This window comes from Arthrobacter sp. NA-172, assembly GCF_043952055.1.
Taxonomy (GTDB): Bacteria; Actinomycetota; Actinomycetes; order Actinomycetales; family Micrococcaceae; genus Arthrobacter.
This window is the reverse complement of record NZ_JBINOT010000002.1, coordinates 113,907-228,206: the sequence shown is the minus strand read 5'-3', so window position 1 is coordinate 228,206 and position 114,300 is coordinate 113,907. Positions and strand designations below refer to the sequence as shown.

Sequence of the window (114,300 nt, the reverse complement as noted above, 5' to 3'; positions counted from 1 at the left end):
ACTGCCCTCAACGAAGTGGGGCTTCCCGTCGAGTTCCTCGACCACGGAACCAGAAACCAGGTGCTTGAGCGCGTCGGGCTTACCGCCCAACAGATAGCGCACGACGTCGTCGCGCAGGTTTTGGGGACAAAGGTGCCTTTCGCCCGGCCCCTGCCGGGTCAGGAACACCCCACCACAGGCAGTCTCCCGAAGCTGTGAGCACAGAAGCATCGTGGCTCTTCCAGGCAGTTTCTCATCAACAGGCACCCTTCGACGGCACGGGCCCCAGCGGCACCTGCGCGGAGTGGTTTAGTAAAGGACGGGCATGAGCGGCATCATCCGCACTTACAAACGCGACGACGAAGCAGTGCTGCATTTCCGGGAGGCCTGGTATGACGAGGAATTCAAGCAGTTCGTCATCAATCACGGCGTCGTAGGACACCAAAGCAGCACTGACGAAACCGACGTCGAGGACGAGGCCGCCGTCGAAGGGCTCATGACGGCTTTCGCCGCGCAGTGCGAAGAAGACGGCTACTCCGAGATTCCCGAGACCGAGCAGTTCTGGGTCGTCGCGCAGATTGCGCTGAAGACGAAGGACGGCACCGAGCGCGACCGGTACCTCGAACGGAAGGCCAAAGCCGCGCTGACCAGTGAACTGGCCTGGCGGGGCCTCGGCACCGTGGAACGTTCAGAAATCGGCAACTCGAGGCTCAACATCTTCTGCCTGTGTCCGGACGTGAACAAGGCCGTCAACGCCATCAAGGTGTGTATCCGGGGCGAAGACCTGGACTTCACGAAGCTGAGCATCGCGGCGGCACCCCATGCTGAGCCCACGGCGTTCAAAGTGAAGCACTCGCCGAAAACCGGTGGGGGCTTTACTCTCTAAGGACCACATCACCGCTTGGAAGGGACAAGTATGGCGCCCAAGAGCAACTGGCCAGGTCACACCCCGTTGCCGAAGGGCTTGTCCGCCCCGGCACGCAGGGCGCTTGCCCACGAAGGGCTGGAAACCTTGGAGCAACTCGCCGAATTCGGTGAACGGCGGGTCGCGGCACTTCATGGCATGGGTCCGAAAGTCATGGCGCAGTTGAGCGACGCGATGGAAGAAGCAGGAATCGCGTTCGGATCCTGAGCGGTCCCTCGGCGCTCCCAGGCATTGTAGGGTGAATTTATGACTGAATATCGCCGTCTTGGAAATTCCGGTTTGACCGTCTCGGTAGTCGGTTTGGGGTGTAACAATCTCGGCCGCCCCAATACAGCGACGGAATCGCAGGAGGGCACCAATGCGGTGGTACATGCCGCTTTGGATGCCGGCGTAACCCTTTTCGATGTGGCGGACGTCTACGGCCGGGAGCCCGGCCTCAGCGAGACCATGCTGGGCATCGCGCTGAAGGGCCGCCGGGACGACGCCGTCGTCGCAACGAAATTTGGCATGGACATGCGCGGCGCCAACGGCAACGACTTCGGCGCCCGGGGGTCACGGCGCTACATCATCCAGTCCGTCGAGGCATCCCTGCGCCGCCTCGGGACAGAGTGGATCGATCTGTACCAGTACCACACCCCGGACCCGCTCACACCCGTGGAGGAGACCCTCTCCGCCCTGGATGACCTCGTGACCAGCGGCAAAGTCCGGTACATCGGCCACTCCAACCGTGCAGGTTGGCAGATCGCCGAGGCTGAGTACGTCGCCCGGATGCAGGGCGGTGCCAGGTTCATTTCGACGCAAAACCATTACAACCTGCTGGACCGCCGCGCGGAGCTCGAAGTGCTGCCGGCGGCCGAGGCTTTCGGTCTCGGTGTCCTGCCGTATTTCCCGCTGGCGAACGGGCTCCTGACGGGCAAGTACGCACCCGGTAACGCCCCGGAGGGATCCCGCCTCAGCCACACACGCACCAACATGGTGGACGACGCCGACTGGGTCCAGCTGGGCCGGTTCAGCCAGTTCGCGAAGGAGCGCGGCTTGAGCGAACTGCAACTGGCCTTCTCCTGCTCGCTGCCCAGCCCGCAGTCAGCAGCGTCATTGCCGGAGCCACCCGCCCCGCACAAATCATCGAGAACGCAGAAGCCGTGCGCTGGGTGCCCACCGCGGAGGAACGGGCCGAAATGGATGACATCTTTCCGCGCACGCCCAAGGTTGCCCTCTTCTAGGAGAGCACCGTGAGCGAAGGGCAAGTGTCGGTCAGCGGCAACCGGGAAGCTGTGAGCTTGCTGGTTGATTGCGATACGGGAATCGACGACGCGCTCGCGCTGGCCTACTTGTGCAGCCAACCGCAGGTCGAACTGGTGGCCGTGAGCAGCACCCCTGGCAATGTTGCGGCGGAACAGGTGGCACGCAACAACCTGTCCCTGCTTGAGCTGTGTGGCCGCCCGGACGTGCCTGTTGCCATCGGTGCCCGGGCGCCGCTGCGGATCCCGCTGGTCACGACGCCGGAAACCCACGGACCGCAAGGCATCGGCTACGCTGAGCTGCCGGAACCGCGGGGGAAAGTGGACGAGGTCGATGCCGTCGAACTCTGGGTTGAAACCGTCCGGTCACGGCCGGGGGAGTTGACCGCCATGCTGACCGCCCCCCTGACCAATTTCTCGCTCGCCCTGCGCGCCGAGCCGCGGCTACCGGAACTGCTGCGCGGCGTCGTGATCATGGGTGGCAGCTACTACTATCAGGGCAACACAACGCCCACGGCCGAGTGGAACACGCACGTTGATCCGGACGCGGCGGCGGAGGTGTTTACGGCCTTCTCCGGCCTTCCGGAAGACCGGTTGCCGGTGGCGTGTGCCTTGGAGACCACGGAACGGATCGAGCTCACGCCAGAGCACGTGGCCGCCTTCGCTGCAGAGGCGGGATGCACCGAGCCCGAACTTGTTTTGCCGGACCAGCCGGAAGGACGGCGCAGCACGGCGTCGAATGAACTCGTGCGGCACGTGAGCGACATGCTGCGCTTCTACTTCGAGTTCCACCGTCACTACGGGCAGGGCTACGTGGCCCACATCCACGATTACTTTGCCGCCTCCGTCGCCACGGGAACGGCCAGGTACAGGACCCGCACCGCAACTGTGCACGTGGAGACCGCAGCGCCCAAACTCATCGGAACCACCGTGGCGGACTTCCGGGGCCTCTGGGGTGAGCCGCCCAACGCCCGCATTGTCTCGGAGAACCACCCACAGGAGGCTTTCGTCGAATTAGTGCGCTCGTTGGGCGGCCTGGCCCGGAGATTGGAGAACCCGGCCGTCTAGACGGCAACCGGCCGCGAAGCGATCCCAGGTGCCAGGAAACGTTTGCCGTTGACCCGCTCGGAAGCTCCCACGCGGTCCAGATAGGGCGTGATCCCACCCAGGAACATCGGCCAGCCCGCTCCGAGGATGACGCAGAGATCGATGTCTTCCGGTCCAGCCACCACACCTTCGGCCAGCATGAGCCCGATTTCCTCAGCCAACGCGTCCTGGGTTCGGCGCAGGACTTCTTCGGCCGTGGACGGGTTGGTGCCGAAGGACATGAGTGAGAGGGTCTCGGCCGGGATGACCGGCGTTCCGTCCGGCCCGGGAACCCACAGGGACTTCACGCCGTTGTCAATCAACTTCCGCAGGTTCTCGGATACGGCAAAACGCTCGCCGAATGCAGCATGCAGGGATTCCTGGACGTGCTGGGCCACGGGCAGGCCCACCATCGCGCTGAGGGTGAACGGACTCATCGGCAGGCCCATCGGGCGCAGCGCGGAATCAGCGACTTCGGCCGGTGTTCCTTCGTCGAACGCGGCGATGACTTCGCCCATGAGCCGAAGCAAGATCCGGTTGACGACGAAAGCAGCAGCGTCCTTGACCAAGACCGACGTCTTTTTCAGGCCCTTGGCAAGCTCGAATGCGGTGGCCAGCACGGCGTCGTCGGTCCTCGGGGCACGCACGATTTCCAGGAGGGGCATGACGGCAACCGGGTTGAAGAAGTGGAAACCGACCAACCGCTCAGGGTGCTGCAGATCTTCAGCCATCGCGGTCACGGACAAAGAGGAGGTGTTCGTGGCGAGGATGCACTCGGGGGAGACGATGGCCTCCACCTCGGCGAACACCTGCTTCTTGACGTTGAGTTCCTCGAAGACGGCTTCAATGACGAAGTCGGCGTCGGCAAAGGCCTCCTTGGAAACGGAGCCGGTGACGAGGGCCTTCGTCCGGTTGGCGGCATCGGGGCTGATCCGGCTCTTGCCAAGCAGTTTGTCCACCTCCGCGTGGACGTACCCGACGCCCTTGTCCACGCGCTCCTGGTCGATGTCGGTCATGACAACGGGCACCTTCAGTTGGCGTGCGAAGAGGAGGGCGAGCTGGCTTGCCATCAGGCCGGCCCCCACGACGCCGATTTTGGTCACCGGACGGGCGAGTTTGCGGTCCGGGGCTCCTGCTGGCCGCTTGGACCGTTTCTGCACCAGGTCCAGGAAGGCGTAGACGGTGGAGCGGAACTCGTCAGTCTGCATCAGCTCGGCGAGGGTTTCGCATTCCAGCGCGGCTGACTCCGCCTTGCCAAGGGTCCGGTTGGCCTCGAGGATATCCAATACCTTCGCCGGTGCCGGCGAAGCGTTGGAGGTCTTGGCTTCCACGAACGCCCGGCCCCCTGCCACGGCGCCCGCCCAGCGTTCTGCCACCGCGGGATCGGCGGGATCCACGGCGTTGCTCCGTTCCGGAACGGTCTCGCCCGCGATCACCTTCGCCGCCCAGGCGACGGATTGCTCCACGAAGTCCGCTGGCTCAAAGATGGCATCCGCAATACCGAGCTGGAACGCCTGAGGGCCGCTGAGGGTGCGGTTGTTGCTCAGCGGGTTCTCGATCATGACCTTGACGGCGTTTTCCGGGCCGATGAGGCGCGGCAGGATGTACACGCCGCCCCAGCCCGGGACAAGCCCGATGAACGCTTCTGGCAAAGCGAGGGCGCCCGCGCCCGTTGAGACCGTACGGTAGGTGGACTGGAGGGCAATTTCGAGTCCGCCACCGAGTGCAACGCCATTGATGAAGGCGAAACTGGGTACGCCGAGATCGGCCAGCGTCGCGTAGACATCGTGGCCCAGCTGCGCCATCCACAGGCCATGCTCGCGTTCTTCAAGCCGCTTGACGGCGGAGAGATCTGCTCCGGCCACGAGGAAGTAGGGCTTGCCAGTGACGCCGACACCGGCGATCTGCCCGCGGGCAGCCCGCTCCTTGAGGCCTTCTAGCACTGAGCCGAGTTCCACGAGGGTGTTGGGTCCGAGTGTGGTGGGCTTGGTGTGGTCCAGGCCGTTGTCCAAGGTGATCAGGGCGAACGTTCCGGCATTGCCGGGGAGCTCAATATTCTGGACGTAGGAGTGCGTCACAGTCTCGTCTGGAAACAGTCCGGCCAGTTTCTGGAATTCGGCGGCGCTCATGCTGCGGCTCCCTTGGTTTCGGTGTCAGTGGTGGTCTCTGCTGCCGTGGTGTGGTGCTCGTGGTGCGGATTCTCCCAGATGACGGTGGCACCCATGCCCAGTCCCATGCACATCGTGGTGATGCCGTAACGGACTGACGGGTCTTCTTCGAACTGGCGCGCCAGCTGGTTCATGAGGCGCACCCCGGAGGAGGCCAGCGGGTGTCCGACGGCGATTGCCCCACCGTAGCGGTTGACTCGGGGATCATCGTCGGCGATGCCGAAGTGGTCCAGGAAGCTCAGGACCTGAACCGCGAAGGCCTCGTTGATCTCGAACAGGCCGATGTCCTCGATGCCCAAGCCTGCGTTCTTGAGCGCCTTCTCGGTGGCCGGGACAGGTCCGATGCCCATGACTTCGGGTTCGACGCCGGCGAAGGCATAGGAGACCAAACGCATCTTGACCGTGAGGCCGAGCTCCTCCGCGGCTTCTGCCGAGGCGAGGAGTGCCGCCGTCGCGCCGTCGTTCAAGCCCGCGGCGTTGCCCGCGGTGACCCGGCCGTGGGCGCGGAACGGCGTCCGTAGCTCAGCGAGGTCATCCACGGTAGTTCCTGGCCGCGGCGGCTCGTCCACGGTGTTGACTGTCCAGCCTTGGCCGGGCTTCATCGTGGCGACGGGTACGAGGTCGGGCTGGATTTGGTCCTTACCGTAGGCGGCCGCGAGTTTTGCCTGGGATGCGGCGGCATAGTTGTCCGTGCGCTGTTTGGTGATGGCCGGGAAGCGATCATGCAGGTTCTCGGCGGTGTTGCCCATGTTCAGTGCGGCCGGATCCACGATCCGCTCGGACATGAACCTCGGGTTGGGATCCGCGCCGGCCCCCATGGGATGGTTGCCCATGTGCTCCACGCCGCCGGCAATCACGACGTCGTAGGCCCCGAAGCCGATGCCGCTCGCCGTCGTCGTGACTGCAGTCATTGCCCCCGCACACATGCGGTCGATCGCGAAGCCGGGCACGCTTCGGGGGAGGCCCGCCAGCAGCGCGGCCGTGCGCCCAATGGTCAAGCCTTGGTCTCCGGTTTGCGTCGTGGCGGCGATGGCGACTTCGTCGACCCGATGGGCAGGCAAGGACGGATTGCGACGCATGAGTTCGCGGATGCACTTGACCACGAGGTCGTCTGCACGAGTGCCCGCATAGATGCCTTTTTCACCCGCTTTGCCGAATGGCGTCCGGACACCGTCGACGAAGACGACGTCGCGGACAGTCCGCAGCTTGGTGCTGTTCCCGGTATGGCTCATGTGTGGCTCCTCGTTGAGACGTGGATGCCGGACAACCCTCAGGGGGTGAGACCGGCGTCATTCACGGCTATGTTACTAGCCGGTAACTTAGCGCGCAAGAAGCCATAGCGGTCGTCAGGAAGGGGCCGGGGCCGGGTTACGTGGTTCCTTGGGTTCCTTAGGTTCCTTAGGCGGCAGCGGTTGCGGGTTCAGCGATGCCTCGGCGATGATCGGCGCAGTGATGGCGATTTGCCATTCGCGGGCGCCGAGGCCGCGCAGTTCGTCGGCGATGGACTCGATGGTGATGTCCGACGGCGGCCGCCACAGCACCCGTCGCATGTAGTCCGGGGTGAGCAGGTTCTCCACGGGGAGCTTGAGCTCGTCTGCGGCCGCCTGAAGCCGGGGCCGGGCAGTTCCCAGGCGCGCGGCGGCGTCGGGATCGCGGTCCGACCAAACTCTCGGCGGCGGGGGAGCGTTGGTGGGCAAATGTAGCGGGGGAAGGTCTTCCACGTTCTTTGCAGCGGCGATGCAGCGCAGCCAGCGTGGTGCTTCGCGCTGTGCTGCCCGGCCGTGGAAGCCCTTGGTGGCCAGGAGCTGCGGAACAGTGGCCGGCATGGCCTTTGCCGCCGCGACCAAGGCCGAATCGGGAATCAGGCGGCTGGGGGCAACATCCCGTTTGCGGGCCAGCTGGTCCCGCTCGTGCCACAGTTCGCGCACGGCGGCCAATTGGCGGCGGTCACGGATCTGGTGCAGACCGGAGGTCTTCCGCCAGGGATCGACCCGGGGAGTCGGGAGCCCGGCTGCGAGGATCCCGGCGAATTCCTGTTCGGCAAAGTCGAGTTTGCCGTCCCCGTCCAGCAATTCGATCAGCTCTTCGCGCAATTCCGCGAGGACCTCGACGTCGAGGGCGGCGTATCGTAGCCACGGTTCGGGAAGAGGGCGGGTGGACCAGTCGGCGGCCGAATGTTCCTTGGCAAGGCCAAAGCCCAGGAGCTGCTCAATGACGGCTGCAAGGCCGACGCGCGGCAGCCCGGCAAGCCGTGCGGCGAGCTCGGTATCGAAGAGTTTGTCCGGCCACATGCCAAGCTCGGCCAGGCACGGCAGATCCTGCGATGCTGCGTGCAGGATCCATTCCACGCCGCTCAGTGCCTCATTGATGATTTTCAAGTCATCAAAGGGCTCCGGGTCGATCAGCCAGGTACCCGCGCCATCTCGCCGGATCTGAACCAGGAAGGCGCGCTGCCCGTAGCGGAAGCCGGAGGCGCGCTCTGCATCGACGCCGGCGGGGCCGGATCCTGCGGCGATGGCGGCTGCGCACCGCTCGAGGCCGGAGATGGTGTCGATGACAAGCGGTACGCCTTCGCGCGGTGCGTCCAGGTCGATAACTTCGGGTATCTGGCCCTCAAAGCCGTCTACGGTGATGTGTGGTGTGGGATCAGCAGCCGGGCCGCCGGCTGTGGTGGGTTCCAGATTTTCAGTGGTCATGGTGCCTTCAGTTTACCGACTCTGTTCGGGGCGGGTCCGGCCGTGGATTCCAACGGGTGCCCGGAGCGTTATGTAAGCCGCCGATTCCGCAAGGGTGTGACGCCGGGAGGCAGGGGAGGGAGTCCGGCGAACGTGCAGACCATATCGGACCACGCCTCGAGGTGTGCCTGTGCGTCCGAAGACGCCGGTGTCCATGAGGCTCGGAGCTCAATGTCGATGGTTTCCGGTCTTTCGGCCAACGTCCCGAAGCTCTCGGACAGGATCCGGGTGGCGGTTCCGCCCGCGGCGCGGTACTGGGCGGAATGGCTCTCAAGGGCATCGACAAGCCATGTCCAGGCCACGGAACCAAGCATGGCGTCGTTGCCCATGTCGGCTTCGAGCTGTGCCCTGATGTAGGTCACGATCCGGAACTCTCCGTCCCATACGGCCGAGCCGTCGGGATCGTGGAGGAGGATGAACCTGCCGGTCGCAAGCTCATCGTCTTCGTCGTCGGCCGCATCTGCGGGGCCGGGCACGTTCTCGTTGGAGAATGCCATGGCCGCCGGGCCATGAACCGGGGTCCGGCCGGGATGTGTGGACTGCCTGAAGACTTCGGCCCCCAGCGCCACGGCATAGGGCGCCAAACGGGAGGGCGCCGGAATCTCCGCGAGGCGGAGCTCATTCCGGCACTGTGCTTTTCGTAGCGTTCCCAACGCATGCAAAAAATCCGCGGGAACCTGTGCGAGTGCGTTCACCTTCGCAGATTATGTGTCCGGGGCGGCGAAACCTTGAAGCCACGCCGCCCCGTCCACATGCCTATGCTGATGCCACCTGCCTATGCCGGGGCCAGCTCGCGCTTGATGGCGGCAACGAAGGAATCGATGTCGTCCTCAGTGGTGTCGAAGGAGCACATCCAGCGCACTTCGCGATTCGCTTCGTTCCAGTCGTAGAACTTGAACGAGGCGCGGAGGCGGTCAGCAACGCCGGCGGGCAATACTGCGAAGACTCCGTTGGACTCGGTGGTCTGGGTCGGTTCCACACCGTCGATCGAGTCCACGGCAGCACGCAGCCTCGCGGCCATGGCGTTTGCGTGTTCCGCCGAGCGAAGCCACAACCCGGATTCCAGAAGGGCGATGAACTGGACTGAAATAAAGCGCATCTTCGAAGCCAGCTGCATGTTCATTTTTCGCAGGAACTTCAGTCCGTTGGCAGCTTCCGGGTTCAGCGCAACCACTACCTCGCCGAACAGCAGCCCGTTCTTGGTGCCGCCGAAGGACAAAATGTCCACGCCGGCGTCGCGGGTGAATGCCCGCAACGGCACGCCGAGGTGTGCTGCAGCATTGGCGAGGCGGGCGCCATCCATGTGCAGTTTCATGCCCTTGGAGTGGACGTGGTCCGCGATCGCCCGGACTTCTTCGGGCGTGTAGCAGGTGCCGAGCTCGGTGGTCTGGGTGATGGAGACCGCCAGCGGCTGCGCACGGTGCTCGTCGCCCCAGCCCCAGGCCTCACGGTCGATCAATTCGGGAGTCAGTTTGCCGTCCGGGGTGGGCACATGCAGGAGCTTGATTCCGCCGATGCGCTCCGGGGCGCCGTTTTCGTCCATGTTGATGTGGGCTGTCGAGGCGCAGACGACTGCACCCCAGCGCGGCAGCAACGACTGCAGCGACAGCACATTCGCCCCGGTGCCGTTGAAGACGGGGAAACACTCGATGCCTTCCCCGAAGTGTTGCTCCATGACTTCCTGGAGCCGTTCCGTGTACTGGTCCTCGCCGTAGGAGACTTGGTGGCCGCCATTGGCTGCGGCGAGGGCGGCCAGGATCTCAGGATGGACGCCCGAGTAGTTGTCCGAGGCGAACCCGCGGATGGAGGGGTCATGGAGGCGCCCTGCGGCTTCTGGGATCAGGGCGGCCGGGGTCTCTTCAGTCATGCTGGTCACTTGTTCGTTCACGCTTTCAGTCTATTTGGCCAGGAGGAGGCGCTGTCCGTTCAGTTCCGCTGCCGGTTGGTCGAAGAGCCCGACGGCGGCTGCCGCGAGGTCGTCGACGTCGGTGTACCCGGGGAATTTCCGCTCGGGATGTTCCTTCCGCATCGCCGCGTCCAGGAGCGCCTTGACCACAAACACGACGGCGGCACTGCGTTGTTCAGTGAGACGGTGTTGTTCAGTGAGACTGTGCTGTTCCGTGGGTTCGTCCTTGTTGTCGGAGTTTCCTGAGTTGCCTGTGTTTGCGGGGTTTCCTGATTGATCACGGCGGAACCCGTCGGCCATAGCCAAGGTCCAGGTCTCGGCAGCAGCCTTGGCCGCCGCGTAGGTGGCCGCCCCGGCGGTAGGTGCGGCAACCGCCGTCGAACTCACCATGGCGAAGCGGCCCCTCGGGGAGGCTGCGAGATCCTTGTAGAAGATCCGGGTGACGTTCCTGAGCGTGGTAATGGCGCTTTGTTCCAAGGCGTCCCAGTCTTCGTCCGGCTGGTCCTCGATGCCCTTGGCACCGCGCCACCCTCCCACCAGGTGGATGACGCCGTCGATCCCTTCGGTGTTTCCGCGGATGTGTCCTGCGAGTTCCCGAACCGCATCGAGTCGGGAAAGATCGCACACAAGGGGGACCACGCCGTCGCCGGCTTCAGCCGCGGCGGCAGTGATACGGGGTTCGTCAGAGCCGACCGTGAAGACCCGGTGTCCGGCCAGCGCGAACGCGCGGGCTACGGCAATACCGGACGAGTTGCTGCCACCTGTGACGACAATCGTCAGTGGATCGCTCGTCATTTGGATGCGGTCAGTCCGGTGATGCCCGTGATGCCGGTGGTTGATTCGATGATGGGACGCATTTTCTTCTCCAGTGCTTCGTAGAACATGGACAGGGGGAATTCGTCGTCGAGGACCTGGTCTGTTAGGCCGCGGGGCGGCCCGTCAAGCGGCAGCGCCTCCGGGCCTTTCGCCCAGACCGAAGCCGGGTGGGGAGTGACGGTACCGGAAATGAGCTTATACGCTGCGAGCCAGTGGGCGGCCTTGGGGCGGTCGATGGAGCGCCAGTACAGTTCCTCGATCTGCGCACCGAGCTCCACGACGACGTCGGCCGCCTCGTCCCAGTCGATGCTGAGCTTGCTGTCGGTCCAGTGCAGGACGTGGTGCTGGTGCATCCAGGCGAAGAGGAGCTGGCCGCCCAGGCCGTCGTAGTTGCGGACCCGGCTGCCCGTGATGGCAAAACGGAAGATCCGATCGAAAATGACGGCGTACTGAACGAGCTTGGCGTGGCGGCGGGCGTCAGGGGAGGCGTCCTCATCCTTCTCGATCCGCACGGATTCGCGGAATGCCGTCAGGTCACAGCGCAGTTCTTCGAGCGAATAGAGGAAGAACGGCATGCGCTGCTTGATCATGAACGGGTCGAACGGCAGGTCGCCGCGCATGTGCGTGCGGTCATGGATCAGGTCCCACATGACGAAAGTGCGCTGCGTGAGCTCTTGGTCATCCAACAGCTCGGCGGCATCCGCGGGCAGTTCCAGCGAAGTGGTGGAGGCGGCCGCCTTGAGGACGCGGCGGAAGCGTGCCGCTTCACGGTCGGCAAAGATGGCGCCCCACGTGAAGGCGGGCGTCTGGCGCACGGCAACAGTCTCAGGAAAGAGTACGGCCGAGTTGGTGTCGTAGCCGGGCGTGAAATCCAGGAAACGGATGGGCACGAACAGCTTGTTGGAGTAGTCGCCGGCCTCCAACTCGCCGATGAACTCGGGCCAGACCACCTCGATCAGGACAGCTTCCACAAGGCGGCTGGTACTGCCGTTCTGGGTGTACATGGGGAAGACCACGAGGTGCTGGAGTCCGTCTTCACGGCGTTCCTGCGGCTGGAAGGCCAGCAGCGAATCGAGGAAATCGGGGATTCCGAAGCCGGCATCGGCCCAACGGCCGAAGTCTTCCACGAGGAGTTCAAGGTATGCCCGGTCGTGGGGAAACGACGGTGCGAGGCTCTTGATGGCCGAGACGATGGTGGCGGTGTGCTCCCTCGCGGGCTCGTGGTGAGCCGGATCCTGGATGGAACCGTCTTGGCTCTGGAACGCCTGCAGCGCGGTCGCGGCGGACTTCAGGGAGATCCAGTCCCGGTTGTCCGATGTGATGCTCGGGCGGGCGGTGATAGCGGTGGTAGTCATCGTCGACAGGGCCTTTCCTCAAGATGTTGTTGGTCTGAGGTGAGCGTAGCAAGCGGCCAGACTCGCTAATTCAAAAGCGGCCCGAGCATAAGAAACTCTTGTGCAAGTGGTCACGGCAGCCCCCGGAAGATCCAGCCGGGGGAGGGCTGGAACTTCCGGGGGAGCTTCGGAGACAGCTTTTACGTGCCTGGCGTCAGCGCGTGGGCCTGTTGCCCGGACTTACTGTCCGGCCGGGGACTCGACGAGCTTGAGCGAAACGGAATTGATGCAGTACCGCTGGTCAGTGGGTGTGCCGTATCCTTCGCCCTTAAAGACGTGGCCCAGGTGGGAATCGCAATTGGCGCAGCGGACCTCCACCCGTTCCATGCCCAGCGTACGGTCGTGAATGTATCGAACCGTTCCCTCCGCGAGCGGCGCCCAGAAGGAAGGCCATCCGCAATGGGAATCGAACTTCTCGTTGCTGGTGAAAAGCTCCGCTCCGCAAGCCCGGCAGTTGTAGACGCCGGCAGTATGGGTGTCCCAGTATTCGCCTGTGTATGGGCGTTCCGTTCCAGCCTTGCGAAGGACCCTGAATTCTTCGGGGGTCAGCTCCTCGCGCCACTCAGCGTCGGTTTTCTCCACGCGTTGCCCGTCTTTCGGGACTTCCTGAAGGGGAACTCCGGCCAAGGGGTCTGCGTCTTGGAAGTACTTCCTGTTATCTGCAGTGCTCATGTTCTCTCAACGCTCACGAGTCGCCGATAAATCCCGAGCCCGCATAAAGATGCAGCACGGGCAGCCCCAACTGGTCCTGGGCTTTGTTGGCCCAATCAGTATGGAAGGTGTCTGCCACCGCATGCGGACGGGTCACCACTACTGCTTGTGCCGCGTTGAGTGCCTTGACCTTGGAGACCAAGCCGGCCACGGCACCGCCGTCGACGATTTCTCCAGTGACCCCGCTACCCAGCCCTTCGAGCACCGCGAGCGACGCCGACAAGGCCTCGGTGGCCTGCGCCCGTTCCGATTGGGGATCCGGCGCCTCAGCGATAAGTTCCCGGAAAGCCTTTGCGACGTCAAGCAGCGAAAGGTTTTCGAGGAAGTCGATCAGCAAGTGCCGTTCGGTGTTCGCCGGCACCAGCACCACCAGGGGCGAGTCGCCGCCGTCGATCAGTTTGGCAATATTGACGCGGTCGTCCGGGCCGAGAGGCTCTTCGGTAAGGATGACGATTGGATCACTCATGGTTCCAGCGTAGACCTGAGCTGCGACACGCAGTGTCGTTTGGTGCGGCAATTCTCTTCAGAGCGCGAGTTGACTTGGCTGTTCCCGCGAGGACGCCAAACGGAACGCGGCGTAGGCGGGGTGCTGTTCAAAGCATGGCCCCGCAACGGGGACAATGGTCACATGGCATCCATGACCCGAGCTGCGTCGGCCCCTGAAACCGGTGCGAAAATGTCCACCCGAGCCAAATGGGCCGTCGCCGGAATAGTTGCTGGAAGCGGCATTGCCGGATTGCTGGGTGCGGGGTCTTCGGCGCTCGCAGCCTATTTTGCCCGGCGCGTCATCACCCCATCTGTACGCCAGGCCGATGAGGAAGTTCTCGCAGTGGTGCGCGGCGACAAAGGACTCCAAATCATCCTTGCAGCCACTCCGGACACTACGGTGGATGGAGTGTTCAGCCTCTTTTTCGCCGGAGGCACCGGATTCGCGCGGATCGGCCGCATCGTCTCCTATTCGCCCGCGGAGCGCACGGTGCAGCGCGAAGTGGAGGAGGTCTACAGCGGAGACCTGACATCGGCCCGGCGTGGATGGTGGAGCGGTGCCGTCTACAACTCGCCGGCGGCGCTCGGCGTCGAGTCGGAAGATGTAAAGATCGACGTCGAAGGCGGCCAGGCGCCAGCGTGGCTGGTCCCCGCCATCCCGGGGGAGCGCGCGAAGGTGTGGGCCATCATGGTTCATGGCCGCGGTGCGACGCGCCTCGAGGGTTTGCGCGCCGTGAGGACCGCGCGCGAGCTCGGATTGGACAGCCTCCTGGTCTCCTACCGGAACGACGGACTGGCGCCCTCCGCCCCCGACGGACGCTACGGGCTGGGGTCCACGGAATGGCGCGACGTCGAAGCCGCCATCGAGTACGCCCTCGACCACGGTGCGCACGAAGTGGTCCTGTTCGGCTGGTCCATGGGCGGTGCGATCTGCCTGCAGACGGCCGACCTTTCCCCTCATCGGCATGTCATCAGGGCCATGGTGCTGGACGCGCCGGTGATCAATTGGGTGGACGTCCTGGCACACCATGCACAGCTCAACAGGATTCCCTATGCTGTGGGTCGCTATGGACAGCTGATGTTGGGTCACCCCCTTGGCCGACGCCTGACCGGCCTGGCCGCGCCGGTGGACCTCAAAGCGATGGACTGGGATTCGCGTGCCGTCGAGTTGCGGACGCCGACGCTGGTGATCCACAGCGTGGATGACGAGTATGTTCCCTACGCGCCTTCGGCCAGCCTCGCCGAAAAGAATCCTGACATGGTCACGTTTGAGCCCTTCGAAGGAGCACGGCACACGAAGGAGTGGAACGTGGATCCGCAGAAGTGGGAGCGCTTGGTGCGCTCGTGGCTCGCGCCGCGGCTCAAGCCCCGCAGCGGCCCGACGTCGGCCTGACGCAGCTCACGCCTTGCGTTCCGGAGCCGGGAGACTCCAGGAGTCGCTAGGGGCTGCCGATCGGGGCAGTCCGGGCGCCGGTCAGCCGGATGAGATCCGCGGGATCGAGTTCAATGTCCAGCCCCCGACGACCACCCGACACAAGGATTGCGCCGAAGGCCAACGCCGATTCGTCGAGGACGGTGGGCGAGGGTTGGCGCTGGCCCAGCGGGGAAATCCCGCCCAGGACATAGCCGGTGCGTCGCTCTGCCGCTTTGGGATCGGCCATGGCGGCCTTTTTTGATCCGAGCGCCGAGGCAATGGCCTTGAGATCCAGTGTTCCGCTGACAGGAACGATGCCCACCGCGAGTCTGCCCTCAACATCAACCATCAAGGTTTTGAACACTCGAGCCGGATCGATTCCGAGGACCTCGGCTGCCTCCAGGCCATAGCTGGCCGCGGAGGGATCGTGCGTGTACGGGTGCAATGTGAAGGGAACGCCGGCCGCAGCCAGTACGGCTGTGGCCGGCGTTCCCTGCGAAGCCTGTTTCTTTGCCATGCTCGGTGTGCCCGGTTAGGACAACAAACGGTCAGCCGCAGCGACCTTGCGCTTGATCCGCCCCAACATGGCGGTCATGCCGCGCATGCGCAGCGGCGTGATGGCCCGGGTCAGGCCCAGCAATTCCGGCATGTCATCTGGAATCGCCAGGATCTCCGCCGCAGTCAATCCGTCCAGGCCCTCATGCAGAACGCCCGCAAAGCCACGCGTGGTGGGTGCTTCCGGCGGTGCCTTGAAAAACAAACGGTAGGCGACGCCGTCGGCCTTCTTTTCCTGTTCGATCGTCAGGAAAAGCGGCGATTGGCACTCCACCACTTGCTCCAGGAGCTCGGGGTGGTCCAAAAGCCGCTCCGGCAGGGCCGGGAGTCCGCGTGAGAACTCAAGCAGCAGCTGAAGGCGGTCGGGCTCGGTCAGCGCCTGGAAGTCATCGACAATTTCCGCCAATGCGGCGGGCAAAGTATTGGTACTCATCACTTCCAGCTTACGCAGGTCCGGGCTACTTGCCGGCAAGTGCAGGGACTGTACCGCGTTCGGTGCCCTTGGCGATCGGGACGCGCACGGCATTGCCCCACTCGGTCCAGGAACCGTCGTAGTTGCGGACGGTTTCAAAGCCGAGCAGGTACTTGAGGGCAAACCAGGTGTGGCTGGAACGCTCGCCGATGCGGCAGTAGGCCACGACGTCGTCGCCCTCCGAGAGGCCGGCTTCTCCCAGATAGAGGCCCTCAAGTTCGGTGCGGTTGCGGTAGGTGCCGTCTTCGGCAGCGGCTCGGGCCCACGGGATGGAGGCAGCTGTGGGAATGTGGCCGCCGCGCAGCGCACCTTCTTCAGGGTAGGCCGGCATGTGCGTGCGCTGGCCCGTGTATTCCTCGGGGGAACGGACATCGATCAGCGGATTCCCAAAGTGTGCCAGGACGTCATCCTTGAACGCCCGGATCGGGGCGTCGTTCCGCTCGACCACGGGGTACTCGCCCGGGGCAGGCTGCGGGACCTCCGTGGTGATGTCGCGACCTTCGGCGATCCACTTGTCGCGGCCACCGTCCAGGAGCCGCACGTCTTCGTGGCCGAAGAGGGTGAAGACCCAGAGGGCGTAAGCGGCCCACCAGTTGGACTTGTCACCGTAGATCACCACGGTGGTGTCCCGCGAGATGCCCTTGGCGGCCGCCAGGGCCGCGAAGGCTTCACCGTCGACGTAATCCCGGGTGACTTCATCGTTCAGGTCCGTGTGCCAGTCGATCTTGACTGCGCCCGGAATGTGGCCGGTTTCGTACAGGAGGACGTCTTCGTCGGATTCGACAACCACCAGCGTTCCGTCGCCGAGGGCGCCACCTTCAAGGGCAGCGGCAAGCCACTCGGTGGATACCAGGCGCTCGGGGTGGGCGTACGCGGCGAACTTCTCGTTCTGTTCAACGGGGTAGGACATTGCTATGGCCTTTCACTGACACTTTCACTGACACCGGGCGGCGCCGGGCGATAAGACGTGCCCGGGCATTAATCCCACAGTATCGAGGGCCGCGGACTAAAGCTCCTCCCCGTTCATATGGTGAAATATGGCCTTCATCACGTGTCCGCCCGGGGCGTGGCATTGCCGGTATTCTTGCTGGGGACTTACGACACGAAGAACGGACCGCATTGGTACAGATCGAACAGCTCGCCGCGCGCACGCCGGCGGTCTCAGCGGATGAGATTCTCAAGGGTTTCTACCCTTCGCCACGGTTCGGAGAGGTGTCCTTCAACAGTTACCGGCCGGATCCGAACCAGCCCAGCCAAGCGGCAGCGGTCAAGGCCCTGGAAGCGTTTGGGGCGACGATCGGAGCCGGCGATGGAGACGGCCTGTTCAAACGCCTTTTCGGCAAGAAGGTCAACGGAAGGGCCGGCATCTATCTCGACGGCGGATTCGGCGTCGGAAAGACCCACCTTTTGGCATCCCTGTGGCACTCGGCTCCCGGGCCGAAAGCATTCGGAACATTCGTCGAATACACGAACCTGGTGGGCGCCCTGTCCTTCAGGAAGACGGTGGAGGCGCTGAGCGGCTACAAGCTTGTCTGCATTGACGAGTTCGAGCTTGACGATCCGGGCGACACAGTGCTGATGTCCCGGCTCATGCGTGAACTCGCCGACGCCGGCGTGAAGCTCGCGGCCACGTCCAACACCTTGCCGGGCTCGCTGGGCGAAGGGCGGTTCGCCGCCGTCGACTTCCAGCGTGAAGATCCAGGTCCTGGCAGACCAGTTCGATGTTGTCAGGATCGACGGCGAAGATTTCCGGCACCGCGGTCTGCCCGCCGCCCCCGCGCCCCTGAAGACCGAAGACCTCAAGCGGCAAATGCACGCCGAGTTCGACGGCCAGACTGTGGCCGTGGACGACTTCCGCGGCTTGATCGACCACCTTGCCGGAGTCCACCCCAGCCGCTACCGCAAGCTGATTGCAGGGATTGACGGGGTTGTCTGGCGGAATGTGGAAACCATCACGGAGCAGGCCGTGGCCCTGCGGTTCGTGGTGCTGGCAGACCGTTTGTACGACAAGGACGTCCCGATCCTTGCCAGCGGCGTGCCGTTCGATCAGCTTTTCACCGAGGAAATGATGACCGGCGGGTACATGAAGAAGTACTTCCGGGCGGTGTCCCGTTTGACCGCACTGGCCCGTGAAGGCCAAAATCACGAAGCTTCCTAACTACGAAGCTTCTTAACGAAGCTCAGTTTTCGCGCTGAAGGGGTTCCCGGTCTTTCAGTACCCAGCGCGCAGGATTCCCGCCGCCAATGCCCAGAACGCGGCGCCGATGCCCGCGAAGCTGAGGCCCGACGCCGCGATCAGGAATGTGACAGAGGCGCCGATGCGCTCTTCGGCGACGGCCAGCGCGGAAGCGACGGCGGAGGCCATGGTGCCCAGGAGGGCCAGTCCGGCGACGGCTTCGAGGAGTCCTGGCGGTGCCGCTGCCACGACTGTCACTAACGCTGCGGAGAAAGCTGCCAGAACGAGGTAGGCCAGCCCGGAGGTGAAGGCCGCGATCCAGCGCCGGCCCCGGTCCTCGCCCGCTTCTTCCCCTGCGGCCAAGGCAGCGCTCAAAGCGGCCAGGTTGATCGCGTGGCCGCCAAAGGGAGCCCCCAGCATAGTCCCTGCCCCGGTTACCAGCATCGACTGGCGCCACGGGACGGTGTAGCCGAAGGATTTCAGCACGGCCACCCCCGGAATGTTCTGGGAAGCCATGGTGACAATGAACAATGGCAACCCGATGCCGGCCGCAGTGCTGAGGGTGAAGGCAGGGGTTGTCCAGTGGAGCTCGGGCAAGAGGCGGTTCGTGGGAATGCTCACGCCGTTGACCGCAATGTAGATAGCGATCACGACGAGGGCCACCACCAGCGCGGCCGGGACCGACCAGCGGGGCGCCAGTTTCATCATGATCAGCCAGCAAAGGATCACGGGAGCAACCAACAGGGGAGTGGTTCCCAAGGCTTTGAACGGCGCAAGGCAGAGGGACAGGAGTACCCCGGCGAGCATTGCCTGGGCAAGGGCTGTGGGAATCTTCGCCATCAGGTTGCCAAGGGGCGGAACCAAGCCGGTCAGCGCGATCAGCACCCCGGCGATAAGGAAAGCGCCGACGGCGGCCGGCCAGCCGCCGTCGGGCACTCCGGCCCCGGCCAGCAACGCCGCACCCGGGGTGGACCAGGCAAGCGTGACAGGCAAGCGCGACCGCCAGGACAGCCAGAGCACGCCGAGCCCGAAGGTGAGCGTGAGCGCAAGGAGCCCGCTGGCAGCCTGTTCCTGTGTGGCGCCCACGGCTTTGAGGCCCGCGAGCACCACCGCGAAGGACGAGGTGAATCCGACCAACGCGGTGACGATTCCGGCCACAACCGGAAGGGAAAGGGCGCGGGAAAGCTGCCGTGAGGCGGACCCGGGGCGTTGTTGTCCGGTGCGGAGAGGTGACGCTGGCATAGTCCTTCACGTTACCGGAGTGAGGTCTCCTCTGCCGTGCAGGCGAAGGGAAGTTGGGGTTATAGGACAAAACGTGTGTATGGGAGGGTGTAACCCCCGCATGAACTGAGCGACACGGCAAATGCATTTCGACGCGGGAATTCGGTGTCGACAGAGAGGGATTGAGCGCACCCGCAAGTATTTTGCGCGTCGCGAGGTTCCGGGGGTTATCGGGACTAAGGCCTGTGGCACCGCAAAGGCTGGGCGGGACGCAGATGACACACCCGGGATTTACACACGGTTGTCCTATAACCCGGAAGTTGCACGGGATGATTAAACGCCAAGGGCACCGGTGGCGCCTCTCGGCGGGACCGATGCCCCGTTGACGTAGCTGTTATCGGGAGCTCTGGCCGGACTAGCCGGCCGCGGAGTCTCATCCGTGAAGGAAGCCTATTCGATGCATTCCTTGATGGCTGCTTCTTCTTTGCCACCAACGAGATCCTGAGCCTTGCCCTTCAGATCGTCAAGTTGTCCCACGGGCACCTCCCTTCAATCACGGAGCCAGGTCGCTCCTCCGCTTTCGATCCTAACCCGAGACTTTGGAGGTGCCAAGGGTTCGGTTGGCTGGGATGCCGAACGATTCTTCGAAGGGGTCACAGGTTGCCGGGGGCAGGTAGCTCCTGATGGCGAGGGCTGTCCGGGTTCATGAGCGAATGTTTGCGGCCGTAGCTGAAATAGATCACGAGTCCGATAGCCAACCACACGACAAAGCGCAGCCAGGTTTCCCAATGCAACTGGGTCATGAGGAAGGCGGATGCAAGCATGCCGAACGCGGGAACCACTGGCATGAAAGGCAGCCGGAAGGTACGCGGCGCGTCGGGCTTCTTGTACCGAAAGATGATGACCGAAAGACAGACGACGACGAAGGCGGCCAGGATGCCGATGTTGGTCAGGTCCGCCACGGCTTTGATGGGGAACACGCCCGCCAGGAAAGCTGACGCAAGGCCTGCAATCCAGGTGACGCGCTGCGGGGTGCCATGGCGGTCCGTCTTGGCAAACCAGCCCGGGAGCAGGCCGTCACGGCTCATCGAGAACCAAACACGGGTGACGCCGAGCAGGAAGGTCAACATCACTGTGAGGATCGACAGCACGGCGAACACCGAGATGATGGTGGCGATTACGGGCAGGCCAACACCGCTGAAGGCGGAGGCAAAACCGGCTGTCGGGTTGATGTCCTTGTAGTTCTGCATGCCGGTGAGCACCAGGGTCGCCGCAACGTAGAGGAGCATCGCGATGACAAGCGACAGCACAATTGCTTTCGGCATGTGCTTCTTGCCGTCCTTGGCTTCCTCGGCCGCGGTGCTCATGGCGTCGTAGCCGAACACGGCGAAGAACACCGTAGCCGAACCGGCCACCACCGGGCCGAAGCCGCTGGGCATGAACGGGTTGTAGTTGTTCGTGTTGATGTAGAAGATGCCGAGGCCGATGATGAACAGGATCAGGACCACCTTGATGGCCACCGCCACCAGTTCGAATCGGCCGAACGCCTTGGTTCCGCGGGACAGGATCCAGGTGACCAGCAGGCAGACCAGGATGGCCGGCAGGTTGATGATCCCGCCGTGTCCTTCGTCCGCGGTCGAGGTCATCCACGCTGGCATGTGGACGCCGATCCCGGAAAGGAATGCGTCGAAGTAGCCGGAAATGCCGATCGCGACGACGGCGACGATTGCGATGTACTCCAGCAGGAGGTCCCAGCCGATGAACCATCCGATGACCTCGCCAAGAGCAACGTAGCCATAGGTATAGGCGGATCCGGCGCGGGGGATCATGCCGGCGAATTCGGCGTAGGAAAGTGCCGCGGCCGCTGAGGCAAGGCCCGCGACCAGGAAAGAGATCAGCACGGCGGGGCCGACGCCTGGGGTGTCCGCGCTTCCGTGTGCCACGAGGCCGGCCAGAGAGAAAATCCCGACCCCGATGATGCCGCCGACGCCAATGGCTGTCAGCTGCCAGAGGCCCAGGCTTTTGAAGAGCCCGCTGTGCTTGTTTTCCTCCTCGATGTCGTCAATGGGCTTCTTCCTCATGATCGAACGGGCGAGTGTTTCTTGATTCACCGTGGACTCCTGCCTGGGGGTGGACGAATTAGGCCTGTAGAAAAGTATGCGAGCTGAATCACATTGGATAAAGTGATTTTTGCTGAGTCGTATTGATCAGTTCTGCTGATCTTTCCGGTAGGCGGGCGTGCCGTGGGCATCTGCCGCGGGTCTGCGGGCACAAAAAAGCAGCTCCGGCGGAGCTGCTTGGATGGTTTCACTGCCTATGGCGAGGGTCACTGGCCAGATATGAGGGAATGGAGCGGACGACGAGATTCGAACTCGCGACATCCACCTTGGCAAGGTGGTGCTCTACCAGCTGAGCTACGTCCGCATACGATGACTGTTCCGGCCTGGCCGGGCTTTCATCAACAGGCAAGTTGCCTTGCCTTGGTGGGCGATACTGGGATCGAACCAGTGACCTCTTCCGTGTCAGGGAAGCGCGCTACCGCTGCGCCAATCGCCCGGATCGGCATGAGCCGCCCGGCCCGTTTCCGGGACATTAAAATACGAGAGCGGACGACGAGATTCGAACTCGCGACATCCACCTTGGCAAGGTGGTGCTCTACCAGCTGAGCTACGTCCGCACATGATGACTGTTCCGACGCAGGCCGGGCTTTCATCAACAAGCAAGTTGCCTTGCCTTGGTGGGCGATACTGGGATCGAACCAGTGACCTCTTCCGTGTCAGGGAAGCGCGCTACCGCTGCGCCAATCGCCCAAATGCTATCCGGCCGGGACCGGAAACCAAGGTTTTCACCGAGGTGGGTACGGGATTCGAACCCGTGTATACGGCTTTGCAGGCCGCTGCCTCGCCTCTCGGCCAACCCACCGTGTAAGCAGGATTCCTGACGTTCCAAGAGCTCCATGCCGTGACAGTGTCCTGCGAGCGGACGACGAGATTCGAACTCGCGACATCCACCTTGGCAAGGTGGTGCTCTACCAGCTGAGCTACGTCCGCATTGTCCTGTTCGACGGCCCGCCCGCAGGGGGCATTCCGTCGCTTTCCGACGAGTAAAAACTCTATAGGAGGTTCCGGGAAACTCCAAATCGGCCGGTCTGAATCGTAAGCGATAGGTCCAAGATCCTTGAATTGGTGCGGATTTTGAGAGTTACATGGATGTGATTCGCGTGGTGCGTTGGTTCTCCGTTTTCCCGATTTTTGAATTCCGGCCGGGGCAGGTTAGTCTTCTTGTGCATGGGCGATTGGCGCAGTGGTAGCGCGCTTCGTTCACACCGAAGAGGTCACTGGTTCGAACCCAGTATCGCCCACCAGGAAGGAGCCCCTTCGATCAGCCGAAACGCTGATCGAAGGGGCTCCTTTGTGTTTCCGGATGCTGGCGACTAATGCGCTCCTCCCGCGCCGCCCGGCATGCCGGCCTTGACTACCCGGTTCCGTCCAAGGGATTTGGCTTGGTAGAGGGCGGCATCGGCGGCACCAATCATCGCAGTGAGGTCGGCGGCATTGAATTGAGTTGAAGTGACTCCGTAACTCACCGTAGGAATGCGGACGTCGTCGAGGCTTTTGGTTGCCGCCAAAGAGCGGTTGATGTCGGCTGCGATGCTTTCGGCGCGCTCCTGGTTGGCTCCTGGCAAGAGAAGGATGAACTCTTCACCGCCGTACCTTCCCACCAGGTCGGTGGACCGTACCGACTCGGTGCAGGCGGCCGCGAAGGCCTGGAAGCGCGGCGTCGCCGGCGGCGTGGCCATACTCATCATTGATCGCTTTGAAGTGGTCCAGGTCAGCCAGGATCAAGGAGGCGACGGAACTTGTGGTGTGGAGGCGCTCGAGTTCCTTGGCGGCCATTTCCAGGAAAGTGCCGCGGTTCAGGAGCCCGGTGAGGTTGTCGCGGGCAGCGCGTTCACTCAGGCCCTTGATCAACTGATCGTTGCTGAGGGCAGTCATGCTGAAAGAGACGGCGACGAGCAGTATCAGGGTGACTACGCTGGCCATGGAGGGACCAAAATACAGGCGGAAGGTCGGGCCAGTTGGACCCTCCGCGAGGTACGCGGACCAGCGGCAGAAATAGTATCCAGCCAGGTAATCCCGCCGCCACGGCCATCGACTTGTGAACATGCGAGTAACCGGAATCCAGCAGCCAAAGGTCGCGGGCCGCCAAAGCGATCCCCAACGTCATGAAACCCAGGTGACACCAAGCCCCCGGACCAAGTGTTGGAACCGGGGTTCTCCAGAAGTGAGGCGAGGGCAGTGACTCCACAGGCAGCCGCAAGTTGCCACCTTGGCGGGGGCAACATCCTCAATGAGCGGGCGCCGCTCCACACGCTGAACGCTCCACCAACCAACAGGACGTTCCCGGCGGGATTTGCCCAGACCTGATGCGGCGTGCCGTTGAAAAGAAACGCTAAGTTCCCTGAAAGAAAGAACAAAAGGGCGATGCACCACCACCCGTTGTAGGGCGATCGCGTTCGCCTAAACGATGCGTAGAAAAGAAGCAATAGCGTGAAGGCGACCACTCCCAGTGCCACCCGCAGCGTTGTTATATCGAGGACCATTGTCCACTCCCAGATCCGAAGACGTGCCCAATTATCGCATCGCTGGTCAAAGAACCTTGCGCGCCATGCGTGAGCGCCTCATTCGTTACGGGGTGGAGCGCAGCACCAATCGGGCCGGCGCGGACTCAGCACTTTCCTGTCAGTGGTGTGTGAAAGAGTTTTCCTATGACAGATCCACTGCTTGCCCACGCCACCGACTACGGCCGGATGTATGCCCGGTCAACGTCCGAGACCTTCTCGGTCCCTTCCATCACCACGGTGATCGGCCAGCAGGCCCACTCCTTGGACGGCTGGTTCGGTTACATGGGTGCCAGCAGCCTGGCGAAGGATCCGGAACTTCCGCAGCATCTGTCCAGCCCTGCCAAGATGCGGCAGGCAGTCAACAAAGCTGCCAAAGCGGCGGAGGTCTACAGGGACGACGCCGCGCGCCGCGGCGACCGGGTCCATAACTACTGCGAGCAAGTGGCGCTCCGTGCCTTGGGGCGCCCGCACCGTGTGAACGAGACGCGCGAAGAACTCGCGTCAAATGGCGAGGAGGCCTTCGCGGCCCGCTTCGATGAGTGGTGGGAGTTGTACCGGGTGGAGCCCATCGCTCCCGAGATCACCGTGTGGAATGCAAGCGTTGGCTACGCAGGAACCCTGGATCTTGTGGCCAGAGTCAACGGCCGGGTCTGCCTGATCGACTACAAGACCAAGGGCACCACCCGGGATGGAACGGTGAAACCCCTTGATGACAAGGTGGTCATGCAGTTGGTGGCCGGTATGAAGGCCGAGGAAAGCCTGGTGGACCCGGTGGCAGGGGAGTGGGAGCCATGGAAGTACGGTGAAAACCCGGTACTTCTCGCGGTAGCTATAGGTGAGACCGAAGTTCGTCCCCAGCGCGCCAACCCGGATGTCCTCAAGCACCACTGGTGGAAGTTCTGTGCCTTGAAGCGGGTGTGGGAGATGTCCGCCGACGTTGTGGCAGCCGGAACGGCGCTGCTTCCTGTCGCACCGCCGTCGTACCCCGCCACACCAGCGCCAGCAGGCTCAACTAAACTGGCTTAGGTCCCTCAACGCGGGGACCGAAGCTTTGCCGATCGTGAGGAAAGACAGCACATGGCCATTTTGAGTATCCGTATCATCGGCGATCCCGTGCTCCGCACGGTTGCTGATCCAGTGACGGAATTCGGGCCTGAGCTCGCCAAGCTCGTGTCAGATATGACTGAAACCATGGAGGACGTAGACGGCGCAGGCCTTGCCGCGCCTCAGATCGGCGTCAGCCAGCGGGTCTTTACCTACCGCATCGGCGGCGTTGAGGGCCACATCATTAACCCTGTGCTCGAAAACAGCGATGACTTCCAGCCCGACGAAGTAGAAGGCTGCCTCTCTATTCCCGGACTCGCCTTCCCGGTTCGCCGCCGGAGGACAACCCGGGCTACCGGCGTCGATATCAACGGCAACCTCGTGTCCGTTGACGCTGAGGGTATGCTCGCCCGCTGTTTCCAGCACGAGACCGACCACTTGGACGGAATCCTCTTCACGGACCGGCTGGAAGGGGAGGACCGCAAGACCGCCCTCCGCGCGATCCGCGCGGCGAACTACCACGCAGTCACCGAGCAGACCACCGCCAAGCGCGCCAACACCGTGGGCTCCAGCTTCGGCAGTTTCGGGGCTGCCGAATGAGGGTGCTTTTCGCCGGCACCCCAGCTGTGGCTATCCCTTCGCTCGATGCGCTGATCGAGGCAGGTTTCGAGATCGTGGCTGTGCTGACCAGGCCCGATGCCCCTACGGGCCGTAAACGGGTGCTGACGCCGTCGCCTGTCGCCGCACGTGCAGCCGAGCTCGGCATCGGCATCATCCACGCAACAAAAGTGGACGCTGAGATAACGGAGCGGATCGCTTCCTATGAGCCTGACGTCGCCGCAATCGTCGCCTACGGAGGACTTGTCCCCAAGGCTGCCCTCGGGGTACCGCGCCACGGCTGGATCAACCTCCACTTTTCGCTCCTCCCTGCCTGGCGGGGCGCCGCCCCCGTGCAGCGTTCCGTCATAGCCGGTGACGACATCACCGGCGCCGCAACCTTCCTCCTCGAAGAAGGGCTCGACACCGGACCCATCTTTGGAACCCTGACGGAAACCGTTCGGCCAGATGACACGGCGGGTGACTTGTTGGAAAGGCTCTCGCGCAGCGGCGCGGTCCTGTTGAGCCAGACACTTTCCGCCGTCGACGCGGGCAATGCAGCCCCCCAGCCCCAGCAGGGCGATGTCTCGCTGGCTCCAAAGCTGACGCTCGACGACGGCCGGCTCGACTGGACGCAACCGGCACTCGCCATCAACCGCAGGTCTCGCGGTGTCACGCCTGAACCCGGGGCATGGACCACGCTCGACGGGCAACGGGTCAAGCTTGAGCCGGTGGGTATGCGCCCGGATACCCGGGATCTGGAACCAGCGCCAGATCCGGGTCGACGGTAAGAATGTCCTCGTCGGGACTGGATCCCATGCAGTGCAGCTTGGGCGGATCCAACCTGCAGGCAAGAAGATGATGCCGTCGGCCGATTGGGCCCGCGGTTTGGCAACACCAGAAAGCGTGGAATTCGAATGAGCGAGTCCGGCCGGCGCGGCCCGAGCAACAGCGGGAACAGGGACAGCGGAGGCCAGGGCAACCGCGGTCCCCGCGGCGAAAGCAACCGCAACGCCCAGGGCCGCGAACGAAACAGGGGGCCGCAGCGCGGTTTCAGCACAAACGCCCCGTCCGAGCGAACCCGTCGCGCGGATCCGGCACGCCTGGTGGCCTTCGAGGTTCTGCGAGCCGTCGCGTCGGAGGATGCATATGCAAACCTCGTGCTGCCGTCGCGGATTCGCCACCATCACTTGGACAAGCGCGACGCCGGGTTCGCCACCGAGCTGAGCTATGGGGCTCTCCGTGGGCAGGGTACTTACGACGCCGTCCTCGCCAAGTGCGTGGACCGGCCCCTCGCGCAGCTCGATCCGGCGGTCCTCGATGCGTTGCGGCTTGGCGCCCACCAATTGCTTGCCATGCGGGTTCCTGCCCACGCCGCACTGGACCAGACCGTCGGTCTGGCCCGCGCCGTCATCGGGGCCGGACCGTCGTCGCTGATCAACGCAGTGCTCCGAAAAGTCACCGCCAGAACAATGCCGGAGTGGCTTGACTACCTGCTGGAAAACGAGACCGACGAAACCAAAATCGCATCGGTACGTCACGCACATCCTGAATGGATTGTCAGGGCACTGCGGCAGTCGCTCGTCATGCATGGCCGTCCGGCGAGCGAAATCACCGAACTCCTCGAAGCAGACAACGCTGCGCCCGTGGTCAACTTGGTGGCGCTGCCAGGCGTCGGCAGCCTGGATGAAGCACTTGAAAACGGTGCAACACCCGGCGAGCTCGTGATCGACTCGGCATTGTCCAGCGGCGGTGACCTGGGCCGGATGTCTTCCATCCGCGAAGGCACCACGCGCGTCCAGGATGTTGGCTCCCAGCTGGTGGCCCGCGCAGTCGCCTCCGTGGACCTCGGACGCGGCGCCAAGGACGGCGAGAAATGGCTGGATCTTTGCGCCGGCCCCGGGGGCAAGGCCGCCCTTTTGGCTGCCCTCGCCCATCAAGAAGGTGCAACTCTCTTGGCCAACGAGCCGGCAGAACACCGGGCAAAGCTGGTGGGACAGGCGCTCGCGGCAGTTCCGGGGAATGCCTGGACCGTGCGGGTTGGCGACGGGCGCGACGTCGGCAAGGAACAGCCGGAGGCTTTCGACCGCGTACTCGCCGACGTTCCCTGCAGCGGCCTTGGTGCACTGCGCCGCCGGCCCGAGTCACGCTGGCGCAGGACCCCCAAAGACCTTGCAGACCTTGGCCATCTGCAGCGCGAATTGCTTAAATCCGCCATCGACGCCGTCAAACCGGGCGGAGTGGTGGCGTACGTGACGTGCTCGCCGCACCCCGCCGAGACCACCGCCGTCGTGAGCGATGTCCTGCGCAAGCGGGACGACCTGGAACAGATCGACGCCGGCGCGGCTTTGGACGCTGTCAGCCTTACCGGGAGCCTGGGGGCAGGACACGGGATGACAGCCCAACTTTGGCCGCACGTGCACCAAACGGATGCGATGTTCCTGGCGTCTCATCCGGAAGAAGCCGTAACCTTCGGCGCCTTTCCCCGGCTGAAAGTCCCGCGTGCCTAAGCTGGAGAATTGCGACAACCACCAGACCGCCACCAACCTGAGGGAACTGCCTTGACTGAGTGCTGTATCAACCCGAGCATCCTGTCCGCGGACTTCGTGAACCTGGAAGCCGAGCTGAAGAGAATCAGCAACGCGGACGCCGTTCACGTCGATGTGATGGATAACCATTTTGTCCCGAACCTGACACTTGGACTGCCGGTCGTGGAACGGATCCAGCGCTGTCAGCCCCATTCCGTTGGACGCCCACTTGATGATCGCCGACGCCGACCGCTGGGCCCCGGCCTACGCCGACGCCGGCGTGGCCTCTGTGACTTTCCATGCGGAGGCTGCGATGGCTCCCATCAAGCTCGCCCGCGAACTGCGTGCCCGCGGTTCGAAGGCAGGCATGGCGCTCCGTCCAGCCACCCCGGTGGAACCGTATCTGGACATGCTCGGCGAACTGGACATGCTCCTCATCATGACCGTTGAACCGGGTTTCGGCGGCCAGTCCTTCCTGGATGTCACCCTGCCCAAGATCCGGCGGGCCCGCGCGGCTATTGACGGTTCCGGCCTCGGCCTCGCCCTGCAGGTTGACGGTGGCGTCACTGAGGAGACCATCATCCGGGCGGCCGAGGCAGGGGCGAATGTATTCGTCGCCGGGTCCGCGGTCTACGGACACGAGGACCCCGCTGCCGCTATTGAACGGCTACGCGCAGCCGGTTTGGCAGCAATGTGACAACAATGACGCATTGCCTGCATTCCGGTCCGGGAATACACCGGCAATGCCCGCAGTTGTGACAGAATAACAACACACATACGTGCTCCGGGGTCGGTGTAATTCCGAACCGGCGGTTATAGTCCGCGACCCGCGAGCCATCGCGTTTTCCTTCTGGAAATCACGACGGCGGACGGTTGAACCGGTGGAATTCCGGTACCGACAGTTAAAGTCTGGATGGGAGAAGCACGTACAGTCATGCCTTGGGCCCTCCGTGCCCCTGGTATTGCGCTGTCGTACACCCCCGGAGCCATCGCGGCATTCGAGGAAGGAACGGCATGGACTTTCTGCGATGGCTCTTCGACGCACAGATTCCCGTAGGGGGATCTGTCCTTGTTCTTCGCGAAGTGCTAGGTAATATCTTCGGGCTCACCAGCGCCCTGGGCGGCATGCGCCGCAAAGTCTGGGCATGGCCCATCGGGATCGTCGGCAATCTGCTCCTGCTGACCGTTTTTCTCGGCAACGTCTTCGGCGCTGCCTCTCCGGCAACCCTCTGGGGCCAGGCCGGGCGGCAGATCATGTTCATCGGCGTCGCAGCCTACGGCTGGTACCGCTGGCGTCAAGGGCTTCAATCAGCGTCCCAAGGCCGTGCCATTGTTCCTGGCTGGGCAAGCCCCAAAACGCGTATCGCTCTGGTGGTGGCAATGATCGCCGGAACCGCGGCCCTCACTCCGGTCTTTGATTCGCTGGGTTCCTACCCGCCCGTTTGGGCCGATGCCTGGACCTTCATGGGCTCGCTTCTGGCGACTTATGGCATGGCACGTGGGTGGACCGAGTTCTGGCTGATCTGGGTGGCCGTGGACATCGTGGGAGTGCCGCTGCTTTTCAGTGCAGGCTACTTCGCGAGTGCCTTCATGTATCTCCTCTACGGCTTCTTCACGCTGGCCGGATTCTTTGTCTGGTGGCGCGCAGACCGGCGTGAAAACCAAGCGCTCACCCCAACAGCCGAGCCTGAACCTGCGGGGGCCCTCTCATGAGCGACGAGGTCAACCTGAATTTCCCGGAGGCTGAGTCCGCAGCCATGGAGACCGCTCTGCGCGTGGCTCTCCGGGGACACCGCGGCGCCAATCCGTTGGTAGGGGCGGCTGTGCTTGGAGCCTCCGGAGAACAGCTCATCACGGGCTTCCACCGAGGCGCGGGCACGCCCCACGCCGAGGCGGATGCGATCGCCAAGGCCCAGGCAAAAGGCCTCGATCTCGCCGGGACAACCATGGTGGTCACCTTGGAGCCTTGCAACCACATGGGGCGTACGGGACCGTGCACCCAAGCGATCATTGACGCCGGCATATCGCGGGTTGTCTACGCGGTTGACGATCCCCATGATCCTGCAGCCGGAGGGGCAGGCAGGCTGCGCGCTGCCGGTGTGGACGTGGAGTCCGGGCTGGCCGCCGCGGAGGCGTTGCAGTTGAACCGCGAATGGTTCCACGCAGTGGAGGCCAGGCGTCCGTTCGTCACGCTTCACATTGCACAGACCTTGGACAGCCGGATTGCGGCCGCGGACGGGACCAGCCAATGGATCTCCAGTCCGGAATCGCTAGCTGACAACCACGGACAGCGTCGCTTGATTGACGCGATTCTGGTTGGCACTGAAACCGTCCTCGTGGATAATCCACGGCTGACGGCACGGGAGGCCGATGGTGAGGAATCCGAAAGTCAACCGCTCCGCGCCGTGATGGGACTCCGCGAAGTTCCCGCCGATGCCGCCGTCCGGGGAGTGACGGTAAATTCATCCAATTGCCAACCCGTGACCCCGCCGTGGCTTTGGAGCTGCTGTTCGCAGAAGGCGTCCGGCACGTCATGGTGGAAGGGGGCTCCCGCATCCTGAGTGCCTTCCTTGCGGCGGGACTCGTGGACGAATTGATCGTCTACCTGGCCCCGACGCTCCTGGGCGCGGGCACGCCTGCCCTGAGCGATCTCGGCATTTCCACCCTGGCCGACGCGCAGCACTGGAATTGGGACGACGCCGGCGGAGGTGCGGTCCATGCATTGGGCCGTGACCTCAGGCTGCATTTGAGGTCCGGACCGACAGACGGCAACAAACCGGCGTGGAGCAAATCCCACACCGAACACCATGAACCATTTCCGGGCAAGGATGCCTCGGAAACCAGCACAGGAGGACACTGATGTTTACCGGAATCGTTGCTGAACAAGGCACGGTCCTTTCCGTCGAACACGAGGGCGAGGCCAGCGCGACGCTGCGCCTGAAGGCCCCCAGCACCACCGAAGGCCTTGGCCTGGGCGGCTCCATCGCTGTCAACGGCGTGTGCCTCACCGCGACGGAAATCGACGGCCAGGAGTTCAGCGTCGACGTCATGGGCGAAACCCTCGTTCGCACCACCATCGGCGAACTGGCTGCAGGGGACGCCGTGAACCTCGAACGTTGCGTCCAGGCAGGCGGCCGCCTTGACGGCCACGTCGTGCAGGGGCACGTCGACGGCGTCGGGCAGCTTCTTGAGCGTGAGTCGCTGGGCAACTGGGACCGCCTCCGCTTCGGCGTGCCGGCTCCGCTGGCACGGTACATCGCCGAAAAGGGATCGATCGCCGTCGACGGCGTATCACTCACCGTCACTGCCGTCAGCCCGGCCGCGGAAGAGAAGCCCTGGCTCGAGGTGGGCCTCATTCCCACCACGTTGGACGAAACGGGACTTGGCGCCAAAGCCCTTGGCGGCCGCGTCAACCTCGAGGTCGACGTTCTCGCGAAGCACACCGAGCGCCTGCTGTCCTTCCGTGTAGGTGCTGGTGCAGACGCGACCGCCGCGGAGGCTGCCCTGTGAGCGCCGCACACAACGGCAGCACCACGGTGCTGCGCCGAGGACTGGACCCCGTGGAGAAGGCTGTGCAGGCCATCGCAGCCGGGCGTCCCGTCATAGTGGTGGACAACGAGGACCGCGAAAACGAAGGTGACATCATCTTCGCCGCTGAGCACGCCACACCTGCACTCATGGGCTGGACCATCCGCTACAGCTCGGGAGTCATCTGCGTTCCACTCGAAGAATCGCGGGCCGACGCGCTGGCGCTGCCACCCATGGTCACGGTCAACGAGGACGCCAAGGGCACGGCCTACACGGTGTCCTGCGATGCCGCTTTCGGCGTGAGCACCGGGATCTCGGCGACGGACAGGGCCTTGACCGCCCGGATTTTGGCCGATTCCGCCAGTATTCCAACCTCGATCACCCGCCCCGGGCATATTTTCCCGCTCCGGGCCGTTGAAGGGGGAGTGCGTGAACGTCCGGGACATACCGAAGCGGCAGTTGATCTTTGCCGGCTTGCAGGACTTGCCCCGGTGGGCGTGATCGCCGAGTTGGTCCATGACGATGGTGAAATGATGCGCCTGGACAGCCTTCGGGGGTTCGCCGCAGAGCATGGGTGTCCGTTGATTTCGATCGAGGACCTCGTGGCTTATGTTGCGGTGGCGGAGGGCGGCCGCCAGGTAGCGATCCCGGCACGAGACGAGGAACAGCGATGACTACATCGACAACGCGCGACGGCGGCAGGGCGGCGCGCGCACCGCATCCGGTGAGCGCAGGGCCGGTAGTCCAGTTGCCCACCGCCTTCGGTGAGTTCGTGGCACAAGCCTGGACCGACCACGCGACCGGGGCTGAGCATCTGGCCGTCAGTTCGCCTATAGCGCCCGTGCCAGGCAAGGCACCGCTGGTCCGCCTGCACTCCGAGTGCCTCACGGGGGACGTCTTCGGTTCGTACCGCTGCGATTGCGGCGAACAGCTTGCCTATGCCCTTGAGCTGATCCGCGAAGAGGGCGGCACTCTGCTCTACCTGCGTGGCCAGGAAGGCCGCGGCATCGGCCTGGCCAACAAGATCAAGGCCTACGCACTTCAGGAGGCCGGGTTCGACACCGTCGAGGCGAACGAGCAACTGGGACTCCCGATCGACGCCCGCTGCTATGAGGCTGCCGCCCAGATTCTCGCCGAAATGGGCCTTCACGAAATCCGCCTTTTGAGCAACAACCCGGACAAGCAGAACAGGCTTGCCGAGGCTGGAGTGAAGGTTGTGGAGATGGTACCCACGGAGGTTCCGTCGCGTGAAGAAAACCTCCGGTACCTGCAGACCAAGAAGGACCGCATGGACCACCGGCTGACCCTCGGCGACACCGAGCCGGCAGGTACCCATACACCTGCCGGCACTTTTGAACTCGAACAAGACTGAACTGCCCTAACAAGACTGAACGGACTACGACACACCCATGAGCGGACACGGCGCCCCCACCATCGACCTCACCACCCTCAACCCGGAGGAAACCTCGCGGCTGAAGCTCGCTATCGTGGCGGCCAGCTGGCACACCCAGATTATGGACGGTCTCCTGGACGGAGCCATGCGTGCCGCCAAGGAAGCAGGCATAGCCGAGCCCACCGTGCTGCGTGTCCCGGGAGCCTTCGAGCTCCCGGTGGCAGCCGCGCGGCTGGCACCGCACTTTGACGCCGTCGTCGCCCTCGGCGTCGTGATCCGCGGCGGTACACCGCACTTTGAGTACGTGTGCCAGGCGGCGACGTCGGGACTCACCGAAGTCGGCGTCCGCACCGGCGTGCCGGTGGGCTTCGGAGTGCTCACGTGCGATACCGAGCAGCAGGGACTTGACCGTGCAGGGCTGGATGGCTCGTCAGAGGACAAGGGACACGAAGCGGTCACCGCTGCGCTCGCCACAGCATTGGTACTCAAGCAGTACACCTCATAGCGACGAAAGGGATGTGGGCGTACCGGCACACTGTGCGTTCGCTCACATCCCTTTCGTCATTCAATGCCTCGACAGGCGGTCTCCGCCCAAGAACAAGTAGGCTGTAGCGCGTGAAGAATTTCGAGACGCTGTTCGCAGAACTGAGCGAAAAGGCGGCCACCCGTCCGGCAGGCTCCCGCACCGTCGCCGAATTGGACTCCGGAATCCACGGCATCGGCAAGAAGGTCGTGGAGGAAGCAGCCGAAGTCTGGATGGCTGCAGAGTACGAATCCGATGAGGCCGCGGCCGAGGAAATCTCCCAGTTGCTCTACCACCTGCAGGTCCTGATCCTCGCCAAGGGTCTGAGCCTGGAAGACGTTTACAAGCATCTCTAGCCACGTCAGCTCCGCCTGGACCTGAAAGGTCCATACCGGAGCGCCAGCGTGTCCCCCGTGTTGTGAGAGCACAGTGTTGTGAGAGCACAGTGCTGTGAGCACAGTGCTGAAACACCCCCTTCCACTCCCCAAGAAAGTCCCCCCATGCTGCGAGTAGCCGTCCCCAATAAGGGATCCCTGTCCGAAGCCGCCTCCGCGATGCTGTCCGAGGCGGGATACCGCCAGCGCCGCGATTCACGCGAACTGGTCATGATCGATCCGGACAACGACATTGAGTTTTTCTTCCTCCGCCCCCGCGACATCGCCGTGTATGTCGGCCAAGGAACGCTCGACGTCGGGATCACCGGCCGCGATCTCCTGCTCGACGCGCAGGTCGAGGCGGAAGAACTCTTGCCCCTCGGCTTCGCCGCCTCGACGTTCCGCTTTGCGGGTCCCGTCGGCGACTTCTCCGGGCTTGAGCAACTCGAAGGCAAGCGCCTCGCCACCAGCTACGACGGGCTCCTGCGCGATTACCTCGCCGAGCGTGGCGTCACGGCCAAGGTGGTCCGTCTTGACGGTGCCGTGGAGTCCTCAGTGCGCCTCGGCGTCGCTGACGCAATTGCCGACGTCGTCGAAACCGGGAATACGCTCAAAGCTGCCGGTATGGAGATCTTCGGGGAGCCGATCCTCAAGTCCGAGGCCGTCCTGATTCGCCGCACGGGTGAAGGCGGCGCCGCCAACGGCACTGCGAAAGAGATCGAGGTGCTCATCCGGCGCCTGCAAGGTGTCTTGGTCGCCCGCCAGTACGTGCTCATGGACTACGACATCCGCAAGGACCTCGTGGAAGAGGCCGCGACGCTCACCCCAGGGCTTGAATCGCCTACTGTGTCTCCGCTGCGGGACTCCGATTGGGTTGCAGTCCGTTCCATGGTTCCGAAAAAGGAAACCAACCGGATCATGGACGAGCTTTACGACCTCGGCGCCCGTGCCATCCTGGTCAGCAGCATCCACGCCTGCCGTATCTGATCCAAGACACCATCCAGGAGTATCAATGGCTGTAGCAGTACGGGTCATCCCATGCCTTGACGTCGACGCCGGCCGGGTCGTGAAGGGCATCAACTTCGAAGGGCTTCGCGATGCCGGAGACCCGGTGGAACTCGCGCACCGTTATGACAACGCCGGTGCGGACGAGCTCACGTTCCTCGATGTCACGGCGTCTTCCGGAAACCGGGAAACCACGTTCGACGTCGTTCGTCGCACCGCCGAGGAAGTCTTCATCCCGTTGACCGTGGGTGGCGGAGTCCGTGGCGTAGCCGAAGTGGACAAGCTCCTGCGCTTCGGCGCGGACAAGGCATCCATCAACACGGCCGCCGTCGCTCGTCCGGACGTGATCGACGAGATCACGCGTCACTTCGGATCGCAGGTGCTGGTCTTGTCGGTGGATGCGCGGCGGACGCGCGCGGGCGACGCCCCGACGTCGTCGGGCTTCGAAGTAACCACCCACGGCGGCCGCCAGGGAACCGGAATTGACGCCATTGCCTGGGCCAAGGAAGCCGCGAATCGCGGGGTGGGGGAGATCCTCCTGAACTCCATTGACGCTGACGGGACCAAAGACGGATTCGACCTCGAACTTATCCGACTGGTCCGGGCAGCTGTCCACATCCCGATCATCGCTTCGGGTGGGGCCGGCGCACCGGCACACTTCCCGCCGGCGGTAGAAGCAGGCGCCGACGCCGTGCTGGCGGCCTCAGTTTTCCACTTCGGTCCGGACGACATGATCGCCCAGGTCAAGGCCGCCATCCGAGAAGCAGGTTTCCTGGTCCGCTAGCCAAGGTTGGGATGACCGAAGGTCAGAGGCCGACTTCGGCTGACTGGAGGAGCGCGACGGCGTCCGGCTGGCCTTCGAAGGTGACCAAGGCGTGGTGGGTGCGTCCGTGGGCATGCATCAGAAGTTCACCGGGTTCGCCCACGATGGCGACGGACACGGGAGCGCGCTTGGCAACGTGACGGGGGCCGGTGGGCCGCACCAAGACAATCCCGAGATCCACGCCGCGGTACAGAATCGCGGCACGCTTGATCAATTCGTCCCACAGGGCGTCCGAGTATTCTTCGTCCAAAGCCCGCGGTGCCCAACGGTCTCCGGCCCGGCGAATGTCTTCCGTGTGCACGAAATATTCAATGAGGTTGGAAGATTCGTCGAGCGCTTTGATCTTCAGCGGAGACAAAGCGGGCGGTCCGGAACGGAACGTGTTCACCAGCTCGGCGTACTCTTCCGTGGTGTTGAGCTTCGCGGCAAGTTTGGCCGTGGCTTTGTCCGAGGCCCTCGCAAGGCTCTTGACGAGCAGGCCGATACCAACGGCCGCTTTGCGTTCACGCAGGTACAAGTGCGCAGCGAGGTCCCTTGTCAGCCACCCTTCGCAGAGCGTGGGGGAGTCAGGTCCGGCCGCCAGGAGTGTTTCGGCCAGTACTTCGCGGGAGGGATCGACGAAATGCATCACTTGTGAAACTAGCACGAGACGCGCTCTGTTGCGCAGTGGAACCGCCGCTGATTTTCGCCCCCATATGAGGCACTAGACTTGATCTGATGTCTGAGCAGTCAACACCCCTTAGTAGGCCCACTGTCATGCCCTCTGCCGCTTCCGGCGCGGAGACCGTCGTCGAACCCGGAAGTCCGCTCCCGCAGGAGCTGGCGGCCGCGCTCAAGCGCGACTCCGCCGGCCTTGTGGCAGCCATCATCCAGCAGTTCGACACAGACGAAGTGCTGATGCTCGGTTGGATGGACGACGAAGCGTTGCACCGGACTTTGACCACCGGACGCGTGACTTTCTTCTCCCGATCCCGCCAGGAATACTGGCGCAAGGGAGACACTTCCGGGCACGTCCAGTTCGTCAAATCAGTGGCCTTGGACTGCGACGGCGATGCCCTCCTGGTCCGGGTCGACCAGGTCGGGGCGGCCTGCCACACGGGTACCCGCACGTGCTTCGATGGCCGGAGCCTCGCCGCTGTGACCGGCGAGCGGTTGTGACGGGCTAGCGGGACTAGTCCCTCCACACACCATCCACTTTAGGCAACACAAGAAGAGTCGGAGAACAGTAACCATGCAGGACCTTGGAATCATCAGCCCGGGCCTGGAGGAGTTCCGCGAACTCGCCGCACACAGCCGGGTCATCCCGGTCAGGCTCAGGGTACTGGCCGACGCCGAAACCCCCATCGGGCTCTATCGCAAGCTTGCCCAAGGCCAGCCCGGCACCTTCCTCCTGGAATCGGCCGCAGTCGGCGGAGCATGGTCCCGCTACTCCTTCATCGGTTCCCGTTCCCGGGCCACGCTGACCAGCAAGGACGGCCAGGCCCACTGGATTGGCGAGCCTCCCGTCGGCGTGCCGGTGGATGGCAGTCCGGTGGACGCCGTCCGCGACACCATTGCGGCCCTGCAAACCGACCGCTTCCCGGACCTGCCTCCCTTCACCTCGGGCCTGGTCGGTTTCCTTGGCTGGGAAACCGTGCGGCACTGGGAGAAGCTGACGAGCCCGCCGGACGACGATCTCCACCTGCCTGAAATGGCACTGAACCTCGTCACCGACATGGCCGTCCACGACAACATGGACGGCACGGTCCTGTTGATTGCCAACGCCATCAATTTTGACAACAGTTCCGAGCGCGTCGACGAAGCCTGGCACGACGCCGTCGCCCGCGTGAAGGGACTGCTGGACCAGATCAGCACCCCCGTACGGCAGCCCGTATCGGTATTGCAGGCCGAAGCCCTCGACTTCGCGTCGAGCGTGCAGGAGCGCTGGGACGAGCAGGAGTACCTAAACGCCATCGATCGCGGCAAGGAAGCGATCGTCGACGGCGAGGTCTTCCAAGTGGTGATCTCGCGCCGCTTCGAAATGGAGTGTGCCGCAGACCCGCTGGATGTGTACCGCGTGCTGCGCAACACCAACCCGAGCCCGTATATGTACCTCTTCAGCCTCGAAGACCCCGACGGCCGTGAATACACGATTGTGGGATCTTCCCCTGAAGCCCTGGTCACCGTGACGGGCAACGAAGTCATTACGCACCCGATTGCAGGTTCGCGGCCGCGCGGCAAGACAGTCGAGGCTGACAAGGCGCTGGCCACCGAGCTTCTTGCGGATCAGAAGGAACGCGCAGAGCACCTGATGCTCGTGGACCTGTCCCGCAACGACCTCTCCAAGGTCTGCGTCGCCGGAACCGTGGACGTTACCCAGTTCATGGAGGTCGAACGCTTCAGCCACATCATGCACCTTGTGTCCACGGTGGTCGGTGAACTCGCTCCGGGCGCCAAGGCCTACGACGTGCTGAAGGCAACGTTCCCTGCGGGCACTCTTTCGGGTGCCCCCAAGCCGCGCGCCTTGCGCCTCCTGGACGAACTCGAGCCGCATCGCCGTGGGATTTACGGCGGAGTGGTGGGCTACCTCGACTTCGCAGGCGACATGGATATGGCGATCGCCATCCGTTCGGCGTTGTTGCGCGAAGGCCGGGCCTATGTCCAGGCCGGCGGCGGAATTGTGGCCGATTCCCACAAGCCGTCCGAAGCGCTGGAGACCGTCAACAAGGCGGCGGCCCCCTTGCGTGCCGTGCACACTGCGGGATCGCTCCACAACATTTCGCTGGAGGCGGTTTCCGGAGACGCGGGTACTACAAATATTTTCGACGACGGGAACCCCACTCCGTGAGCGCTGCAGGCCCTCAGACGCCAACCCCCAAGCCTCCCGTGTGGGCGCGCAAAGGCAATGTGGTGCTCGCCATGGCAGTGCTCGCGCTGGCTGTTTTCGGCACCACGACGCAGAGCTGGATCGACGTGCGGCTCGACCCTGCGGCGGCGGCAAACGCCGATCTCCACGTGCAGGGCAGCAAAGCGGCCACTGCCGTGACTGCGCTGGCGCTCGTGGCCTTGGCCGGGGGGTTGGCGTCGTCCATCGCCGGCAAGGTTTCGCGCTGGATCATTGCAGCGATCATTGTGCTCGCCTCGGCCGGCATTGTCATTGCCGCAGTTACGGTTCTGGCCGATCCGCTCGGAGCGGCGCAAGGCACCATCGCGGCGACAACCGGCATTTCGGGTGGGCAGGCGGCAGCGTCGTCCACCGTGTTCCCGGTACTGGCCGTCGTTGCCGCCGTCCTGCTCGCCTTGTGCGGTGGCCTGCTTCCGCCCGCGGGCCGGTATTGGAAGGCGCGCACCAAGTACGACGTCGCCAGCCGGGCGGCCCAGGCGGGTTCCGGACCCGTTGACGAGATCGATGGCTGGGACAGCCTCTCCCGCGGAGAAGACCCCACGTAAGGCGCGGCTGTCCGGACGCTGGACGATGTGCCGGGCACCATCAATAAATGGCAGAATGTAAGCAGTATTCATCCTGAGGAGATTTTCACATGAGCAAAACCACAGTGTCCGCGAGCAAGGCCCCTGTGACCGCCGCGAGCCACAGCGACGCCATCGGCCACGGCAACAGCCCGGCCGCGTGGACCTGCGTGATTGTCATGCTGGTTGGGGCCCTCGTGTCCTCCATCGCCTTTGTGATCGCCAGCACTCCCATCTTCATCGCCGGCATCGTCATCATGGTGGCCGGCCTGATTGCAGGTTGGGCCATGCGCAAGGCTGGCTACGGCGTCGGCGGCAGCAAGCTGAAGAACGCCGGCCACTGACTGTGACGGTTCTTGATGACATCATCGTCGGTGTCAGGGAGGACATGGAGGCCCGCCGCCGCCTTGTAACCCTTGACGAGCTGAAGGTGCGCGCTGCAGACACTGCGCCCGCGCTTGACGCATGGGCTGCCTTGGGCGGTCCGTCAGGCAGCCGGGACGATCTGAAGGTCATCGCGGAAATCAAGCGCCGCAGCCCCTCGAAAGGCGATCTCGCAAGCATCCTGGATCCTGCGGCACTTGCCATGCAATACGCCGACGGCGGCGCTTCCGTAATCAGCGTGCTCACGGAACAGCGTCGCTTCAGTGGCTCGCTGGCCGATCTGGACGCTGTCCGGGCCGCCGTCGACATCCCGTTGCTGCGCAAGGACTTTACGGTCGACGAATACCAGATTTGGGAAGCCCGTGCCCATGGTGCGGACCTTATCCTCTTGATCGTCGCGGCGCTTTCCGATGCACAGTTGCAGGAATACAGTGCGTTGAGCCATGAGCTCGGCATGAACGTCCTGGTGGAAACGCACACACCCGAGGAAATCGAGCGTGCGGCTACGGCCCAGGCCCGGATCATCGGCGTGAACGTGCGCAACCTCAAGACGCTCGACGTCGACCGTTCGCTGTTTGCCTCCCTCGCCGGAAGCATTCCGGCCGGCGCAATCGTTGTGGCCGAGTCCGGCGTGCGGAACGCCGACGACGTCGCTCACTATGCAGGGAACGGCGCCCACGCGATCCTCGTGGGCGAGGCACTAGTGAGCGACTCAACCCCGCGGGAGCGAATCAGCGAATTCAAGGCGGCCGGAGCGGCCGCCATCGCCGTCAGGACCTGATACAGGCCTGATCGACGGCGAGTGCCCAGGTCAGCGGCGGACAAGCCCCGTTAGCTGCTGTCCTGCGGCTCCCGGAAAAACTCAACTACCAACTGAACAGGACGGTGAGACTGATGGTGGACGCACCGACAGGCAACTCGGATCAGAGTGCGGCTGACGCATTCCTGCAAGGCAGAGCCTCTCTGCGCAACGCCGCGGGGCCGTACTTCGGCTCCTACGGCGGACGCTGGATGCCCGAGTCGCTCATCGCCGCACTGGATGAAGTCCAGGACACGTTCGAGAAGGCCAAGGCCGATCCGGAGTTCCTTGCCCAGTTGAAGGACCTGAACAAGAACTACTCCGGCCGTCCGTCGCTGCTCACGGAGGCCAAGCGTTTCTCAGGCCACGCTGGCGGGGCACGTATTTTCCTCAAGCGCGAAGACTTGAACCACACCGGATCCCACAAGATCAACAACGTCCTGGGCCAGGCGTTGCTGGCGAAGCGAATGGGCAAGACCCGCGTCATCGCCGAGACCGGCGCCGGCCAGCACGGTGTCGCGAGCGCGACTGCTGCAGCGCTGCTCGGGCTGGAATGCGTCGTCTACATGGGCGCTGAGGACTGCCGCCGCCAGGCCCTCAACGTGGCCCGGATGCAGCTCCTGGGCGCCACGGTGGTTCCCGTGACCAACGGTTCGCAGACGCTCAAGGACGCCATCAACGACGCCCTCCGCGACTGGGTGTCCAATGTCGACAACACCCACTACCTGCTTGGCACCGCGGCCGGGGCCCACCCGTTCCCGGCCATGGTCCGCTTCTTCCACGAGGTCATCGGCGAGGAAGCACGTGCCCAGATCCTGGATCAGACCGGCAAGCTTCCTGACGCCGTCTGTGCCTGCATCGGTGGCGGCTCCAACGCGATCGGCATCTTCCACAGCTTCCTGGACGACGCATCGGTGAAGATCTACGGCTTTGAAGCCGGTGGCGACGGCGTCGAAACCGGACGTCACGCGGCCGCCATCTCGCTCGGCCGCCCCGGCGTGCTGCACGGCGCCCGGTCCTACCTCATGCAGGACGAGGACGGGCAGACCATTGAGTCGCACTCGATTTCCGCGGGGCTGGACTACCCGAGCGTCGGTCCTGAGCACTCCTACCTCGCGGACATCGGCCGCGTCACGTACGAGCCCATCACGGACACCGAAGCGATGGATGCGTTCCGTTTGCTGTGCAGGACCGAAGGCATCATCCCCGCCATCGAGTCCTCGCATGCCCTCGCGGGTGCCATCAAGGTGGGCAAGCAGCTCACCGAAGGCAAGGAAAACCCGGCCGACACGATCATCATCGTGAACCTGTCCGGCCGCGGTGACAAGGACGTGGAAACAGCAGCCGAATGGTTCAACATGCTGGATGAAGACGGGCACGTCAAGGGCACCACGCTCTCGACGCGCAAGCCCAAGGGTCCAGCGGAGCGCAATAACCTTGAGATCGTCCCCGAAGAAGCAAGCCCTGAAGAAGCAAGCCCTGAAGAAGCAAGCCCTGACGAAGCAAGCCCTGACGAAGCAAGCCCTGAAGCCGCAAACGGAGGCCAGAACTGATGTCTGAACAGTTCCCGAGCAAGTCCGCGGCCGCCATCGACCGCGCCAAGGCCCAAGGCCGCGTCGCGCTGATCGGCTACCTGCCCGCGGGCTACCCGGACGTCCAATCAAGCATCGACGCCGGCATCGCGATGGCCCGCAATGGCGCGGACCTCATCGAAATCGGCATCCCGTATTCGGACCCCGTCATGGATGGACCGGTCATCCAAGCCGCCACCACAGAGGCGATCGCCAACGGTTTCCACGTAGCCAGCGTCTTCGACGTTGTGGCCGGCATTACCGCTGCAACCGACGCGGCCGTGCTGGTCATGACCTACTGGAACCCTGTCATGCGGATGGGTGTGGACGAGTTCTCGCGCAGGCTCGCCGAGGCCGGGGGAGCCGGGCTCATCACCCCGGACCTCATTCCAGACGAAGCTGCCGAGTGGTTCGCGGCCTCGGACAAGTATGGGCTGGACAGGATCTTCCTCGTGGCGCCGTCATCCACCCCCGAGCGCCTGGCCATGACCGTGGCGGCAAGCCGCGGATTCGTTTACGCCGTGTCCATCATGGGCGTCACCGGAACGCGGCAGTCTGTCAGCAGCAGCGCGGAAAGGGTCGTGGCCGAAACGCATGCGGCCGGTGCCGAGCGGGTCTGCGTCGGGCTCGGAGTCTCCAACGCGGACCACGTGCGCGAGATTGCGGCATACGCCGACGGTGTGATCGTGGGTACCGCGTTGGTCGCCGCCATCCGCGACGGCGGAGTTGACGCCGTCGGGCAACTCACCAAGAACCTCAGCGCCGGCCTCGGCCGGGCAACAGCGCAGGCCTAGAAAAGGAAAAGCGTAGACAATGCAGAGTCTCCTCCACGCCGCGGCAATGGCTCCCATGAGCATTCCGAGCCCCTCATGGTCCGGTTTCGACATTCCGCTACCGTGGGGGAGCCTCCGCATCCACGCATACGCGCTGTGCATTCTGCTCGGGATCATCCTGGGCCTTTGGCTCACAGCCGTTCGCTGGAAGCGCCGTGGCACGCCTGAAGGCAGCCTGTGGGACATCGCCATCTGGGCGATTCCCTTCGGCATCGTGGGCGGCCGTCTTTACCACGTGGTCTCTTCGCCGGACGCGTACTTCGGCCCGGGTTTCAACGGCACCGGCGATCTCTCCCTGATACCGCAGATCTGGCGCGGTGGCCTCGGCATCTGGGGTGCCGTGGTGCTCGGCGTCTTCGGTGCGTGGTTGGGCTGCCGCCGTTCCGGCGTCAAGCTCACTGCTTTCCTCGACGCCGCGGCGCCCGGTCTTCTCCTTGCCCAAGCAATCGGGCGCTGGGGCAACTGGTTTCAGCCAGGAACTCTTTGGCGGCCCCACCACGTTGCCCTGGGGCCTGCAGATCGATCCCAATAGCCCGAACTTCCCTGCCGGAATGCCGAGCAATACCCTGTTCCATCCGACATTCCTCTACGAATCCCTCTGGAACCTCATCGGGGTCGCGATCCTCCTTGTCCTGGATCGCCGCTTCCATTTCCGGCGTGGCCGGCTTTTCTGGCTCTACGCCATCTACTACACCCTCGGTCGCGTGTGGATCGAAGCGTTGCGGATTGACGATGCCGAGCAGATCAACCTCTTCGGCATCACCACACGGCTGAACGTATGGACCAGCATCTTCGTCTTCGTCGCAGCCCTTGTCATCTTCATCATCCTGAGCGTGCGCGGCAGGCCCGAGCCGGATACCGCCTACCTCGCCGGCCGCGAGCCGGCCTCCGCGGTCGCGGACGGAGAGGCCTCCGATGCTGCGGACGATGACACCAACCGCACGTTTGTGACTGATCGTACGGACCATGATACGGACGGATCTGTCTCGGATAGTGGTGCTCGTGGTAATCTCCGACATAACCAAAGCGATCTGGGCCATACTGCTGAGCCATCGGATACGGCCGAGGAGTCCCATGCCGGCGTCACGCCGGATGCCGGCTCCGCGTCCACCGAAACCACCGCCAGCAGCGCTCCCGGATCCGGGCCGGAAGCTGGCATTACCAAGTAGTCAGCGCTACGGCACAGGGGAACCGGGCTACCGCCCAGAGGCCCCTGCCACAGCGTCGTGGCTCCCTTGGCAGTCGCCCGGCAGCACACAGATACTCCGCGGTCAAGCTTGGGGCCAGGGTCATGCGTAACTGTTCGTTGCGAGGTGCCTGCTGGCCTACAATTTCAAGTAACTAGCGCTTTGTTATGCCCGTCACACGGCAGGCAAGGTGGGGCCAACGTTGTCCCTTCCATTCGCACGATCTCGAGGAAGGACGTCTTCAATGACCCATCTTCATACCCCAAGTTGGTCCGAAACAGTCGAACCGCAGGGCGCCATTTCACCCTTCAAGCGTTTCGCTGCGCTTCCGGAAGCCCGGGGGCTCTACAACCCCGAGCAGGAGAAGGACGCTTGCGGGCTGGCCATTATCGCCACCCTGCGTGGTGAACCCGGCTACGACATCGTGGAAGCGGCCCTGACTGCCCTGCGCAATCTTGAACACCGCGGCGCCGTCGGCGCTGACGAAGGGACGGGCGACGGCGCTGGACTCCTCATGCAGGTTCCGGATGAGTTCTTCCGGGCCGTCACGGAGTTCGAACTGCCTGCACCGGGCCAGTACGTCGTTGGTACAGCCTTCCTCCCGGCTGAGAGCCGCGAAGCCGACACCGCTAAGGCTGGAATCGAGGCTCTTGCCGTTGACGAGGGCCTGACGGTTCTCGGCTGGCGGGAGGTGCCGGTTGTCGGGGATCTGGTCGGCGCCATGGCCCGCGCCTGCATGCCCTACTTTGCGCAGCCCTTCTTTGCGTCCGCCACGGGCGAGCTGCTGGACCGCAACGAACTTGACTCCCGCGCCTGGCGTATCCGCAAGCGCGCGCAGAACAAGTTCGGCGTCTACTTCCCGTCGCTTTCCTCGCGCACCATTGTGTACAAGGGCATGCTGACCACCGCGCAGCTGGAGCCGTTCTACCCGGACCTTTCGGACAAGCGTTTCAAGACCAAGCTGGCCATCGTGCACTCGCGCTTCTCCACGAACACGTTCCCGTCGTGGCCGCTCGCCCAGCCCTTCCGCACCATCGCCCACAACGGCGAGATCAACACCGTCAAGGGCAACCGGAACTGGATGCGCGCCCGCCAGTCCCAGCTCGCCAACCCGCTGCTGGGCGATTCTCCGGAAGAGTTGTACCCCATTTGCACTCCGGGTGCTTCAGACTCGGCGTCCTTCGACGAAGTAGCCGAGCTGCTCTGGCTATCCGGCCGGCCCATCACGCACTCAATCATGATGATGATCCCCGAGGCGCTGGGAAAACCACGCCACCATGGATCCGGCACGCCGCGCCTTCTACGAATACCACTCGCTGCTCATGGAACCGTGGGACGGCCCTGCGGCTGTGTCCTTCACCGACGGCAATCTTGTGGGCGCCACCCTTGACCGCAACGGCCTGCGGCCGGGGCGCTACTGGATCACCGAAGACGGCTTGATCATCTTCGCTTCCGAAGTCGGCGTGATCGACGTCGAACCCGCCAAGGTAGTCAAGAAGGGCCGCGTCTCCCCGGGCAAGATGTTCCTCGTGGACACCGAATCCGGCCGGATCATCGACGACGCCGAGGTCAAGGCCGAAGTCGCAGCAGCCAACCCTTGGGCCGAATGGGTCAAGGACAACCTGATCGACCTCAACAACCTCCCCGAGCGCGAGCACGTGCTCCACACGGCTGCTTCGGTCAACATCCGCCAGCGGACGTTCGGCTACACCACCGAAGAACTGAAGATCCTCCTCGGCCCGATGGCCCGCACGGGCGCTGAGCCGCTCGGCGCCATGGGTTCCGACACTCCGGTGGCGGTGCTGTCCAAGCGCCCGCGTTTGCTGTTCGACTACTTCGTGCAGTCCTTCGCCCAGGTCACCAACCCGCCTCTCGATGCAATCCGCGAGGAGCTTGTCACTTCGCTGAAGTGCGCCATCGGGCCCAACGGCAACCTTCTCGACGTCGGGCAGGTCCGCCAACCGCAGATCTCCCTGCCGTTCCCCGTGATCAACAACGACCAGCTCGCCAAGATCGCGAATATCGAGAACGCCGACGGCGACAGGGTCGCCATGAAGGTCCGCGGACTGTACCGTCCCGAAGGCGGCGAAGCATCCCTCCGCAGCCGGCTGACCGAAATCTGCGAGCAGGTTTCCGGCGCGATCAACCGCGGAGTGCAGTACATCGTGCTGTCCGATCGCGACTCCAACGCGCAGTGGGCTCCCATCCCGTCCCTTCTGCTTGTCAGTGCGGTGCACCACCACCTGCTCCGCAGCGCCAACCGCACGAAGACCGCCCTGGTGGTCGAAGCCGGGGACGTCCGGGAAACGCACCATGTGGCTGTACTTGTCGGCTTCGGTGCTTCCGCCGTGAACCCGTACCTGGCCATGGAATCCGTGGAGCAGCTCATCAGCACCGGCGAGGTGGTGGGTGTGACTCCGGAAGACGGCGTTTACAACCTCATCAAGGGCCTTGGCAAGGGCGTCCTGAAGATCATGTCCAAGATGGGTATTTCCACGGTGGCCTCGTACACCGGCGCCCAGACGTTCGAAGCACTGGGCCTGTCCCAGGATCTCGTGGACGAATTCTTCTCGGGCACCCACTCCCAGCTGGGCGGCGTCGGCCTGGACGTCATCGCCGCCGAGGTTTCCGCGCGCCACCAGATGGCGTACCCGGAAGGCGGCATCGAGCAGCCGCACCGTCCGCTGCTCGGCGGCGGCGAATACCAGTGGCGTCGGGACGGCGAACCGCACCTGTTCAACCCGGAGACGGTCTTCCGCCTTCAGCACGCCACCCGCGAACGCCGCTACGACATCTTCAAGTCCTACACCAAGGGCATCGACGATCAGTCCCAGAACCTGATGACCCTCCGTGGTCTCCTCAAGTTCAAGGACAGCGTGCGCCCCTCCATACGTCTCGAGGACGTCGAGCCGGTGTCCAGCATTGTGAAGCGGTTCTCCACCGGGGCCATGAGCTACGGCTCCATCTCCAAGGAAGCCCACGAAACCCTCGCGATCGCCATGAACCGCTTGGGCGCCAAGTCCAACACCGGTGAAGGCGGCGAGGACGTGGACCGCCTGCTCGATCCGGAACGCCGTTCCGCCATCAAGCAGATCGCCTCCGGACGCTTCGGCGTGACCAGCCTTTACCTCACCAACGCCGAGGACATCCAGATCAAGATGGCCCAGGGCGCCAAGCCCGGTGAAGGTGGTCAGCTGATGGCGCAGAAGGTCTACCCCTGGGTAGCCCGGACCCGTCACTCAACCCCCGGCGTCGGGCTGATCTCGCCGCCTCCGCACCACGACATCTACTCGATCGAGGACCTCGCGCAGCTCATTTACGATGCCAAGCGTGCCAACCCCTCGGCCCGTGTGCACGTGAAGCTCGTTTCCGAGGTCGGGATCGGCACGGTGGCGTCCGGCGTCACCAAGGCGAAGGCCGACGTCGTTCTCGTCTCAGGGCACGACGGCGGAACCGGCGCCTCGCCGCTGAACTCGCTCAAGCACGCCGGCATTCCGTGGGAACTCGGCCTCGCCGAGACCCAGCAGACGCTCATGCTGAACGGGCTTCGCGACCGCGTGGTGGTCCAGGTGGACGGCCAGCTCAAGACCGGCCGCGACGTCGTCATCGCTGCTTTGCTGGGCGCTGAAGAATACGGATTCGCGACGGCGCCACTCGTGGTTTCCGGGTGCATCATGATGCGCGTCTGCCACTTGGACACCTGCCCGGTGGGCGTCGCAACCCAGAACCCCGAGCTGCGTTCGCGCTTCACCGGCAAGCCGGAGTTCGTGGTTAACTTCTTCGAGTTCCTTGCCGAGGAAGTCCGTGAACTGCTCGCCGAGCTTGGATTCCGCAGCCTCGAGGAGGCCATCGGCCACGCTGAGGTTCTGGACAGCCGCCAAGCGATCGACCACTGGAAGGCCGAGGGCCTTGACCTCGATCCCATCCTGCACGGCCTCGAGTTCGACGACGACGTTCCCCTGCGGAACCTCACCGGCCAGAACCACGAGCTCGACAAGCACTTCGACCAGCGCCTCATCGGTATGGCCGCCGAGGCTTTGAGCGACCGCACCCCGGTGAAGATCGCCGTCGACGTCATTAACACGGACCGCTCTGTGGGTACCATGCTGGGACACGTCGTGACCAAGACGTTCGGCATTGATGTGCTCGCGACCGACACGATCGACATCACGCTGAAGGGTACTGCGGGGCAGTCACTGGGTGCTTTCCTCCCGGCCGGCATCACGATTCGCATGTTCGGCGACTCCAACGACTACGTTGGCAAGGGCCTCTCCGGCGGACGCATCATTGTCCGTCCGGACCGGACCAACGTTTTCCAGGCGGAGCGCAACGTTATCGCCGGCAACGTGATCGGTTACGGTGCCACGAGCGGTGAAATGTTCCTGCGTGGCCAGGTGGGCGAACGCTTCATGGTGCGCAACTCGGGTGCCACCGCCGTCGTCGAAGGCATCGGCGACCACGGTTGCGAATACATGACCGGCGGCCAGACGCTGATCATTGGGCGGACCGGCCGCAACTTCGGCGCCGGTATGTCCGGCGGTACGGCCTACGTGCTGGATCTCCAGCAGGCCCGCGTCAACAAGCAAGCCCTGGATTCCGGGGAACTGCAGTTGCTCGAACTCGATTCCGAGGACCGTTCGATCGTCCAAAGCCTCTTGGTCAAGCACCTGGAAGAAACCGAATCCGTCCTCGCAGGCCGCTTGCTCGAGAACTTCGATGACACTGCGGCCCGCATCACCAAAGTCCTGCCGCGCGACTACGCCGCGGTCCTGCAAACCCGGCTCGACGCCATCGAAGAGGGCCTGGACCCTGATGGTGAAGAAGTATGGTCCCGAATCCTGGAGGTAACCGGTGGCTGATCCACGCGGATTTCTGAAAGTCCGGCAGCGCGAGACGCAGCCACGCCGTCCTGTTCCCGTCCGCATCATGGACTGGAAGGAAGTCTACGAAGCCCAGGACAAGGGCGTGCTCAAAAGCCAGGCCGGCCGCTGCATGGATTGCGGCGTTCCGTTCTGCCACCAGGGCTGCCCGCTGGGAAACCTCATTCCCGAGTGGAACGACCTCACGTGGCGCGGAAAGGGGGAGGAAGCGATTGAACGCTTGCACGCTACCAACAACTTTCCTGAATTCACCGGTCGCTTGTGTCCTGCACCATGCGAAGCGTCCTGCGTCCTGGGCATCAACCAGCCCGCTGTGACCATCAAGCAGGTTGAAGTTTCCATCATCGACGACGCCTTCGAAAACGGTTGGGTGCAGCCGCTTCCGCCGACGCGTCTCTCCGGCAAGACTGTCGCCGTCGTGGGCTCCGGCCCGGCAGGGCTGGCAGTGGCGCAGCAGTTGACGCGAGTGGGCCACACCGTGGCTGTGTACGAGCGCGATGACAAAATCGGGGGACTGCTGCGCTATGGCATCCCCGACTTCAAGATGGAAAAGGAGCAGGTGGACCGCCGCGTCGAGCAGATGAAGGCCGAGGGCACCCGTTTCCGCACCGGCGTTGCAGTCGGAAGCGACGTGACCTGGGAGCAGCTGCGCCGCCGCTACGACTCCGTGGTCATTGCTACGGGGGCTACCGTGCCGCGCGACCTTCCCATCCCGGGACGCGAGCTCGAAGGCATCCACTTCGCCATGGATTACCTGGTGCCCGCCAACCGCGTGGTTGCCGGTGAAACCGTGGAAGGCCAGATCGACGCCAAGGGAAAGCACGTTGTGATCCTTGGCGGCGGCGACACAGGCGCCGACTGCCTCGGCACCGCGCACCGGCACGGCGCCGCGTCCGTCACCACACTGGCGATCGGCAAGCAGCCTCCGTTGGAGCGCGCAGCGCACCAGCCGTGGCCGATGTTCCCCACGCTCTTCGAGGTTGCGAGTGCGCACGAAGAGGGCGGCGAACGCACCTATCTTGCCTCCTCCGTTGAATACGTCGGAGAAAACGGCAAGGTCACCGGCGTCAAGATTGCCGAGACCGAGTTCGTGGACGGCAAGCGACTGCCGAAGGCCGGTACGGAACGCATCATTCCGGCCGACCTCGTGTTGTTGTCTCTCGGCTTTACTGGAGCAGAACCTGCAGGTATCTCTGAACAGGTCAACGCAGAATTCGACGGCCGCGGCAACGTGGCCCGAGATGGGTACTACATGACCAACACCGAGGGCGTTTTCGTGGCGGGCGATGCCGGCCGCGGGCAGTCCTTGATTGTCTGGGCTATCGCCGAAGGCCGCGCTTGCGCTGCCGCCGTCGACAAGTACCTCATGGGCAGCACTATTCTCCCCGCGCCGGTGGCACCCACCGACCGGGCAATATCGGTCCTCTAAGGGCCGGCGTACAACGCTTTCCCAACTCCAACCGCAGCACACTACTAGGGTAGGTATATGAGACGCGCAAAAATCGTGGCAACGTTCGGACCGGCAATATCCAGCTTTGACAACACCCTCGCGGTGCTGGAAGCCGGCGTCGACGTCGCCCGCATGAACATGAGCCACGGCGACTACTCAGTACACGACATCACGTACGAGAACGTCCGCAAGGCTTCCGCCCAACTCCACAAGCCCGTTGCCATCATGGCCGACTTGCAGGGTCCTAAGATCCGTCTGGGCCGATTTGTGGACGGCCCCCACGAACTCTCCGTCGGTGACACGTTCACCATCACCACCGAGGACGTCCCGGGGACCAAGGACATCTGCTCCACCACGCTCAAGAGCCTCACCGAAGACGTCAACGTCGGCGACGCACTGCTGATCGACGACGGCAAGGTGGCACTGCGTGCCGTCGAGGTTGACGACGTCAAGGTAGTCGCCACAGTGACCGTCGGTGGCTGGGTCTCCAACAACAAGGGCATCAACCTGCCCGGCGTTGCCGTCAACGTTCCCGCGCTGAGCGAAAAGGACGAGGACGATCTCCGCTGGGCCATGAAGCGCGGCGTGGACCTGGTAGCCCTGTCCTTCGTCCGGGATGCGTCCGACATCAAGCGCGTGCACGAGATCATGGACGAAGAAGGCCGCCGCGTGCCGGTGATCGCCAAGATCGAGAAGCCGCAGGCAGTGGAGCAGCTCCACGAAATCATCGACGCCTTCGATGCCATCATGGTTGCCCGTGGCGACCTCGGAGTGGAACTTCCCCTGGAGGAAGTGCCGATCGTCCAGAAGCGCGCCATCGAACTGGCCCGCCGTTGGGCCAAGCCGGTCATCGTGGCCACCCAGGTCCTCGAGTCCATGATCGACAACCCGCGCCCGACGCGTGCAGAGGCTTCCGACTGCGCCAACGCAGTGCTCGACGGCGCCGACGCAGTCATGCTCTCCGGCGAGACCAGCGTGGGCAAGTACCCGATCGAGACCGTGAAGGTCATGGCCCGGATCATCGAGTCCACGGAAGAGCACGGCCTCGAGCGCGTTCCTCCGCTGGGCACCAAGCCGAAGACCCGCGGTGGCGCCATCACGCGTGCCGCCGTCGAGATCGCAGACCAGCTGGACGCCAAGTTCATCTGTACCTTCACCCAGTCCGGTGACTCGGCCCGCCGCCTGTCGCGCCTGCGGCCCGTCAAGCCGGTGTTTGCCTTCACCCCCGTGGAGCACGTCTGGAACCAGCTCGCGCTGACCTGGGGTATCCAGCCCGTCCTGGTGCCCATGGTGGGCCACACTGACGCCATGACGGCCCAGGTGGACCGCAGCCTCCTCGAGATGAAGATTGTGGAGAACGGCGACCTCGTGGTCATCGCTGCCGGTTCCCCTCCCGGACAGGCTGGTTCCACGAACTCGCTCAAGGTCCACAAGGTGGGCGACCTCGCGGACACCTCCCGCGTTGAAGAATCCGCCGCCCGCAAGGAAAAGCTCGGACCGTGGCCGGAAAAGAAGAAGAAGGCCAAGTCCAAGGCCTGATCTTTTTCTGACTATAGGGGGAGGCCTCGCCGGCTGGCGGGGCCTCCTTTTTGTGGTTTGCGGCCTGGTTGCGTGGTGTTTGCTTGGGACGACGAAGGGCGCCTGCTTCCTCCGGGAAGCGGTCGCCCTTCGTAGATGAGTGCTAGTTGACCTGGTTGATGATGGTTTCAGCGACTTCGCGCATGCTCAGGCGGCGGTCCATGGAGGTCTTCTGGATCCAACGGAACGCTTCCGGCTCGGTCAAGCCCATCTTGGTAGTCAGGAGGCTCTTGGCACGCTCTACGAGCTTGCGGGTGGCGAACTGCTCCTGAAGGTCGGTCACCTCGTTTTCAAGGGCCCTGATCTCCTCGTGGCGGGACAACGCAATCTCGATAGCCGGGATCAAGTCCGCCGGGGTGAACGGCTTGACGACGTAGGCCATGGCCCCGGCGTCGCGGGCGCGTTCAACGAGTTCCTTCTGGCTGAATGCCGTCAGGAGGACCACGGGGGCGATCCTGGCTTTGACGATCTTCTCTGCGGCCGAAATGCCATCCATGACGGGCATCTTGACGTCCATGAGGACCAGGTCCGGCTTCAGTTCTTCGGCCAGCTGTACAGCCTTCTCACCATTGTCGGCCTCACCGACGACGTCGTACCCTTCACCCTTCAGGATCTCGATGATGTCCAGGCGGATGAGAGTCTCATCTTCGGCGACAACTACGCGGCGTGCCGGCTGGGATGCGGGCTTGGACTCCGTCTGTTCTGACACGGGATCTCCTTCAAGACGTACGGCGGGTTCTCAACCATCTTAGTTGCACCCGGTCCCTGCGTATGATTTATTGCTCTGCCGAGCCGGTTCTGGAAAATAGCCTATCTGCATGTAGAGTAGTTTCGCGCACTGCAACAGGGAGCGTTGAGTTCTGTGAAGAGCTCGACGTCGGTTAGTCTTGTTCCGGTGTTTCCGCGCCCGAGTGGCGGAATTGGCAGACGCGCCGCACTCAAAATGCGGTATCGAAAGGTGTGTGGGTTCGAGTCCCACCTCGGGCACAGTGTTTCCGCAGGTCAGGGGCCCTTTGGCCCTCTGGCTGTGGACAAATCTTCAAAAAGTGTGGACAGCGGCGTAGCATTTTGGCTATGGCTAGCATCAGAGTGCGTGTCAAATTGGATGGCTCCAAGTCCTATATGGTCCGCTGGCGGGATCCAAAGACACGTACACAGCAGGGCATCACCTTCGACAATGAGTCCGAAGCTCTGACCGTCAAGAGATTGCTCGACGCCAACGGCCAGTCTTTCGAAGTTGCCCAGGACGCACTGATTAGCATTCAGAAACATGTTCCGTCCGTGGCCGATGTGATTCAGGAGCATATTGACCTTCTGGTTCGACCATCCGCTGGAACCATCCGCACCTACCAGACGATGCTCGATCTCCACATCAGGGAGGTCCTTGGTCCGCTGCCTGTGGACAAGCTCGACTACAGACATCTGACGCATTGGATCAAATCCATGTTGAAGAAGGGCCGGACGCCGAAGACCATCCGCAACGTGCATGGATTGATCTTCGCTGCGATGGAAACTGCCGTCATGCTCCGGTATCGGCAGGACAATCCATGCCGCGGTGTGCAGCTGCCCTCGGGTGAGAAGCCCGAGGATGAGGAGCGGTTTCTTACTTTCGCCGAATTCGGTTTGATCATGGAATGCATGGGGAAGCGTTACAAGACCTTCACGAACTTCTTGGTGATGACTGGGACCCGCTTCGGCGAGGCGACGGCAGTGACAGTTGCGGACGTCGACTTGCTGTCGAAGCCTCCTACACTGCGGATCAACAAAGCGTGGAAGCGTGGTGCCAACTCCGAGTTCTACATTGGTGCAACAAAGACCGGTGCGGGGAAACGAACAGTGTCCTTGAATTCGCAGCTTGTGGAGTTGCTGATCCCGTTGGTGGCAAGCCGGCAGGGTAAGGAATTGCTCTTTACGACGCCGAGCGGGGAACGAATCGCGCACAAGCTGTACTGGCAGGATTTTTGGATCCCTGCGATCAAGGCTGCGCAGGAGCAAGGGCTTGCGAAGAATCCACGAGTCCACGACCTGCGCCATACGCACGCATCGTGGCTCATTCAGGACGGGGTCTCGCTCTTTACTATCTCCCGCCGGCTTGGCCACGCATCGACGCGAACAACAGAACAGGTCTACGGACACCTCATGCCTCAAGCTCTTCAGGATGCAGCGGATGCCGTTGAGCGGTCCGCGCGGGCCTGGATCCGCTAACTCGCTGCTTCGAGTCCGGGGGCGGGCTATGCCGGACGGCGTTGGGCTCGGACGCCTATTGCGCGCCGGACGGAGGTCGCCGCCGACGTCGGGCTTGGCGGAACTTCCTGCAGTTCCGCGATCCTCTTCAAGTGGGTCGATGTGAAGACTATTTTTCCCTTTCCCCAAACCGAGTGGGGAAACCGGCCATTTGTCGCTCCGTCACGGAGCCAAGCCTCAGTGCATTTCAGGAGAGCCGCAGCCTCTGCGGGCTCGTAGAATTCGAGTTTCATGCGGGTTCACTCGAACCTTTCGTAGTTGCGTTCCGGAGGAAAGGTATTTCCAACTTGCCTTCGTCCATGGCTGCAGACGGCTCTTTCGGCATGACTTGGACCTCGAAGGTCAGGGCTGCTTCCAGTAGCCGCTCCCGAATCTGCCGGGGACGAGCCGAGAAACGATGGGACTGATTCTGCACGAGGCCTTCATCACGCATTAGGTAAAGGTGGCGCCGGACAACCGACGAGGAGACCTGGAGCTCAGCACAAATCTCGGCGCAGGTGGCGGGTCCGCTTCGGACAAGAAGCCGGACAATGCGACTTCGCGTTCTATTCATCAGGATGTTCGACATTGAGACCACAGCCTGGGTTTTGATGGAAGTGCTGCTGTAGACGGGTCTACAGCAGCAGGTTACGCTTCCTGAAGTCATGATGGAAGACGTCGAGTTGACTCGTAAAAAACCTCCGCGAAGGGGCATACGTTGCCTCATAAGTATTTCTCCGGCTGGTTCGGGGTTGCCGGGCGGTTCGGGGTTGCCGGGCGGTTCGGGGTTGCCGGGCGGTTCGGGGTTGCCGGGCGGTTCGGGGTTGCCGGGCGGGCGGTCGCGGGTTACGCAGGGTGGATGGGACTGACGATGGCCGAACGCAAGGCCGTGACGAAGCAGCTGGCGAGGACCTACCGGGCCGGTGATCGGCTCCGGAAGGGCAGGATCCTGGACGAGCTGGTCGAGCTGACGGGCTGGCACCGGGACTATGCGCGGGCGGTGCTGCGGCATGCCCTTGATCCGCCCAGGCCGCGTCCGGTGCGGGCGGGCCGGGCTCCGGTGTACGGGGCGGATCTGCAGCCAGGTCTGGTGCAGTGCTGGGCGGTGCTGCGGGCGCCGGCCGGACGGCTGCTGGCGGCGGAGATGCCTGAACTTGTTCCGATGCTGCGGGACGAGGGAGCGCTGCAGGTCACGGATCCGCAGGCGGCCCTGCTGGCGCGGATGAGCGCGGCAACGATCGACAGGCGGCTGGCCGGGGAACGGGCCAAGCTGCTGCCCCGGGGGCGCTCCCACACCAAGCCCGGGTCCTTGCTGAAATCCCAGATCCCGATCCGGACCTGGGCGCAGTGGGATGATGCCGTGCCCGGGTTCGTGGAGATCGACCTGGTCGGCCATGAAGGGTCCAACAACTCCGGGCAGTTCTGCTTCACGCTGACCGTCACCGACATCGCCACGGGCTGGACGGTGAACCGGTCCGTGCCCAACCGGGCGCAGAAGCACGTCTTCGCTGCCCTGCAGCACGTCCTGTCGGTGTTTCCCTTTCCCGTGATCGGCATCGATTCGGACAACGGCAGCGAGTTCATCAACAACCATCTGTTCGATTTCTGCCTGGAACACCACATCACCTTCACCCGCTCCCGGTCCGGCAACAAGAACGACGGGGCCCACGTGGAGCAGAAGAACTGGGCCAGGGTCCGTGAACTCGTCGGCTACCTCCGCTACGACACCGCCGCGGAACTGGAGCTGCTGAACCAGGTCTGGGAACTGGACCGGATCTTCACCAACTACCTGCTGCCCCAGCAGAAGCTCATCGCCAAAATCCGCGTCGGAGCCAAGGTCACCAAGAAGCACGACGCTCCGGCAACCCCGCACAGACGCACGAAAGCCGACCCCAGGGTCTCACCTATGGCCGTGCTCCGCATGAACACCGAATACAAGAAGATCAGACCTGCCGCCCTGTCCCGGCAGATCCTGTCCCTCACGGGCCGGCTCGAAACCCTCGCCACGGCCAAGCAGCCCGCACCCGTGAAACCCCCCGTCAACGAGGACTGGAACCGCCGACCCAACCGGACATATTCAACTGAGGCGACGAATGCCCCTTCCCGGAGGTATTGACATGAGGTAACAGGGACGTTCCAACTTCGATTGCCCGGAGATGCTGCCCACGGAATACTGGGACGCAGAGGTTGTGAGAGCGGGCCGATCGGACGCCTGCGATTGACGGAAGGGAGCGGAGAGTGCGGGATGACGGGAAAGCTCAGGGCGACGCATTGTCTCCTCAAGGCCAACTTGCTCGTCGCCTGAATCTTTTGCTCGATGTCGTGGTAGCTGAGCGTGGGAAGCCGGTGACTTTCAACGAAGTTCAATCGGAACTCGCGGCTAAGGGAATCAAGCTTTCTCGGGCTCGCTGGTTCTACATGAAAGAGGGGACCGGCCGGCTCGTCACCGACAGGGCCTTGCTCGCGGGCCTGTGTAACCTGTTCAACGTCGATCCATCCTACTTGATCGGCGACGATGCCGAATTGCCGGAACGCATCGACTCGCAGCTTGAGTTCGTCAGGTCTTTACGGGCGGCCAGGGTGAAGTCCTTTGCCGCCCGGACACTGGGCGATGTGTCTCCCGAAACGCTCCGCGCGATCACTGAATTCCTCAACAAGGACATCGGCCTCCATCCATCAGGAGAGCAGGCCGCGGCTATTCCTCCAGCAGATACTGAAGATGAGCTGCCAGCAGCTCCTTGATGCGCGCACCGTTGGCTGAATAACGCGGAGAACGGCCGTGCCTTCGGCCTGGTTCAACGTCCACCGTTATCGCGCCGGACTCTTCTAGGGCCAGTAGATGTTTAGCCACGCTGGGCTCGCCGGCGCTCACCGCATCCACGATGTCTCCCCGTGTTGCCGGACCGTGCGCTGACAGGTATCGGAGAATTTCGTTTCGAGATCTGTTGCCAAATGTCGCGACCGCAGCCTCGACGTCCGTCGACCAAGCGGCGTCGTCCGGCTGCGTAATCCTTGGCATGGAACCATTCTTGCCGAACACTCGCGAAAAAGTAAGTCTCGCAGTCTTGACAATACTTTAACTAGTCTTGACGATAGTTTGTATAGCTTTGCTTCGATTGTGGGTGTGCGCCGGTTCTGGCCGATCACCTAATCGGCGCCGGGGGATGCTGACGCCAGAGCTCATTGGAATCTGATTGTCGAAGTGGTGAAGACCATGAGTTTCAATGCCAGGGCAAGTGTTGCCCGGCAGAATCAACCAGAATTACCCAGTATTGACATGTCTTTGGGCAGGTCACCGGTTCCTGCCGAGTTCCCTGTCCCGGTTGACCAGATCATGGTTGCCGTCGAGGGGGTGCGGGGCTATGTCGTTTCCCATCTGTCTCGGATCGGCCGCGTGTGCGATGTCGACGACGTAATGCAAGACATCAGGGTGGCCGTTTGGGATGGGGCTACGCGTGGCCACTACCGACAGCTTCCAGGAGTGCGATTCGAGGCGTGGGTTCAGGGAGTATGCGCCAACGTATGCGCCGCACACGTCCGTCGTGAGCTGTCCCATAGAACCCTTCCTCTGGTAGTCGATCCAGTCGGGGCCATCGATGAGCCGCAGTCCGATGCGCTGACCGTTTTGGGCATGGATCGGAGGTGGGCCGGCGGTGCTGACAGGGTTATTGACCGGGATTGGGCCCGAACGATTATCGCCCTGACCCATGCCAGCGTGCACGAGGACGTTTGGGAACTTGCACTCGACAGTCTTACCGCCCCGCGTCGATACGGTCCACCATCCCCGCAGGATCGCCGACGATGGCATGCCGTGACGGTGGTCCGACAAACGGCGCGAACAGTTCAAAATGCCCTCGATGTAGAGCCGCCAGACCTTCGCAGCATAGAGGATGTTTGCCACCAAGCAGTGGAATGTCTGCCGACGCCGGTGCTCCGCCGGGTTGCGGCATGCATCGTTCTTCGGGACGTTCGTGGGCCGGAGAGAAACCGAGTCTTGGAATCATTGGCCACGGAGCTCGGGGTCACGGCACGCTATCTGGCTGTACAGATAGGTTTTGCCAGGCGTTTGTATCAGGCCTCGTGGAGGATTCTTCAGAACGGGATGGTGCGAACCTTCTGAGTCATGTCGTAAGCATGTCGTTCTCGTCATGAACCGGTGAGGAGGCTGTTATGAAGCTATTACGGAGGCGACCACAGCGAAGCAAGCGCGGTTTGCGGGCCTGGTGGTTCGGCGTCATAGCACTCTTGAGCTTGGCCGTCGTGCTCTTGGTTCTCGCCCGCCCTCCAGCGGTGGTCGGATCGGAAGCTGTCCCTCCATCGAGCGTTGAGCCGTCGCCTGCGAGCACAGAGGCGTGGGATGGTTCGCCGCAGCCACCGTCGTCGCCGACCGCCACATCTATGTTGCCGCCTCCAGTTGGTGAGCCTCGAACGACGGATTACCGCCAACTGGCTGAAGCGGCGGCGACGGCGATTTACACCTGGGACACGCGAGCGGCGTCGTATTCGGATGTCTACTCCCGCCTCCGAGACTGGTGGGTTGTCCTGCCTGATGGGTCCAATCCCTTACCGGTATTTGTGAAAGAGTTCGAGGCCACAGGCGTCAACGCCGGCACCTATGCGTCGTTGAAGGCAGCGCAGGCACGCCGATCGGCAACTGTTCAGTCCCATGTGTGCGACAGCGAACTGGCCAAAGTGCGTGAGCACCCGGCGCCTTGGAACGGGCTCCACGTCTGCACGGTGACCCTGAGCGTCGTGGACCAATCCAACTCTGATCGAAACGCGTACATGGCCCCTGTAAGTGTCATGGTGAACTGTCCGCCAGCAACAACAGCCCCAGTCGATCATTGCGTCCTGGTCGGCTTTTACGCGACGCCAAGCAGGATTGTCTACTGATGCCGACCATAGCAATTCTGGCCGGCTCGGCGAAGCGCAGCGCAATCCTGCGGGCGTCGATTGCCGCTGCGACGGCATTGAGTCTCTTCCTCGTCATTGCGTTTTTCGCCGGCGTCGCGGTGCTCACGGCTGGATCGGCGGCTTCGGCAGATGTGTGCTCGATCGCTGTGCCAGCCGCCGGTCAAGATTTGTCGAACGCATCCGAGGGGTTGGAAATTCGACCGCGCGGCCAGCAGCCGATCATTCTGACATCTGGGCAGCTTTGGGTTGCGAGGACCTACATTGCAGTGGGGAAGCAGATGGGGGTGCCCAAAGACGGTCAAATCATCGCCATAATGATGGCTCTCCAAGAGTCCGGCTTGAGGGTCTTGGCCAACATGAATGTCCCAGAGTCGCTCCGATTCCAGCACGATGGCGTAGGCAGCGATCATGATTCCCTCGGCACAGCCCAGCAACGGCCCGCTGCCGGCTGGGGAACCATCCCGCAGCTGATGGACCCTAACTACAACGCACGGGCCTTCTACGGCGGCCCGAGCGGCCCCAATCAAGGCAGCCCGCCAGGGCTGCTTGACGTCCTCACCTGGCAGTTCATGGATAAGGGCAAGGCTGCCCAAGCTGTTCAAGTATCGGCGTTTCCTGAGCTGTACGCGCGGTGGGACACTGAGGCAACGGTAATCGTCGACGCGCTCGCAGGTGGCAATGCACCAGCTTCTTGCGACAGCTCTCCTAACGGTTCGGCGGCGCGGGGAATGCCGAAGAATCTAAGCCAGCTCCGGAGGGACATCCTGCACTTTGCTCAAGAAGGGCTGGGCGGGGCATACGTGTGGGGTGGGACGGCGTTCAAGGCGTGGGACTGCTCGGGTTACGTTCAATGGATCTATAAGCAGGTGGGGATCAACCTCCCACGGGTAGATCAGTGGACCGTGGGGCACCAAACTGAAAATCCACAGCCAGGGGACTTGGTAGTGCAGAACCCGCAGGGGCCCAACAGCTGGGGGCACGTCGGCATCTATGCGGGCGATGGCATGATGTACAGCGCGCTCAATCCGGCTGTTGGGACGTTGTCGCATCCTGTGGATTGGAACGATGGCACGGCGTATTTCGAGCTTCTGGACTGACGCCACCAAAGCCGGCAGCGGATCGGGCGGTTGGTATCTGGGCGCGGTTGACCGACCTATTATCAATATCTATTTGCCATGACCGCTGGTCTACTTTTGTGACCTAGTTAGGAAAATACGAGCTCAATCAGACATCAAATCGCACCTTGACCGCCGGGCAATTTGTGCAGCTCCAGTGCAATTGTGTCCAAATTTACAAGTCTTCCAAGATAATAGTCCGATTGCTGCTCAAACCTTGCACTGTCGAGCATTGCCAGGGTTAGTTGGGAGCCTTTGTGCTTCTTTTCCCGTTCGCTAACGGGAAACGCTAGCGCCACCAGGTGAACGACAAATCCGGGGAACAACTTTCCCTTAATAAGTCGGAAGTATGCGCCGTCTTCATAGAACCTGTCGACCAGTGTGCTAACTTCACGAAATTTACTTTCTGGATCTTCGATTTGCGCCGCGCTTATCAACATCTGATGATGATCTCTGTAGCGTCCCCAATCAAATTCTCCATAAGTATCTATGTTGATGGCCGATGGCCTGGAGGGGCGAACGGCGCATCGGGAACCCAGAGGTCCAGCAGCGATACATAACGTTATCCACTGCCTCCACTGAAGGGCGAGCTCATAAGCAAAGTTTCCAATGCGCGCAGCGATGCCCTCCGCCTCATCCGCAGTAAGGGAAAAGACGGTACCAAGTGATCTGACGAGGTCTCCTTGGCGATAAATCTCCGCTTCCACGTCAGTCCCGTGAGTGTACACTATATGTTCGTTCACTCGAAGACCAAGGTTAAATTCGTCATAATCTCGGTCAACTAGAAATACCAGATGCTTGAGAGACTCGTTTGTGTGAAGAGTGAGATCGCCGCTGGTTTCAAAAAAATCATGGAGTGCAAGTACTGCGGATTTACCACCGGTGCCGACATCGTCATCGGCAACTTCTTCGCTTCTTATTACCCTGACACCCGCAGCCGCGAGGTCGGGATTTCCTGTGATAACACGCTCGTAGTAGACGGCGTCGTGATTTTTTCCTTCCACGAACGCCGTATATTTGGCGGCCGTCATTCGAGCAACTCCGCGAAATCCGATTCGGGAGTACTTGGGACGGCTCACAGCTGAAAGATCTGGTTGTCGGGGATCCGTGCCACCACTTCGGGCGAGTGCGTCGCGAGGATTAGCTGACACCCCGGGTTGACTTCCTGCATGCAGGAAACTAGCTGACGCTGCCAGTCGATGTGCAAGGAAAGCTCGGGTTCATCTACGAGAACTGGACTGGTTGCTCCGCTAAGAGTGGCAAGTAGGATTCGCAGAAGCTGTTTTTCTCCTGACGAAAGCCGATCCATGCTCATCGATCGTCTCCCAACGAGAACTCTAATTGTGCTGAATCGAGAGAACTCGATCCGTTTATCTCCCGAGTAGAGCTCGCCGATTACCTTTTGGAAGGCCCGTTGAGATCGTGTAGTGTCGTCGATTTCCTGGTTTACATCACGGATCCTATGGACGACTTGCTGCAGCTCGGGCTGATCTCGGTAACGGCTGATAAATGCGTTGCGATCTAAATCGAGCGACATCTTCTGTTGAACTAGGAAGTCCACGATGAGTCGGTGAGCTTCGTCTTCATCAATCGTAGAGTCGTGGTCCATCTGGTTCGTGTCGGATTTAGTATAGCTTTGAAAAAGAATTGAGATAATATCGGCCAGGCCCTTTTGCTGAATTTCTCTAATCCTCACCAGGGAGACAGAGTTATATTGTCTCCAAGCTGTTTCTATTTCGACCTCAAAATTGAACTCGTCTAGGTTCAAACGCATCTCTCCACCGCGAAATGACTGGCTTTCTTGAACGTGATTGAGGCGACTTATTGGGAGGTAGCTGTGTTTATATCGAAGCGGATAGCGGAAATCTTCATCGCCCTGAACGAGTCGGGTATCCCATCCGCTATTAGCGGCGTATTCTTCATCCTCGGAGTCGCCGCCAACGGGCTCTGTTTGGAATCGCCGGTTCCCATTGCCTGAATCTGCATTTGCCGACTTACTAATTTCCTTTGTTAGAGTTCGCTCGAATGTAGCACCGTAGTCTTCGCTAAAATAGACGACTCTAGCCGTTTCGAACGCCACATCCGCAATCAGGCTGGCATCATTTATCAATGCGGATTGCAGGATTCTAAGAAAGGAGGTCTTGCCTGAGCCGTTGAGTCCCCAGAAGACATTCAGCGACTGGTCTAGACGAAAGTGATGGTGTTTCTTCGATCCAGCCAGATCGGTGATCTCAGCCTCAAGAATTTTGGTCACGGAGGTCCTACTCTGCTTGGAGCCTGTTGAATTCCAGCCAAGTGTACAGTGACGATGATCCGGTTTGGTGATGTCCATTCCGCGTGTTCTTGTGGCTCTTCGGCTCGGCCCAGTTCCTGAACTTCTTCGCACGTCATGTCGTTCCGTCCAGTCTCCTCCATGAAGTCGTGAGCCCAAACTGCTCATTCCTTTGGAAGTCGATGGACGGAGTGCTTCATGCTTTTGGCAGCTGTGGATCCGGGAATCACGCCGAATCCTAATTTTCCTTTTCTTGCCTCGCTGAAGGAGATCGGCGGCGGCATCCTGGTCGGTGCCTTCATCGTGATCGCCATCGTGGCGATCGTTGGGGCCGCGATGCTCCTGGCAGGCAAGTTGAGCCAATCGTCGCGGCTGGCGTCAGGCGGCGGCATGATCCTGCTCTGGACGGGCCCGGTGGCCGCGATCCTTGGCGGAATCAACGGCTACATCCTCTGGTCCCAATCTGCATTCCCACTCGGATTCTAGCCATGCCGGTTCAGTGTGACCTGAACGGATGGTGGCCGCCGGGGTGTGGCCTTGTCTCACATGCGAACGATGGCGTTCAAGGCTCCATCACGTCGGTGTTCGCGGAGATCCTCCAGAACATCGCATCGTGGATCTGGTCCTTCATCACGGGCGCGTTCAGTGTCTCAAACGTTGACGACTCCCAATGGACTGCCGTTCAAGGACTGACGGATTGGTGGGTTGTGGTCATGCTGCCCCCGCTCGTCGTGGCCATGATCCTTCAGCTGCTGTCTGCGCTCATCAGCCAGCAGCCCCGTCGTTTGGTCAGGGCACTCGTTGGTGGTGCTGTTGCCATTCCGATGGTGGCCGGTGCGGTCTACTTGGCGCGGCAGCTCACCAGGGTCGGCGATTCCGCTGCTTCGGCGCTTCTCGATTCGATGGGAACGGACCCGTATGTGGTGTTCATGAGGCTTTTCGGCTTCGAGCGTGCCTCTGAGGGATCGGGCCGGGAATGGAACGTCGTGTCCCTGGCTCCGGGCACGAATAGCGGAGCAGCGGGGGCGGTCATCGTCACCTCGATGGCGGTCATCGTGGTGTGGATTCTCGCGTTCATCCTGATGTGCTCGATGATCTTCCGGTCGTTCGCGCTCATCGTGCTTGCCGCCGTCGCGCCCGTGGCACTGATGCTCATGCCGTGGGAAAAGACGAAATCCTGGGCTCGGCGGTGGTGCGAGATCGTTGTTGCCTTACTCATCGCAAAACCGCTGGCCGCAACAGTCCTCGCGGTGGCCATCAAGCTCTTTGCCGAGTCGAAGTCATTCGCTGGGCTGGCCGGCGGCGCCGTTGGTATGGCTTTGGCGTGCGGCGCCCCTCTTATGGCTTTGAGGCTCGTTAGCTTCGCTGGCGGCGAGTTGGCTGCAGCTGCGCAAACCGCGGGAGGCGGCCATGTACTTTCGCGCAGCTCAGCCTTCACAGCCCGGCAGATCAGTCGGCAGACCGGTGGTCGATTCACGCTCGCTGGGTTAGCAGGTCGTTCGGCAATTACTCGGCCTATCCCCTCGAGTCGTCCGCAGTTCCCCTCGACTGCGCAACCGCCCCGCCCTTCCCTGCCGGGAACTCCGGTAGCTGCGTGGCCGTTGCGGAACCCGCGTGGAAGCGGTCCAGCGCCAATGCTCGACGCCGGGACGGAGCCTTCGCGTCTTGCCTCGCCTGGAGCGCGGGGATCTGGGGGATCGACCTCGGCACCCCATTCGCCCGGTGGGCCGACTCCGAGAGTCGCGAGCCAGCCACCGCAGTCCTCGCCGGCAGAACCTTCAGTCTCGCCCAAGTCCTTTCCGGCCGTAGCCCCGACTATTCCGCCGTCGCCGCCATCACAAACAATCGTGAAATCGCCGGAAGCCGGTGATCCGCATGTCTGAAAATGCAAGAACGCTTGAGGCCGTCAAGTTCCCTCGTTACGAGCGCCGCGGCCTTTTCATGGGGTTGAAGTGGTATCAGCTGCTTTGGCTTGCCGCGGGTGTCCTAGTTGCAAGCGTCGCCTCGGCTGTAAACGGACCCGCGGGCCTGTTCACCTCGGGTCCGCTGTGGCTAGGGCTGGTTCTGCTTGGGTTGCTTCAGTATTCGCGGATTCCTTACCCGGTGTGGCTCAGCCACGCCATTCTGTTCTTCTATAGGTCGATTTCCAGCCAGACCCGATTTTTGGCCAGACCGGAACGTGCTGTCCTGGTCGGCCGGTTGGCGCTTCCAGGAGGTCTGGGAAACCTGGAGCTGCGTAGGACGACAGGCGGGGAAGCCTTTATTGTTGACGGCCGCGGCCGAGAGGCTGTTGCTGTGTTGCGCTGCAGCACTCGTTCTTTCGCACTGCTGGACGCGGACGACAAAGCCTGGGCAGTGCAGGCATGGTCTCGAGTTCAGGCGGGGATGGCCCAGCGAACGAGTGTCGCACGGATAGGCGTTCAGGACTATACGGTTCCGTATCCGTCATCTGCTCTCCGTGCGTTTTACGAACGCGCGGTGGGCGATGGCAAGCCGGATGAACTCAGCTGGGGACAGCGAGCTTACGAGGACCTGATTTCGGCGGCCGGATCCGCCATGAGTCACGACCTGCTGATTGCTCTCGTTCTTGACACGGCCAAAGCGCGACGGCGGATCAGGGAGTGCGGCGGGGGACTGGCCGGCGTCGAACAGGTACTTCGACTGGAGGTCGAAGCGATCACGACGGCGCTAGCGACGCACAGCGTGAGAGTTGAGAAGTGGCTACCTGAGGACGGAATTCTCGACGTCGTTCGCGGTGCGTTCGACCCGGCCGCGGTTGCAGACCGGGCAGGGCAGAGGACGGCTGATGGGACCGAAAACCAAGGCTCCACGAGCCGAAGCTCCGCCTCCGGTCCGATGGCGGTCGAAGAGCACTGGACGTATGTTCGAACCGACTCAGGGTTCCATCAAACGTTCTGGATCGCAGAATGGCCACGGCAAAAGGTCTTTCCAGGCTTCTCCTTCATCCATTGATCTATGTCGGTGATTTTCGCCATACGGTGACCGAAGTGATCCGGGCTGTGCCCACAACAGAGGCGTTACGGGACATACGTTCCGCCCAGGAAGCCCATGAAACCCGGCGCCGTATCAACACCCGATTCGACAGACCTCTCACACGCGAGCAGAGGGCCGAAGAAGAAGAAGTGTCCCAGCGGGAGGAGGAAATCGTCGCGGGCCACGGAGACGTGCGACCAGCTGCATACATCACCATCACCGCGCCATCCCTCGGGGATTTAGCCAGATACCGCCAAGAACTGGAGTCGGCAGCGGCTGGCGCGTTCGTCGAGCTGAGGCTGCTGGCAGGACAGCAATGGGCGGCATTTGTTGCGGGAGCGCTCCCGTTTGGGAGGGGCCTGCGATGACCCGCGCCACTCAGAACGTTCACTACCTCCCGTTCGGTGGGAAGCGCCAGACGTGGAAAGAACGACGGCGACGGGCTGGGAAAGCCGGACGTCGATCTTGGGCCGACGCACTTCGCCGGATCGATGAAGCGCTCGACGCCGGTCTGGACGCCGCCAGCGAGCGCGGCGGTGACTGGGGGAGTCGAGAAGCGGAATCGCTGCGCGGCCCCCACCGGTTGCGTCCGGCACCGCACCGAGCTTCCACGATGACCTTCGCGGCAGCCTATCCATTCATCACTGAATCCGGGCTGGGCCATGAGGGAACTTACATCGGAACGGACGTCTTCGGGTCCGGTGCCTTCTCCTATGATCCGTGGATTCTTTATGACAAGGGCGTCATCAGCGGTCCATCGATCGTCGTCATCGGCACCGTGGGCACCGGCAAATCAATGTGCGGAAAATCATTGGTAGCCCGGTCGATCACATTGGGGCGAAAGGCCGCCGTAGCGTCTGACCCCAAAGGCGAGTGGGTTGCTGTCGCCAAGGCTGTTGGCGGCAAAGTCATTTCCGTTGGTCCGGGTCGCGCCGCGCGCGTCAATCCACTTGACGCCGGGCCGCGGTCCAGTGCCTTGAGCGACGCGCAGTGGCAGGCGGTGGTTCGCCAACGCCGTCGGTACCTGTTGGTCGCTTTGGTGTCGCTTATGCGCCAGGGAATGCCTCTCCGTCCTGTGGAGCACACAGCACTGGATATGGCCCTCATGGAAACCGTCGCCCAGAACTCAAACCCGACGCTGCCCATGGTCTTGGATCACCTCCTGAACCCGTCTAAGGAAACGATTGGGCTCGTCGGTAGGGATGGAGGCACCGCCGTCAGCCACTCATTGCGCCGCACTGTCTCCGGCGACCTGGAGGGCATGTTCGACGCCCCTTCCACGGTCGCGTTTGATGCCGATTCGCCAATGATGGTCATGGACACATCGGCACTGATCGGCGCATCGGAGCAGGCGCTGTCCTTGGCGGCGGCTTGTGGCGCTACTTGGTTGGAGGCTGCCGTTACCAATCCCGACGGCGGGAAGCGGCTCGTGGTGTACGACGAGGGGTGGCGAATGCTCGCCGACCCCTACATGCTGGCCAAAATGAGCGAGCAGTGGCGACTTGCCCGCACTTACGGGATCGCCAACTTACTCATCATGCACAAGGTTGCCGACCTCAACGAGATCGGCGACAGCACCAGTGGACACCGTCAGAAGGCCCTGGGACTCCTCACCGAGGCCGATACGCGAATCATCTACCGGCAAAAACACGATGCCATGCGCTTGACGAAGGAAGCGCTCGGCCTGACAGAGGCCGAGTGTGAGCACGTTGAGAACCTCCCGAAGGGCGTAGGACTTTGGAAAGTCGGCAATCGCTCCTTCATCGTCGCCAACCGCGTCACCACTGATGAGCTTGAAGTCTTCGGCACCGACGATCGGATGATTTGATGGTCATGCACCCGCGCGCAGGAAACACGAGCCCAGTGGTCACGGCCGGACTTGTCACACTCTCCGGACTTGTGGGCTTTTCCTTCCTTGTTCAATCAACCGCCCGGATCCTCGTTACCTGGCGATGCGGCGCCCCGTCGCCGTCGCCTCTCAAACCGGCAGCCGCCGTCGGACTCGTTGCAGCCAGGATCGACTGGATAGTGCGCCGACCTCCCGACTGCGACGTCAGCACGAGCGACGTCTGGTGGGTCGTCGGCCCAGTATTCGTCCTGGTAGCAGCGCTCGCAGTGATTGGGATTTGGGTGTGGCGACGGTGGCGGCAATCGGGGGCCTGGCTGCGTCAGGAGATCTTAAACCGTGATGGAGTCGCACGCCGCTCGGAAATCTTGCACGATTTCGGGGCGCGGGCCGTTCGGCGGCGGGGAAAGTTCACCCGCCCCGGGCTTAGCAATCCCTCTGTTGAAGATGTGTCTTGGTCGCTCGGGCGCTCTCGAGGAGTCACGATTCACGTCTCGACCGAAGAATCGATGGTCATCCAAGGTGCACCACGTTCGGGCAAAGGCCTTTATGTGGTTATCAACGCCATTCTCGATGCGCCGGGCGCTGTGGTGACGACTTCTACCCGCGCCGACAACCTTGTTGTCACAATGAAAGCCCGCGCTACCGGGGACAGACCGGTGACCGTCTTCGATCCACAGGGAATATCCGGGCTACCCTCGACGTTGCGCTGGTCTCCGGTCCGCGGTTGCCAGGATCCGGATATTGCCACGCGCCGTGCCCTGGTCATCACAGCCGACACGGAGATGAAGGGTGAGAACGCCGCCTGGCAGAAGCGATCCTTGCTCGTACTGCAGTGTCTTCTCCACGCCGCGGCATTGTCTGGCGAAGGTGTAAGCGCATTTCGGCGTTGGTCATCGAGCCCGGTGTTGGCTCGAGAAGCGGTGGAATTCCTGAGCCGTCCAGGGGCTGCGCTGGGGTGGCAGGCAGACCTCATGGGAATCCTCGAGGACGATCCAAGGAACACGTCCAATTCCTGGAATTGGTGTTTCCGCGGCTGTTGCACCGTTGTCGTCGCCCAAGGTTCTGGCTGCGCTGGATCCCCAAGACGAGTCGGAGGAGTTCGACCCTAAGAGTTTCATCCGTGAGAGTGGCACGCTTTACTTGATCGGCACCCGAGCGGGAGCCGCAGCGGCCGGACCGTATCTCGCCGCGTTAATCGACGACATTGACAATGCCGCCCGGGAAATGGCGTTCGTCTCGCCCGGTGGTCGGCTCGATCCGCCCCTTTCACTGATCCTCGACGAGATCGCCAACCTCGCGCCTTGGCCCGGGCTGCCCATCGCCCTCGCCGACGGCGGAGGGATCGGCATCTCAACACTCGTGGTGTTGCAGTCGCTCTCCCAAGCCAGGACTGGGTGGTCGATTGATGAAGCGGCCACGATCTGGGACTCGGCGATCATCAAGGTGATCTTCGGTGGCGGTTCGGACGAACGTGACCTTCGCTCGCTCGCCGGGTTGCTGGGGGAGCGGAGCCTGACTCTGAACACACGTTCCTGGCCTTCCCAAGGACGTCAGGACGGGGAACAAATCCGCGACAGCCCCGTTATCGCGCTCGACGAAATCCGCCGATTGCCCGTCGGCACGGCGCTCATGCTGGGCCGGCGCACCAGGCCCATCCTTTTGGATCTGCGCGAATGGCACAAGCGCAAAGACGCAGCGGAACTGGGACGTTCCAAGACGGAAACCGAACGCGCCCTGGCCGAAGGGCATAGGCAGCGACAACAAATAGCCGAAGGATCGAACGATGGAGAACCGTGACGACGTCGAATACTTTGATATCCCCTCAGCAGGTGAGGACGACGAACTGACCGCGGAGCTCTTTCGCTCGGCTTTCCGCGCCACTGGGGCTGCCGCGGGAACGACTCACCGCTGGCGGGATATGAGCCCGCAACAGGCCGAAAGCGTGTGGGCCGCGCTCGCAGCCTGGGTGAGATGGCTGGTTGCCACTTATCAACTAACGACGTCGGTAGTGCCCGATTGCTGGTGGAGGCATCCGGAGATGGTCGCGGAGCTATATGCCCTTCAACGTTTAGAGCAGGTCTCGTTTTCCGCCGACGATGCGGGCTTCGGACCGCTGGCCTTTCACGAAAGGCTGCCACACGCCGTCGAGCGTCTGCGGATGCATTCCCGGACTGCCGGGTGCGTAGGTCTACAGGCGCACAAAGAACCGACCCCTAGGTTCCTCGAGATAGACGATCCGGAGTTTCTCGAGTGGAAGTTGGCGCATCACCAACCCGCGGCCGGGTTCTGAAGTCATGCCGTCTGGGCATCCAGAGACATGAACAGGTATCCGCTCCAGCGGATTCAAGAGGCATGGAGGTGGCCGTCGTGGCTCCAGGAAAAGAAAGCGCATCGCGTTCCACCCCGGCCGACCCTGAGTCCGCGTTGTCCGAATTTGGCAAGCAGCGCATGACTCCGGAGGAGCGCATCGCCGTCCTGACGGATGGACTCCACACGATCCTGGAACAGGCCGTTGAGTCGCCATCTCGTTGGCAAATGCTGTTGGACGCTTCTGCCACTCTTTGGCGGTACTCCGGCGGAAATGTGGCTCTGCTAATGATGCAGATGGCGCAGCGCGGAACTGATGAGCCCACCCTCGTGGCTGGGTACAGGGAATGGGAACGCCACGGCCGCGCAGTGTTGAAAGGCGAGCATGCCCTGTGGGTCATTGCGCCGCGCACTTCACGTATGCAGGAATTCACTTTGCCCGACGGCAGCCGGCAGCGGACGCGCGTTGGCGAGAAGCTACCTAGCGGCGCTGTCGAAAGCGGAAAGAAGACCGTCATCACCGGTTGGCGTGGTCAGGCCGTCTTCGACGTCTCCCAGACGGAGGGGACACCGCTGCTTGTGCCGCGTGGTGGAATCGAACGAGGAATGATCGATTCAGACCTTTTCAATTCTTTGGCTGAGGTTGCTCACCGGCGCGGCTTTGAAATACACGTCGAGGACGCCCAGTACGGACTCACAAGTGGCTATACGGATTTCTCAAAGCACCGCGTCCAAGTAGGTGCTTGGCTGAGCGCGGAGGAACGCACCGCCGTACTCGCCCACGAGCTGGGGCACGTTATTCTGCACGGCCCGGACGACGACGTCGGACGGCTTTACGGCAGCAGCGCGGACCACCGGGGGCTCGCCGAAGTCGAGGCCGAGTCCATTGCTTACACGGTCCTACGTGCCCATGGCATCGACCGCGGACCACAATCAGCCTCATATTTGGCGGGATGGGCAGACGCTGTCATCGAAGCGGAGAACGACGCTGTTTCGCAAGGTCCAGGAGGCAAGTTGCCTCGGTCGCGCTCGGACATTGCAAAGTCTGTTCTGGGGCGAGTTACGGCGGCAACTAAAGGGATTCTCGAAGTCACCCAGCCGTCTGGGTTCGGAGGCAAGGTTCCCGCAGTCGAGGCTGCTCCACACCTCAACCAGCCGACATCTTACGTGAGCGCGGGGCAGCCCTTGGCTCCGCTGGCAGGGCCTGTGATTGCCGGTCCTGGGGTCTGACTCTAAGTTAGTTGTCCAGCGAGAAATGCTCGCTGCGACTGGAAAGGATGAAAGCAATGAGCACCAAAATTCCGATCAGTATTGCCGGCAACCTTGTCGCCAACCCCGAGCTGAGCTACGGCGAATCGGGCGTCGCGCACGCCAAGCTGCGAGTCGCAGTCAACCAGCGAATCCAGGGAGCGGACGGCGCGTGGCAGGACGGAGAGCCTGTCTTTCACAACGTCTCGGCATTCCGCGCGCTAGCGGAGAACACTGCGAACTCCCTGAAAAAAGGCGACCCCGTCACAGTGGCGGGCGAACTCGAATTCCGCTCTTACGAGAAAGACGGCGAGAAACGCGAGGCCCGCCGTATCGTCGCCGACACGATCGGACCGGACCTGCGCTTCGGCACGACCGTATACCAGCGAGCCGCGCACACGGCGGTTGCCGGGTCTGATGCTGGAGTTCAGGCAGGTCCCGAGTTCGCGGCTGCTGCTGAGGCGGCGGCACCGGTCTACAAAATTGCCACGAAGAGTCCGGTGGTGGTGCCCCCTTTCGGGGCGCCGCAGGGGAATGAGATGAGTTACTAAGGCTCCGCCCCGTTCCGCCGGGGACGAAAAACCGAATCAGATCGATGTGCTTCCCATGGCGGCACATCGATCTTTTGCCCTCAACTTGGTGTGATCTTCGATTCGCAGGTACGACGTTAACTTGGCGAACCTCATTGAGGTGATCAAATCGTCCGTTTTGTTGGCAAACGCCGGCTCCCACTCTTGGTCCCTGCATCGGATGCAATTCCGCAAAGAAATGAAACTGTCGGTGCCGAGGGCTAGACTTTATTCGAACATATTTTCGAATAAAGGTGTGTCATGAGTCTTGCTTTGGACCCTCGCATGATAGACGCGGGGGCCGCGCCGGGGCATATCCCGGTGGCTCCGGTGGCCGTTCCGGCGGGTTACCCGTCGCCGAGCCAGGACTATTTTTCCTCCGAGCTGGACCTGAACGAGTACCTGATCAAGGACAAGACGAGCACTTACATTGTGCGGGTTGCCGGGGATTCCATGGAGCCGGGCGGGATCAGTGACGGGGACGAGCTGATCGTGAACCGGGCGCTGGAACCCAAGGACGGGTCGGTGGTGGTGGCGGTCCTGGACGGGGAACTGACGATCAAGCGTCTGCGGATCACCAGGGCGGGCGTGGTCCTGGAGGCGGATAATCCGAGTTACCCGCCGATCCGGGTCCGTGAGCTTTCGGATTTGCGGATCTGGGGCGTTGCGATCAGGTGCCTTCATTATGTCTAGGCCTGTGGTGATGCGCCGGATGCAGGAAATCGCCCACGTGGAGGTCAATTGCTTCTACGCCAGCGCCGAGAGGATCTTCGATCCTTCCCTGGAAGGCAAACCGCTCATCGTTCTGACCGATTATGTTCCGGGGAACATAATTGGACTTCTGTGGCCTGTCTGGTTATGTGGCCTCAACCGCGACGTGGTGGGCGGATTCGGAGCGGGACAAATTCCGCGCGTTGGCTATGATGCATTCAACTACGCGCGAAAGCACTGCAAATGGCACGCATCTTGATCTATGTGTATCTCTTCCTCTTGGGCTATGGCCTCAGCTGGGCCGGGCGACACCGCATGGCCATCAAACCGGGCGGAAAGGGCGAGATCGGCTTCGAGGCAGTCCACCTTGCGGTCCTTGTCACCGCCGCCGCGATCACTTTTGCCCTGCCTCCGATGACGTCCTACCAGGGGCTACCCTCACTTGCGTACGCCGCCTTCACGGCCCTGACGGTTTCGCTCGTAATTTACGGCCTAAAACCGCTGCGCCTGGAACACCAAGACCGACAGAGCAGAGACGTAGCGGAAAGATCCAGACTGTCCTCGGCAAAATGGCCGCAATCGGTGGCCTGGGGTGCCGGACACGGACTCGCAATCATATACATTACTTCGATTGCACAATATATGTTCCCCTGACAAACACATTGCTTTCAGGGAAATACCGCATTCCCATGCCACGACGGGTCTCCGCAGACTCAGGCCACATAACCAGACAGGCCACAGAAGTCCAACAACGACGGCTGCGCGGTCACGAGGTCGAGCGAGGCAAAAGCCCTGGGGATCGCGTTGGGCGAGCCGTGGTTCAAGCTCGCACCGCGGGCGAAGGAATGGGGGCTGCTGGCCAGATCGAGCAACTATGAGCTCTACGGTTCGATCAGTACACGGGTGATGGAGCTGCTTGGCCGGTATTCGGCGTGGCAGGAGGTCTACTCGATTGATGAGTGTTTCCTGGGCGTCAAAGGCTCCGGAGAGGATCTGCTGGCCCTCGGGCGTTCAATGAAGGATGCTTGCAGGACGCACGTCGGGGTGCCGGTTTGTGTGGGCATCGCGCCCACGAAGACCCTGGCGAAGCTGGCCAACAAGTGGGCCAAACACAACCCTGTCTTCGCTGGGGTGTGCCGGTGGGAATCCGTGCCGGCGGCCGAGCGTGAAGCTCTGATGTCCCGGCTGTCCGTGAGCGAGATTTGGGGTGTGGCCACCAGGCTCACGAAGCGCCTGGGAGCGATGGGGATCTACTCGATCCTTGACCTGTCCCGGGCGAACCCGGTGGCGATTAGGGACAAGTTCTCCGTGGTGATGATGCGCACCGTCCTCGAGCTGCAGGGAACCCCCTGCATCCCTATGGAGGAGGAACGGATCGGCCGGGACCAGCTGATTTTCAGCCGGAGCTTTTCGACGCCGATCAGGACGGCGGCCGACATGCGTCAGGTCATGAGCGTGTACGCGCAGCAGGCCAGCGCCCGCCTGGCCAAACACGATCAGCAAGCCAAAGTTCTGACCGCCTTTGCCGGTACGTCCGATTACAGCCCGGGCAACACGTCCTACCCGTCCGTGTGCGTTGCGCTGCCCATGCCCACCGCTGACCCGGTGATTCTCACCAAAGCGGCCCACGCGCTGATCCCGCGGATCAACGACGGCGTGAAATACGTCCGTGCCGGGATCATGGTCACCGACCTGCGGCCCAGCGGCAACCAGAAACCTCTGGAACTCTTCGAGAATCTTCACGAGGAACGTGGCATCGGAACGCTCCTGGAGGATGTCAGCAAGCGGTACGGCCGCGGTTCCGTCGGCCTGGGTTACCCCGGCATCAAGGGCGGACCGGACTGGACCATGAAACGAGACATGCTCTCCCCCAGATACACCACCCATTGGGACGAACTACCCCTCGTCAAAGCGGCCTGAACCTCGCCGGCGGAGCGCTACCAACCTTTCGAGACAACTTGGGTTTACCTAGGATTCCAGGTGAGACCGGCCGTCCGTCAGTGTCTGCGGTGAAGTCCACGCTCACTCACGAGCCGCCGCTGTACTTTGTTCCCGGCGCCCAGGCGTGGCAGTGGGAGGCCTGTAGGTAGTAGGTGGCAGGCCAAGGCATCCCGGGCATGACTTGGGCCGGATCCGGCGAAATTAGCAGGACCGATCCTGCCCAGATGGGTTCTTGCAGCGCTTCCAGCCATGCGGTTTGGACATGGCCGAAACGGTTCCAGTTGATGGTGATCCACGAACCAGTAGGTTCAAGGGCGTCAACGCTGAGGATGGTGATTTCCGTGGTCGTGCCGTGCGTCCGTCTGACGTCCTCGAAACGATTCCACTTTTCTTTGGCGTCTAAGAGCCAAGCACGACGACGGCGGCCGCGAACCAGCCAAATCAAGCCGACCAAGGCCGTACAAATAAGGAAGCTAGCCCAGCGAAGTAACTGGGTTGAACCCTCAGGCCACCTGACAGCCAGAGCTAACGCAGCAAAGATAGCCACGCCCACGCTGGCGAGTACCAATGCGGGTGTCACGACTCTCGGCTTAATGACTGGGTTTGAGACCATGAGTTACCTTCTTGTTCAGTTTAGAGCTGCCAACCGACATTGATAAGGCTGGCTTCATGAGAAATATGGCCTCCTGCCCAAATGCTCGGTTGTTTATGCTCGACTTCATGTGAGGGCGCCCGGTCGATAAAGTGCTGAATGGCTTCGTAATGCGTTTTCCGCTCCCACTCGTGGTCCGCCGGCCTCGGCCCGAGCGGCAATGGTGAGTCGTCGATGCCCCATCTGTCCCGATAGACCGCGACATTGCTAATCACTGGACCCGTGTCGTCCTGAGACGCCAGGTTCTCAATGAGGTTTCGCTTCCATTCGGTGTCCTGCAGCAAGGCGGCTTTTGCAAGGTTGATCGCCCTGCGTCTGATCCGGTCGGATACCTGGCTGACCATGTCGGCGAGGTCGGGCCGATCAGTTTGAACCGGGTCCGGGATCAGTGCTGGCTTGCTCTCGGGCATTCTCGATACGAAGCTGAGGAGCCGGGAGTGGATTACCGAAGTTGCATCCTTCATCGACCCACTCGTCTCCAACGCCTTTGCGATGATCCGCTGTGCGCTTGGACGGCTAATTCCATTGGACCGGCGCCACGCCGCCGCCACTGCACCCCAGGACGGGGAATGCTTCAACTCGTCGATTCTCGAGGGCGCGAGCACTTTGAGCGTCTTTGTCAGCTCCTCGTCCGCAGCAATTTGGGCGAGGTAGTCGTATTCGGCGCTGAGCCGTTCCAGGTTGTCTGCGCTCAATCGTTCACGCTCGGCAACTTCGTGGGCGGTTCGTTCGGCGCCCTCGGCAGCCAGTACCTCGCCCAGGATTTCCTGCCAAGATGCTCTTAAGGCCGGATCCAGAGGTTCGTGATCCGCGGGATCGTTCTCGCTGACGTAAGCGTGGTTGCCGAGACGACCCCGCGTCATGCTTACGTATAGCAGTTCGCGTGTCAGTCTGCCCTGCGTGACAACGGTATGACCCGCGTCCACGGTGATTCCTTGGGAGCGGTGGGCCGTCGTCGCATAACCCAGCTCTACAGAGGACTCTACATAGCCACGGCGCAACGTCACCGTCGCGCCGGTATCCCCGCGGACCGCAACGAGGGAGCCGTCGCGGCGACCAACGCGTACGACGTCGAGTAGGGTGCCATTGCGGATGAAGTCACCGTGGCTGTCCGAAACAGTGCGATCGTTGCGGCGCGCGATGATCGTGTCACCGCAGCACGCACGGAGCCCATCGCTCAGTGGCGCCGCCCGTTCGGCGTCCACAAGTCCTTGAACCACGCGGTCGGCTTGGGCCCGTTCGTTCAACATGCTGACTGTGTCGTTGTCGGCCGCGATGAGGATGGCCGACTTGCCCGCGCGCATGTCGGACTGCCAGCTCAGGTAGGCCTGAGCGACCATGTCGGTATAAGTCCCGTGTTGAATCCGCTGGTGCTCCTCGTATGCGCTAACGGCAGAGAAGTCCCCGGCCCGGAGCTTCAGCGAAGCCTCTCGTTCCCAGGTGTGTTCGAAGCGCCGTATGGTGGTTAGCCGTGCAGCCTTTCCCTGGCGATCCAGCCACCCGAGGACGCCGCCGGCGTCGATGGCGTCGAGCTGCCCGGGGTCGCCTACCAACAGGACTTTAGCTCCGGCGTCCCGAGCTTGTTGCACAAGGGCAGAGAGTTGAAGGGTAGAGACCACAGAAGCTTCGTCGACGACGACCAGTTGGTTTGGGCGGAACCGCCATCGGTTCTGCTCCGCGGCTAGACGAGTGGCTTCCTGCGCCAGCCGGGGATTTGCAGTTAAAGATTGGCTCAGCCGCTTTTCGGCATCGAAGAACCTACCTGCCCGGTTGCCAGCCCCCCCGCCTGCGGATTCGTGGAGCCACTTCGCGACATTCTCGGTGACCATGGACAGCTCCCTCCCAAGAACTTCCGCGCTCGCCGCCGCGGGTGCCAGTCCGACTACGCTGCCGATACCGAATTCCGCCTCCCACGCAGCCTTTACCGCGCCGAGGGTCGTTGTCTTGCCGGTGCCGGCCGGACCGACGACGGCATCGAGCCGATTGCCGCTCAACAGCACCTCGGCAGAAGCTGCACTCTGATCGGAATGCAGGCCGAAAGCGCTGCGGTGCCGGTAGTTGGCGAGCGCGTTGATGGCCTCAGTCGCGCGGATAGCCGGGCCGCCGTCGTCGTTCCTTGCAGCCAGGATGGCCTCCTCACAGGCGAGGGTGCCGGCGTCGGTGTAGAGCCGGGATCCATGGAAGTCGAAGACGCTTCGGGCACCGTAGTGGAGATCGGGGCGCGCATTTGCGGGGACGCTGTAGCGGTATTCGTTGAGGGGAATCGATTGGCTTTCCGCCGCGGTTGCGACGGAGTCGATCAGCGCGTTGCGGTCATGCGGGGTTTGGCAGCGGATGGCGGCGCAGACCCGTTCGGCCTCTGCCAGGAGGTTCCAGCGGTTCCAGGTGGCGCGTTTGGCAGCCACACGATCGCGGGTCAGACTCGCGACGGCGTCTACCCAGTCAGCCGCGAAGTCGGACATGCGGAATGGCGCAGTTCGGGACCCCCGGACCGTGGCTGCCAGCACGAATTGGGGTTCGAAGCCTTTGCCAGTTGCCCGTGCGCGCCACCGTGCCGAGAGCTGGTGTAGTGGAGCGATGCTTTCGCTCTTGGGGGTCCGGGTGGAGAGCGTGGCCTGTTGGCGGAGCTTTACGGTCTGGGTTGCGGTGGGTCTTCTGCCGTGGACCTTGATCCATTCGGCGACAAGGCGGTCGGTTTCCTGGTCGATAAGGCGGGAGCGGTTGGAGAATTCCCGGATCAGGACGTCGTCGATGCCCGTGAGCTGGGGGCTCGGGTTGTGGGTGGTGGCTGCGGGCTCGCGGATATCGGTGTCGGTGCCGAGGTCTCGTTTGAGGCCGTCGAAGAGGAGACCGTTGTAGTGCTCGCTCGCCGCGACAGCCGCCTTGTAGAGCGTCCTTGAGTCCAGGGTGACCCAGGCATCGTCGGTGATCCGTTGGATGCGGTTGGCGATGACCATATGGGTGTGCAGTTGCGGGTCTCCGGAGCGTGACTCCCAGTGGTCGAACGCGGCGGCAATGGCGCCGCAGGTGCCGATGCCTGCGACGCCATTGCGCCCCGCGCGGGTGTGAATGACGAGCTCTTCCAGCCAGTCCAGGGTGGCGCTGACGGCGTCGTGATGGGTTTGCAAGATTTGGTCTTGGAGGCTTCGTGGGCTCATTGCCCAGAGCACAGAGACGGATTTGGGAACGCTGAACGTCAAGTCGAAACCAGCGACTGCCCGGCGCATTTCGGTTTGGCCTTGTCTTGTTTCGACGACGGTCGGCTGGCTGTGCGGACGGCCCAGGGGAGCACCGGTATCGGGATGGATGGCGTGGTCGAAGATGGCTTTCGCGTCGGTTTCGGTGACGGGTTCTCCGGATGTTCGGTTGATGCCGATGAGACCGCTGCCGAGCCAGTAGCCCTGGGGTGTCCCGGCTTTCATGTAGTACGTGGTCGTATCAACGGGGGTGGGGGAGACGTCGTCCATCATCGTGGTCTTGAACAGGTACTTCAGACCAGACTGGGCGGACAGCCGGGCGATGGACATGGTCATGGCTGGAGTCTGGGGGATTGTGGGCGGAGTCGAATCCATCCGCGGCGCCGCAGAATGTCCATAGTTGGGCTGTCGAGTCCGGTGCTTATTGCTTGGCAGACCGCCACGAGGCGGGCGGCGACGTGAGCCAGATCTTCGATATTGGATCGCTGGGACCGTTTGAGGCGGGTGATTTCTCCTTTCAGTAGTTCTACGCGGTCCTGCAGCTCGGCGTTGGACCGCTCGAGCAGTTCGAGTTCCGATGACTGCGATCGAAGGGCCGTTTGGAGGGTGTCGATGGTTTGCTGGAGCCGCCTAGTCATCGGATCGAGTGGCCGATTTGCGGAGTCTCTACTCGCCGCGGGCTTGCGGACGCCACTGGTTTGAACAGACGCTGTCCTGCTGATTGGCAAAGGCTGAAGACTCGCCACTGTCATCGCGTGCATCCGTTGCCGTCGGCGACGGTCCCGCCGCCGATTGGCGCATCGCGTCGCGCAGAACCGTTGTGTTTTGCGCGACGGCTCGAACCGCTCGCCACATTCCTCGCAAACTTTTCCGATCACGTTCCTTCATGAACGGCGAGTCAAAGGACGACATGACGCGCCGTGAGTCGGCGCTCACGGTTCGACCTTGGATGCCAGAGGTGTGAATGATGAAATGAAGGTTGCAGTGCCTGTTTGGCGACGTTTCGTTACTTTGGTGCGGGCGAACCGGTAGAGGTGTGCGCGGGGGCGGTGGACGTGCAGGATGTCGCCTTATAACACGTGGCTCGAACACACTGTCGCCATCTGGCCGGCTGCGCAGAGAGAGACTTGCGGCCGGTCACCTACGCCTTCTCAGCTTCTTTGCCCCACCTGTCGTCGCGCCGACAGGTGGGGCAGATTCACGGGTGATCAACAGGCGTCGGTCTACACCAATCGATCTTTTACTGGTCGAGGGTTTCGCGGCCGATGTCGCCCTCAAAGGGGATAGTGTCCGGTTGGAGTCTGAGACCCTGGACCGTCGGGTGTCAATCAACTCTTCCGACCACCCTTTCCTGACATGAAAAATTGGCTCACCCTGACGTCAGTTTGGGGTGTGCTTAATTCAGACATGTCCTGGGTGGTAAACGCGGTGTCGGAGGCGACCAAAAGTGTCGCTCAGGCCTTCCCGCCTCGCGCGAGAACAGGGGATGCTCCAGTGGCTAGCTGGATAGGTTGCGTTACCGGGTCGATGGTGCTCTCTCGGCCTTAGGCTTAGCGGGTTGCCCGACGGAGGGAAAGTGCATTCACGACTTGTGATTTGAACGGGAGTGGGCTCCGGCCACTCACCACTATCAGTGCGACGACTCCCGTAATCATGACCACAGCTCCGCCTATGCCGATCGACCAGCGTGCACCAAATTCGGTGCCGATCCATCCCATCAGCGGCGCCCCAAGGGCAGTCCCCCCCTGACTAATCGCAAGGTAGAAGGCAAGGACCCTGCCACGGAATTCTCCGTCTGTGGAAAGCTGGATGCTGGTGTTGCAGCTATTTACGAAGGTGATGGATGCTAGGCCCACGGGGATCATCATCGCTGCATAGAGCCAGAAAGTCGGCGTCAGGCAGGCAACGAACGAGCACAGCCCCAGTGCAACGGCGCCTCCGATCAGGTGCAGTAGCCGGGGGCCGGACCTGCGAGCTGCAAGGAGGGCCCCACCCAAAGTGCCAACTGCCATGAGCGACCCCAGCAGCCCGAATTCTCCAGGTCCTACCCGGAACTCGGCAGTCGACATTAGCGCATTGGTGATTGGGAAGTTCATTCCGAAGGCTCCAATAAATCCGACCATCCAGAGAATGAGTACCAGATCCGGACGTTGGCGTACATAGTTCAGGCCTTCGGATATCTGGCGCCTGCGACGGAACGTGGGGGAAAATGGGGCACATTCATTGGGGCGGATCCGCCATAGTGAGAGTAATACCGCTGCAAAGCTGGCCGCACTAAGAAGGAAGACGGGCCCACTTCCGATCCATGCAATGAGGACACCGGCTAAGGCCGGGCCTGTGAGCCGCGCGGTGTTGAAAGATGCCGAATTGAGGGACACCGCATTGGCAACGTCTTCCCTATCCACGAGTTCTGACACGTAAGCTTGCCGGGTTGGTCCGTCGATAGCGCTGGCAATCCCCAGACCGAGCGCAGCTGCGTAGATGTGCCAAAGCTGCGCCGCCCCGGCCACGACCAGAAGTCCCACGATCAAGCCGCAGAGGGCCATGGCAGTCTGCGTCCAGATGAGAATCAAGCGCTTCCTGAAGCGGTCCGCGAGAACGCCAGCATATGGACCCAGAATGAGAATCGGGAGAAACTGCAGCCCCGTGGTGAAACCTACGGCAGTACCGGAGTTGGTTGTAAGAACAGTAAGGACCAGCCAGTCCTGTGCAACGCGTTGCATCCACGTCCCGATGTTGGATACCAGCGATCCGCCAACCCACAATCTATAGTTCCGGTTGCTGAGGGAACGAAACATCGGGCTCATTTGGCGCTCATCCGCTGCATAATCTGCGCGGCTTGGCTGAGGATTATTCGTTCTTCTTCGCTGAGCAACTCTATCCGCCTGACCATCCAAGCGGTGCGTTGCTGGCTAGCCTCTGCGAAGACATCCTCACCGGCGGATGTGATTGTCACGAGTATCTGGCGCTTTTCGTCGGGGTGATCCGTGCGGGTTACGAAACTATGCTCGGACAAAGCATTGACGATCCGGGTCATCGACGGTGCCTGCACGTGCTCGCCCTCAGCCAGCTCCCGGAGAGTTTGGGGTCCTCTGCGCAACTGCGCCAGCACGGTGTGCTGACCGGGAGTGATGACGTCCCCGGTCGCTTCGACGCGAAGTCTTCGAGATAACCGCATTACGGCTGTCCGAAGGTCAATGGCCAAAGGGACAGGCTCGTTGCTGTCTGCGAAGTCCTGCTCTGTCGAATTTCCCGCAGCCACTGATCGATAAGTGGTGCATCGAGTGGTACTTCCACCCCGAAGCCGTCTCGCGCGTCGCGGCCTTATGGCGTTCCTGGGAGCACCTGCGCCTCGACCCTGCAACCGGGATAAGCGTCTGGTGGCGGGACCACGCAGACCACCACATGGGCGTCCTGCTGGAACCCACGCGGGCCGTTCTACAACTGCGACATGAAAGAACACCGCGACCCCGAGCATCTGGAGCCCAAAAAAGCCCCAATCGGCTGGTTCCCCGACGTGCGATTTCAGGAAATTTAGACCCCAAAAAGCCAGGCAACTCTAGACTGTCCACGCTTGGGTTCAATTCGGGTTATCCACGCCGGAAATCGGGAGCCGTTGGGGCAGCTCCCTCGACAGCCGTAGCGGTGGGTAACCCATCAGAATTGTCCCCGGCTGTGGGCAGCGAGCCCTACTTTGACCCTCGTCCCGCAGGGCAAGGACGAATTCACCTGCGCCTCCTGTTTCCTGGTCCGGCACCGGTCCCAGCTCGCCCGCGAAAGCAACGGCCAGTCGTACTGCATAGAGTGCGAAAGCTGACATCTCGACAGGACCGGACCTACGCCGAATCTTCCTGATGTGGAGCTGTCAATGCGCCTTCAGGGGAACGTCAGCGCGGCACCGGTAACGCCGAAATGATGCATCTGATGAGATACGCAGGGTTCAGTTTTACATAACGTCCATTTGGCTATTCCCTGCCCACCCAGGGCGGGTGGACGTGCGCCGCGTCGCCCGCGAGGAGAACCCGGCCTACCCGATATCGTTCGGCCAGGCAGGTGGCGTCGCTGAACCGGGACAGCGAGCGCGGTGAGTGGGCGCCGAAGTCGGTGCCAGCGTAGGCCGGAAGCTGGGTTCGGAACGCCTCCAGACTCGGCGGGGCCAAGCGATCCTCGGCGATGTTAGCCGCGGGCACGACTGCGCGGTAGAGGCCGTTACCGGCGGGGCCGATGCCGAAGCCCCTGTGCGTCTTGCGCACCTTCTCTGCCACCTCGGCCAACTCGTCCGGCGGAGTAGTCACTTCTACCTCGCCGAGAAGCCACTCGGTGGTGGCAGGCTCCCCGGGGAAGCCGATGCCGAGGAGCTTGCGCACCAGGCTTCGTCCGCCGTCGCAGCCTACGAGCCAGCGCGAGCGGAGCCGTGTGCCGTCGGCGAGCTCGATGCCCACCCCGTCCTCGTCCTGCTCGATCCCGGTTACCTCGCAGGCGCGGCGGATCTGCGCGCCGAGCTCGTGGGCATGCTCCTCCAGCAGTCGATCGGTGACGGGCTGGGGGATGCCGAGGATGTAGCCGTGTGCGGTGTCCAGGTCCGGCCGCCGGGGCTGGGCGATCCCGGCGAAGCGGCCGACGCCGTCGGGATACTGCTGCCCGTGTGCTAGGAATCGCTCCAGCAGCCCGCGCTGGTCCATGATTTCGATGCTGCGCGGGTGCAGGCCGAGCGAGCGGACCGCCTTGACCGGTTCCGCGTCCTTCTCCAGCACGAGCACGTTTACGTTGTTCAGCCGCAATTCGCTGGCCAGCATCATCCCCGTCGGGGCGCCGCCGCTAAATGATCACGTCGAACATATGAAACCTCAATCCAAAAAACTCGTCTTCCGGCGTGCGCTCCAGGCGCCGTACGGGATGCTCAGGCGCGATGGGCCGTATCGACTGAGAGGTCCTCCGCGAGGCGTTCTGCGAAGGCGCGTACGCGGCCGACCAGATCGAGCTTCCCGTCAGAGATGACCCATTGCAGCTGGAGGCCGTCGCTGACGGCGATGCACTCTTCGGCGATTGCGCGGTAGTCGCGTCCGGATTTGAGGTGCCCGGCTGCCGCGGCTTGAACCAGGCGGGACTCGACGCCGGCGATCGCCCGCTCGTACCACTCTGCGTAGAGATGCTTCGCCGGGCTGTCGGCATCGGCTGCCTGGGCCGAGACGACGACGAAGAGCTCGATGAGGCCAGGTTCGGCCAAGAGCCTTTCGGTGCTGCGCACGATCTCCCGGAATGCCTCAAGACCGTCGAGGTCCTCACCAAGTTCCTCCCACCATCTGGCGGTATTAAGGAGCCGCCGCTCTGCCACGGCGATGAGCAGGTGTTGCTTGGAAGGGAAGTGGTGCATCAGGCCACCTTGGGTGAGGCCGACGTCCTCCGCGATCCGGGACATGGGGGTGCGGTGGTAGCCGGACTCGGCAAATTTCGCTGATGCCGCTTCCAAGATCGCCTCCCGCCGCTCCCGCCCTACCCCGTAACTTCCGGTCTTCCGCCTTTGTCTCATGCCCCCATTAGACACCGATTTACAGAGCAACCGGATAACAAACACGATAAAAACCTTGCGCACATTGTTTTTGTCTCCTACCCTTGAGCTAGCCCACGTGGCCATCCCCACCATTGCCTTTGGTGGCAGAAGCAAAGGAGCTTTCCATGTCTTCCATCCGGTGCACCGGCGTGCGCGTCGAGCATTTGGTTGAGCCCTTGGGCCTCGACACCGCGCGCCCCCGCTTTTCCTGGGTTCCTGAGGAAGCCCGGCAAAATGCCTATGAGATTGAAGTCGAGGACCGGGCCGGAAGTTGCGTGTGGGCGACCGGCCGGATGGACAGCCCCGAGAGCGTGCTGATCCAGTACGACGGTGAGGTCCTGCGGTCCAATACGGCCTACATCTGGCGGGTCCGGGCCTGGGCCGAGGATAGCCCCGCTCCGGGAGACTGGACATCGTCCCGATTTGAGACCGGCCTCCTGCACGACGGCGACTGGCTGGCGCAGTGGGTGACCCCGCCGCAGGAGAGTGGCCAGGTTGAACGGTGGTCGTTAAATGATTGGATCATGGGCCGAAAGCCGGAGGCTGCGCCCGAGGACCGGCTGCGCCCGGTGCAACTGCTGCGGCAGGAGTTCATCGTCGGGGAAGGCCTAGCCCGGGCCCGCGCGTACGTTACGGCCCGTGGCTCGTATTCGCTGCGCTTGAACGGAGCCGAGGCGGACGATCAGGTTCTCGCTCCGGGCTTCGATAGCTACACCCACCGTCTCTCGGCCCAGTGCTATGACGTCACAGACTTGCTTAGCGTCGGCGGCAATGCCCTTGGCCTCGCTCTCGCCGACGGTTGGTGGGCGGGTCGCATCGGGCTCACGGGCTCGAGCGCACAGTGGGGAGATCTGACCTCGGCCATCTGGCAGGTACACCTCGAATACGACGACGGAAGCTCCGCCGTCGTCCTCTCCGGACCGGAGGTCCGCTGCTCGGCCGGACCCTGGCGTTACGCAGACCTTTTCGTGGGCGAGTATTTCGACCGTCGGGCCGAGCCAGCGGACTGGGACCGGCCCGCTTTCGACGATCGTCAGTGGTGGCCCGCCGCTGTTGGCGATGAAGCCAGTGCCCGGATCGTCCCGTTCAGTGGCGAACCAGTGCGGCGGGTTGCAACGGTTGACCCAGTTCTGGTGACCGGCTCGCCCGATGAAGGCTTTGTGGTGGACTTCGGCCAGGTGATCGCCGGACGGGTCCGGCTCACCCTTCCCTACACCGAGCGGGGTCAGACCGTCACGATCGAACATACTGAGACACTTGACGCCCACGGTGAATGGTTCATCAACATCGACGGGATCAACAAGGAGCAGACGGATGTCTACATCGCGGCGGGCCTGCCCGGGGGTGAGACTTTCGAGCCCACGTTCACCTTCCATGGATTCCGCTACGCCCGGCTCCGGGGGCTCGCCGTGCAGCCGACCCGCGACGAGCTCGCGGCGATTGTCATCGCCAGCGACCTCGAAGCCGCGGGCGGGTTCCACAGTTCGGATGAGCGGCTCAATCGCCTGCACGAAAACGTCCTCTGGAGCCAGCGTGCCAATTTCCTCTCTGTCCCCACGGACTGCCCGCAGCGCGAGCGGGCAGGCTGGACCGGCGACATAGCCGCCTACGCGCCCGCCGCCGCGAACAACGCGCGGGTTGCGCCCTTCCTTACCCGTTGGCTGCGCAACCTCCGGGCGGACCAGCTCCCCGACGGCCAGGTACCCATTTACTCGCCGCGCTCGCCGTTCGACGCCGAAGAGGCTGAAACCGGATCGGGCTTGGGGGCAATTGTGTCCTCCGCCGGGTGGGGCGACGCCATCGCGATCGTCCCGTGGACCCTTTACGAACGTTACGAGGACCTGCGGGTCCTCGAGGAAAACTACGATGCAATGTGCCGGTGGATCGAATACCAGCGCCAGGCCGCGACGGAGCTTCCGGCAAGCCTGACAGGGGACAGCCTCTCCCATGAGCGCCGCGGACGCCAAGCCCTCCTCTATAACGCCGGAGCCCACTTCGGCGATTGGCTCACGCCGAGCACCCTCGCTGGACGGCCGCTCCACGAAGCAATCGGGATCGCCCCGGCCCTCACCGCCGAACTGGTCGCACCGATGTTCCAGGCCCAGACTCTCACTCTCGCGGAACGGACCGCGCGCGTCCTTCGCAAGGACGACGACGCCGTCGACTTCTCACGCCGGGCAGCGGCGGTGCGTAAGGCGTTCTGCGAAGAATATATCGATGGGGACGGCCGGCTACCTGTTCACCTGCAGGGCCTCTACGTTCTCGCGATCGCGTTCGCCATGGTTCCCGAGCCGCTGCGCGACCGGATGGCGGAGCACCTCGCAGCGCTCGTCACGGAGAACGGCGGGCGGCTCGACACCGGTTTCCTTTCCACCCCGCACCTGCTCGACGCGCTGTGGGACACCGGCCACCGCGATCTGGCCCGCAACCTCCTGTGGCAGTCCGAACTGCCCTCGTGGCTTTATCAAGTGGACCGGGGGGCGACCTCGATCTGGGAGGCATGGGACGCCATAGCCCCCGACGGCTCGGTCCGCGCCGTCTCGTTCAACCATTACGCCTTCGGCTGCGTGGACGACTGGTTCTTCCGGCGCCTCGCAGGCATACGTCAGACGTCTCCCGGTTACCGGAGCGTGGTTGTCGAGCCTGACTTCGAGTGCGGCCTGGATCATGTAAGTGCCCACCTCGATACCCCCTACGGGACGATCGCCGTCGAATGGGATCTGCACGACGGCGGCGCGGAGCTCAGCGTCTCGATTCCTTTCCAGATCGAGGCGCGCCTGATCACGTCCGACGGCGAGGTGCCGCTTCCGCCGGGCACCAGCCGACACCGAATCCACGTCCCGGCTACCTCGCTCGTCTGAGATGAACCCTGACCATCCATTTGGAGAAACAAAGGAGTTTTCCATGACCACTTCCGCCGTCAAGGCCCCCAACCATGCCGATCGGTCTACAGCCGACGCACCCGGCCCAGTCCCGCCACCAGGTCGCTGGCGGAATCCAGGCTTCGGCTTCCTGGCCATCTTCGCACTGGCCGTCGTTGCCGTCAGTGGTGCGCTGATCTCCAACGCAGTGCTCATGCTCGCTCTCAAAGCGGCTGAGATTGACCCCGCCAACGGGACGACTGTGCTTTCGATCGCCGTCGGCGTAGGCAGTATCGCGTCCCTCGTCGCTGCGCCCGTCATTGGAAGGTTCAGTGACCGGACCGTGTCCCGGCTCGGCCGGCGTCGTCCCTATCTGGTTGCCGGTTCCCTTCTGCTCGCCCTCGGCGCCGTCCTGACAGTGACGGCCACCAGCACCATGGGGCTTACTCTGGCTTTCGTTGCCACCTCGGTAGGGGCAGTAGCCGCCCTCAGTGCCTGCTCCGCGATCATTCCGGACCAGTACCAGCCGAGCCGTCGAGGCACCCCCTCGGCCGTTATCGGCCTCGGATCGCCAATCGGCGCACTCTTAGGGTTGTTCCTGGCCCAGTCTGTAGAGCCGAACCTGACCGCCATGGTGCTTCTGCCCGCAGGGCTTGCTGTCGTAGCGACGCTAGCCCTGGCCTTTATCATGAAGGACCGCCTGCTCGGCCGCGGGGATCGCCCGCACTTCGCCCGGAAAGATTTCTTCGGCACCTTCTGGGTCAATCCGCGCAAGAATCCGAGCTACGCGTGGGTGTGGTGGAGCCGCTTTCTGATCTTCTTCGGCATCGCCTCAGTCAACGCCTACCAGGCTTTCTACCTCATCATGTCCCTGCACATCGCACCCGAGACCGTGGGAAGTTCGATTTTCCTCTCATCGCTCATCGGCACCGGCTCCTCGATGCTGTTCGCGCCCTTTGCCGTCAAATTTTCGAACAAGGTGGGCCGACGCAAGCCGTTCGTCATTGCCGCTGCAATGATCTTCGCCTCGGGCCTTGTTCTCGTGGCTCTCGCGCCGTCCTTCACGGCATTCCTTCTGGCTGTTGCAGTGATCGGCCTGGGCCAAGGCGTCTATCTGGCGGTGGATTTCGCCCTCGTCACCCAGGTCCTGCCGAACCCCGAGCACACCGCAAAAGACCTCGGCATCATGAACCTGGCAAACTCGCTCCCCACCTCGATCGTCCCGGCAATAGCGCCCGCACTGCTTGCGCTCGGCGCCTCCGCGGCGAACCCGCAGAATTTCACTTCTCTCTTCGGCGCCGGCGCTGTGGCGGGCCTTATCGGAGCACTGCTCATCCTGCCGATCCGAAAGGTGAAGTAGCCCATGCCCTCTTATACGAACCCCGTCGTCGCCGGCCACGCGCCCGATCCTAGTGTCGTCCGCGTCGGGAATGACTACTTTCTGGCTACCAGCAGCTTCGGGATGCTTCCCGGGATTCCGATCCGGCACTCGACCGACCTGGTGAACTGGCGCATCATCGGCCACGCCGTCGCGCGGCCCGCACAATACCGCCGCGACGGCAGACCGGGGCCGGTGGAACTGTTCGCGCCCACCCTTCGCCACCATGACGGCCGGTTCTACCTCGCTTGCACCAACGCGCACAAGGGCCAAGGCAACTTCTACGTCACCGCCGAAGACCCTGCGGAATGGTCCGACGCGACATGGGTCGACGAGGAGGCTTTCGATCCGTCTTTGTTCCGTGACGAGGACGGAACCTGGTATTACACACGACGAAGCCTCGACTTCGGCCGGGAAGACGGCAGCCTCGGGCCGATCGTCCAGGCCGAGATCGATATCGCCACTGGCAGTATCGGCGAGCTTCGGGCACTGACCTCGGGCGGCGGCTTCCTCACCAACGACATCGAAGGACCGCATCTCTTCAGGCGCGGAGACTGGTACTACCTCACCGCGGCCGAGGGAAGCAGTTGGAAAGGGCATCTGCAGAGCATCGGCCGCTCCCGGTCTCCGTGGGGTCCTTTTGAGCCTGCTCCGCACAACCCCATCCTCAGCCACCGCGACAGGGTTGGGCACCCCATCCAGAGCGTCGGCCACGCCGATCTGTTCGACGATTCCAACGGCAATTGGTGGGCTGTGTCCCTGGGGACGCGGCATGCTCCGCTGTCCCATCACCACAACATCGGGCGGGAGACCTTCCTGACACCGGTCACGTGGACCCACGACGGCTGGCCGATTATCGGCCGGAACGGCACCACCGAACTTCAGTTCACCGACGCCCCGCTCCCTGTTGGCAATGACCGCCCCTTGGTTGCCCACGAAGGCCTTTGGCTCAACGGATGGACAACTCTCGGCCCCGCTGGGGAGACGGCAAGCGTCCGGGAAGCCGCCATCAGGCTTCCTGCAGGAGCCGAGCCATGGACGACGTCGGCCCCGACGGGTGCCTTGTTCCGTGCGCAGTCAGCCGATGACCAGGTCTTCCGAGCAACCGTGACCAACTGCGCAGAGGCCAAGGCCGGGATAGGCGTGTACACCGACCGACGCCACAATTACTTCGTCGTGGTCGAAAACCAGGGGAACACGCGCAAGTTGCGTTTCCGACGACAGGCCGATGACCTGATTACGGAAGAAACCCTGCCGTTTCCGGGTGACGGGCCGATTACGTTGGAAGTAGAAGCCAGGCCCGTCGCCTACAGTTTCCGCGCCTCAAGCAGCGGCCATCACCTCGAAATCGGTACAGGCAGCGCACGGCTGCTTTCCGCCGAGGCCGCAGAATGGTTCGTTGCCACGCACTACGCGCTGGTAAGCAGCGGTACAAGCCCTCATGGCTTCGCTGAGTTCACCGACATAACCATCAGCGACAGCCAGCCCCTCCCGCCGAACCTTGTCCCACCCTTCGCGGCAGACCTCTAATTACATCCTTCACTGCGACGAAAGCCCAGCGTGGATACCCCACGCCTTAAGTGCTTTGCCGGATCACGAGTTCCGGGGTGAAGACCACGGTCCGTCGTTTGGAGTCCGGGGCGTTGAGTTCTTCCATCAGGAGTTGGATCGCTGTCCGGCCGATGGCCTCGGTTGGTTGCCGGATCGAGGAGAGCGGCACGACTGCCGAGGCGGCGAAGTCGATGTCGTCGTAGCCGATGAGGGCGATGTCTTCCGGAATTCGTATCCGGTGCGTCATGGCGAGCGATTGCATGACCCCAAGGGCGAGGAGGTCGTTGGTGCAGAAGATCCCGTCCGGCAGCTGCTCCGCACTGCGTTCCACCAGCGAGTCTCCTACGCCGCGTCCCGCTAGAACGGTCTGGCCTTTGCATTCAATAATCTCAAGGGACGATTCGGGGACTTCCGCGACGGCGCGCCGCGCCCCCTCCAAGCGGTCCGCGAACTGCCGCACCGACGTCGGGCCGGTCACGAGCGCGAGGCGACGGCGGCCGACATCAAGCAGGTGCTTGATCGCGAGGTACCCGCCTTCGACGTCGTTAACGGACACCGAACTGTAGTTGGTGCCATCGGCAAGCCGGTCCATCAGGACTGCCGGGATGCCACGTTCCCTCAGGAGATTCAAGCGCTCGGTGACGTCACCGACTGGCGAGATGAGCAGACCCTGGACCCGCTGTTCCTGGAAGAGGTCAATGTAATGGGATTCCCGGTACGAATCGTGCCCGCTGTCTCCAAGGAGCACGGCGCTTCCATGCGTCTCCGCCGCGCTCTCGGCGGCACGCACCACGGATGTGAAGAAGGGGTTGCCGACGTCCAGGACCACGACGCCGATGGTGCGGCTATGCCCGGCACGCAACTGCCGTGCCGCGTCGTTGCGGATGAAGCCGAGTTCGTCGATGGCCAGGAGCACCCTTTCCTTGGTGCTCTTTGCGACCTTGTCCGGGTTGTTCAGGACATTGGACACAGTGCCGACGGCAACCCGGGCGTGGTTGGCGACATCCTTGATGCTTGCTGCCCGCGTCATATTCTTCCGTTCCGAGTGGTACCAATCTCGCGGATCGCCGGGATCCGCGGGAGGACGGGCGGATCTTCTTGACACCCGTCCGATTCCCAGAGTACTTTGAATCGTAACAATGAAACGATTCAAAGAAAGTAGTTCTTCTTTGGGTCCCGGATTTTTGAAGACTCGCCACCACCAGAGAAAGATTCACCGATGAACCACATTGCAACGGCGCTGGGCCGCCTCGGGGAGCTGGCCATTGAGGTTCCCTCCTGGGCCTATGGCAATTCGGGCACCCGCTTCAAGGTGTTCGGCACGCCCGGCACGCCGCGGACTATCCAGGAGAAGCTGGCGGACGCCGCGAAGGTCCACGAACTGACCGGGTTGGCGCCGACGGTGGCGTTGCACATTCCCTGGGACAAGGTGGATGATTACTCCGCGCTGCGCGAGTACGCCGCGGAGTTGGGCGTGGGCCTGGGCACGATCAACTCCAACACGTTCCAGGATGATGAGTACAAGTTCGGCTCGCTGACTTCCTCCGACCCCGCGGTCCGCCGCCGGGCGATCGGCCACCACCTCGAGTGCCTTGAGATCATGCACGCCGCCGGCTCCCGGGACCTGAAGGTCTGGCTTGCAGACGGTACCAACTACCCGGGCCAGGACGACATGCGCGGCCGCCAGGACCGCCTCGCCGAATCCCTGCAGGAAATCTACGCCGCGCTCGGTGACGAGCAGCGCCTGGTGCTGGAGTACAAGTTCTTCGAGCCGGCTTTTTATCACACCGACGTCCCGGACTGGGGTACGTCCTACGCCCAGACCTTGGCGCTGGGGGAGAAGGCGTTTGTCTGCCTGGACACCGGCCACCACGCCCCGGGGACGAATATCGAGTTCATCGTCATGCAGTTGCTGCGCCTGGGCAAGCTCGGTTCCTTCGATTTCAATTCCCGGTTCTATGCGGACGATGACCTGATTGTCGGTGCCGCGGATCCGTTCCAGTTGTTCCGGATCATGCATGAGGTCATTCGCGGCGGTGGCTTCGGTAAAGAGTCCGGCGTCGCCCTGATGCTGGATCAGTGCCACAACCTGGAGGAAAAGATCCCGGGCCAGATCCGGTCGGTGCTGAACGTGCAGGAAATGACTGCCCGGGCGTTGCTTATCGACGGCGCCGCGCTGGCCGAGGCGCAGCGCGCGGGCGATGTCCTGGCCGCCAACGGTATCTTCAACGATGCGTTCTATACCGATGTCCGTCCGGTCCTGGCCGAGTGGCGTGAATCCCGGGGCCTCCCGGCCGATCCCATGGCGGCGTTCAAGGCCAGTGGCTACCAGAAGAAGATCAACGAGGACCGCGCGGGCGGCCAGCAGGCCGGATGGGGCGCATAAGGACCATGAACAAGACTGTTGAACACTTGATTTCCCGTTCAAACCGCCTGGGCGCGGACAAGCGGAACACCAACTTCGCAGGAGGAAACACCTCGGCCAAGGGGTTCGAGACGGATCCGGTCACGGGGGAGGACGTCGAGCTGCTTTGGGTGAAGGGGTCCGGCGGGGACCTTGGCACGCTGAAGGCCGAGAATCTTGCCGTGCTGCGGATGGACCGGCTGAAGGCACTCAAGGACGTGTACCCGGGCGTGGAGCGCGAGGACGAGATGGTGGCCGCGTTCGATTACTGCCTGCACGGCAAGGGCGGCGCAGCGCCGTCGATCGATACCGCCATGCACGGGCTGGTAGATGCCGCGCATGTTGACCACCTGCACCCGGACTCGGGCATCGCGATTGCGACGGCGGTGGACGGGGAGGCCCTGACGTCCAAGATCTTTGGCGACAAGGTGGTGTGGGTTCCCTGGCGTCGCCCGGGTTTCCAGCTGGGTCTGGACATCGCAGCGATCAAGGAAGCGAACCCGCAGGCAATCGGCACCATCCTGGGTGGCCACGGCATCACCGCGTGGGGCGCCACCAGCGAGGAAGCCGAAGCCAACTCCCTGTGGATCATCGAACAGGCCGAGCAGTACATCAAGGATCACGGCAGGAACGATCCCTTCGGGCCCGCACTGCCCGGCTACGCCCCGCTGCCCGAGGCCGAGCGCAAAGCCAAAGCGGCCGCGCTGGCCCCGGTCATCCGCGGCATCGCTTCGGCGGACAAACCACAGGTGGGACACTTCAGCGACGACGGGCGTGTCCTGGAGTTCCTCGAAGGATCCGGGCACCCACGTCTGGGCGCCCTGGGAACGTCCTGCCCGGACCATTTCCTGCGCACCAAGGTCAAGCCCCTGGTCCTGGACCTGCCCGCCGACGCCTCGATCGAGGATTCCGTGGCGCGCCTGAAAGAACTCCACACCGCCTACCGTGAGGATTACCAGGAGTATTACGACCGCCACGCCGACGAAAACAGCCCCGCCCTGCGCGGTGCCGACCCGGCCATCGTCCTGATCCCCGGCGTCGGAATGTTCTCCTACGGCAAGGACAAGCAAACCGCCCGCGTCGCAGGCGAGTTCTACCTCAATGCCATCAACGTGATGCGCGGTGCCGAGGCGATCTCCTCCTATGCCCCGATCGAGGAATCCGAGAAGTTCCGGATCGAGTACTGGGCCCTCGAGGAAGCCAAGTTGGCCCGCATGCCGAAGCCGAAATCGCACGCCACGCGCATCGCTTTGGTGACCGGTGCGGCGTCGGGCATCGGCAAGGCCATCGCCACCCGCTTGGCCGCGGAGGGCGCCTGCGTGGTCATCGCGGACCTGAACCTGGAGAACGCGCAGGCTGTTGCCGCCGAACTCGGCGGTTCCGACGTCGCTTTGGGCGTCCAGGCTGACGTGACCGACGAAGCCCAGATCGCTGCCGCCATCCAGGAAGCCGTCCTCGCTTTCGGCGGACTGGACCTGATCGTGAACAACGCGGGCCTGTCCATCTCCAAGCCGCTCCTGGAAACCACCGAGAAGGACTGGGACCTGCAGCACAACGTCATGGCCAAGGGATCCTTCGCTGGTGTCCAAGGCTTCGGCCAAGGTCATGATCGACCAGGGCCTGGGTGGGGACATCGTCTACATTTCCTCGAAGAACTCGGTGTTCGCCGGCCCGAACAATATCGCCTACTCGGCCACGAAAGCGGACCAGGGCCCACCAGGTGCGCCTGTTGGCTGCGGAACTGGGCGAGTACGGCATCCGCGTCAACGGCATCAACCCCGACGGCGTGGTCCGCGGTTCGGGCATCTTCGCCGGCGGTTGGGGCGCCAAGCGTGCCGCCGTCTACGGCGTGGACGAGCAGGAGCTTGGCAAGTACTACGCCCAGCGCACCCTGCTCAAGCGCGAAGTCCTGCCCGAGCACGTCGCCAACGCGGCCGCCGTGCTGACCAGCAACGAGCTATCGCACACCACGGGCCTGCACATCCCGGTGGACGCTGGCGTCGCCGCAGCCTTCCTGCGATGAGCGGGCAGTTGTTCGCCGCGGTCGACATCGGAGCCTCCTCCGGGCGGGTCATGCTCGGCCGCGTGGGCTCCGCCGCGACGGGAAAGAAAACGGTGTCGCTGGAAACAGTGCACCGCTTCCCCAACGGTGTTGTAGAGCTCGACGGCGGGCTCCACTGGGACTTCGACGCCCTGTTTCAGGAGGTGCTCACGGGACTTGCGGCGGCCGCTGAAACGGCCGCCGCAAGCGGTGAGCGGATCACCAGCATCGGCATCGACACCTGGGCTGTGGACTACGGACTCGTGGACGCCTCCGGCGCCCTGCGGGCCCAGCCCTTCAGTTACCGCGACGAACGCGGCCGGGCCGCCGTTGAATGGGTCCACCGTACCCTCGGCCTTGAACGGCTGTATGAGACCACCGGGCTGCAATTCCTGCAGTTCAACACGATTTATCAGCTGCCAAACGAGCCGGAACTCAAGGGCCTGCAGGCTCTCCTGATTCCCGATCTCATCGCCTTCAAACTGACCGGGGCCCGCCGCACCGAGGCCACGAATGCTTCCACTACAGGCCTATTCGACGCGGTCGCGGGGGAGTGGGCCACCGGGTTCTTCAAGCCCCTCGGCCTGTCGAAAACCCTGTTCCCGGCCATCATCCAGCCCGGCGACACCGTGGGCACCCTGCTGGCGGAGATGGCAGCGCGCACGGGACTGCCGGCGGATACCAAAGTGGTGGCAGTGGGCTCCCACGACACGGCCTCGGCCATTGCCGGGGTGCCGGCCTCAGAAGAAGACTTCGCCTACATCTCTTCCGGGACCTGGTCCTGGTAGGCGTGGAACTGGACAGCCCGGTCCTGAGCGAAGCCAGCCGGCTCGCCAACTTCACCAACGAACGCGGCGTGGACGGAACCGTCCGCTACCTGCGCAACGTAGGCGGGCTGTGGCTGCTCAGCGAATGCCTGCGCACTTGGGAAGCCGAAGGACACCCCCAGGAACTCGCCGCGCTCCTCGAGGCTGCCGCGGTCATCCCGCCGGGCGGGCTGCAGATCAACGCCGACGACCCCGCGTTCATCGCCCCGGACAACATGCCGGACCGTATCCGGGCCGCAGTGCGCGCCACCGGTGAGGTGCTACCGGACCGGCCGGCCGCCGTCGTGCGCTGCATCCTGGACAGCCTCGCGGCCGCCTACGCCAGGACACTGGCGCGCGCCGAAGAACTGTCCGGCAAGCGGACCTCGGTGGTCCATATCGTGGGCGGCGGCTCCCAAAACAGGTTGCTTTGCCAGCTCACCGCCGATGCCACGGGCAAGAAAGTTGTTGCCGGTCCCGTGGAAGCTACGGCGCTTGGCAACGTCACTGGTACAGGCGCGTGCAGCCGGTGCCGTTAGCGGTGGCCTGCCCGAACTCCGGGCGCTGGTGAGGGCAAGCATCGGGCTCGAAAGCTACGAACCGGGCCTTGTCCCTGCACACCGCAATAACTAAAGCAGGATAATCCTGGGTTTGAGCAGCTGCAGGAACTCTTCCAGATGGGCTGCCATGTCCACGGAATCGTCGTAGAGCCAGGCAAGTTGCACGCCCTCGATGAGGGAGGCGATCTGCCTGGCGACAATTCCGGGATTGAGGTCCGCGGCCGCGCGTCCGGCAGCGATTTCCCGCTCGAGCTCGGCATGGATCGAAGCGATAATCTCCGCATCGCGGCGGCGGATGAACTCGTGCGCGGGGTGGTCCGGGCGCACGGCCTCGGCCCGGAGGGTTGCGTCGAGCTGGATGACGCCGCGGATGTGCGAATTGTTGCGCATGACCTCGGGCACGGTTTCCAGCAGGCCTTTGTCCTTGAGCAGCTCGCGGCGCCAGGGGCCCTCCCGCTCTTCGCGGCGAACGAGTACAGCTTCCAACAGGGCGTCCTTGCTCCCGAAATGGTGCCGCAGCGCGGTATGGCTCGTTCCGATTTCCTCAGCGATCTGGCGTATCGAGAGCAGCTGGAAACCTTTGTCGGCGAAAACCGCGAACGCAGCGTCAACCAGCTCGGCCCTCTTGCGCTCACCGTTCACGTAGGGGGCTCGGCGGCCGCTGCGTGCGGGCTGCCGGGCCGTCGTTTCAGTCATGTCGCTGCCTTCCCAGTCATGTTTCTGCCTCTCGCGGCTGAGCCCTGCCACGAGGCTATCCCAGATTCCTTTTCCATTATGGCAAAGGAATACATGCAAACCTATTCCAAAGTGGAATAGGTTTGCACTATGGTGGTGTCACCCGCCAGGCAACGCCGCCCCAGGTGCGGGCGCCGCCCTGCGCGGCCGCAGAAAGGACATCCATGACCAACTCCCAGCATTTTCCCGAGAACTTCCTCTGGGGCGTCGCCACGGCAGCGCACCAAGTAGAGGGAAACAACACCAACAACGACACCTGGTTCCTCGAGCACCTCCCCGGCACGATATTCGCCGAGCCCTCCGGTGACGCCGTCGATCACTACCACCGGTACCGCGAGGACATTGCGCTGATCGCCTCCCTGGGCTTCACCAGCTATCGGTTTTCCCTGGAGTGGGCCCGCATTGAGCCTGAAGAGGGGTACTTCTCAGTGGCCGAGCTGGACCACTACCGCCGCATGCTCGAAACATGCCACGAGCATGGCCTGACGCCCGTAGTCACTTACCACCACTTCACCTCACCGAAGTGGCTCCTCGCCGCAGGAGGCTGGGAGGACGCGGCCACTCCGGATCGCTTTGCCCGTTATTGCGACCGCGTCACAGAACATCTCGGAGACCTCATCGGCGTTGCCTGCACACTCAACGAACCCAACCTCCCCTGGCTCCTCAAGGCCTTGGGCATCGGCGGCGAACCGGCGGAGCGACGCGCGGAGGTGCCGGTTTGGGCGGCGGCCGCGGAGCGTCTGGGTATCGAGGCGAGCAAGGTAGCTCCCTTCCAGTTCACGGTGTCCGACGCCGGGTTCGACATCAAGCTCGCGGCCCACCGCGCCGCGCGGGACGTGATCAAGGCCCGTCGGCCTGATCTCATGGTCGGGTGGACCCTCGCGAACTCCGACATTCAAGCGTCCGACGGCGGCCAGGAAGTCGCCGATCAGGTTCGACGTGACGTCAACGAACGATTCCTTGAGGCGTCGCGCGGCGATGACTTCGTGGGCATCCAGACCTATGGCCGGACCGTCTTCGGGCCCGACGGCGTGGCACCTGCTCCCGAGGGTGTAGCTACCAACCAGATGGGCGAGGAGATCTACCCCCAGGCACTCGAAGTGACCATCCGTGAAGCCAACCGGATCGCGCAGATCCCCGTCATGGTCACGGAGAACGGGCTGGCCACCGAGGACGATGCCCAGCGGCTGGAGTACCTCAAGGCCGCAGTGTCAGGGGTTGAGTCCTGCCTGGCCGATGGCATCGACGTTCGCGGCTACATCGCCTGGACCGCCTTCGATAACTTCGAATGGATCTTCGGCTATCGCCCGAAGTTCGGCCTCATCGCCGTGGACCTTGCCACCCAGGAACGCACCCCTAAACCCAGTGCGTACTGGCTCGGCGATGTATCCCGCGCCGCTCAGGCACGCCTGTCTAGCGTGGGCTAGCCGGTCCAGCAGCGCGCTCGACGGCGGTTCGCATCTCACGGTGCGGGCCGCCGTCGGGCATTAAGTGCTTTGACTTTATGCGTGCATCCGGACCGCGCTGCTGACCTCGGCGTTGTACCCGAGGTTGCGGGACACTGCACGTGCCGTCGCCTGCACTGCCGGGGCGAGCACATTCGGCGGCGTGGCGCCGTCCGGAACCACGATTGACAGCGCCGCGACAACCGTTCCCTGGGCATCGAAGATGGGCGAAGCCACTGAAACGGTCTTGGAAGGGGCCGAGCGGCGGATCATCGCAACGCCGGTCCGCCGCACATCGGACAGTGTGCGCCTCAATTGCCCTTCGGGCATGGCGTCCACGCCGGCCTCGACATCCGCCGCCTGTTTGATGACTGACTCCTGGAAAGCGGCGGCGGAGCCGGCCAGAAGGACCAAGCCGACTGCCGTGGAGCGCAACGGCGCACGGCCGCCCACTCTGTAGGCCACCTCGGTGGCGTCCTTGGACGAGAGTCTCTCGATGAGCACGGCCTCGTTCTTGTCCAGAACGGCAAGGAGAACGTGATGCCGGGTGACTTCGAAGAGGTCTTCCAGGTACGGCAGCGCAATTTCCCGCACGCCGTGGCCGCGGGGCGACAGCGACGCCACCTCCCACAGCCGCACTCCCACCACGTAGCGGCCGTCGTCGAGCCTTTCCAATGCGCCCAGGCGACCAGCCTGGCGATCAGGCGGAGCGCCGTCGGTGCCGGCATGCCGGCGTACCGGGCCATTTCGGACAAGGTCAGCGCCCGACGCCGGTCGGTAAAGACGGCGAGCAGGCTCAGTGCCCGGTCAATCACCGGTTCGCCCTGCTTGGGCCGTTTGCCGCGCGGCGTCGGTTCGGCGTGGACCGCGGTTTTGTCGGTCATCGGATAGCTCCTCCTTGAGTCCCAAACAGTGATCCCCACCACAATACTGTTTCAACCAATGAAATTTACATGTGGCGGAGGATGGCCGGCAAAGGACTCTTGGAGAAGCCGGTCATCGGCGGCCTTCTTCGGGAGGGCGTCGCATGAACTGTCGGACGCCGGTCATGGTCGATCAGCCACCCGGTCACGGTCCCCAGATTTTTTATCTCCCGTTCCTCACCAAGAATGCGAAGGCGCACACATGAAAATCCTGAACCCGACGGCACAACGGAGCGCGGCCGTTCTGGCTGGCGCACTCCTCCTTGGATCCTTGGCCGCCTGTGGCGGCGGAAGCTCCGCATCAAGCGCTGTGGACAAGAGCACCCTGACAATCGCGACAGATAGCGACAGCGCATCCTTCGGCTACGATCCACTACGCGTTTCGGATGCTCAGCGCCAGTTCTTCGAAGGCCTCTATGACAACCTCATGACCCTCCAAAAGGATGGGTCCGTAGGTCCTGGCCTGGCAAAGTCGTTCAGTTACAACGCGGACAACACTGTCCTCACCCTGGCCCTGAAGGACGGCGTCACCTTTACGGATGGCTCCACGTTGGACGCGGCACTGGTCAAGGCCAACCTAGACCGCCGCACTGACACCGCGCTGAGCGCCTACTCGGCTATCGCCAAGGGCGGAGCGCAGGAAGTCACCTCCGTGGATGTGGTCAGCCCGACCCAAGTGTCCATCACGTTCGCCAAGGCACAGCCCGGATTCGAAAAGAACCTCGCGTCCACCATGGGCATGATCGTCGGCAAGACTGCCGCAGCGAACACGGGCAGCCTTTCCACCACCCCGGACGGCTCTGGCCCCTACACCCTCGATACCGGTTCTACCGTGAAGGGCAACAAGTACGTCTTCCAGAAGAACAGCAAGAGCTCCGACGCTTCCAATTACGCATACAACAAGATCGTCTTCAGCGTCATCATGGATCCCCAGGCTCGGGCAAACGCACTCGTTTCCGGCCAAGCCGACGTCGCAGCGCTGACCTCATCCACGGTGGACTTCGCCAAGTCGAAGGGCGTGGGTGTGTCCCAGATCGGCGGCACCGTCCAGACGATGATCTCCTTCGACAAGATCGGCAAGACCTCGCCTGCCTTCGCGAGTGAAAAGGTGCGCCAAGCCATCCAGCATGCGATCAACCGGCAAACCCTGGTTGACGCACTCCACAAGGGCGACGTTCCCGCCTGGAACGCCTTGCCCAAGGACTCTGCCGGGTTCACACAGGACCTGAACACCGAGTTCGCGTACGATCCCGCCAAGGCGAAAAGCCTCCTGGCGGAAGCCGGCTACGCGAGCGGCTTCGAATTCACCATCATTGCCAGCACCCAGACCCAGACCGACCTGCAAGCCGTCCAGAAGGATCTCGCCGCCGTCGGAATCAAGATGAACGTCAAGCTGGCGGCCTCCACCGACGAAGCGTTCGCCGCGGTAGCCACCACCCCGCTTGGTTACGCCCCCATGAGCTGGGACAACCCGGTTGGCCTGATGTACGGCGCGATTCTCAGTGGTTTCACCAATGTCCAGAAGGCAACGGATGATCAGCTGGGCGCCGCGACCGCCGCAGTTGCGGCCGCGAAGGACGATGCCTCAAAGAAGGCGGCCCTGACCAAGCTCAACACCCGTCTGGTGGAATCGGGCTGGATGATCCCGTTGTACGAATCCCTGACCAACCAGGGCTACAACACCAAGAAGGTACAGCAGGTCACGTTCGCAGGCACCAACGCCTACCCGCTGCTCTCTTCCTACACACCCACCAACTGATCCACCCACGGCCGGACGCCCCCTCGCCGGGGCGTCCGGCCAGACCAATGGAGGTCACCATGGCAATGTTCGTCACTAAGCGCCTGTTGATGGCGCTCGCCACTGTGCTGGTGGTGGCGGTGCTGGCGTTCCTGCTGGTCCATGCCATGCCAGGCAGCCCGGGTGCAGTGAGCCTCGGCGCGGGCGCTTCCCAAGAAGCCATCGATGCGCTCAACCAGCGCCTGGGGTGGAACGATCCGCTGTTGGTCCAGTTCTTCCGCTGGCTTGGCGACGCCGTTCAAGGCAACTTCGGCAACTCACTGATCGACGGACGCTCGGTGAGCGCGGATCTCGCCAACCGCCTTCCCGTCACGGCCGCCCTGGCCGCCGGAGCCACAGTGCTAAGCGCAATCCTGGGTATCGGACTCGGCGTCACCGCCGCCGTGCGGGGTGGCCTGCTGGATCAAGTCATTGGAGGTGTCGTCGGACTCCTTGTTGCCCTTCCGGCCTTCTGGATCGGCATCATCTTCGTCTACTTGTTCGCGGTGCAATCGTCAGTCTTCCCAGCGACAGGCTTCGTCCCCTTCTCGGTTTCCCCTCAGGACTGGGCGTTGTCGCTCGCACTCCCCGTCATCACGCTCGCTGTTGGTGCCGCGGCTTTCATTGCCCGCCAGACCCGGGCCTCCATGCTCGAAGCCCTGCAACAGGAGCACATCCGCACGCTGCGGGCCACAGCGACTCCCACATGGAAGATTCTCTACGTCCACGCACTGCGTTACGCGAGCCTCCCGATCGTTGCCGGAATCGCGCTGCAATTCATAGGGCTCTTCGGCGGATCGGTGATCGCGGAGCAGTTGTTTGCCATGCCAGGCCTGGGCCAAGCCGTTCAAAACTCCGTCAGCACCCACGATGCCCCAGCGGTCCAAGGCGTGGTGGTGGTTGCCACGGTAGTAGTGGTCGCTGTGAACCTCATCCTTGAACTCACCACCAAATTCCTTGACCCGAAGTTGCGTGCCTCATGATCCCTGCGATTACTCCAACCGATTCCCCGCGGAAGACGGCCCTCACCAAGTTCTCCGGCCACAGGTTCCTGGCCTCTCCGGGAGCCATCGCCGGAGGTGCCCTGGCTGGCGGTCTTGGTGCTCGCTTCCCTCACCGCGCCCCTCTGGCTGCCTCACAAGACCGAAGACCAGGACTTCACGGCAATCCTGTCGGGACCCACGGGAGCACACTGGCTAGGTACCGACGAACTCGGACGGGACCTTCTGAGCCGCATCTTCGCCTCAGCAGCCGGAACCCTGGGCACTTCCCTTATCACGGCCGTAGTCGGCGTCGGGCTGGGAACCGCCTTGGCCATGTACGCGGCCGCTTCCCTCCGGGCTGAAGGAATCATCAGCCGTGTTACCGAGATCATGATGTCTCTGCCCGGCACTGTCATCATCCTTGCGGTGATCGGTGCCGTGGGGACCAACATCCCGCTGATCATGGCCATCCTCGGTGTCCTCATTTCGGCCGGGATCTACCGGGTGATGCTCGGCCAGGCGAAATCCCTGCAATCCCAGCTGTACGTCGACGCCGCGAAGGTGGACGGCGTGGGACCGCTCGGAATCAGCCTTCGCCATGTTCTGCCCGGCCTGGGCAACACGATTGTGGTGCAATCAGCGCTCATTTTCGCTGTAGGCATGCTGATCCAGGCCGGCTGGCATTCATCGGTTTCGGGCCGCCCATTCCCCAGCCGAGCTGGGGCGGCATGATCCAAAGCGCCTCCCAACACGTGTACGACTCCCCTTGGCTCATGGTCCCGACCGGGGCAGTCCTGGCTTTGACGGTTCTTTCGGCCAATGCCATTGGCAACGCCCTCGGAAAGAGCCCGAGCGCCGTGGCACCGCACCTTCCTTCTGCCGCCATCCGGCGTCGACGTGCCGCAGTAGCGGCTGCCGCAGCCGCGGCCGAGAAGCCTGTCGACGATGCGCCGGCTCCAGGCCGCCTAAGCGTGCGCGCACTGTCCGTGGGGGTCGACGGCGGGACGCCCTTGGTCACTGACGTCTCCTTCGACGTCGAACAGGGAACCGTCCTGGGGTTGGTGGGCGAGTCCGGCTGCGGCAAGACCATGACCGCGTTGTCCCTGCTGAGCCTGCTTCCGTCCGGGGTGTCCGTCACGGGCGGGCAGATCCTGTGGAACGGCAAGAACCTCGCCACGGCTTCCGAGAGTGACATGCAAGGCATCCGGGGCCGCGACATCGCCCTCATTTCGCAGGAACCGATGCGGGCGCTGGACCCCATGTTTACCGTGGGCTATCAGCTGACCGCGACCATCAGGCGGTTGCGGGGGATGGGCCGCGCGGAAGCATGCAAGGCGGCCGCCAGCCTGCTCGAAAAGGTGGGCATCGTGGATTCCACGCGCATCCTCAAGGTCTATCCGCACCAAATTTCCGGCGGCATGGCCCAGCGCGTGGCCATAGCAATGGCACTCTCCGGACGCCCCCGGCTCCTGGTGGCTGACGAACCCACCACAGCCCTCGACGTGACCGTGCAGGCCGAGATTCTCTCCCTGCTCCGTTCATTGGTGAAAGAGACAGGCATGTCAGTGGTCCTGGTGACCCACGACCTCGGAGTGGTCGCCGATATCTGCGACCACGTGGCCGTGATGTACGCGGGCCAAGTGGTGGAAAGCGGACGAACCACCAACATCCTGGACCAACCCCGGCACCCCTACACACTTGCCCTTCTGGCTGCGGACCCGCACGCCAATTCCGCCCAGGACATGCCGGAGAGACTGGCCACCATCAAAGGACAGGTTCCCCAGCCCAAGGATTGGCCCTCCGGATGCCGCTTTGCCGCACGCTGCCAGTTTGCGGGATCGGCTTGCACCGTTTCCGTCCCGCTGCTTTCTTCCGGCGCGGAAGATGGCACCGTCCGTTGCGTCAAGGCGGACGAGCTCGCCGTGGAAGGCCTTGGCTGGCTTGCCACCGAAGTGCCCGGTCAGCGCGTACTCAAGATCGTCGAAAAGGACATGGCATGAGCATCGAAACGGTAGAACGGCCCAGCACCGGGGCAGCCACGGCAGGGCAGCCCATGCTGGACGTCAAGGACCTGGTGGTTCGCTACGGCAACGGACGCAAAGCATCCTCGGCACCCGCCGCGGTGGACGGTGTCAGCTTTAGCATCCAGGCGGGCGAGACTGTGGGCCTTGTGGGGGAGTCCGGCTCCGGCAAGTCCACCATCGGCAAAGCCATCCTCGGCCTGCAAAAGGTATCAGGCGGCTCCATCGCCTTCCAGGGAAAAGACATCACCTCCCCGGATGCCGCGCGCCGTCGTGCGCTCGGAAGTGAGCTTCGCGCAGTCTTCCAGGACCCCAACTCCTCCCTGAACCCGCGCATGACCATCGGCGCCTCGCTCGCTGAACCCTTGCGCGTCCGTGGAGTCTCTGCCGGGGAGGCCCGGACCCGGGCCAGGGACATGCTGGAGCGCGTGGGACTGGCAGGCGACGCGGTGGACCGCTATCCCAGCCAATTCTCGGGCGGCCAGCGGCAGCGCATTTCCGTGGCGCGGGCCCTGATCTGCGAACCCCAACTGGTGGTCTGCGACGAAGCAGTGAGCGCTTTGGACCTCTCCACCCAGGCACAGGTGCTGAACCTCCTCGCGGACCTGCGGGATGAACGGGGCCTAAGCTACCTCTTCATCGCCCACGACATCTCGGTAGTGCAGTTCCTGGCCCAGCGAGTCGTTGTCCTCTACCGCGGCCAGGTCATGGAGGCCGGTCCCACCGCGGCCGTGACCGAGTCCCCGAAGCATCCGTTCACCCAGGCGCTCGTTGCCGCCTCACCTGTGCCGCGCCCGGCAGAACAGGCCAGGCGCCGTGCCCTGCGTGAATCGCTCGGTATCCGCACTGCCGCGGCCGTCGCAGCAACGCCCGGTGGCTGCCCCTTCCGGCAGCGCTGCCCGCTTGCCACGGAACTTTGCGCCACCGAACGTCCCGCCCTCCGCAGGGTGGGCAACGCCGACGTCGCCTGCCACTACGCCTGATCACCCGCTTTCAGATTTCCCTTTATCCCAGGAGCAACCCGATGACAGTCCCTTCCGCCCTCCGGTTCGAACACCACGAACATCCCTTCGGTATTGGGGAGGACCGGCCGCGGCTGTCCTGGCAGGTCACCACCGAACTCACCACTGAACACGCCGGCTGGGTCCAGGTTGCCTACGAGCTCGAGTGCGGTCCCGACGAGTCCAGCCTCGTGAGCTACGGGCGCGTCGAAACCGCAGCTCAGCTCCTGCAACCGTGGCCGGCAGCCCCATTGAAAAGCCGTCAGCGCGCCGCGGCCCGCGTCCGGGTCTGGGGAAGCGGCGACGGCGGCCCCTCCGAATGGAGTCCTGTTGCCTTCGTCGAAGCCGGTCTCCTGGACGCCACCGACTGGCAGGCCTCCATGATCCGCCCCGCCTGGGAAGAAGCGAGCGAAGACACGGAACCCGCCGCGCGGCTGAGCCGGAGCTTCGAACTGCAGGAGCCCGTAGCGTCTGCCCGGCTCTACGCGAGTGCCCATGGCCTCTACGTGCCATACATCAATGGCCGGAGGGTAGGCAACGAGCTCCTCGCGCCAGGATGGACCAGCTACCACCACCGGCTCCGCTACCAGACTCACGATGTGACGGACCACCTGCAGCCCGGCACCAACGTCATCGGGATCGAACTTGCCGATGGCTGGTGGCGCGGCAACCTGGGCTTCCAGGAAAAACGGAACTTCTACGGAACCCGCACGGCGGCAATCGCCCAGCTTGAGATCACCGATAGCCGGGGCGAAATCATCCTGGTCGGCACCGATGGCTCATGGCAAGCCGGCCCGAGTCCAGTGCGGGCAGCTGACCTTTACAACGGCGAAAGCTACGACGCGCGCTTGAAGGACCAAGGCTGGAGTGCCCCCGGAAATGGCGGCCTTGATGGCGTTGTGGCAGAAGACTTCGACGCGTCCGTCCTGGTAGCTCCCGACGGTCCGCCGGTGCGCGCCACTGAAGAACTGCCCGTGAAAGCCGTACTGGCCTCTCCGTCGGGAAAGGCACTCCTGGATTTCGGCCAGAACCTGGTGGGCCACGTCCGGATCCGGGTCACTGGCCAGAGTGGCACTGAGGTGGTATTGCGTCACGCTGAAGTGCTTGAACACGGCGAACTCGGGACCAGGCCCTTGCGTGTAGCAAAGCAGACCGATCGCTACATCCTGGGCGGTGAGACCGAAGAGCAGTGGGAGCCCGAGTTCACCATCCACGGCTTCCGTTACGTGGAGGTGACTGGCTGGCCCGGCGAGCTTGATCCGGAAGCCTTCACCGCCGTCGTCGTCCATTCGGATCTGGTCCGCACCGGGACCTTCGAGTGCTCGGATCCCATGCTGAACCAGCTGCATTCCAACGTCCTGTGGGGCATGCGCGGCAATTTTGTGGATGTGCCCACGGACTGCCCGCAGCGCAACGAACGTCTCGGTTGGACGGGTGATTTCCAGATCTTCGCAGCAACGGCCTCGTTCCTCTACCGGATCCCGGGTTTCACCGCGTCCTGGCTCAAGGACCTTTCGGTGGAGCAGGGAACCGATGGCCCACCACCTCTGGTGGTTCCGGAGGTCACCTTCGATATGCCGCCGTTCCCGACTCGTCCGGTGATGGCGGCCTGGGGCGATGCTGCCGTGTTGGTCCCTTGGGTGCTGTATCAGCGCACCGGCGACCTGGAGTTTCTGCGACGCCAATTGCCCAGCATGCTTGCCTGGCTTGATGCTGCGGCCCAGGCTGCCGGGCCGGATCTGCGGTTTGAGCACGGCATGCAGTTCGGGGACTGGCTGGACCCGGCAGCGCCGCCGAACGAGCCGGGCGCCGGCCGTACGCCTTGGCAGTTCGTGGCCCACGCCTACTTGGCCTACTCGGCGTCGGTAGCGTCCCAGGCCGCGGCACTGTTGGGCAACGACGACGAGTCCGCCCGCCTGGGCAGCCTCGGCCACCGCGCAAGGGCCGCATTCCGTGAGGGCTTTATCTCCGACGGCGGCCGGATCACGCCGGAGACCCAAACCGCCTACGCGGTGGCTTTGAGCTTCGGACTCCTCGAACCGGGAGAGCGGGCCGAGGCAGCCGCCGGACTGGCGGCCGCGGTTGAAGCTGATGGATACCGGATCGGCACAGGCTTCGTGGGAACCCCCTTGGTGTGTGATGCGCTCAGCGATTACGGCTACTCGACGGCGGCCTACCGACTGCTGCTCCAGACCGAGTGCCCGTCCTGGCTCTACCCCGTGACCATGGGCGCCACGACGATCTGGGAACGCTGGGACTCGATGTTGCCGGATGGCAGCATCAACCCGGGAGAGATGACGTCTTTCAACCACTACGCACTCGGTGCGGTGGCCGACTGGATGCACCGCTCAGTGGCGGGCCTCGCGTGCGCTGAACCTGGTTTTCGGAAACTCCTGGTGCGGCCCCGGCCCGGGGGTGGACTGGAATGGGCCGACGCACGTCACGAAGGCCCATACGGCGAAGCCGCCGTGCGCTGGGACATCTCAGGTGGCGCGTTCTCCCTTTCGGTGACCGTTCCGGCCGGCTGCACGGCGACTGTGTACCTGCCGGACGTTGAGGAAAGCCGCCACGAAGTCGGTTCCGGGGTGCATACCTTCAATTGCGAACTGGCGCAGGCCGGGGGCGCCCTCAGGCCGCTACTGCCGGCACGGTCATGACGTTGGATCCGGAACTGGCCGGGCTCACGCACCACGTAGCCCAGGCCGGTTCCGTCGCGGAGCTCCTTTCGGATCCATCAGGACAGCAACGACTCGAAGCCTTCTGCGGTGGCCTGATTCCCTATGCGGCACCGGACGTTCCCGTCCGGGCCATGCAAGTGCCCGGACCCCATGGCCCGGTGCCGATCCGAATCTACGGAGAAGGTTCCGGTGGTGGTACTCTCGGCGGCGCTCGCGGCGGCGGTGCGCCCGCGCTGGTGTGGATGCACGGGGGCAACTTCGCCGTCGGCGGATTGGACATGCGCGAGTCGGACCAGCTGGGACGGGAGGTGGCAGCAAGAAGCGGCGGCGTGGTGGTGTCCGTGGGCTACAGGCTGGCGCTCGACGGGGTGCATTTCCCGGTGCCGCACGAGGACGTACTGGCGGCATGGTTCTGGATCAGCGAGCATGCCGGGAGGCTTGGACTTGATCCTTCGCGGCTGTGCCTTGGCGGCGCGAGTGCCGGTGGGAATCTCGCTGTCGGGGCGGCGCTCTACCTCAAGGATTCCGGAAGGACGCTACCCGCCAAGTTGGTCCTTGCCTATCCGTTTCTGCATGGCGAACTGCCTTTTGCGGGGGACCCTGTCCTTCCGTTGATGGCGGAGATTCCACCGTTTCTCTCGTTCACGGGGGAGGACTGCCGCAGCATGGTCGAGAACTATATCGGCGGTCCTCTGTTGATGGCATCGTCCTATGCAATGCCCGGGCACGCCGATCCAGCCGGACTTCCTTCAGCCGCTGTTCTGGCGTGTGAATGCGACAACTTGCGCTTTTCCGCTGAACTGTTCGTTGAGGGGCTGAGAGCCGAGGGCATCCCGGTCGACTATCGGCTGGAGCCTGGAACAACCCATGGCTTTCTCAACCACTCCGCTGCACTGAATGTGGTTCAGCGCGGGCTGCAGTTCCTCGCCGATCAACTCAAGCCTCCCCACCCCAACTGACTAGCAGTAGATGTCGTTTTGAGCCCTCAAAACGACATCTACTGCGAGTTAGTTGGGTCCCGCGCCTCGGAGCTTGGGCCGGCAGCACGAAGCTCTTTCAATGATTGAAATTCGCGATACAGTCATGGCCTCCGATAGGACAGTCTGGAAGAGACAAGCCAGCCCGTTGAGGAGCCGGCAGCAACAAAGGGAGTCGACGATGACCGAACACCGGATACTGCGAGGCATCGATTTCGCCCGCACCGGCGACCACCGATCCCGCCCGTTGCTGTTGGACCTTTACTTGCCTGAATCCGCTCAACAACAAAAAATGACAGGGAACTTGCGGCCTGCGATCGTTCACTTCCACGGAGGCGGCTGGCGGATCGGGGAACGATCTTCCCTGGGGCCGGTTTTTGACGGCTTCGGCCTCAGCCCGTTCGAGGTTCTCGTCGAGGCCGGGTTCGTCGTGGCATCGGCCGATTACCGGCTGAGTGGGGAAGCACATTTCCCGGCCCAGCTGCATGACGCACAGGCCGCGGTGCGGTGGCTGAGGGACAACGCTGTCGAACACGGAATCGACCCGGGACGGATATACGCGTGGGGCGACTCCGCAGGCGGCCACTTGGCAAGCCTGGTTGGACTGGTGGCCGATGCCGACAGCCGCGTTGCTGCAGTTGCCGCGTGGTATCCGCCCACAGACTTGAACCGGATGGTGGAGCAGGCTTTGCCCGATGCCGTAGCGAGGGCCAGCGATCAGGGTTCCAGAGAAGAGCTCCTGGTGGGAGCTCCGCTCGCCGCAGAACCGGCAATGGCGGCCGCCGCGAGTCCCGTCAGCTACGTCAGGCCCGGCGCCCCGCCCTTCTTGCTGGTCCACGGCACGGCCGATCGCTTTGTTCCCGCAGCCCAGTCGCAATCGCTCGCGGACCAGCTGCAAAAGGCAGGCGCCGACGTCGAACTCCTCCTCATCGACGGAGCGGACCACATGTGGTCCCTCCCGGATGGGAGCCGGGCCGCCGCCGAAAAGGCTATGGCCGCCACGGTCACGTTCTTCCGGCGCCAGTCCGGTGTTCCCTAGCTTTTTTGCACCACCCCGCTTCGGCGAAGCCTCCGACGAGGCCCTCTTTGCCGTGCCCGATTACCGACGACCGCCCCTGGCGAACCTGAAAGGCTTCACATGCAGTACATAGGCATCAACCACGACGGCGGAACCTGGGTAGCAGCCCTTAACGGCCCCACGGTTTTCCCGCTGGCACCCGCGACGAATTTCTGGGCCGATGCCTCCGGGTGGCAGGAAAAGGCGCTTGCCTTGGCCGCAGACTCCGAAACAGCGCAGGACGAATCTGCCCTGGACAGGTCGCAGGTCATCGAGGTGCCGCTGGTGCTGCCCTCGGCACGCGTCATCTGCGTGGGTCTCAACTATCGGGCCCATGCAGCCGAAGGCTCCTTCGCAGTCCCCGAATACCCCACGCTCTTTGGACGCTGGACGGCTTCCCTTTCCGTCGGCCGGGTGCCGGCACCTGTGCCGGGCGGCGAAGCAGGGCTGGACTGGGAAGGCGAAGTGGCGGCCTACATCGGCCGGCGCGTCGAGTCCGAAGACGAAGTGACCGCCGCGGATGCGGTGTTTGGCTACTCCACGTTCAACGACCTCACCGCCCGCCGGGCCCAGAAGCTCACGGCCCAATGGACCCTGGGCAAGAACGGCGATTTCACCGGCCCTCTGGGACCTCTCGTCAGCCGTGATGAGGTCGGCGACCTCCGTGATGGACTCCAGGTGCGGACACGCGTCAACGGTACGGAGGTACAGAACGGCAACACGCGGGACATGATCTTCTCCGTTCCGGCCATCATCTCCTTGATCAGCCAAACATTTACCCTCCACCCCGGCGACGTGATCGCCACCGGCACTCCCGACGGGGTCGGTTACGTCCGCACGCCGCCGTGGCTGTTGCGGGCCGGAGACATTGTGGAGGTCGAGATTGATCGGCTGGGGACCTTGGTCACTCCGATCGGCGAACCTTCACTCCGGGCGAGGGCGTGATGACGATTTTCCATCGCGCCGAACTGGACGAGCTTCCGGAGCAGGTTCCAGTCCTGATTTCCGGAGGCGGACCCAGCGGCCTCTTCCTGGCATTGGATCTGGCACACCGGGGGATCCGCAGCGTCGTCATCGAGCCCCGGTTTTCCATCGATCCGGACCGTCCGCGCGCCAAGACCACCAATGCCCGCACCATGACCCACCTCCGGCGCCTGGGCCTGGCAGACGTGTTGCGGAGGGCGGCACCGTTGCCGGTGGAATTCGCGCAGGATGTTATCTTCTGCTCGTCTCTGACCGGCCGCGAAATCCGCCGCTTCCCCCACGCGTTCCAGCTTGAAACCGGACGTTACGAACCCCAGCCGGAGGGTGGGCAGCAGGTGCCGCAACCAGTGCTGGAGGCTGTGCTCCGGGAGGCGGTTGCCGCTTCCGGCCAGGCCACGCTCCTGACGGGGCTGCGGGTGGATGGATACGAGTCCGCCGGCACGGGGCAGCGGGTGGTTGTGTCTGACGCTTCCGGTGACAGTCGCGCAGTCGGCTGCACTTTTCTCGCCGGAGCCGACGGCGCGTCCTCCACCATCCGCCGCGGCCTGGACCTTCGGCTTGAGGGCGGATCTGCAGCCTTGTCCAACATCAGCGTCCTGTTCCGCTCCAGGGACCTTGGCGGGACCATCAGCGCTGGACCCGGCCGTGCAGTACTGGGTTCTCGGTCTGGACGCCGCGGGGATGGTGGGCCGCATGGATCTGGACACCACGTGGTGGGCAATCATCCAAGGCGTGGACGGTAACCAGGACGTGGATCCCGTCGCCCTGGTCCGTTCCCTCGTGGGGGCGGAGGTTGACGTGGACGTCGTCGCGACTGATCCGTGGACGGCCCGCATGCTCCTTGCACCCTCGTACGGCAGGGACGGCGTGTTCCTGGTGGGCGACGCCGCACACCAGAACCCGCCGTGGGGCGGCCACGGCTTCAACACCTGCATCGGCGACGCCGCGAACCTGGCCTGGAAAATTGCAGCGGTCCTTCAGGGATGGGCGGGTCCCGGCCTGTTGGAGAGCTACGAACTCGAGCGCCGGCCCGTGGCGGCGCGGACCATCCGCGATGCGGCAGCCAACGGCAAAGCCTTGGCGTACCATTTTGCCGGCTCCGAGCTGGCGAGCGATGGGGAAGAAGGAGCGGCAGCCCGAGCCCGTGCCTACGACGCCTTGGCCGTCAAGCAAAGCGAATTCGACTCGCTCGGCCTGGTGCTCGGCTATAACTACTCGGAATCGCCCCTTGTGGTGGGAGACGGGAGCCCGGTTCCGGCCGAGGACCCCATCCGCTACGTGCCCTCGGCGAGTCCGGGCGCCCTTCTGCCGCACGCCTGGCTCGATGCATCCACCTCGCTCTATGACGTGCTGGGTGACGGCTTCACACTGCTGGTGGATGCCGGGACCCTTGACGGATCCGACGCAGAGCACGCATATGGGGCCCTGCACGCCACCGCGGCCGCGAAACAGCTTCCGGTGAGCATCGCCGCCGTCGGACCGGACCGCCTTGGCACCCCGATGTCCGACCTGTGGGCCGCCGACGCTGTGCTCGTCCGCCCGGACCAGCATGTCGCCTGGCGCGGTTCCTCGGCCGAGGCTGCAGCCGCAGCCTTGGCTGTAGCCGCAGGCTGGAGCCTGTCGGAGTCCGTCAAACAGCGTGGCACAACTTCCCAAGACCTCAAGGAGGGCACCAATGCCGGCGCCATCGTTTCGTGACTACCTTTATCCGCCCGACCACCCTCGCGTGGCGCAGATCCGCGGCCTGGACGCCCGGTCCTACGCGGAAGCAGCCAAGGGTGATTCCTTTGCCGGCCCCATGATCGAGGGCTGGCAAACGCTCTACCCGGAGCCCTTTGTGGGCGTGACCCACGACGGCGTGGTCCGCGAAGGCCTGTTCACGCTCGCTGAAGCCCGGCCCGGGGAGGAGGCGCCGACGTCGGGCATGGTCACCGCGGCGGAGAAGCTGATGGCCCGCGCGTCACAAGAACAACGGGACCGCTTTGGATATGCGGTGGATGCACATGAGTGGCAGAGCTGGGCCAACCCGGAGTTCATGCAGCATGACACCGGCCTGCGCCTCGACGAGGTGGAACCCCCAGTCCGTGATGCCGCGCTCGCCCTCGTTGAGGCCAGTTTGAGCGTGCAGGGGTACACCTTGGTGCGGAACCTCATGCGGATCAACGGATTCCTGGGCGACGTGGTGGAACTGCCGGCACTGATGAACGAATACAGTTACAACTTCGCGGTCTACGGGGCTCCGTCCGAGACGAAGCCGTGGGGCTGGCAGTTGTTCGGCCACCATGTAGCGCTGAATTGCCTCGTTGCAGGAACCCAGCTCGTTCTGTCCCCGGTTTTCCTTGGCGCCGAACCGGACGTCATCGACGCCGGACCACACCAAGGCGTCAAAGTATTCAAGGAACGCATCGGCTGGGCACGCGAGCTGATGGCCTCCATGCCTGACGCCCTGCGCAATGAAGCGCGCACCTACGCGGATATGCAGGATCCCGCCATGCCCGAAGGCCGCTTGCATCCAGGGGATGAACGGCACTTGGCCGGCTGCTTCCAGGACAACCGCATCATCCCGTACGAAGGCGTCCTGCTCAGCTCGATGCCACCGGAATCCCTGGCGCTCGTGGACTGCTTGGTGGAGGATTTCATTGCCTACCTCCCTCCTGGGCCGCGTGAGGCCCGGGTCCGGGAGATCCGCGAGCACTACGGCGAGGCCTGCGTTCTCCTGGATTGGTGGCTGGCAGGGCGAGGATCCCTTCTACTTCAGGCTACAGAGCCCGGTGGTGATCCTTGAGCTCGATCACCACACCGGCGTCTTCCTCAGCAATGACACCCCGGCCCCGTTCCACATGCACACTGTGATCCGGACGCCCAACGGCAACGACTACGGCCGGGAGCTGGTCCGCCAGTCCGAGGCCAGCGTTCAGGAGGTAACTGTGCCGAAGGTATTACGGCCATGACGACGGCGGAACTCGCCGGAGCGGCACAATCGCGGGTCGATCCGGAGCAACAATCCGGCCCCGGACCCCTCGACGGGATGCTCGTGGTGGACCTCAGCCGTGCCCTTGCCGGACCGCACGCGGCGATGATGCTCGGAGATCTTGGTGCCCGCGTCATCAAGGTGGAGGCACCCGGAAGCGGGGATGACACTCGCGGCTGGGGACCGCCGTTCGTCGGCCCTGAAGAGGATCCGCAGGCCACGTACTTCCTTTCCTGCAACAGGAATAAAGAATCCATCACGTTGGACTTGAAGTCCGGCGACGACCGGGCCGTGCTGCACAGCCTCCTGGCAAGGGCCGACGTCGTGGTCGAAAACTTCCGCACGGGAGTGATGGGCCGCTTGGGTCTCTCCACGGCGGCGTTGCAGGCGCTTAACCCTCGCTTGGTGATCCTCTCCATTACGGGATTCGGGCATGACGGGCCGGAAGGCGGGCGGGCAGGCTATGACCAGATCGTCCAGGGCGAAGCCGGTCTGATGTCCCTGACGGGCAACGGACCGGACGATCCGCAAAGAGTGGGTGTGCCGATCGCGGATCTGCTCTCCGGGATGTACGGGGCCTATGGACTGCTTGCCGCACTTCTTGAGCGCGAGAAGACCGGGCGCGGACAGGTGGTGCGCACTTCGTTGCTCGCCGCCGTCGTCGGCGTCCATGCCTTCCAAGCCACTCGGCTGACGGTGGCCGGAGAAGTTCCGGAGGCCCAAGGGAACCACCACCCTTCGATCGCACCCTATGGCCTCTTCCGCTGTAAGGACGGCGCAGTGCAGATCAGCGTGGGGAGCGAGGCTCTGTGGACGATGTTTTGCGCATGTTTCGGGCTCGATCCGGACGCGCCGGACTTCGCCCGCAATGCTGATCGGGTCCGCCATCGTGGGGAGACCATCGCATTGGTTGAGGAATCCTTCGCGAGGTATTCCGCGAGCGAACTGCTGGAGAAATTGCGCCAGGCCGGAATTCCCGCGGGAAAAGTGCGGACCCTGGACGAGGTGTACGCCTGGGACCAACTGAAGTCCCAGGGATTGGCGGTAGATGTGGAGCACGAGGTACTTGGCCGCATCACCCTTCCCGGTCCACCGCTGCGCTTCTTCGACCCGACGCCCGACGGTGAACGCGAGAGTACCAAGACCCGGCACTCTGCACCTCCGCTTCTTGGGAGGCATGCCGACAGTATCAGGGCATGGCTTGCGGAACCATCCCATACCCTGGCGGGACCGTGATGACATCCACCGTGAGCGCTTCCACCGTGAGCGCGAGGACGCCGACTATTCCGGCCCGTGAGTTCATTGCCGCGGTGGTTGATCCGGGGTCTTTCGAATCCTGGGATGTCCAGCCAACTCCGACGGAACTCAGCTCAGAGTATGCGGAGGTGCTCCTTGCCGCGACTCGGCGCAGCGGCACGGACGAGGCCGTGATCACAGGCTCGGGGATCCTCGGGGGAAGGCGTGTTGCCGTGATCGCCGGGGAGTTTTCCTTCCTGGCCGGATCCGTGGGCCTCGCCACCGCGGAACGGATCGCTGCGGCCCTCCGGCGCTCCACAGCCGAAGCCCTGCCTGTGATAGCGAGCCCGGCCTCAGGAGGAACCCGGATGCAGGAGGGGACGCCGGCGTTCCTTGCCATGGTGGGGATTGCCGCGGCAATCGAACACCACAAAACAGCGGGAAACCCGTATATCGTCTACCTCCGCCATCCGACCACGGGAGGCGCCATGGCCTCGTGGGGATCCCTCGGACAC

General features: G+C 63.2%; 91 protein-coding genes, 8 tRNA genes, 16 pseudogenes and 1 riboswitch (2 of these 116 running past the window's edge). Of the genes and pseudogenes, 77 read left to right on the top strand and 38 right to left on the bottom strand.

Features of this window, described 5'->3' with window-relative positions; genetic code table 11:
• From dxs to ACF0H6_RS13460, 5 genes and pseudogenes are all read left to right on the top strand, one after another.
• Positions 1–198: the final stretch of a 1-deoxy-D-xylulose-5-phosphate synthase gene (gene dxs, locus ACF0H6_RS13480; RefSeq protein WP_395250137.1), read on the top strand. 1,776 nt of this gene lie to the left of the window's left edge; only the last 198 of its 1,974 coding nucleotides appear in the window; its start codon lies off the left edge, out of view; its stop codon occupies positions 196–198.
• Between the two features lie 106 nt (positions 199–304).
• On the top strand, positions 305–865 hold the full coding sequence (locus tag ACF0H6_RS13475) for a hypothetical protein (protein WP_395250136.1): 561 nt from the start codon (positions 305–307) through the stop codon (positions 863–865).
• A 30-nt stretch (positions 866–895) separates the two neighbouring features.
• On the top strand, positions 896–1,111 hold the full coding sequence (locus ACF0H6_RS13470; RefSeq protein ID WP_395250135.1) for a hypothetical protein: 216 nt from the start codon (positions 896–898) through the stop codon (positions 1,109–1,111).
• A 39-nt stretch (positions 1,112–1,150) separates the two neighbouring features.
• A pseudogene (locus tag ACF0H6_RS13465) lies at positions 1,151–2,127 on the top strand (aldo/keto reductase).
• 9 nt (positions 2,128–2,136) lie between these two features.
• Entirely contained in the window at positions 2,137–3,213 is a 1,077-nt protein-coding gene (locus ACF0H6_RS13460) for a nucleoside hydrolase (protein ID WP_395250134.1), read from the top strand.
• On the opposite strand, the gene ACF0H6_RS13455 is transcribed toward ACF0H6_RS13460, so the two are convergent.
• From ACF0H6_RS13455 to ACF0H6_RS13415, 9 genes are all read right to left on the bottom strand, one after another.
• Entirely contained in the window at positions 3,210–5,360 is a 2,151-nt protein-coding gene (locus ACF0H6_RS13455) for a 3-hydroxyacyl-CoA dehydrogenase NAD-binding domain-containing protein (protein ID WP_395250133.1), read from the bottom strand. The two genes, ACF0H6_RS13460 and ACF0H6_RS13455, sit on opposite strands and share 4 nt — an antisense overlap.
• The gene (locus ACF0H6_RS13450; protein WP_395250132.1) at positions 5,357–6,631 is read right to left on the bottom strand and encodes a thiolase family protein; all 1,275 of its coding nucleotides are present in this window, start codon (positions 6,629–6,631) and stop codon (positions 5,357–5,359) included. Before ACF0H6_RS13450 ends, ACF0H6_RS13455 begins: the two co-directional genes overlap by 4 nt.
• A 114-nt stretch (positions 6,632–6,745) precedes the next feature.
• Entirely contained in the window at positions 6,746–8,095 is a 1,350-nt protein-coding gene (locus tag ACF0H6_RS13445; RefSeq protein WP_395250131.1) for an HRDC domain-containing protein, read from the bottom strand.
• Positions 8,096–8,163: 68 nt separating this feature from the next.
• Entirely contained in the window at positions 8,164–8,829 is a 666-nt protein-coding gene (locus ACF0H6_RS13440) for a DUF3000 domain-containing protein (RefSeq protein WP_395250130.1), read from the bottom strand.
• An 80-nt stretch (positions 8,830–8,909) separates the two neighbouring features.
• Entirely contained in the window at positions 8,910–10,001 is a 1,092-nt protein-coding gene (locus ACF0H6_RS13435) for a threonine aldolase family protein (RefSeq protein ID WP_395250176.1), read from the bottom strand.
• A 30-nt stretch (positions 10,002–10,031) separates the two neighbouring features.
• Complete coding sequence (locus ACF0H6_RS13430) at positions 10,032–10,835, bottom strand: SDR family oxidoreductase (RefSeq protein ID WP_395250129.1); 804 nt, start codon at positions 10,833–10,835, stop codon at positions 10,032–10,034.
• Positions 10,832–12,211: a DUF6421 family protein gene (locus tag ACF0H6_RS13425; RefSeq protein ID WP_395250128.1), complete on the bottom strand. Its 1,380-nt coding sequence runs from the start codon at positions 12,209–12,211 to the stop codon at positions 10,832–10,834. The genes ACF0H6_RS13430 and ACF0H6_RS13425 overlap by 4 nt, the downstream gene beginning before the upstream one ends.
• A gap of 219 nt (positions 12,212–12,430) precedes the next feature.
• Positions 12,431–12,922 carry a peptide-methionine (R)-S-oxide reductase MsrB gene (gene msrB, locus ACF0H6_RS13420; RefSeq protein WP_395250127.1) on the bottom strand — a complete coding sequence of 164 codons (492 nt, stop codon included), beginning with the start codon at positions 12,920–12,922 and terminating at the stop codon, positions 12,431–12,433.
• Positions 12,923–12,935: 13 nt separating this feature from the next.
• Positions 12,936–13,427 carry a hypothetical protein gene (locus ACF0H6_RS13415; protein WP_395250126.1) on the bottom strand — a complete coding sequence of 164 codons (492 nt, stop codon included), beginning with the start codon at positions 13,425–13,427 and terminating at the stop codon, positions 12,936–12,938.
• A 162-nt stretch (positions 13,428–13,589) separates the two neighbouring features.
• Between ACF0H6_RS13415 and ACF0H6_RS13410 the strand changes: the two genes are divergently transcribed.
• Complete coding sequence (locus ACF0H6_RS13410) at positions 13,590–14,840, top strand: alpha/beta hydrolase family protein (RefSeq protein ID WP_395250125.1); 1,251 nt, start codon at positions 13,590–13,592, stop codon at positions 14,838–14,840.
• Between the two features lie 46 nt (positions 14,841–14,886).
• Here ACF0H6_RS13410 and ybaK read toward each other — a convergent pair whose 3' ends face one another.
• From ybaK to ACF0H6_RS13395, 3 genes are read right to left on the bottom strand one after another with little or no spacing between them, the layout of a single operon-like run.
• Positions 14,887–15,378: a Cys-tRNA(Pro) deacylase gene (gene ybaK / locus ACF0H6_RS13405; protein WP_395250124.1), complete on the bottom strand. Its 492-nt coding sequence runs from the start codon at positions 15,376–15,378 to the stop codon at positions 14,887–14,889.
• Positions 15,379–15,393: 15 nt separating this feature from the next.
• Positions 15,394–15,849: a SufE family protein gene (locus ACF0H6_RS13400; protein WP_395250123.1), complete on the bottom strand. Its 456-nt coding sequence runs from the start codon at positions 15,847–15,849 to the stop codon at positions 15,394–15,396.
• A 25-nt stretch (positions 15,850–15,874) separates the two neighbouring features.
• The gene (locus tag ACF0H6_RS13395; RefSeq protein ID WP_395250122.1) at positions 15,875–16,798 is read right to left on the bottom strand and encodes a sulfurtransferase; all 924 of its coding nucleotides are present in this window, start codon (positions 16,796–16,798) and stop codon (positions 15,875–15,877) included.
• A 209-nt stretch (positions 16,799–17,007) separates the two neighbouring features.
• Here ACF0H6_RS13395 and zapE point away from each other — a divergent pair.
• A pseudogene (gene zapE / locus ACF0H6_RS13390) lies at positions 17,008–18,046 on the top strand (cell division protein ZapE).
• 54 nt (positions 18,047–18,100) lie between these two features.
• Here the strand turns inward: zapE and ACF0H6_RS13385 are convergent.
• The 8 genes from ACF0H6_RS13385 to ACF0H6_RS13350 form a co-directional block, all read right to left on the bottom strand.
• On the bottom strand, positions 18,101–19,306 hold the full coding sequence (locus tag ACF0H6_RS13385; protein WP_395250121.1) for a benzoate/H(+) symporter BenE family transporter: 1,206 nt from the start codon (positions 19,304–19,306) through the stop codon (positions 18,101–18,103).
• Positions 19,307–19,938: 632 nt separating this feature from the next.
• Complete coding sequence (locus ACF0H6_RS13380) at positions 19,939–21,366, bottom strand: amino acid permease (RefSeq protein WP_395250175.1); 1,428 nt, start codon at positions 21,364–21,366, stop codon at positions 19,939–19,941.
• Positions 21,367–21,633: 267 nt separating this feature from the next.
• Positions 21,634–21,709 (bottom strand) — tRNA-Gly (locus ACF0H6_RS13375).
• 57 nt (positions 21,710–21,766) lie between these two features.
• A tRNA-Val gene (locus tag ACF0H6_RS13370) sits at positions 21,767–21,841 on the bottom strand.
• Between the two features lie 48 nt (positions 21,842–21,889).
• A tRNA-Gly gene (locus ACF0H6_RS13365) sits at positions 21,890–21,962 on the bottom strand.
• Between the two features lie 58 nt (positions 21,963–22,020).
• Positions 22,021–22,095: transfer RNA gene (locus ACF0H6_RS13360), tRNA-Val, on the bottom strand.
• A gap of 41 nt (positions 22,096–22,136) precedes the next feature.
• Positions 22,137–22,207: transfer RNA gene (locus ACF0H6_RS13355), tRNA-Cys, on the bottom strand.
• Between the two features lie 55 nt (positions 22,208–22,262).
• Positions 22,263–22,335: transfer RNA gene (locus ACF0H6_RS13350), tRNA-Gly, on the bottom strand.
• A 239-nt stretch (positions 22,336–22,574) separates the two neighbouring features.
• On the opposite strand from ACF0H6_RS13350, the gene ACF0H6_RS13345 reads away from it, so the two are divergent.
• Positions 22,575–22,649: transfer RNA gene (locus tag ACF0H6_RS13345), tRNA-Val, on the top strand.
• Between the two features lie 69 nt (positions 22,650–22,718).
• Here the strand turns inward: ACF0H6_RS13345 and ACF0H6_RS13340 are convergent.
• Positions 22,719–23,888: pseudogene (locus ACF0H6_RS13340) on the bottom strand (GGDEF domain-containing protein).
• A 165-nt stretch (positions 23,889–24,053) separates the two neighbouring features.
• On the opposite strand from ACF0H6_RS13340, the gene ACF0H6_RS13335 reads away from it, so the two are divergent.
• The 14 genes and pseudogenes from ACF0H6_RS13335 to hisF all read left to right on the top strand — a co-directional run bounded on the left by ACF0H6_RS13335 (position 24,054) and on the right by hisF (position 35,685).
• Positions 24,054–24,935 (top strand): cytochrome, encoded by an 882-nt coding sequence (locus ACF0H6_RS13335; protein ID WP_395250120.1) that lies wholly within the window; start codon positions 24,054–24,056, stop codon positions 24,933–24,935.
• Positions 24,936–24,986: 51 nt separating this feature from the next.
• Entirely contained in the window at positions 24,987–25,553 is a 567-nt protein-coding gene (gene def, locus ACF0H6_RS13330; RefSeq protein WP_395250119.1) for a peptide deformylase, read from the top strand.
• Positions 25,550–26,471, top strand: a pseudogene (gene fmt / locus ACF0H6_RS13325) (methionyl-tRNA formyltransferase). The gene def and the pseudogene fmt overlap by 4 nt, the downstream one beginning before the upstream one ends.
• Positions 26,468–28,060, top strand: a complete 1,593-nt coding sequence (locus tag ACF0H6_RS13320) for an RsmB/NOP family class I SAM-dependent RNA methyltransferase (RefSeq protein WP_395250118.1) — start codon at positions 26,468–26,470, stop codon at positions 28,058–28,060. Before fmt ends, ACF0H6_RS13320 begins: the two are co-directional and overlap by 4 nt.
• A gap of 51 nt (positions 28,061–28,111) precedes the next feature.
• Positions 28,112–28,775 (top strand): annotated as a pseudogene (gene rpe / locus ACF0H6_RS13315) (ribulose-phosphate 3-epimerase).
• A 78-nt stretch (positions 28,776–28,853) separates the two neighbouring features.
• Positions 28,854–29,008, top strand: a riboswitch (FMN riboswitch).
• An 84-nt stretch (positions 29,009–29,092) separates the two neighbouring features.
• Positions 29,093–29,791 (top strand): nicotinamide riboside transporter PnuC, encoded by a 699-nt coding sequence (gene pnuC, locus ACF0H6_RS13310; RefSeq protein ID WP_395250117.1) that lies wholly within the window; start codon positions 29,093–29,095, stop codon positions 29,789–29,791.
• Positions 29,788–30,938: pseudogene (ribD, locus tag ACF0H6_RS13305) on the top strand (bifunctional diaminohydroxyphosphoribosylaminopyrimidine deaminase/5-amino-6-(5-phosphoribosylamino)uracil reductase RibD). Before pnuC ends, ribD begins: the two are co-directional and overlap by 4 nt.
• The gene (locus ACF0H6_RS13300) at positions 30,938–31,588 is read left to right on the top strand and encodes a riboflavin synthase (protein WP_395250116.1); all 651 of its coding nucleotides are present in this window, start codon (positions 30,938–30,940) and stop codon (positions 31,586–31,588) included. Before ribD ends, ACF0H6_RS13300 begins: the two are co-directional and overlap by 1 nt.
• The gene (gene ribB, locus ACF0H6_RS13295; protein WP_395250115.1) at positions 31,585–32,280 is read left to right on the top strand and encodes a 3,4-dihydroxy-2-butanone-4-phosphate synthase; all 696 of its coding nucleotides are present in this window, start codon (positions 31,585–31,587) and stop codon (positions 32,278–32,280) included. Before ACF0H6_RS13300 ends, ribB begins: the two co-directional genes overlap by 4 nt.
• Positions 32,277–32,978, top strand: coding sequence for a GTP cyclohydrolase II (ribA, locus tag ACF0H6_RS13290; RefSeq protein WP_395250114.1), 702 nt, complete (start codon positions 32,277–32,279; stop codon positions 32,976–32,978). The genes ribB and ribA overlap by 4 nt, the downstream gene beginning before the upstream one ends.
• Before the next feature lie 37 nt (positions 32,979–33,015).
• The gene (gene ribH, locus ACF0H6_RS13285; RefSeq protein WP_395250113.1) at positions 33,016–33,504 is read left to right on the top strand and encodes a 6,7-dimethyl-8-ribityllumazine synthase; all 489 of its coding nucleotides are present in this window, start codon (positions 33,016–33,018) and stop codon (positions 33,502–33,504) included.
• 110 nt (positions 33,505–33,614) lie between these two features.
• Complete coding sequence (locus ACF0H6_RS13280) at positions 33,615–33,878, top strand: phosphoribosyl-ATP diphosphatase (protein WP_395250112.1); 264 nt, start codon at positions 33,615–33,617, stop codon at positions 33,876–33,878.
• 144 nt (positions 33,879–34,022) lie between these two features.
• A complete protein-coding gene (gene hisG / locus ACF0H6_RS13275; protein WP_395250111.1) occupies positions 34,023–34,883 on the top strand; it encodes an ATP phosphoribosyltransferase in 861 nt (286 codons plus the stop codon).
• 25 nt (positions 34,884–34,908) lie between these two features.
• Positions 34,909–35,685, top strand: coding sequence for an imidazole glycerol phosphate synthase subunit HisF (gene hisF / locus ACF0H6_RS13270; RefSeq protein WP_395250110.1), 777 nt, complete (start codon positions 34,909–34,911; stop codon positions 35,683–35,685).
• Positions 35,686–35,707: 22 nt separating this feature from the next.
• On the opposite strand, the gene ACF0H6_RS13265 is transcribed toward hisF, so the two are convergent.
• Positions 35,708–36,352: a TIGR03085 family metal-binding protein gene (locus ACF0H6_RS13265; RefSeq protein WP_395250174.1), complete on the bottom strand. Its 645-nt coding sequence runs from the start codon at positions 36,350–36,352 to the stop codon at positions 35,708–35,710.
• Positions 36,353–36,441: 89 nt separating this feature from the next.
• Here ACF0H6_RS13265 and hisI point away from each other — a divergent pair, with 89 nt between their 5' ends.
• The 11 genes and pseudogenes from hisI to pyk all read left to right on the top strand — a co-directional run bounded on the left by hisI (position 36,442) and on the right by pyk (position 51,814).
• Positions 36,442–36,882 carry a phosphoribosyl-AMP cyclohydrolase gene (gene hisI / locus ACF0H6_RS13260; protein WP_395250109.1) on the top strand — a complete coding sequence of 147 codons (441 nt, stop codon included), beginning with the start codon at positions 36,442–36,444 and terminating at the stop codon, positions 36,880–36,882.
• A 73-nt stretch (positions 36,883–36,955) separates the two neighbouring features.
• Positions 36,956–38,551 carry an anthranilate synthase component I gene (locus tag ACF0H6_RS13255; RefSeq protein ID WP_395250108.1) on the top strand — a complete coding sequence of 532 codons (1,596 nt, stop codon included), beginning with the start codon at positions 36,956–36,958 and terminating at the stop codon, positions 38,549–38,551.
• A 71-nt stretch (positions 38,552–38,622) separates the two neighbouring features.
• Complete coding sequence (locus tag ACF0H6_RS13250; protein ID WP_395250173.1) at positions 38,623–39,153, top strand: Trp biosynthesis-associated membrane protein; 531 nt, start codon at positions 38,623–38,625, stop codon at positions 39,151–39,153.
• 89 nt (positions 39,154–39,242) lie between these two features.
• The gene (locus tag ACF0H6_RS13245; protein WP_395250107.1) at positions 39,243–39,515 is read left to right on the top strand and encodes an HGxxPAAW family protein; all 273 of its coding nucleotides are present in this window, start codon (positions 39,243–39,245) and stop codon (positions 39,513–39,515) included.
• Positions 39,516–39,517: 2 nt separating this feature from the next.
• Positions 39,518–40,336 (top strand): indole-3-glycerol phosphate synthase TrpC, encoded by an 819-nt coding sequence (gene trpC / locus ACF0H6_RS13240; protein WP_395250106.1) that lies wholly within the window; start codon positions 39,518–39,520, stop codon positions 40,334–40,336.
• A 113-nt stretch (positions 40,337–40,449) separates the two neighbouring features.
• Positions 40,450–41,727: pseudogene (trpB, locus tag ACF0H6_RS13235) on the top strand (tryptophan synthase subunit beta); the annotation flags it as partial.
• Positions 41,728–41,906: 179 nt separating this feature from the next.
• Positions 41,907–42,719 carry a tryptophan synthase subunit alpha gene (gene trpA / locus ACF0H6_RS13230; RefSeq protein ID WP_395250105.1) on the top strand — a complete coding sequence of 271 codons (813 nt, stop codon included), beginning with the start codon at positions 41,907–41,909 and terminating at the stop codon, positions 42,717–42,719.
• A 19-nt stretch (positions 42,720–42,738) separates the two neighbouring features.
• Positions 42,739–43,927, top strand: a pseudogene (lgt, locus tag ACF0H6_RS13225) (prolipoprotein diacylglyceryl transferase).
• 262 nt (positions 43,928–44,189) lie between these two features.
• Positions 44,190–48,804: pseudogene (gene gltB, locus ACF0H6_RS13220) on the top strand (glutamate synthase large subunit).
• Positions 48,797–50,254, top strand: a complete 1,458-nt coding sequence (locus tag ACF0H6_RS13215) for a glutamate synthase subunit beta (RefSeq protein WP_395250104.1) — start codon at positions 48,797–48,799, stop codon at positions 50,252–50,254. The pseudogene gltB and the gene ACF0H6_RS13215 overlap by 8 nt, the downstream one beginning before the upstream one ends.
• A 57-nt stretch (positions 50,255–50,311) precedes the next feature.
• The gene (gene pyk, locus ACF0H6_RS13210; protein ID WP_395250103.1) at positions 50,312–51,814 is read left to right on the top strand and encodes a pyruvate kinase; all 1,503 of its coding nucleotides are present in this window, start codon (positions 50,312–50,314) and stop codon (positions 51,812–51,814) included.
• Positions 51,815–51,956: 142 nt separating this feature from the next.
• On the opposite strand, the gene ACF0H6_RS13205 is transcribed toward pyk, so the two are convergent.
• A complete protein-coding gene (locus ACF0H6_RS13205) occupies positions 51,957–52,562 on the bottom strand; it encodes an ANTAR domain-containing response regulator (protein WP_269993486.1) in 606 nt (201 codons plus the stop codon).
• 196 nt (positions 52,563–52,758) lie between these two features.
• On the opposite strand from ACF0H6_RS13205, the gene ACF0H6_RS13200 reads away from it, so the two are divergent.
• Both ACF0H6_RS13200 and ACF0H6_RS13195 read left to right on the top strand, forming a co-directional pair.
• A tRNA-Leu gene (locus tag ACF0H6_RS13200) sits at positions 52,759–52,840 on the top strand.
• A gap of 87 nt (positions 52,841–52,927) precedes the next feature.
• Positions 52,928–54,058: a tyrosine-type recombinase/integrase gene (locus ACF0H6_RS13195; RefSeq protein ID WP_395250102.1), complete on the top strand. Its 1,131-nt coding sequence runs from the start codon at positions 52,928–52,930 to the stop codon at positions 54,056–54,058.
• Positions 54,059–54,326: 268 nt separating this feature from the next.
• Here ACF0H6_RS13195 and ACF0H6_RS13190 read toward each other — a convergent pair whose 3' ends face one another.
• Positions 54,327–54,650: an ArsR family transcriptional regulator gene (locus ACF0H6_RS13190; protein ID WP_395250101.1), complete on the bottom strand. Its 324-nt coding sequence runs from the start codon at positions 54,648–54,650 to the stop codon at positions 54,327–54,329.
• Between the two features lie 144 nt (positions 54,651–54,794).
• On the opposite strand from ACF0H6_RS13190, the gene ACF0H6_RS13185 reads away from it, so the two are divergent.
• Together ACF0H6_RS13185 and ACF0H6_RS13180 are read left to right on the top strand one after the other, a co-directional pair.
• The gene (locus tag ACF0H6_RS13185) at positions 54,795–56,192 is read left to right on the top strand and encodes a transposase family protein (protein WP_395250100.1); all 1,398 of its coding nucleotides are present in this window, start codon (positions 54,795–54,797) and stop codon (positions 56,190–56,192) included.
• Positions 56,193–56,422: 230 nt separating this feature from the next.
• Entirely contained in the window at positions 56,423–56,818 is a 396-nt protein-coding gene (locus ACF0H6_RS13180) for a hypothetical protein (RefSeq protein WP_395250099.1), read from the top strand.
• Here ACF0H6_RS13180 and ACF0H6_RS13175 read toward each other — a convergent pair.
• Together ACF0H6_RS13175 and ACF0H6_RS13170 are read right to left on the bottom strand one after the other, a co-directional pair.
• Positions 56,772–57,095 carry an ArsR/SmtB family transcription factor gene (locus ACF0H6_RS13175; RefSeq protein ID WP_395250098.1) on the bottom strand — a complete coding sequence of 108 codons (324 nt, stop codon included), beginning with the start codon at positions 57,093–57,095 and terminating at the stop codon, positions 56,772–56,774. The two genes, ACF0H6_RS13180 and ACF0H6_RS13175, sit on opposite strands and share 47 nt — an antisense overlap.
• A gap of 273 nt (positions 57,096–57,368) precedes the next feature.
• Complete coding sequence (locus ACF0H6_RS13170) at positions 57,369–57,980, bottom strand: hypothetical protein (protein ID WP_395250097.1); 612 nt, start codon at positions 57,978–57,980, stop codon at positions 57,369–57,371.
• Between the two features lie 266 nt (positions 57,981–58,246).
• On the opposite strand from ACF0H6_RS13170, the gene ACF0H6_RS13165 reads away from it, so the two are divergent.
• Together ACF0H6_RS13165 and ACF0H6_RS13160 are read left to right on the top strand one after the other, a co-directional pair.
• Positions 58,247–58,969: a hypothetical protein gene (locus tag ACF0H6_RS13165; protein ID WP_395250096.1), complete on the top strand. Its 723-nt coding sequence runs from the start codon at positions 58,247–58,249 to the stop codon at positions 58,967–58,969.
• A complete protein-coding gene (locus ACF0H6_RS13160; protein ID WP_395250095.1) occupies positions 58,969–60,087 on the top strand; it encodes a C40 family peptidase in 1,119 nt (372 codons plus the stop codon). Before ACF0H6_RS13165 ends, ACF0H6_RS13160 begins: the two co-directional genes overlap by 1 nt.
• Positions 60,088–60,221: 134 nt before the next feature.
• Here the strand turns inward: ACF0H6_RS13160 and ACF0H6_RS13155 are convergent, their stop codons facing one another.
• Together ACF0H6_RS13155 and ACF0H6_RS13150 are read right to left on the bottom strand one after the other, a co-directional pair.
• The gene (locus tag ACF0H6_RS13155) at positions 60,222–61,136 is read right to left on the bottom strand and encodes a hypothetical protein (RefSeq protein ID WP_395250094.1); all 915 of its coding nucleotides are present in this window, start codon (positions 61,134–61,136) and stop codon (positions 60,222–60,224) included.
• A gap of 44 nt (positions 61,137–61,180) precedes the next feature.
• On the bottom strand, positions 61,181–62,359 hold the full coding sequence (locus ACF0H6_RS13150) for an AAA family ATPase (protein WP_395250093.1): 1,179 nt from the start codon (positions 62,357–62,359) through the stop codon (positions 61,181–61,183).
• A gap of 216 nt (positions 62,360–62,575) precedes the next feature.
• Between ACF0H6_RS13150 and ACF0H6_RS13145 the strand changes: the two genes are divergently transcribed.
• The 14 genes and pseudogenes from ACF0H6_RS13145 to ACF0H6_RS13080 form a co-directional block, all read left to right on the top strand.
• The gene (locus ACF0H6_RS13145; protein WP_078108165.1) at positions 62,576–62,863 is read left to right on the top strand and encodes a hypothetical protein; all 288 of its coding nucleotides are present in this window, start codon (positions 62,576–62,578) and stop codon (positions 62,861–62,863) included.
• Positions 62,864–62,865: 2 nt separating this feature from the next.
• On the top strand, positions 62,866–64,260 hold the full coding sequence (locus tag ACF0H6_RS13140) for a type IV secretion system protein (RefSeq protein ID WP_395250092.1): 1,395 nt from the start codon (positions 62,866–62,868) through the stop codon (positions 64,258–64,260).
• Entirely contained in the window at positions 64,253–65,350 is a 1,098-nt protein-coding gene (locus ACF0H6_RS13135; protein WP_395250091.1) for an SCO6880 family protein, read from the top strand. The genes ACF0H6_RS13140 and ACF0H6_RS13135 overlap by 8 nt, the downstream gene beginning before the upstream one ends.
• The gene (locus ACF0H6_RS13130; RefSeq protein ID WP_395250090.1) at positions 65,305–65,739 is read left to right on the top strand and encodes an SCO6880 family protein; all 435 of its coding nucleotides are present in this window, start codon (positions 65,305–65,307) and stop codon (positions 65,737–65,739) included. The genes ACF0H6_RS13135 and ACF0H6_RS13130 overlap by 46 nt, the downstream gene beginning before the upstream one ends.
• A complete protein-coding gene (locus ACF0H6_RS13125) occupies positions 65,736–67,199 on the top strand; it encodes an ATP-binding protein (protein WP_395250089.1) in 1,464 nt (487 codons plus the stop codon). The genes ACF0H6_RS13130 and ACF0H6_RS13125 overlap by 4 nt, the downstream gene beginning before the upstream one ends.
• Positions 67,199–68,329 carry a type IV secretory system conjugative DNA transfer family protein gene (locus tag ACF0H6_RS13120; RefSeq protein WP_395250088.1) on the top strand — a complete coding sequence of 377 codons (1,131 nt, stop codon included), beginning with the start codon at positions 67,199–67,201 and terminating at the stop codon, positions 68,327–68,329. The genes ACF0H6_RS13125 and ACF0H6_RS13120 overlap by 1 nt, the downstream gene beginning before the upstream one ends.
• Entirely contained in the window at positions 68,265–69,017 is a 753-nt protein-coding gene (locus ACF0H6_RS13115) for a type IV secretory system conjugative DNA transfer family protein (protein WP_395250087.1), read from the top strand. The genes ACF0H6_RS13120 and ACF0H6_RS13115 overlap by 65 nt, the downstream gene beginning before the upstream one ends.
• Positions 69,004–69,510 carry a hypothetical protein gene (locus tag ACF0H6_RS13110; RefSeq protein ID WP_395250086.1) on the top strand — a complete coding sequence of 169 codons (507 nt, stop codon included), beginning with the start codon at positions 69,004–69,006 and terminating at the stop codon, positions 69,508–69,510. The genes ACF0H6_RS13115 and ACF0H6_RS13110 overlap by 14 nt, the downstream gene beginning before the upstream one ends.
• Before the next feature lie 77 nt (positions 69,511–69,587).
• The gene (locus ACF0H6_RS13105) at positions 69,588–70,757 is read left to right on the top strand and encodes an ArdC-like ssDNA-binding domain-containing protein (protein ID WP_395250085.1); all 1,170 of its coding nucleotides are present in this window, start codon (positions 69,588–69,590) and stop codon (positions 70,755–70,757) included.
• Positions 70,758–70,813: 56 nt separating this feature from the next.
• Positions 70,814–71,326 (top strand): single-stranded DNA-binding protein, encoded by a 513-nt coding sequence (locus ACF0H6_RS13100; RefSeq protein ID WP_395250084.1) that lies wholly within the window; start codon positions 70,814–70,816, stop codon positions 71,324–71,326.
• A 279-nt stretch (positions 71,327–71,605) separates the two neighbouring features.
• Positions 71,606–72,037: a LexA family protein gene (locus ACF0H6_RS13095; protein ID WP_395250083.1), complete on the top strand. Its 432-nt coding sequence runs from the start codon at positions 71,606–71,608 to the stop codon at positions 72,035–72,037.
• Entirely contained in the window at positions 72,030–72,314 is a 285-nt protein-coding gene (locus ACF0H6_RS13090) for a hypothetical protein (protein WP_395250082.1), read from the top strand. The genes ACF0H6_RS13095 and ACF0H6_RS13090 overlap by 8 nt, the downstream gene beginning before the upstream one ends.
• Positions 72,299–72,709 carry a hypothetical protein gene (locus tag ACF0H6_RS13085; protein ID WP_395250081.1) on the top strand — a complete coding sequence of 137 codons (411 nt, stop codon included), beginning with the start codon at positions 72,299–72,301 and terminating at the stop codon, positions 72,707–72,709. Before ACF0H6_RS13090 ends, ACF0H6_RS13085 begins: the two co-directional genes overlap by 16 nt.
• A 90-nt stretch (positions 72,710–72,799) precedes the next feature.
• Positions 72,800–73,975 (top strand): annotated as a pseudogene (locus ACF0H6_RS13080) (Y-family DNA polymerase); the annotation flags it as partial.
• Positions 73,976–74,081: 106 nt separating this feature from the next.
• Here ACF0H6_RS13080 and ACF0H6_RS13075 read toward each other — a convergent pair.
• The 5 genes from ACF0H6_RS13075 to ACF0H6_RS13055 form a co-directional block, all read right to left on the bottom strand.
• The gene (locus tag ACF0H6_RS13075; protein ID WP_395250080.1) at positions 74,082–74,450 is read right to left on the bottom strand and encodes a hypothetical protein; all 369 of its coding nucleotides are present in this window, start codon (positions 74,448–74,450) and stop codon (positions 74,082–74,084) included.
• A gap of 179 nt (positions 74,451–74,629) precedes the next feature.
• Positions 74,630–78,181 (bottom strand): MobF family relaxase, encoded by a 3,552-nt coding sequence (mobF, locus tag ACF0H6_RS13070; protein ID WP_395250079.1) that lies wholly within the window; start codon positions 78,179–78,181, stop codon positions 74,630–74,632.
• 330 nt (positions 78,182–78,511) lie between these two features.
• Complete coding sequence (locus ACF0H6_RS13065; protein ID WP_395250078.1) at positions 78,512–78,781, bottom strand: hypothetical protein; 270 nt, start codon at positions 78,779–78,781, stop codon at positions 78,512–78,514.
• A gap of 614 nt (positions 78,782–79,395) precedes the next feature.
• A complete protein-coding gene (locus ACF0H6_RS13060; protein WP_395250077.1) occupies positions 79,396–80,652 on the bottom strand; it encodes an MFS transporter in 1,257 nt (418 codons plus the stop codon).
• Positions 80,649–81,023 carry a MarR family transcriptional regulator gene (locus tag ACF0H6_RS13055; protein ID WP_395250172.1) on the bottom strand — a complete coding sequence of 125 codons (375 nt, stop codon included), beginning with the start codon at positions 81,021–81,023 and terminating at the stop codon, positions 80,649–80,651. Before ACF0H6_RS13055 ends, ACF0H6_RS13060 begins: the two co-directional genes overlap by 4 nt.
• 92 nt (positions 81,024–81,115) lie before the next feature.
• On the opposite strand from ACF0H6_RS13055, the pseudogene ACF0H6_RS13050 reads away from it, so the two are divergent.
• Positions 81,116–81,383 (top strand): annotated as a pseudogene (locus ACF0H6_RS13050) (DUF4913 domain-containing protein); the annotation flags it as partial.
• 162 nt (positions 81,384–81,545) lie between these two features.
• Positions 81,546–81,662, top strand: a pseudogene (locus tag ACF0H6_RS13045) (DUF4193 family protein); the annotation flags it as partial.
• Between the two features lie 154 nt (positions 81,663–81,816).
• Here the strand turns inward: ACF0H6_RS13045 and ACF0H6_RS13040 are convergent.
• Positions 81,817–82,684: pseudogene (locus ACF0H6_RS13040) on the bottom strand (FAD-dependent monooxygenase); the annotation flags it as partial.
• Between the two features lie 61 nt (positions 82,685–82,745).
• Positions 82,746–83,315 (bottom strand): TetR/AcrR family transcriptional regulator, encoded by a 570-nt coding sequence (locus tag ACF0H6_RS13035; protein ID WP_395250076.1) that lies wholly within the window; start codon positions 83,313–83,315, stop codon positions 82,746–82,748.
• 206 nt (positions 83,316–83,521) lie between these two features.
• On the opposite strand from ACF0H6_RS13035, the gene ACF0H6_RS13030 reads away from it, so the two are divergent.
• Genes ACF0H6_RS13030 through ACF0H6_RS13020 form a run of 3 tightly spaced genes read left to right on the top strand, consistent with a single transcriptional unit; the run spans position 83,522 to position 89,165 of the window.
• Entirely contained in the window at positions 83,522–86,257 is a 2,736-nt protein-coding gene (locus tag ACF0H6_RS13030; protein WP_395250075.1) for a family 78 glycoside hydrolase catalytic domain, read from the top strand.
• A 43-nt stretch (positions 86,258–86,300) separates the two neighbouring features.
• Positions 86,301–87,617, top strand: coding sequence for an MFS transporter (locus ACF0H6_RS13025; protein WP_395250074.1), 1,317 nt, complete (start codon positions 86,301–86,303; stop codon positions 87,615–87,617).
• 3 nt (positions 87,618–87,620) lie between these two features.
• Positions 87,621–89,165, top strand: coding sequence for a family 43 glycosylhydrolase (locus ACF0H6_RS13020; RefSeq protein ID WP_395250073.1), 1,545 nt, complete (start codon positions 87,621–87,623; stop codon positions 89,163–89,165).
• 46 nt (positions 89,166–89,211) lie between these two features.
• On the opposite strand, the gene ACF0H6_RS13015 is transcribed toward ACF0H6_RS13020, so the two are convergent.
• Entirely contained in the window at positions 89,212–90,216 is a 1,005-nt protein-coding gene (locus ACF0H6_RS13015; RefSeq protein ID WP_395250072.1) for a LacI family DNA-binding transcriptional regulator, read from the bottom strand.
• Between the two features lie 189 nt (positions 90,217–90,405).
• Between ACF0H6_RS13015 and rhaI the strand changes: the two genes are divergently transcribed.
• From rhaI to ACF0H6_RS13000, 3 genes and pseudogenes are all read left to right on the top strand, one after another.
• Positions 90,406–91,572, top strand: a complete 1,167-nt coding sequence (gene rhaI / locus ACF0H6_RS13010; protein WP_395250071.1) for an L-rhamnose isomerase — start codon at positions 90,406–90,408, stop codon at positions 91,570–91,572.
• Positions 91,560–93,613: pseudogene (locus ACF0H6_RS13005) on the top strand (bifunctional aldolase/short-chain dehydrogenase). The gene rhaI and the pseudogene ACF0H6_RS13005 overlap by 13 nt, the downstream one beginning before the upstream one ends.
• Positions 93,610–95,070 (top strand): annotated as a pseudogene (locus tag ACF0H6_RS13000) (rhamnulokinase family protein). Before ACF0H6_RS13005 ends, ACF0H6_RS13000 begins: the two co-directional pseudogenes overlap by 4 nt.
• Here ACF0H6_RS13000 and ACF0H6_RS12995 read toward each other — a convergent pair.
• On the bottom strand, positions 95,067–95,693 hold the full coding sequence (locus ACF0H6_RS12995) for a TetR/AcrR family transcriptional regulator (RefSeq protein WP_395250070.1): 627 nt from the start codon (positions 95,691–95,693) through the stop codon (positions 95,067–95,069). The pseudogene ACF0H6_RS13000 and the gene ACF0H6_RS12995 sit on opposite strands and share 4 nt — an antisense overlap.
• A 203-nt stretch (positions 95,694–95,896) precedes the next feature.
• Between ACF0H6_RS12995 and ACF0H6_RS12990 the strand changes: the two genes are divergently transcribed.
• Positions 95,897–97,159: a glycoside hydrolase family 1 protein gene (locus ACF0H6_RS12990; protein WP_395250069.1), complete on the top strand. Its 1,263-nt coding sequence runs from the start codon at positions 95,897–95,899 to the stop codon at positions 97,157–97,159.
• 75 nt (positions 97,160–97,234) lie between these two features.
• Here ACF0H6_RS12990 and ACF0H6_RS12985 read toward each other — a convergent pair.
• A pseudogene (locus tag ACF0H6_RS12985) lies at positions 97,235–98,061 on the bottom strand (IclR family transcriptional regulator).
• 241 nt (positions 98,062–98,302) lie between these two features.
• On the opposite strand from ACF0H6_RS12985, the gene ACF0H6_RS12980 reads away from it, so the two are divergent.
• The 15 genes from ACF0H6_RS12980 to ACF0H6_RS12910 all read left to right on the top strand — a co-directional run.
• Positions 98,303–99,859: an ABC transporter substrate-binding protein gene (locus ACF0H6_RS12980; protein WP_395250068.1), complete on the top strand. Its 1,557-nt coding sequence runs from the start codon at positions 98,303–98,305 to the stop codon at positions 99,857–99,859.
• Positions 99,860–99,906: 47 nt separating this feature from the next.
• Positions 99,907–100,860, top strand: coding sequence for an ABC transporter permease (locus tag ACF0H6_RS12975; RefSeq protein WP_395250067.1), 954 nt, complete (start codon positions 99,907–99,909; stop codon positions 100,858–100,860).
• Between the two features lie 96 nt (positions 100,861–100,956).
• Positions 100,957–101,592, top strand: a complete 636-nt coding sequence (locus tag ACF0H6_RS12970; RefSeq protein WP_395250066.1) for an ABC transporter permease — start codon at positions 100,957–100,959, stop codon at positions 101,590–101,592.
• A complete protein-coding gene (locus ACF0H6_RS12965) occupies positions 101,589–102,860 on the top strand; it encodes an oligopeptide/dipeptide ABC transporter ATP-binding protein (RefSeq protein WP_395250065.1) in 1,272 nt (423 codons plus the stop codon). Before ACF0H6_RS12970 ends, ACF0H6_RS12965 begins: the two co-directional genes overlap by 4 nt.
• Positions 102,857–103,864 carry an oligopeptide/dipeptide ABC transporter ATP-binding protein gene (locus ACF0H6_RS12960; RefSeq protein WP_395250064.1) on the top strand — a complete coding sequence of 336 codons (1,008 nt, stop codon included), beginning with the start codon at positions 102,857–102,859 and terminating at the stop codon, positions 103,862–103,864. Before ACF0H6_RS12965 ends, ACF0H6_RS12960 begins: the two co-directional genes overlap by 4 nt.
• A 41-nt stretch (positions 103,865–103,905) precedes the next feature.
• Positions 103,906–106,539, top strand: a complete 2,634-nt coding sequence (locus ACF0H6_RS12955; protein WP_395250063.1) for a glycoside hydrolase family 78 protein — start codon at positions 103,906–103,908, stop codon at positions 106,537–106,539.
• On the top strand, positions 106,536–107,519 hold the full coding sequence (locus tag ACF0H6_RS12950) for an alpha/beta hydrolase (RefSeq protein WP_395250062.1): 984 nt from the start codon (positions 106,536–106,538) through the stop codon (positions 107,517–107,519). Before ACF0H6_RS12955 ends, ACF0H6_RS12950 begins: the two co-directional genes overlap by 4 nt.
• Before the next feature lie 199 nt (positions 107,520–107,718).
• Positions 107,719–108,576 carry an alpha/beta hydrolase fold domain-containing protein gene (locus tag ACF0H6_RS12945; protein WP_395250061.1) on the top strand — a complete coding sequence of 286 codons (858 nt, stop codon included), beginning with the start codon at positions 107,719–107,721 and terminating at the stop codon, positions 108,574–108,576.
• A 99-nt stretch (positions 108,577–108,675) separates the two neighbouring features.
• On the top strand, positions 108,676–109,539 hold the full coding sequence (locus tag ACF0H6_RS12940) for a fumarylacetoacetate hydrolase family protein (RefSeq protein ID WP_395250060.1): 864 nt from the start codon (positions 108,676–108,678) through the stop codon (positions 109,537–109,539).
• Positions 109,539–110,321, top strand: a complete 783-nt coding sequence (locus ACF0H6_RS12935) for an FAD-dependent monooxygenase (RefSeq protein ID WP_395250059.1) — start codon at positions 109,539–109,541, stop codon at positions 110,319–110,321. The genes ACF0H6_RS12940 and ACF0H6_RS12935 overlap by 1 nt, the downstream gene beginning before the upstream one ends.
• Positions 110,224–111,276: an FAD-dependent monooxygenase gene (locus tag ACF0H6_RS12930; protein WP_395250058.1), complete on the top strand. Its 1,053-nt coding sequence runs from the start codon at positions 110,224–110,226 to the stop codon at positions 111,274–111,276. Before ACF0H6_RS12935 ends, ACF0H6_RS12930 begins: the two co-directional genes overlap by 98 nt.
• Positions 111,254–112,363 carry a DUF3500 domain-containing protein gene (locus ACF0H6_RS12925; protein WP_395250057.1) on the top strand — a complete coding sequence of 370 codons (1,110 nt, stop codon included), beginning with the start codon at positions 111,254–111,256 and terminating at the stop codon, positions 112,361–112,363. The genes ACF0H6_RS12930 and ACF0H6_RS12925 overlap by 23 nt, the downstream gene beginning before the upstream one ends.
• The gene (locus tag ACF0H6_RS12920; protein ID WP_395250171.1) at positions 112,299–112,529 is read left to right on the top strand and encodes a DUF3500 domain-containing protein; all 231 of its coding nucleotides are present in this window, start codon (positions 112,299–112,301) and stop codon (positions 112,527–112,529) included. The genes ACF0H6_RS12925 and ACF0H6_RS12920 overlap by 65 nt, the downstream gene beginning before the upstream one ends.
• Positions 112,526–113,785 (top strand): CaiB/BaiF CoA transferase family protein, encoded by a 1,260-nt coding sequence (locus ACF0H6_RS12915; RefSeq protein WP_395250056.1) that lies wholly within the window; start codon positions 112,526–112,528, stop codon positions 113,783–113,785. The genes ACF0H6_RS12920 and ACF0H6_RS12915 overlap by 4 nt, the downstream gene beginning before the upstream one ends.
• Positions 113,786–113,796: 11 nt before the next feature.
• A protein-coding gene (locus ACF0H6_RS12910; RefSeq protein WP_395250055.1) for a carboxyl transferase domain-containing protein crosses the window boundary here: on the top strand, positions 113,797–114,300 show its 5' portion. It continues 1,095 nt past the right edge of the window; only the first 504 of its 1,599 coding nucleotides appear in the window; it begins with the start codon at positions 113,797–113,799; its stop codon lies beyond the right edge, outside the window.

What these genes read in the sequence shown, in the direction of transcription:
- ACF0H6_RS13335 (WP_395250120.1), top strand. Translation starts at nt 24,054, where the DNA reads ATGACAGATCCACTGCTTGCCCACGCCACCGACTACGGCCGGATGTAT.
- ACF0H6_RS13130 (WP_395250090.1), top strand. Translation starts at nt 65,305, where the DNA reads ATGGCCACGGCAAAAGGTCTTTCCAGGCTTCTCCTTCATCCATTGATC.
- hisF (WP_395250110.1), top strand. Translation starts at nt 34,909, where the DNA reads ATGGCTGTAGCAGTACGGGTCATCCCATGCCTTGACGTCGACGCCGGC.
- ACF0H6_RS13060 (WP_395250077.1), bottom strand. Translation starts at nt 80,652, where the DNA reads ATGAGCCCGATGTTTCGTTCCCTCAGCAACCGGAACTATAGATTGTGG.
- def (WP_395250119.1), top strand. Translation starts at nt 24,987, where the DNA reads ATGGCCATTTTGAGTATCCGTATCATCGGCGATCCCGTGCTCCGCACG.
- ACF0H6_RS13255 (WP_395250108.1), top strand. Translation starts at nt 36,956, where the DNA reads ATGCAGGACCTTGGAATCATCAGCCCGGGCCTGGAGGAGTTCCGCGAA.
- ACF0H6_RS13450 (WP_395250132.1), bottom strand. Translation starts at nt 6,631, where the DNA reads ATGAGCCATACCGGGAACAGCACCAAGCTGCGGACTGTCCGCGACGTC.
- ribA (WP_395250114.1), top strand. Translation starts at nt 32,277, where the DNA reads ATGACTACATCGACAACGCGCGACGGCGGCAGGGCGGCGCGCGCACCG.
- ACF0H6_RS13165 (WP_395250096.1), top strand. Translation starts at nt 58,247, where the DNA reads ATGAAGCTATTACGGAGGCGACCACAGCGAAGCAAGCGCGGTTTGCGG.
- ACF0H6_RS13160 (WP_395250095.1), top strand. Translation starts at nt 58,969, where the DNA reads ATGCCGACCATAGCAATTCTGGCCGGCTCGGCGAAGCGCAGCGCAATC.
- ACF0H6_RS13435 (WP_395250176.1), bottom strand. Translation starts at nt 10,001, where the DNA reads ATGACTGAAGAGACCCCGGCCGCCCTGATCCCAGAAGCCGCAGGGCGC.
- ACF0H6_RS13135 (WP_395250091.1), top strand. Translation starts at nt 64,253, where the DNA reads ATGTCTGAAAATGCAAGAACGCTTGAGGCCGTCAAGTTCCCTCGTTAC.
- ACF0H6_RS12990 (WP_395250069.1), top strand. Translation starts at nt 95,897, where the DNA reads ATGACCAACTCCCAGCATTTTCCCGAGAACTTCCTCTGGGGCGTCGCC.
- ACF0H6_RS13020 (WP_395250073.1), top strand. Translation starts at nt 87,621, where the DNA reads ATGCCCTCTTATACGAACCCCGTCGTCGCCGGCCACGCGCCCGATCCT.
- ACF0H6_RS13300 (WP_395250116.1), top strand. Translation starts at nt 30,938, where the DNA reads ATGTTTACCGGAATCGTTGCTGAACAAGGCACGGTCCTTTCCGTCGAA.
- rhaI (WP_395250071.1), top strand. Translation starts at nt 90,406, where the DNA reads ATGAACCACATTGCAACGGCGCTGGGCCGCCTCGGGGAGCTGGCCATT.
- ACF0H6_RS12995 (WP_395250070.1), bottom strand. Translation starts at nt 95,693, where the DNA reads ATGACTGAAACGACGGCCCGGCAGCCCGCACGCAGCGGCCGCCGAGCC.
- ACF0H6_RS12915 (WP_395250056.1), top strand. Translation starts at nt 112,526, where the DNA reads ATGACGACGGCGGAACTCGCCGGAGCGGCACAATCGCGGGTCGATCCG.
- ACF0H6_RS13470 (WP_395250135.1), top strand. Translation starts at nt 896, where the DNA reads ATGGCGCCCAAGAGCAACTGGCCAGGTCACACCCCGTTGCCGAAGGGC.
- ACF0H6_RS13425 (WP_395250128.1), bottom strand. Translation starts at nt 12,211, where the DNA reads ATGACTACCACCGCTATCACCGCCCGCCCGAGCATCACATCGGACAAC.
- ACF0H6_RS12935 (WP_395250059.1), top strand. Translation starts at nt 109,539, where the DNA reads ATGACGATTTTCCATCGCGCCGAACTGGACGAGCTTCCGGAGCAGGTT.
- ACF0H6_RS12950 (WP_395250062.1), top strand. Translation starts at nt 106,536, where the DNA reads ATGACGTTGGATCCGGAACTGGCCGGGCTCACGCACCACGTAGCCCAG.
- ACF0H6_RS13380 (WP_395250175.1), bottom strand. Translation starts at nt 21,366, where the DNA reads ATGAGGAAGAAGCCCATTGACGACATCGAGGAGGAAAACAAGCACAGC.
- ACF0H6_RS13415 (WP_395250126.1), bottom strand. Translation starts at nt 13,427, where the DNA reads ATGAGTGATCCAATCGTCATCCTTACCGAAGAGCCTCTCGGCCCGGAC.
- ACF0H6_RS13140 (WP_395250092.1), top strand. Translation starts at nt 62,866, where the DNA reads ATGCCGGTTCAGTGTGACCTGAACGGATGGTGGCCGCCGGGGTGTGGC.
- ACF0H6_RS13475 (WP_395250136.1), top strand. Translation starts at nt 305, where the DNA reads ATGAGCGGCATCATCCGCACTTACAAACGCGACGACGAAGCAGTGCTG.
- msrB (WP_395250127.1), bottom strand. Translation starts at nt 12,922, where the DNA reads ATGAGCACTGCAGATAACAGGAAGTACTTCCAAGACGCAGACCCCTTG.
- ACF0H6_RS13015 (WP_395250072.1), bottom strand. Translation starts at nt 90,216, where the DNA reads ATGACGCGGGCAGCAAGCATCAAGGATGTCGCCAACCACGCCCGGGTT.
- ACF0H6_RS13195 (WP_395250102.1), top strand. Translation starts at nt 52,928, where the DNA reads ATGGCTAGCATCAGAGTGCGTGTCAAATTGGATGGCTCCAAGTCCTAT.
- ACF0H6_RS12965 (WP_395250065.1), top strand. Translation starts at nt 101,589, where the DNA reads ATGATCCAAAGCGCCTCCCAACACGTGTACGACTCCCCTTGGCTCATG.
- ACF0H6_RS13250 (WP_395250173.1), top strand. Translation starts at nt 38,623, where the DNA reads ATGGCAGTGCTCGCGCTGGCTGTTTTCGGCACCACGACGCAGAGCTGG.
- pnuC (WP_395250117.1), top strand. Translation starts at nt 29,093, where the DNA reads ATGGACTTTCTGCGATGGCTCTTCGACGCACAGATTCCCGTAGGGGGA.
- ACF0H6_RS13025 (WP_395250074.1), top strand. Translation starts at nt 86,301, where the DNA reads ATGACCACTTCCGCCGTCAAGGCCCCCAACCATGCCGATCGGTCTACA.
- ACF0H6_RS13455 (WP_395250133.1), bottom strand. Translation starts at nt 5,360, where the DNA reads ATGAGCGCCGCCGAATTCCAGAAACTGGCCGGACTGTTTCCAGACGAG.
- ACF0H6_RS12955 (WP_395250063.1), top strand. Translation starts at nt 103,906, where the DNA reads ATGACAGTCCCTTCCGCCCTCCGGTTCGAACACCACGAACATCCCTTC.
- ACF0H6_RS13145 (WP_078108165.1), top strand. Translation starts at nt 62,576, where the DNA reads ATGCTTTTGGCAGCTGTGGATCCGGGAATCACGCCGAATCCTAATTTT.
- ACF0H6_RS13100 (WP_395250084.1), top strand. Translation starts at nt 70,814, where the DNA reads ATGAGCACCAAAATTCCGATCAGTATTGCCGGCAACCTTGTCGCCAAC.
- ACF0H6_RS12925 (WP_395250057.1), top strand. Translation starts at nt 111,254, where the DNA reads ATGCCGGCGCCATCGTTTCGTGACTACCTTTATCCGCCCGACCACCCT.
- ACF0H6_RS13265 (WP_395250174.1), bottom strand. Translation starts at nt 36,352, where the DNA reads ATGCATTTCGTCGATCCCTCCCGCGAAGTACTGGCCGAAACACTCCTG.
- ACF0H6_RS13395 (WP_395250122.1), bottom strand. Translation starts at nt 16,798, where the DNA reads ATGTCCTACCCCGTTGAACAGAACGAGAAGTTCGCCGCGTACGCCCAC.
- ACF0H6_RS12940 (WP_395250060.1), top strand. Translation starts at nt 108,676, where the DNA reads ATGCAGTACATAGGCATCAACCACGACGGCGGAACCTGGGTAGCAGCC.
- ACF0H6_RS13095 (WP_395250083.1), top strand. Translation starts at nt 71,606, where the DNA reads ATGAGTCTTGCTTTGGACCCTCGCATGATAGACGCGGGGGCCGCGCCG.
- ACF0H6_RS13125 (WP_395250089.1), top strand. Translation starts at nt 65,736, where the DNA reads ATGACCCGCGCCACTCAGAACGTTCACTACCTCCCGTTCGGTGGGAAG.
- ACF0H6_RS12975 (WP_395250067.1), top strand. Translation starts at nt 99,907, where the DNA reads ATGGAGGTCACCATGGCAATGTTCGTCACTAAGCGCCTGTTGATGGCG.
- ribH (WP_395250113.1), top strand. Translation starts at nt 33,016, where the DNA reads ATGAGCGGACACGGCGCCCCCACCATCGACCTCACCACCCTCAACCCG.
- trpA (WP_395250105.1), top strand. Translation starts at nt 41,907, where the DNA reads ATGTCTGAACAGTTCCCGAGCAAGTCCGCGGCCGCCATCGACCGCGCC.
- ACF0H6_RS13085 (WP_395250081.1), top strand. Translation starts at nt 72,299, where the DNA reads ATGGCACGCATCTTGATCTATGTGTATCTCTTCCTCTTGGGCTATGGC.
- ACF0H6_RS13110 (WP_395250086.1), top strand. Translation starts at nt 69,004, where the DNA reads ATGGAGAACCGTGACGACGTCGAATACTTTGATATCCCCTCAGCAGGT.
- ACF0H6_RS12980 (WP_395250068.1), top strand. Translation starts at nt 98,303, where the DNA reads ATGAAAATCCTGAACCCGACGGCACAACGGAGCGCGGCCGTTCTGGCT.
- ACF0H6_RS13410 (WP_395250125.1), top strand. Translation starts at nt 13,590, where the DNA reads ATGGCATCCATGACCCGAGCTGCGTCGGCCCCTGAAACCGGTGCGAAA.
- ybaK (WP_395250124.1), bottom strand. Translation starts at nt 15,378, where the DNA reads ATGGCAAAGAAACAGGCTTCGCAGGGAACGCCGGCCACAGCCGTACTG.
- hisI (WP_395250109.1), top strand. Translation starts at nt 36,442, where the DNA reads ATGTCTGAGCAGTCAACACCCCTTAGTAGGCCCACTGTCATGCCCTCT.
- ACF0H6_RS13155 (WP_395250094.1), bottom strand. Translation starts at nt 61,136, where the DNA reads ATGACGGCCGCCAAATATACGGCGTTCGTGGAAGGAAAAAATCACGAC.
- mobF (WP_395250079.1), bottom strand. Translation starts at nt 78,181, where the DNA reads ATGACCATGTCCATCGCCCGGCTGTCCGCCCAGTCTGGTCTGAAGTAC.
- ACF0H6_RS13175 (WP_395250098.1), bottom strand. Translation starts at nt 57,095, where the DNA reads ATGCCAAGGATTACGCAGCCGGACGACGCCGCTTGGTCGACGGACGTC.
- ACF0H6_RS13245 (WP_395250107.1), top strand. Translation starts at nt 39,243, where the DNA reads ATGAGCAAAACCACAGTGTCCGCGAGCAAGGCCCCTGTGACCGCCGCG.
- hisG (WP_395250111.1), top strand. Translation starts at nt 34,023, where the DNA reads ATGCTGCGAGTAGCCGTCCCCAATAAGGGATCCCTGTCCGAAGCCGCC.
- ACF0H6_RS13030 (WP_395250075.1), top strand. Translation starts at nt 83,522, where the DNA reads ATGTCTTCCATCCGGTGCACCGGCGTGCGCGTCGAGCATTTGGTTGAG.
- ACF0H6_RS13400 (WP_395250123.1), bottom strand. Translation starts at nt 15,849, where the DNA reads ATGAGTACCAATACTTTGCCCGCCGCATTGGCGGAAATTGTCGATGAC.
- ACF0H6_RS12960 (WP_395250064.1), top strand. Translation starts at nt 102,857, where the DNA reads ATGAGCATCGAAACGGTAGAACGGCCCAGCACCGGGGCAGCCACGGCA.
- pyk (WP_395250103.1), top strand. Translation starts at nt 50,312, where the DNA reads ATGAGACGCGCAAAAATCGTGGCAACGTTCGGACCGGCAATATCCAGC.
- ACF0H6_RS13190 (WP_395250101.1), bottom strand. Translation starts at nt 54,650, where the DNA reads ATGAATAGAACGCGAAGTCGCATTGTCCGGCTTCTTGTCCGAAGCGGA.
- ACF0H6_RS12945 (WP_395250061.1), top strand. Translation starts at nt 107,719, where the DNA reads ATGACCGAACACCGGATACTGCGAGGCATCGATTTCGCCCGCACCGGC.
- ACF0H6_RS13120 (WP_395250088.1), top strand. Translation starts at nt 67,199, where the DNA reads ATGGTCATGCACCCGCGCGCAGGAAACACGAGCCCAGTGGTCACGGCC.
- ACF0H6_RS13445 (WP_395250131.1), bottom strand. Translation starts at nt 8,095, where the DNA reads ATGACCACTGAAAATCTGGAACCCACCACAGCCGGCGGCCCGGCTGCT.
- ACF0H6_RS13055 (WP_395250172.1), bottom strand. Translation starts at nt 81,023, where the DNA reads ATGCGGTTATCTCGAAGACTTCGCGTCGAAGCGACCGGGGACGTCATC.
- ACF0H6_RS13385 (WP_395250121.1), bottom strand. Translation starts at nt 19,306, where the DNA reads ATGCCAGCGTCACCTCTCCGCACCGGACAACAACGCCCCGGGTCCGCC.
- ACF0H6_RS13320 (WP_395250118.1), top strand. Translation starts at nt 26,468, where the DNA reads ATGAGCGAGTCCGGCCGGCGCGGCCCGAGCAACAGCGGGAACAGGGAC.
- ACF0H6_RS13430 (WP_395250129.1), bottom strand. Translation starts at nt 10,835, where the DNA reads ATGACGAGCGATCCACTGACGATTGTCGTCACAGGTGGCAGCAACTCG.
- ACF0H6_RS13090 (WP_395250082.1), top strand. Translation starts at nt 72,030, where the DNA reads ATGTCTAGGCCTGTGGTGATGCGCCGGATGCAGGAAATCGCCCACGTG.